We start from the raw sequence: 115,343 nt of genomic DNA, 5'->3' as shown, positions 1-115,343 counted from the left end.
GCGTAACCTGGCCGGAGTGCTGGACGTTGCCCCGCACACGGTGGCCCGGGCATACAAGGAGCTGGAAGCGGCAGGCGTGGTAGCCACCCGTGGGCGGAACGGCACCGTGGTCTGCGCCCGGGACGACCGCTGGGGAGCGCTGGCTGACGTCGCAGCACAATACGCGGCAGCAGCCAAGGCCCAAGGCGCTTCGTTCGCGGAGGCCGTGCAGCTTCTTGCTGCCGCTTACGACGCGGATTGATACCGATCAGTAGCATGTGAGGAACGACATGGAAATTCGAAGAAGTTTTCGATTAGCATTGGTAAGTGCCCAAAGCCTTAGCTGAAGATACCGCCATCGAATCCCTGAACAGCATCCCTATCGTTCCTGACACCAAGCCCGCGAGGCCAGACCTGTCGCGGCTGGTAGTCAAGGGTGCCCGGGAACACAACCTGCGCAATGTGGACCTGGACCTTCCCCGTGATGCCATGATCGTGTTCACCGGACTTTCGGGGTCCGGTAAGTCCTCCTTGGCTTTCGACACCATCTTTGCTGAAGGACAGCGCCGGTATGTGGAATCGCTGTCCGCCTATGCCCGCCAGTTCCTTGGCCAGGTGGATAAACCTGACGTCGACTTCATCGAAGGCTTGTCGCCCGCGGTGTCCATCGACCAGAAGTCCACCAGCAAGAACCCACGCTCAACGGTGGGCACCATCACCGAGATTTATGACTACATGCGTTTGCTCTGGGCCCGCGTGGGCCGCCCGCACTGTCCTGTGTGTGGAGAGCCGATCGCCCGTCAGACACCGCAGCAGATCGTCGACCAGCTTCTGGAACTGGAGACGGGCACGCGATTCCAGGTCCTGGCGCCGGTAGTGCGCGGCCGCAAGGGCGAGTTCGTTGACCTCTTCAAGGAACTGACCGCCAAAGGCTATTCCCGTGCCCGGGTCGATGGCGAGCTGGTTCAACTGAACGACCCTCCCAAGCTCGGCAAGCAGTTCAAACACACCATCGAAGTTGTTGTGGACCGCTTGGTGGTCAAGGAAGAGATCAGCCAGCGGCTCACTGATTCCGTAGAAACGGCGCTCGGCCTCGCCGAGGGCCGCGTGCTGGTGGAGTTCGTCGACCTTGACGCCGAGGACCCCGGGCGCATCCGGGCTTTCTCGGAAAACCTGGCCTGCCCCAATGAGCATCCCTTGGCGATCGATGAGATCGAGCCCCGCTCGTTCTCCTTCAACAACCCCTTCGGCGCCTGCTCCGCCTGCAGCGGCATTGGTACGAAGCTCGAAGTGGATGAGGAACTGATCGTTCCCAATCCCGAATTGTCCCTGGGCGAGGGGGCCATCGCCCCGTGGTCCCTTGGCACGGCCACCACGGAATATTGGAACCGTCTCCTCGAGGGCCTGGCACACGAACTCGGCTTCTCCATGACTACCGCGTGGGAAAAGCTCCCCAAGGATGTACGGAATACCGTACTGCACGGCAAGGACCACAAGGTTGTTGTCCAGTACAAGAACCGTTTCGGCCGGGAACGTAAGTACAGTACGGGCTTTGAAGGTGCCATCCAGTACGTCCACCGCAAGCACGGTGAAACGGATTCCGATTGGGCCCGTGACCGGTACGAAGAGTACATGCGTCAGATTCCCTGCCCTGAGTGCAACGGTGCCCGCCTCAACCCGGCGTCGCTGTCCGTGCTGATCAACGGCAAGTCGATCGCTGAAGTGGCGGCCCTTCCCATGCGTGAATGCGCCGGGTTCCTGGGCAGCTTGACCCTGACCAGCAGGGAAGCCCAAATCGCCAACCAGGTGCTGAAGGAGATCCAGGCCCGCCTGACCTTCCTCCTGGATGTCGGTTTGGAGTACCTCAACCTTGAGCGGCCGTCGGGTACCTTGTCCGGTGGCGAAGCCCAGCGTATCCGCCTGGCAACCCAGATCGGCTCCGGCCTGGTAGGTGTCCTGTACGTCCTGGATGAGCCTTCCATTGGTCTGCATCAGCGCGACAACCGGCGGCTCATCGAGACGCTTACCCGTCTCCGGGACCTGGGCAACACCCTGATCGTGGTGGAGCATGACGAAGACACCATCCACGAGGCCGACTGGGTAGTGGACATCGGACCTGGTGCCGGAGAGCACGGCGGCCAGGTAGTGCACTCGGGCACTTATAAGGAACTCCTGGAAAACACGGAGTCCCTTACCGGTGATTACCTTTCCGGCCGCCGCAAGATTGATATCCCCAAGAAGCGCCGCAAGTACGACAAGAAGCGTGAACTCAAGGTTGTCGGTGCCCGGGAGAACAACCTCAACAACGTTGATGCCACGTTCCCCTTGGGGCTGTTCACGGCGGTGACCGGGGTCAGTGGCTCCGGCAAATCCACCTTGGTGAATGAAATCCTCTACAAGGTCCTCGCCAACAAGCTCAACGGCGCCAAACAAGTCGCAGGGCGCCACCGGACCATCGCCGGGCTGGAGCACCTGGACAAGGTGGTCCATGTTGACCAAAGCCCTATTGGCCGTACCCCGAGGTCAAACCCGGCCACGTACACCGGCGTCTTTGACAACATCCGCAAGCTCTTCGCGGAGACCACCGAGGCCAAGGTCCGCGGATACCAGCCTGGTCGCTTCTCCTTTAACGTCAAGGGAGGGCGCTGCGAAGCATGCTCCGGAGACGGCACGTTGAAGATCGAGATGAACTTCCTGCCGGACGTCTATGTTCCCTGCGAGGTGTGCCACGGAGCCCGGTACAACCGGGAAACCCTCGAGGTCCACTACAAGGGCAAGACGATCGCGGATGTCCTCAACATGCCCATCGAGGAAGGGGCGGAATTCTTTGCCGCCTTCACGCCGATCGCGCGGCATTTGAATACCCTGGTGGACGTCGGCCTGGGCTACGTACGCCTGGGGCAGCCTGCAACCACGCTGTCAGGTGGCGAGGCACAGCGTGTGAAGCTGGCGGCCGAGTTGCAGAAGCGTTCCAACGGACGCAGCATCTACGTTCTTGACGAGCCCACAACCGGCCTGCATTTTGAGGACATCCGAAAGTTGCTCATGGTTCTTCAAGGCTTGGTGGACAAGGGCAACACGGTCATCACCATTGAGCACAACCTGGACGTCATCAAGTCGGCGGACTGGATTGTGGATCTTGGTCCCAACGGTGGTTCCGGTGGCGGAAAGATCGTGGCCACGGGAACGCCTGAACAAGTGGCCAAATCCACCGACAGCCACACGGCGACGTTCCTGGCCGAAATTCTCGGTTAGTCACCAGAAGTATTCCGGTAGCGGCATGCGAGTTTCAGGCATGCCGCTACTCGTGAGAAACTAACCCGGTGACTCAAACAACGGTGCCCGTAATATTCGATCTGGACGGCACCCTTGTCGATCCTGCCGGCGGCATCACAGGGGGAATCTCTGTGGCCCTGCGTGAAATGAACCTCCCTGTACCGGATCAGGCGGTACTGAATTCCATGGTGGGTCCCAAACTCAGCGATTCCCTGCTGCATTTGGCCAAGGTCCCTGCTGACTTGGTTGATGAAGCCATTGAGCGGTATCGACGCCACTACAAGGAAACAGGAATCGGGCAGAGCAAGCTTTATCCGGGCATTTTCGACCTCCTGGAATATTTCGCGGAATCCGGCCGGCCCGTGGCGGTGGCTACGCAGAAGCCGCAGGCAATTGCTCGACTCGTCCTTGAGCACCACAAAATTGCCGATTTCTTCGTCTCCATCCGCGGAGCTGCCGACGACGAATCCCTGGGCGCCAACACCGCTTCGGGCAAGGTCGAAATTGTGGGCGCAGCGTTAGCGGACCTTCATTCCCAGCCGGCTGTGATGGTGGGGGACAGGCACCAGGACGTTGCCGGGGCCATGGCGAACGGCTTGGACTGCATCGGCGTCACGTGGGGATTTGCACCCGATGGCGAGCTTGAAGAAGCCGGTGCAGTGGCAGTAGTCGGCACCGCACTTGATTTGCGCACCAAAATTGAAGAACTTGACGCTGTCCGTGCGGCAGCCCTGAGCGAGGTACAAAACGATGGCAGTCTTTGATGCGATCCGGTGGACCACCCGGGGATTGATTTCCTCCACGTGCCGTCCCACGGTCATTGGGCTGGAGAACGTTCCCAAGGAGGGCCCGTTCATTGTCGCTCCGAACCACCTCTCGTTCCTGGACAGCGTCATCGTTCAGGCCCTGATGCCACGTCCGGTCGCCTTCTTCGCCAAGGCCGAATACTTCACCACCAAGGGCGTCAAAGGTGCCGTGATGAAGTCGTTCTTCGAAGCTGTGGGGTCGATTCCGGTTGAGCGCGGCGAGCAGGCGGCAAGCGTGCAGGCGCTCAAGACTTTGTTGGACATCCTCGAATCAGGCAAAGGCATCGGCATCTACCCTGAAGGCACCCGTTCCCGCGACGGGATCCTTTACCGTGGGCGGACCGGCGTGGGGTGGCTTGCCCTGACCACAGGCGCACCGGTAATCCCGGTAGGGCTCATCGGTACCGAAAAGCTGCAGCCCGCAGACAAGAACGCTGTCCGTCCCCAGCATTTCACCATGAAGGTCGGCGAGCCTCTGTACTTCGACAAGACCGGCCCTGACCATTCCCTGCCGGCCCGCCGTGAAGTCACTGACAAAATCATGGATGCCATTGCCGTGCTCAGCGGTCAGGAACGGTCCACCAGCTACAACCAGAGCAAGTCGGTCGACTAGCACCCCGGCTCTCCTGCGACGGGGTGGCCATGGCTGTCGTTCCGGTTCACTAGACTGGAATCGTGGCAGATCCAGCAAGTTACCGGCCCCAAACGGGTGAAATTCCCACCACCCCGGGCGTCTATCGATTCCGCGACCCCCACGGGCGGGTCATCTATGTGGGCAAAGCAAAGAACCTCCGGTCCAGGCTCAATTCCTACTTTGCCAACCCGGCCGGCCTTCTCCCCAAGACCCATGCAATGGTCCACGCAGCCAGCAGCGTCGAATGGACCATGGTGGGCAGCGAGCTGGAATCGTTGCAGCTGGAGTACACCTGGATCAAGGAATTCAAGCCACGATTCAATGTTGTCTTCCGTGACGACAAGACCTATCCGTACCTCGCCGTCACCATGGGGGAGAAGTTCCCCAGGGTACAGGTGATGCGTGGTGAGCGAAGGAAGGGCACCAGGTACTTCGGTCCCTACACCGCAGGCGCCATCAGGGAAACCATGGACACGCTCCTGCGGGTCTTCCCGGTGCGCAGCTGCAGCGCAGGTGTCTTCAAGCGCGCCCAGTCCAGTGGACGCCCGTGCCTCCTTGGCTACATCGACAAGTGCGCGGCCCCTTGCGTTGGCCGGATCACCCCCGAGGAACATCGTGCCCTCGCCGAGGACTTTTGTTCTTTCATGGGTGGGGAAGCCAAGCGCTTTATCGGCCGGTTGGAAAAGGACATGGCGGCGTCGGTAGCCGAGCTCGACTATGAGCGCGCAGCCGGACTCAGGGACGACATTATCGCCCTTCGTAAGGTCTTTGAGCGCAACGCCGTAGTTCTTGCCGAAGACACCGACGCGGACGTCTTCGCACTGCATGACGACGAACTCGAAGCGTCCGTGCAGGTCTTCCATGTCCGTGGTGGCCGGGTCCGCGGCCAACGTGGGTGGGTGGTGGAAAAGGTGGAGGACGCCACCACACCCGAACTCATCGAACATTTGCTGCAGCAGGTTTACGGCGAAGTCAGCGACGTCCAGGGACGGATACCACGCGAAGTCCTGGTACCGGAGAATCCGAGCAACCATGCCGAACTCGCTGAGTGGCTTGGCGGGTTGCGAGGGGCCAAAGTTGACATCCGCGTGCCACAGCGCGGCGATAAGGCAGCCCTGATGTCCACTGTGCGCGAGAATGCCGAACAAGCCCTTAAGCTTCATAAAACGCGCCGGGCAGGCGACATCACGGTCCGGTCCGTTGCCCTTCAGGAGCTTCAGGAGGCACTGGAGATTCCTGTCCCGCTGTTGAGGATCGAGTGCTTCGATATCTCGCACGTGCAAGGCACCAACGTCGTGGCTTCCATGGTGGTAGTGGAAGACGGGCTGCCCAAGAAGGCCGACTACCGCAAGTTCTCCATCACGGGAGCGGCAGCGGCGGACGACACCGCTGCCATGCATGACGTCCTGACCCGTCGGTTCCGGCACTACCTGACGGACAAAGCCGCCCAGGTGCCCGTGGTCTCGGGCGAGATCGTCAACCCGACGCGGGCGGGCACCAAGAGCGTGAGTGAAGCGCCGCCGTCGGACCCTTCCATGCCCGCCCCCAAGGCAAAGTTCGCCTACCCGCCCAACCTCGTGGTCGTGGATGGCGGCCAGCCCCAGGTGAATGCCGCAAAGCGAGCGTTGGCCGGACTCGGCATCGATGATGTCTACGTGGTGGGCCTGGCCAAACGGCTGGAGGAAGTCTGGCTGCCCGACAGCGACTTCCCGGTAATTTTGCCCAGGACATCCCAAGGCCTGTACTTGCTTCAAAGGATCCGGGACGAAGCGCACCGTTTCGCGATTACTTTCCACCGGCAGAAGCGCGGCAAGGCCATGACGGTCTCCGTCCTGGACGGCGTACCGGGCCTCGGCGAAGCGAAACGAAAAGCCCTGGTGGCACACTTTGGTTCGCTCAAGAAGATTAAGGCCGCCTCGGTCGAGGAACTCACGTCGGCAAAGGGCATCGGTCCCGCCCTGGCCGCAGCCGTGGTCCAGCATCTGGGTTCTGCGGATGCCAATGATGAAACTGTGCCGGTGATCAACATGACCACCGGCGAAATCCTTGAATCTTAGCTAGGGTAAGAACTTGGCCGTTGGCCGCATAAGCGGTCCGTGGCACGTGGACATGCCAGCAGTGCATGCCCTGCGGCAGGCACCACAGGCTGCAATGATCACTTCCGACGAAACGGGGACAACTGATGGATGAGGCAACGGCAGGATCCGGAACGGAGCAGGACGGCCTCACGCCCGTCAAGCCCCCGGAAGCGGAACTGCTGGTAGTGACCGGCATGTCCGGGGCGGGGCGCAGTACGGCCTCGGACGCCTTGGAAGATCATGGCTGGTATGTGGTGGACAACCTCCCACCGCAAATGCTGGGAACCCTGGCAGAAATTGTCTCGCATGCTCCGAAGTCGATTCCCAAGCTGGCCGTGGTGGTTGACGTCCGCAGCAAGGATCTCTTCACCGACATCCAGACTGCTTTGGGCGCGCTGAGCGCCAGTGGCATCACCTTCCGGGTGCTCTTCCTGGATGCCAATGACGACGTCCTGGTCCGCCGCTTCGAACAAGGCCGCCGTCCGCACCCGTTGCAAGGCGGCGGCAGGATCCTGGACGGCATCGGCATCGAGCGCGAGGTATTGCGTGAACTGCGTGAACATGCCGATGTCGTGCTGGACACCTCCGATTTCAACGTCCACGGCCTGGCGACGGCCATCACCGAACTGTTCAGCGACACCGGCCCGGTGACCCTGCGCCTTAACGTCATGAGCTTTGGCTTCAAGTACGGGCTCCCGGTGGATGCCAACTTCGTGGCCGATGCCCGCTTCATTCCCAACCCGCACTGGGTTCCCAAACTCCGGCCACATACAGGACTGGATGAGGACGTCAGCGACTACGTGCTGGCTGCCGATGGCGTACACGAGTTCGTGGACCGATATGTTAGGGCTTTGGAGCCGGTCCTGGACGGCTACCGACAAGAGAACAAGCACTACGCCACCCTGGCGGTCGGTTGTACTGGAGGCAAGCATCGTTCGGTGGCAGTCGCCGTCGAGCTTTCCAAGCGTCTGGCGCAGTACCCACGCGTGACAGTGACCACCACCCACCGAGACCTGGGACGCGAGTAGTGGGGGTCCTGACTGGACCGTTGCCCCTCATTCCGCCCAAGGGGGTACCCGGAAGCCAGCAGAAGAAGAGCCCCTCGGTGGTCGCCTTGGGCGGCGGCCACGGTTTGGCGGCCTCGTTGTCGGCACTGCGTTTGCTCACGTCGGAACTGACGGCAATCGTCACAGTAGCGGACGACGGCGGCTCGTCGGGGCGGCTCCGCGAAGAGTACGGCGTCCTTCCGCCAGGAGACCTGCGGATGGCGCTCAGCGCCCTGTGCGACGACACCGACTGGGGCCGGACCTGGCGCGACGTCATGCAGCACCGGTTCAACGCCGGCTCCGCCAAGGGCGGTTCGCTGGACCATCACGCCATGGGCAACCTGCTCATTGTGACGTTGTGGGAGCTGTTGGGAGACACGGTGGCCGGCTTGAAATGGGCAGGCGCACTGCTCGGTGCCCGGGGCCAGGTTCTTCCCATGTCCAGCGTGCCCCTCACCATTGAAGGCCAGGCCCGGATTGAGCTTCCGGCCGGCGGCCATGAACTGCAGACGGTTCGCGGGCAGGCAAAGTGTGCCGTGGCCGGCAAACTCGAAGACGTCCGGCTCCTGCCCGAAGACGCTCCCGCCTGCACCGAAGCACTGACGGCCATCGAGCTCGCGGACTGGGTCATCCTTGGACCGGGCTCCTGGTACACCTCCGTCCTGCCGCATTTGCTGCTGCCTGAGCTGCGCCAAGCCCTCGGCGACACTGCCGCCAAGCGCTGCCTGACCATGAACCTTGACGTGGAAACCAAGGAAACCTCAGGCATGACAGCGGCCGACCATTTGGATGTCCTGCGCCGCTACGCACCTGAGTTCAGCGTCGACGTCGTCCTGGCGGATCCTGCTGCGATCCAGGATCTCAAGGCCTTTGAGAAGGCTGCTGGGATGATCGGCGCTGAAGTGGTGTTGGGTAGAGTAGGGGCGTCGAGGCGCCGCCCCGTCCATGATCCACTGCTGTTGGCAGCGGCGTACCACGATATTTTCGGGAACAGTTAGGAACACGCGATGGCACTTACTGCGTCGGTCAAGGACGAACTGTCCCGGCTGGACATCAAGAAATCTTCGGTCCGAAAGGCGGAAGTTTCAGCAATGCTGCGCTTTGCGGGCGGCCTGCACATCATCTCGGGACGGATCGTCATCGAGGCCGAAGTCGACCTCGCCTCCACAGCCAGGCGCCTCCGCGCGGCGATCGCCGAGGTCTACGGGCACCAGAGCGAAATCATCGTAGTCTCCGGCGGCGGCTTACGCCGGGGGAGCCGGTACGTTGTCAGGGTTGTCCGCGACGGTGAGGCCCTCGCCCGCCAGACGGGCTTGCTGGACGGACGTGGACGCCCGGTCCGCGGACTGCCCTCGGTGGTCGTCAACGGCTCGGCCGCAGACGCCGAGGCTGTGTGGCGGGGAGCATTCCTCGCCCACGGATCCCTGACAGAACCGGGTCGCTCGTCCTCGCTCGAGGTCACGTGCCCCGGCCCCGAATCAGCGCTGGCACTTGTTGGCGCCGCCCGTCGTCTTGGCATCCAGGCCAAGGCCCGCGAAGTGCGCGGCGTTGACCGTGTAGTGATCCGCGACGGAGACACCATTGCAGCCCTCCTGACACGAATGGGTGCCCACGATGCCCTGATGGTCTGGGAGGAACGGCGGATGCGCAAGGAAGTACGGGCAACCGCCAACAGGCTTGCCAATTTTGACGATGCCAACCTCCGCCGCTCAGCGCAGGCCGCCGTGGCGGCCGGTGCCAGGGTTGACCGGGCACTGGAGATCCTGGGTGACGACGTTCCGGACCACCTCAAGTACGCGGGGGAGCTCCGGGTGGCCCACAAGCAGGCAAGCCTTGATGAGCTTGGCCGCCTTGCCGATCCACCCATGACAAAGGACGCCATTGCCGGTCGGATCCGGCGCCTCCTTGCCATGGCCGACAAACGTGCAATGGATTTGGGTATCCCGGGCACTGAGGCAAATGTGACTCCGGAAATGATGGACGAATAGCGCACACCCATAGAATCGAAAAAGTGCGGAGGAAATACTGCAAGGCGGCCTCGGGTTGTTCCCGGTGGAGGCAAGAGCAGGTTTCTTCGCCAAGGATTTCCGGTCGGCCCGCTGGCCGGATGAAATAACGAGAGTTACCAACCGGACGACAGTCCACTACATTGGAGGATTTCGTGACAGAGTACGTTCTGCCCGAGCTCGGCTACGACTACGCAGCACTCGAGCCGCATATTTCGGCAAAGATCATGGAGCTGCACCACAGCAAGCACCATGCGGCATATGTTGCAGGCGCCAACAACGCCCTCTCCCAGCTGGCCGATGCCCGCGAGAAGGGCGACTACGCCAACATCAACCGTCTCTCCAAGGACCTCGCGTTCCACACCGGCGGACACATCAACCACTCCGTCTTCTGGAACAACATCTCCCCGGACGGTGGAGACAAGCCCGAAGGCGAGCTCGCAGCTGCCATCGACGACGCCTTCGGCTCCTTCGATGCTTTCCGTGCCCAGTTCAGCGCCGCTGCGCTTGGCCTGCAGGGTTCCGGCTGGGCTTTCCTGGCCTACGAGCCCATCGGTGGAAACCTGCTCATCGAACAGCTCTACGATCAGCAGGGCAACGTCGCAGTTGGCACCACCCCGCTGCTCATGCTCGACATGTGGGAGCACGCCTTCTACCTGGACTACGTCAACGTCAAGGCTGACTACGTCAAGGCATTCTGGAACATCGTCAACTGGGCGGACGTCGCCAAGCGCTTCGAAGCCGCACGCACCAACGCCACGGGCCTCATCGTCCTCTAGTTGGTGAGCCCCGGTTCACGCCGATGTAACAAAAGTCACTTTTTGCGTGAATTGGGGCCAAATGCTGGAAAGCCTGCCTCCGCAGTTGCGGGGGCAGGCTCAGTTAAACGTAAGATGGATCACGGAAGGCGGTTAGCCTTCAGCAACGTGGCTGGTCGCCCTCCGATCTGATAATCACCTCTGCCCAAAGACGTGCGGGGTCTGTTAGTTGGAAATTTTTAATCCGACTCACTAGGCGTGCTTGCAAGAGCACCAAGGAGATTGACACATAGTGACCACCCGTATTGGTATCAACGGCTTCGGCCGCATCGGCCGTAACTACTTCCGCGCAGCACTGGCCCAGGGCGCAGACCTTGAGATCGTCGCAGTCAACGACCTCACCAGCCCCGAGACCCTCGCGCACCTCCTGAAGTACGACTCCGTCGGTGGACGCCTCGCCCAGACCGTGGAAGTTGTCGATGGAAACCTGGTAGTCGACGGCAAGTCCATCAAGGTCCTTGCCGAGCGCGATCCCGCAAACCTCCCCTGGGGTGAGCTGGGAGTGGACATCGTGATCGAGTCCACCGGTTTCTTCACCAAAGCGGCTGCCGCCCAGAAGCACATCGACGCAGGCGCCAAGAAGGTCCTCATTTCGGCACCTGCCAGCGATGAAGACATCACCATCGTGATGGGCGTCAACCACGAGCTCTACGACCCCGCAGCGCACAACATCATCTCCAACGCGTCCTGCACCACCAACTGCCTCGGCCCCCTGGCCAAGGTAGTCAACGATGCCTTCGGCATCGAGCGTGGCCTCATGACCACGGTCCACGCCTACACGGCCGACCAAAACCTGCAGGACGGCCCGCACGGCGATCTCCGCCGTGCCCGTGCTGCTGCCATCAACATGGTGCCCACCTCCACAGGTGCCGCCAAGGCCATCGGCCTTGTCCTGCCGGAACTCAAGGGTAAGCTCGACGGCTACGCCATCCGCGTTCCCGTCCCCACTGGTTCCGCCACGGACCTCACGGTCACTGTTTCCCGCGAAGTCACTGTCGAGGAAGTCAACGCAGCCGTCAAGGCCGCCGCTGAGTCCGAGCAGTTCGCCGGCATCCTGAGCTACACCGATGCACCCATCGTGTCCTCGGACATCGTTGGCGACCCGGCTTCCTCGATCTTCGACTCCGGCCTCACCAAGGTCATCGGCAACCAGGTCAAGGTTGTTTCCTGGTATGACAACGAGTGGGGTTACTCCAACCGCCTCGTAGACCTCACGGAGCTCGTCGCATCCAAGCTGGGCTAGGGTAGACACATGACATCTCACACCCTCAACGAACTCATCGCTGAAGGTGTCCGCGGGCGGTACATTTTGGTCAGAAGTGACCTGAATGTGCCGCTCGACGGCTCTACAGTGACCGACGACGGCCGCATCAAGGCCTCCCTTCCGGTCCTCAAGAAGCTCTCGGACGCCGGTGCCCGTGTGCTCGTAACCGCCCACCTGGGACGCCCCAAGGGTGCCCCCGAAGACAAGTACTCCCTGAAGCCCGCTGCGGCCCGCCTGGCGGAACTCGCAGACTTCAAGGTAGAGCTTGCCGCAGACACAGTGGGGGACTCCGCCAAGGAGCTTGCCGCTGCCCTGCAGGACGGCGAAGTGCTCGTCCTGGAGAACGTCCGCTTCGATGCCCGCGAAACCAGCAAGGACGACGCCGAACGCGGCGCCTTCGCTGATGAGCTGGTGGCCCTCACGGGAAGCAACGGCGCGTTCGTGGACGACGCATTCGGCGCGGTCCACCGGAAGCACGCCAGCGTCTTCGACGTCGCAACCCGGCTGCCCTCATACCTGGGCGATCTTGTCCACACCGAGGTTGAGGTTCTCCGAAAGCTCACAACGGACACACAGCGTCCCTACGTGGTGGTTCTCGGCGGCTCCAAGGTCTCTGACAAGCTGGCAGTCATCGACAACCTGCTCGGCAAGGCCGACACCATCCTTGTGGGCGGTGGCATGCTCTTCACCTTCCTGGCCGCAGCTGGCCACAAGGTCGCTGGCAGCCTCCTCGAGGAAGACCAGATCCCCGTTGTTCAGGATTACCTCAAGCGTGCCTCTGCTGCCGGAACGTCCTTCGTGATCCCCACGGACGTTGTGGTGGCGAGCCGCTTCGCAGCCGACGCTGAGCACGAGGTCGTGAAGGCCGAGGCCATTGAGGACAGTGCTTTCGGCGCTTCCGGCGTCGGCCTGGATATTGGGCCCGAATCTGCCTCGGCATTCGCAGCTCAGATCGAAGGGGCCAAGACTGTTTTCTGGAACGGTCCCATGGGCGTGTTCGAATTCGAAGCCTTCTCCGCTGGCACTCGTGCCATTGCACAGGCCCTGACGGACACGGTTGCCTTCACTGTGGTCGGTGGCGGCGACTCCGCTGCTGCTGTGCGGACGCTCGGGTTCGAGGACTCGCAGTTCGGCCACATCTCTACCGGTGGTGGCGCCAGCCTGGAGTACCTTGAAGGCAAGGAACTTCCCGGCTTAAGCGTTCTGGACCGCTAAGCACCAATCCGACCGGCAGGACGCCAGTGCGTCCTGCCGGCCGTTCCATATCTCAACGCATTCTTTGGAGTTCATGTGACTACCTCTGCCAACGGCAATTTTGTCCGCAAGCCCTTCATCGCAGGCAACTGGAAGATGAACATGGACCACGTCCAGGGCATCACCCTGCTGCAGAAGCTCGCCTGGACGCTGTCCGACGCGAAGCACGACTACAACCGTGCCGAAGTCGCTGTGTTCCCACCGTTCACCGACCTCCGCGGCGTACAGACCCTGGTGCAGGGCGACGAGCTCGATGTTGTCTACGGCGGCCAGGACCTCTCCCAGTTCGACTCCGGCGCCTACACCGGCGACATCTCCGGCCAGTTCCTGAGCAAGTTGGGCTGCGCATACGTCCTGGTTGGCCACAGTGAGCGCCGCACGATTCACAACGAGTCCGATGACGTCCTCAACGCAAAGGTGAAGGCTGGATTCCGTCACGGCGTCACTCCCGTTCTTTGTGTCGGCGAAGGCCTCGAAGTCCGCCAGGCCGGTACCCACGTGGAGCACACGTTGGCCCAGCTTCGCGCCGGCGTCGAAGGGCTCACGGCCGAGCAGGCCGCCGAACTCGTCGTTGCCTACGAACCTGTCTGGGCCATCGGCACAGGGGAAGTTGCCGGTCCGGAGGACGCTCAGGAAATGTGCGCAGCCATCCGCGCGGAGCTAGCCGAACTCTTCGACGAGTCAGTCGCCGCGAAGACCCGGCTGCTGTATGGCGGCTCCGTTAAGGCCAACAATGCTGCCGCCATCATGGCTGAAAGCGACGTTGACGGATTGCTCGTGGGTGGCGCCAGCCTGGACCCCGCTGAGTTTGCTAACATTGTCAGGTTCGAGAGCCACCTCGTCACGGACTAGTCCGGCTCCCGTTTTCCGCTTCTTCGAAAGGCCGTCGTGGACGTTCTTCAAGTCATTCTGCAGATCCTGCTGGGCATCACCAGCCTTCTGCTGACGCTGCTCATCCTCCTGCACAAAGGGCGTGGCGGCGGTTTGTCCGACATGTTCGGTGGCGGTATGAGCTCCGGATTGAGTTCGTCCGGGGTAGCCGAGCGCAACCTTAACCGGTTCACCATCATTCTGGGCATCACGTGGGGTGTTGTCATCATCGGCCTTGGGTTGATCATGCGCTTCACCTCAGGCGGCGACTCCTAGTCATCCCCAAAAAGGGGAGGTTCCTTGAAAGGAACCTCCCCTTTTTTGCCCTGAGGCACCAATGTCTGGTGCCGTCGTCGAACACTCGCATTAGACTGGGCGTGTTGGCCGCAAGGCCCACGGGCCGTGAGGGCCGACCACCGAGTCGCTAGGGGTTCGAAAATGGTTCATGGCACGCCTGGTTATCGGGGCACCCGCGTAGGTGTAACCCAAGGTTCCGCTCCGAGGAATCAAAGCGACCACGGCGCAGGTGAACAACTGCCGCGTATTCGGGTTCCCTATTGGTGCTCCAAGGGACACGAGACGCGGCTTGTTTTCCTTAAGCTTCCCGACGATCAAATACCCATGAACTGGGATTGTCCGAAGTGCGGCTTGCCCGCGTCGCGGGATCCTGGCCATCCCGCCTCAACAAGGCCGGACGAACTCTTCAAATCCCATTTGGACTACGTTAAAGAGAGACGCTCCAACCAAGACGCCGAAGCGGTCCTGGCTGGAGCGTTGGAGCGGTTACGCGCCCGCGGGGTCCTTCCGGACCAGCTGCTGGGGGACGCGTGAGGCTGCATTCTCGTCGATAAGCCACAGGGTCCTCGCGCGGCCGGCGGGACCTGCCGCCGGGACCTGGACCGGGTTGGCACCAGCCAAGGCCAGGCCGACTGCCCCAGCCTTGTCCTCACCGGCAACAACCATCCAGATTTCCTGGGCGGTGTTGATGGCCGGCAGTGTCAGTGAAATGCGCGACGGCGGCGGCTTGGGAGAGTTTTCAACGCCCACCACGGTGCGCTCCTTCTCACGAATGCCGGCCTGCTCGGGGAACAGCGACGCTACGTGGGCATCCGGACCTACGCCCAGAAGAAGGATGTCGAAGCGGGGGAGAATTCCGGCTTGCTCGGGCCGGTCATCAGAGGTGTCGGCGGCGTGCTCGGCCTCGGCCGCGCCTTTGAGTTCTTCAGCGTAGGCTGCAGCAGCTTCCTCCGCGGTGCCGAACTGGTCCGTTGATCCGGGCTCGTGAATCCGGGAAGGATCCACCGGCAGGTGGGCCAACAGGGCGTGATGTGCTTGGCGCGTGTTCCTGTCATCACTGTCTGCGGCAACAAATCGCTCGTCACCCCACCAGAAATTGACCTTCGACCAGTCGACTGCAGGGGCAGCAGCAGAGTCGGCTACTGCCTTCAACGTACCAATGCCAACGGTTCCCCCAGTGAGCACCACCGTCGCTTCGCCGTGCTTGTCCTGGACATCCACGAGCTTGGTGATGAGACGCGCCGCAATGGCGGCCATCAACACCTTGGAATCGGGGTGGATGCTTACTCTTGGCTCAGCGTGCACTGGTCTGGACTCTCCTTTGGCTGGTAAGTGGCAGTCCCATCGTAATCACTTCTCCGAAGACTTCGTCCGGATCGAGCCGGCGGAGTTCTTCAGCGAGGCAATCCTTCAGGCTCCGGCGCGGGAGCGTGATGCGCTGCGCCGGCTGTCCGGGCTGCGTCAGCTCCGCCACGGACAAGCCGGGGCGGAACAGCTGCACGTCGCCGCTGGCGCGGGTGAGGCGGACTCGGCGGATGCCCGTGCCGGCAGGATCTGCCACGATCGTGACAGGAGCCTGCAGGGCAAGGCTCAGCCAGGCGGCAAGCAGCAATGTGCTGGGGGAGTCGGAGGCGCCTTCAACGGCAACGGCCGACACGGGGTCCCCGTCCACCTGGTCGAAGACTGCTGCGAGTTGCATGCGCCAGTTGGTCAGGCGGGTCCAGGCGAGGTCGGTGTCGCCGGCCTTGTACGTGGCGCGGATGTTCTCCAAGGCCCGGCGAGGGTCCGGTTCGTTGGCTGAGTCCGTGATGCGGCGGTGAGCGATGCGGCCGATGGAGGTTTCGCAGGCGCTTTCCGGGGCGCCGTGCGGCCACCAGGCCACGATCGGCGCGTCCGGCAGGAGCAAGGCCGCGACCAGGGATTCGCTTTCGTGGGCCATGTGGCCGTGGCCTCGCAGCACGATGACCTCGGACGCGCCGGCGTCCCCACCGACACGGATTTGCGCGTCGAGCCGGTCCGGGCCTTCAACGCCGGCGTCGGCCAGGACAATGATCCGGCAGGGGTGTTCCCGGCTGGCCTCATTGGCTGCCTCGATGGCTTCTTCTTCCTGCCCGGACTTGGTCACCACCACCAATGTCAACACACGACCCAAGGCGATCACACCGCCCTGCTCGCGCAGGGACATGATCTTCTTGGAAATCTTGGAGGTAGTGGTATCGGGAAGATCTACGATCATGGCCTTCTCCAGGTTCGTCCGTCACGGGCCAGCAGGGCATCGGCCGACGCCGGTCCCCAACTGCCGGGTGCGTAGGGTTGCGGTTGTTCATCCAGCCCGGCCCAGTACTCCTCGAACGGGTCCAGGATCTTCCAGGACAGCTCCACTTCCTGATGCCGCGGGAAGAGCGGCGGCTCACCCAACAACACATCCAGGATCAGCCGTTCATACGCTTCGGGACTGGACTCGGTGAACGAATGGCCATAGCCGAAGTCCATGGTCACATCACGGACTTCCATCTGCGTGCCCGGGACCTTGGAACCGAAACGGATCGTCGCGCCCTCATCAGGCTGGACACGGATCACCACCGCGTTCTGACCGAAGTCATCCTCACCATGATCACGGAACAGCAGGTTCGGCGCCCGCTTGAACACCACCGCGATCTCGGTCACGCGCCGGCCCAGCCGCTTGCCCGCGCGCAGGTAGAACGGCACACCATTCCACCGCCGGGTATTGATATCCACCCGGATCGCCGCGAACGTCTCGGTCTTCGAATCAGCAGGGATACCATCCTCGTCCAAGTAGCCCAGGACTTCCTCGCCACCCTGCCACCCACCAGTGAACTGGCCCCGGGCCGAATGCGTGGACAGGTCCTCGGGCAACTTGACCGCGGCCAGGACCTTTTCCTTCTCCGCCCGCAAATCATCGGCATTGAACGAAATAGGCTCTTCCATCGCCGTCAACGCCAGCAACTGCAGCAAGTGGTTCTGGATCACATCACGCGCAGCGCCCACGCCGTCGTAATAGCCCGCACGCCCACCCGTGCCGATGTCCTCGGCCATGGTGATCTGCACATGGTCCACATAATTGGCGTTCCAGAGCGGTTCGAACAACTGGTTCGCGAAACGCAACGCCAAGATGTTCTGCACCGTCTCCTTACCCAGGTAATGATCGATCCGGAACACCGCATCAGCCGGGAACACCGACTCCACAATGTCGTTCAGCTGCCGGGCCGACTCAAGGTCATGCCCGAACGGCTTCTCAATGACCACACGGCGCCACTGGCCCGGCTTGGCCTGCGCCAGTCCGTGCTTGGACAGTTGGCGGCAGACCTGCTCGAACGCCTTGGGCGGGATGGACAGGTAAAAGCCGTGGTTCCCCCGGGTACCGCGGGTCTCATCCAGCTCATCAAGGACATCACCGAGACGCTCAAAAGCGTCGTCGTCGTCGAACTCGCCCTGGACAAAGCGAATACCCGAAGCCAACTGCTCCCACACCGCTTCGTCGAACTTGGTTCGCGCGTGGGCCTTGACGTTTTCCTTGACCTCGGCCGCGAAGTCGGCGTTGTCCCAGTCACGGCGGCCGAAACCAACCAGCGCGAAGCTGGGAGGCAACAGGCCACGGTTGGCGAGGTCATAGACCGCCGGCATGAGTTTCTTACGGGCGAGGTCGCCGGTGACGCCGAAGAACACCAACGACGACGGCCCGGCTATGCGGTTCAAGCGCCGATCCCGCGGATCCCGCAAAGGATTCCGCAAACCGGCGTTCTTCCTGCCGTTTTCAGTTTCTGGCATGTTTGTTTCTGTGCCTTAGCTTTCGAGTGCGCTGGCCTGGTTGGCCAAAGCAGCGACGACTTCCTGGAGCTGCGATACGCCTGCTGCACGCTCGGTGAGGTGCAAGCGCAGTACGGGGCGGCCATGGCCTTCCAGCACCTGGGCGTCGCCCGAGGCCTGTGCGGCGATGAGCTGCCCGAACGTGAACGGACGCTCAGGGATTTCGAGGTCGGTGGATGATGCTGCAGTGATCTGCAGGAAAACTCCGATGGCGGGTCCACCCTTATGGAACTGGCCGGTGGAGTGAAGGAACCGCGGACCCCAACCGAACGTCACAGGACGGCCGCTGACAGCCGCGAGTTCGTCCCGGATACCTTCGAGCGGAGCGTGCGAAATGCGGTCCAGGTAGGCCTGGACACTCAAGTAACCATCCGTGCCAAGCTGGCTGAGCAGTGCCTGCACAGCTTCCGTGGCAGTCGACGCGGAGCCGAGCCACTCACCGCCACGAACTTCCACAGCGCCGTCCGTGAAGGCAGCCGGGGTGGGTTCGGGGCGGGCATCCAGCAGGCCGCGCGCAGCCACCTTCGCGGCTTCAACGTCGGGCTGGTCAAAGGGGTTGATGCCCAGCAGCCGACCCGCTACCGCGGTGGCGAATTCCCACACAAACATCTGGGAGGGCAGGCCCCCGGCGATTGCCACTTCGTTGTCACGGAGTTCGACGTCGGCATCGGCGCCTACCAGCCGAACCACCAACACGTCATCGGCCCCGTTCAGGGCTTCCGGAGAATCGGGGCCGGCGACCACCGGAAGAACGCCGGTGCCCAGCTTGCCGGTGGATTCGGCGATGAGCTGCTCGGCCCAGTCGGCGAAGCCCACAATCCCGGAACCGTCTTCAGCGATAACGATCTTGTTGCGCAGCGGGCTGGTACCGCCCAGGGCAATGCCCAGGGCAAGTCCGATGTTGTCAGCAGAATCTTCGTTGAGGATCTCCGCCGCTTCTTCTGCCTCATCAAGGAAAGCCTGGATGTCCACACCGGCCAGCCCACAGGGGACCAGGCCGAAAGCCGTGAGTGCCGAGAAGCGTCCGCCAACGTTGGGGTCAGCGTTGAACACGGCACGGTAGCCTGCCTCGCGGGAGGCCTTGTCCAGGGGCGAACCTGGATCGGTGACGATGATGATCCGGCTCTTGGCATCAATTCCGGCGTCGTTGAACGCTTTCTCAAACACCCGTCGCTGGGAATCCGTCTCAACAGTGGAGCCCGACTTGGAGGAAACGACGATAGCCGTCTCCTCCAGTCGGTCATTCAAAGCAGCGCTGACCTGTTCAGGATCAGTGCTGTCCAGCACAGTCAGCTCGACGCCGGCAGTACCGGCAATAACCTCGGGAGCCAACGAAGACCCACCCATGCCACAGAGGACAATGCGGGTAACTCCTTCGGCGTGGAGGGCATCACGAAGTTCCAGAATGTCCCCGACCAGAGCCTGGGACACCGTGGCCGCTTCTACCCAGCCGAGACGGATCGCAGCCTCGGACTCCGCATCAGGCCCCCACAACGTGTGGTCCTTGGCAAAAATCCGGGTTGCAATCTTGTCTTCGACCAGACCGTCAATATGCTGGGCGATGGCCTGCTGGGCGGCACCGCTGGCGTCGTAGCTGATTGTGCTCATGGTGGGTTAGGAAGCCTTCCGTGCGGTGGCGAGTGCGCCTTCGACGTCGGCCAGGAGTTCCTTCCAGGAGCCCACGAACTTCTCGAGGCCTTCGGTCTCAAGGAGCGTTACGACGTCGTTGTAGGAGACACCGAGTGCTTCGAGGGCGTTGAGGGTCTCGTTCGCTTCGTCGTAGGTGCCGGTGATGGTGTCACCGGTAACTACGCCGTGGTCGAACGTGGCATCCAGTGTCTTCTCCGGCATCGTGTTGACCACGCCGGCGGCGACGAGTTCCGTCACGTAAAGGGTGTCCGGGTAAGCCGGATCCTTGACACCGGTTGAGGCCCACAGGGGACGCTGGGGGAGGGCACCGGCTTCGGCCAGCACGGCCCAGCGCTCGGTGGAGAACAGCTCTTCGTACACCTGGTAGGCAAGGCGTGCGTTGGCAACGCCTGCTTTGCCCTTGAGTGCCTTGGCTTCATCGGTGCCGATGGCGTCAAGGCGCTTGTCGATTTCAGAGTCAACGCGGGACACGAAGAACGATGCCACCGAGTGGATCGTGGAGAGGTCGTGACCGTTTTCCTTGGCCTGCTCGAGGCCGGACTGGAAGGCGTTGATGACCGCGCGGTAACGCTCCAGGGAGAAGATCAGGGTCACGTTGACGCTGATGCCCTCGGCCAGGGTTGCCGTAATGGCTTCCAGGCCCTCCAGGGTTGCCGGGATCTTGATGTGGACGTTGCCCTTGTTGACCTTCGCGTAGAGGTGCTTGGCCTCGGCGATGGTACCGGCGGTGTCCCATGCGAGGCGGGGATCCACCTCGATGGAGACCCGGCCATCCACACCGTTGGTGGCGGCAGCGATCGGCGCGAACAGATCGCAGGCGTCGGCCACGTCCGTGGTGGTGATTTCGAAGATGGTCTCTTCAACGCTGGCACCGGCGGCCGCCTGGGCGGCGATGGTGGCATCGTAGTCGGTGCCTGAGGTGATGGCGGCGTGGAAGATGGACGGGTTGGTGGTCACACCAACTACGTTCTTTTCGTCGATGAGCTTCTGCAGGGTGCCGGTGTCCAGGCGGGTGCGGGAAAGGTCATCGAGCCAGATCGAAACGCCGGCGTCAGAGAGCTGCTGCGTGGGAGTGCTAGACATGTGTTTTTCTCCTGTGAGAGGGGAGCAGACTGTTATGCGTTGGCGTCTGCGAGGGAGTCTTTGGCTGCGGCGGCGACGGCTTCGGCGGTGATGCCGAACTCGTTGAAGAGCCGCTTGTAGTCTGCCGATGCGCCGAAATGTTCCAGGGAGATGGAGCGGCCGGCGTCGCCGACGAATTCGCGCCAGCCCAGTGCCAGGCCGGCCTCAACCGAAACACGGGCCTTCACGGAGGCGGGGAGCACGGACTCGCGGTAGGCCTCGTCCTGCTTGTTGAACCATTCAACACACGGCATGGACACAACGCGCGCTGCGATGCCTTCAGCCTGGAGGGCTTCGCGGGCCTGGACTGCGAGCTGGACTTCCGAGCCGGTTCCGATCAGGATGACCTGCGCGTCAACGGTTTCGCCGTCCTTGGAGGCTTCAGCCAGGACGTATCCGCCCTTGGCCACACCGGCGGTGGAACCGAACGTGTCACCAGCGGCTTCACCTTCGCCGCGGGCGTACGTGGGGATGTTCTGGCGGGTCAGGACAATGCCCGCCGGGTTCTCGTGGTTCTCCAGCATGACCTTCCATGCCGCAGAGACCTCGTTCGCGTCACCGGGACGGACGACGTCCAGGCCCGGAATGGCACGCAGGGAAGCGAGCTGCTCCACAGGCTGGTGGGTGGGGCCGTCTTCACCCAGGCCGATGGAGTCGTGCGTCCAAACGTACAGGGACGGGACACCCATCAAGGCACCCAGACGGATCGCCGGGCGCTGGTAGTCGCTGAAGATCAGGAACGTGCCGGAGAAGGCGCGGGTGCGGCCGTGCAGGGAGATACCGTTCACGATCGACGCTGCAGCGTGTTCACGGATACCGAAGTGCAGGACACGTCCGTACGGGTTGCCCTTCCAGGCGTCCGTGGAACGCGACGTCGGGATGAACGACGGCGAGCCCTCGATGGTGGTGTTGTTGGACTCGGCGAGGTCGGCCGAACCACCCCAGAGCTCGGGGAGGACCGGGCCGATGGCGTTCAGGACCTTACCCGAAGCCGCGCGGGTGGAAACGTCCTTGCCTGCTTCGAATACGGGCAATGCCGCGTCGATGCCCACGGGGAGCTTCTTCGCTTCAACGCGTTCCAGCAGGGCGGCGGCGTCCGGGTTGGCGGACTGCCATGCCTCGAACGAGCTCTGCCACGCAGCGCGTGACTCTGCACCGCGGTCCAGGACCTTGCGGGCATGTGCCAGGACTTCCTCGTCTACGTCGAAGGACTTGGCCGGATCGAAACCGAGGACGGTCTTCAGTGCTGCGACTTCTTCGGCGCCCAGGGCGGAACCGTGGATCTTGCCGGTGTTCTGCTTCTTCGGCGCCGGGTACCCGATGATGGTGCGCAGCGAAATGATGGACGGCTTGTTCGTCTCTTCCTTAGCAGCGAGCAGTGCTGCGTAGAGTTCCTGGACGTCTTCGACGTAGTCGCCGGTCTTGGTCCAGTCAACGCGCTGGGTGTGCCAGCCGTAGGCCTCGTAACGCTTCAGGACGTCTTCGGTGAAGGCGATGTCGGTGTCGTCTTCGATGGAGATGTGGTTCTCGTCGTAGATCACGACGAGGTTGCCCAGTTCCTGGTGTCCGGCGAGCGAGGAGGCCTCGGAGGTCACGCCTTCCTGGAGATCGCCATCGGAGGCGATGACCCAGACGGTGTGGTCGAACGGCGATTCGCCGGCGGGAGCATCGGCGTCGAACAGGCCACGCTGGCGACGCTGTGAGTACGCGAAACCAACAGCGGAGGCCAGGCCCTGGCCCAACGGGCCGGTGGTGATTTCCACACCGGCAGTGTGCTTGTACTCGGGGTGGCCCGGGGTCAGTGAACCCCAGGTACGCAGTGCCTCAAGGTCCTTCAGTTCCAGGCCGTAACCGGACAGGAACAACTGGATGTAAAGGGTCAACGACGTGTGGCCAGGGGACAGGATGAACCTGTCACGGCCAATCCAGTCCGGGTTCTTCGGGTCATGGCGCATCAGCTTCTGGAACAGCAAGTATGCTGCCGGAGCCAAGCTCATCGCCGTACCAGGGTGGCCGTTGCCGACCTTCTCCACGGCGTCAGCGGCCAACACGCGAACGGTGTCAACTGCCTTCTTGTCCAGATCGGTCCATGACAGTTCTTGCTCTTCCAAATGTGGCACGAAAACCGAGCCCCTCTCTGTGCTGACGGCAGGCGTACGGACACGGCACGCAGGAAGCACAGGATGGCGCCCGCTGCAATGTGTCTACCAGCCGTTCACCATTGAAACGTTGATCTCTCATCCAGACGCACGGATATCCAAGAATACGGTTTCCCGGATCGTCAACGTGTGCTGATCTGCTCAACAGCTTAGCCCCAAACGTGTCATGGAACTCAGGGAATCCCACTAACTGGACAGAAATTCCCTTATATGAATCACGATGGCCTGTCAGGGGAGTGAAGATTCGGAAACATTGACGTATTTTGCGGACATCGGAGCACTTCCGGCCACGGTATGATATTTGGAGGCCACCAGCGGTACATGCTCCCGCGTTTGCTTTCGAAAACCGGGACGGCAGCCGCTGTGAGAACCCCAGAGCATAGAACAGAGTGACTGCCGCCGTGAGCACAACTGATACGCCCCTTAACGCGTCCCCGGCCCGGGGAAGCATCGGAATTTCCCGTAAGTTGAAGGCGTATCTGGCACTGACGAAACCACGTGTCATCGAACTGCTCCTCGTGAGCACACTGCCCACCATGATCTTCGCCCAACGCGGATTCCCGTCCATCGGATTGATCCTGGCAACGCTCGTCGGTGGCGCTTTCGCCGCGGGGAGTGCGGGTGTCTTCAACTGCTACATCGACCGCGACATCGACAAACTGATGCACCGTACCGAGAAGCGTCCGCTGGTCACCGGTGAAGTAACGCCTCGCGAGGCCCTCGTCTTCGCTTGGATTCTTGGCGCGGCGTCGATCGCCATCCTGTGGTTCGGCGCCAATCCCCTGTCCGCCTGGCTCGGCCTCGGCGCCATCGTCTTCTACGTGGTCATCTACACCATGATCCTGAAGCGACGGACCGCCCAGAACATTGTGTGGGGCGGAGCAGCCGGTTGCTTCCCGGTCCTGATCGCATGGGCCGCTGTCACCAACACAGTCGAGTGGCCCGCCATCGTGCTCTTCATGGTGATCTTCCTGTGGACGCCGCCGCACTACTGGCCCCTGTCCATGCGGTATGGCGAAGACTACCGCAACGCCAAGGTGCCAATGCTCGGCGCCATCGCCGGCGCAAAGGTGGTCTCGGTGCAGGTTGTCCTCTACGCCTGGGCCATGGTTGCCTGCTCGTTGCTGATGGTGCCCGTTGGTGGGGCTGGCTGGGTCTACACGGTCGTCGCCGTTGCCGCCGGGGCCTGGTTCCTTTACGAAAGCCACGCCCTGTACAAGCGCGCACAGGGTGGCGACGTCTCCAACAAGGGCGCCATGAAGGTCTTTCACGGCTCCATCAGCTACCTGACGCTGCTCTTCATCGCACTGGCCGTTGACCCGTTCATTGGCTCAGCGATCGTCGGCGGCTAAGTTCCCCGAACCCCCAAGCAACAACGTTCGACGCCGGTACTCGCCACTTTGTTTTAGTGGTCAGTGCCGGCGTCGCGCTTTTACCCTCACGCCACGGACGCTCTCTCACCTCCCGCGGGCTTGAGCCCTACGCTCTCTCACCTCCCGCGGGCTCCAGAGCGTCCCGCGTCACCCCGCAAATGATTCGACGAGACGCGCCAGCGGCGGGGGTGCTTGCCCAGCATGGAGCGCCTCGATAAGCAGGGGTGCGTAACGTACCTTGTTGCCGCTGCGGCCTCCAAAGAATCGCTGCAGTTGCGCTGTTACGGGCCGTTCGCGAAGCGATGGCTGGCGTTGAAGGAGCCGAAATGACGCCAGCTCGCCTTGAGCTTCGATGACCTCGAGCACAGCGTCGGTTCCCAGGCATCGGATGAGTTCATCCTCCAGATCGGCATCACATACCTGGAACCCGCGCTCTTCCAACGGTCCGGATCCGATACCGGCGCGGATAAGCGCACGGGCTATTCCTTGGGACTCCCCGGCATCACATAGACCAAGCAACCTATGGCCGGCCCCCTTCGGCCCGTAGCGGTCGAGGAAGTGGATGATGCTGGTAGCTCCACCCATTGGGACGATCTGCACATGTTCTTCCGCCAAGTCATGGCCAAGTCGAAGGGCCAGCGCCTGGACCGCCACACTGTCACTTTCGCCCTCGACCAACACCGTTGTGGTTCGCATTGGACCAGTATGGGGGATGCTGGCAGCAAAGCGCCTTGACGCGCTTTGCTACCTAGAAGGCCCGTTGCAGCACCTAGTTCCGGACTCCGGGCACCTAGTTCCTGTCCAAATGCCACCTAATTTGCGGAAAAGTCATCTAGGTGGTGCCGTGCGCAACCTAGTGTTCGTGATGGAACAGAGCTGTTCCGCGCCGCACGAGCATTGGGGAAAACAGTGAAAGCACTCCTGCGTACAGCCGGGATTCTGACGGTTGCTTCGGCTTCGGTCTTGACCGGAGTGACCGCCGCACAAGCCGCACCGGCTTGCTTCACGGCCCGCGTTTGTCTCTACGACAATTACTGGTTCACGGGGACCTCCAGGACTTTCGGTTGGGTCACCTACAACGTAGGTGTGGATGCAAACGACAAGGCGAGTTCCCTCAACGTGGGGCCTCCCACTGATCCCAACTCGCCATACGTCTATTTCTATGTTGACCAAAACTTCAGAGGCGACAGTGTTGTCTTTCGCGCTGGTAACGCCTCGAATGATCTACGCGGTCTCTACATGACTCCCACCCGGAACTGGGACGATGAAATTACGAGTGTCTGGGGATAATCCCTTGAAGCCCACCATCAAGAAGGTGTCCACAACAACGTTGGCGATGGCGGTGATGGCGGTGGTGATCGCCACCACCGCCTGCTCTGCCCCGTCGGTACCAACGCCCACTGAGGCTCCGGCAATAAGTCTGCCCCCCGTAGATCGTTCTGCCGGAGCCGGGGCAAGGGCCTCCCTCAATGAAATCACTGGCGAACTTTTGCTCCCCATGAGCGCGTACTGGTACTCGGATCGGGAGAACGTCATCGTCAATTCTGCCGTGGCCTCCCTCATTTTTGACTGCGTTAGAGAAGCGGGCTTCACGGTGGCTCCCTGGGGAGGTGGGGGCAAGGCCCTGCAGGACGCCAGATATGGACAATGGTCCCGGAACTTGGCAGCGAGGAACGGTGCCCTGCTGGAGATCCGCAAAATTCCTGGCGTGATGGACGAGCAACCCGATCGCCCCGTTCTCAGCGCGGAGCACCAGGCAGCGGAAACAAAGTGCACTAACTCCGTAGGAAGGGCCGGGCTGCCCGAACTCCTGGAAGGTTTGGTTGGTGACACTTCAGTCCAGAACCAGATCACACGGAACGCCGTGGCGCTGACGGAACGCGACCCCGAGTATTTGACCTTCCGACAGGATTGGGAGAACTGCCTGGGCGAAAATGGTGTGAAGCTCACCGGGCCGGGTTCGTGGAGCCTGCAATCGAGCGGCACAAAGGAAGACGAGATACGCGTTGCCCTGCTGGAGGTTGACTGCAAGGACGCAAGCGGCGGTGCCAGGAAGCCTTATGACATTCTCGCTGAGTACCAAGCAGCACAGATAAAGGACCATCAGGCCGAACTCAACGTCTTGGCGGAAGAAAAGGCGGCCGCCGTGGAACGCGCCAAGCAAATACTGCGGGACCACGGCGTGGCTGATGCAAGACTCTGACCCTGATCTGATTCGCCGCGGCATGAGGCGTATTCCACGATGGTGGCTGATTCCTGGCGCGGTGATCGTTGTACTGGGAGGACTGGGACTTGCATACTGGGCCGGCGCTTCAAGCACAGCGGGGACGGAGCCGATGCCGACTCTGGCCTCGGTGGTTCCGGTTTCGGCAACGGTAGAACGCCGTGCGGTGGTCAAACAGGTGGTTCTTTCCGGGAAAGTCGTTCCAGGAGCCCAGTCCACCCTTCAAGCGAGCCCCGCCGAAGGTGTTGACAGACTGGTGGTGACGGACGTGGCAAAAGAGGCCGGGAGCCCCGTGGTTCCCGGTGAAGTGCTGGCGGTCGTCTCCGGGAGGCCGCTGCTGATACTACCCAGCAGCGTGCCGTTGTATCGGGACATCAGCCCAAGGGACTCGGGTCCCGATGTCAAAGCCCTCCAAGCGGCCTTGACGAACTTCGGGTATGCATGCGTGACAACAGGAACCTTTGACCTGGCTACTCAGCAGGCACTGGGATCGTGGTACAAAGCCGCAGGGTACAAAGCCCCCGCTGCGCCCGGTCCACTCCCTCAGGAGGAAGCTGGTAATGCAGCACCAACGAACTCGTCGGGCGTCATGTTTCGCTGGCGGGAATTTGTTCAGGTCCCCGGTGACTCCGGGACTGTAGCTTCCATCGCCGGACCCGGTTCACTTCTGGCCGAGGACGGGATCGTGGCCCGGGTCAGGGTCGCCGACGACTCCATTGTTGCCCGTGCAGATGTTGTTCAATCCGAGACTTTCGTGGTGGGTACGCCCGTAACGGTCAGGGCCGGTTCAACGGTCCTGGACACCACGGTGGTGCAGGTCGGCAGCTTCCTGGAGGGTGACCAGAACAAAAACGAAATCCCTGGAAAAGACATCACCGTAGCATTGCCGCCGGGGACACAGGGATTCGCCGCAGACCAGTCAGTCACCATGACGTCAGGCAGCGCAGTTGCAGAGTCCCTCGCCGTTCCCCTCATTGCGATTCGCCAGGACGGCGGGACACCGTACCTCCTGGTTGAAGGGAACAGCGAGCCCCGCCGCCTGGAGGTCAAGGTCACCGCCCAGGCAGACGGGTGGGCGGCGATCGCGGACGTAGACGGCCTGATCGTAGGGGATCAGGTGAAACTGCAATGAGTGCACTTGTGCCCGCCCACGAATCATCAGCGAGTGCGCAGCGCCTGCCCATCCTCAGCCTACGAGGCGTTAGCCGCGGCTTTCCCGGGACGATGGCGCTGGTGGACGTGGACCTCGACATCCATGAGGGGGAATTCGTGGCCATAGTGGGTCCCTCCGGTTCGGGAAAGTCCACGCTGCTCAACGTCCTTGGTCTTTTGGACACACCGACATCGGGCACATACCGGATCAGAGGTATGAATGTCGCGGACCTCGACGAGAGAGCGCGGGCAGACCGGCGGGCCGATGTCTTTGGCTTCGTCTTCCAGGAATCCCATATGTTGGGGCGTGACGCCGCGGCCCGAAATGCCGTGCTGGGCCTTCGCGCACGGGGAATAGGGCTGTCCGTCCAGAAACAGCTGGTCATGCCCGCTCTGAGGAAATTTGGGCTTGGGCACAGGGCGGCAACCCCGGCGTCGCTATTATCCGGGGGAGAGCGTCAACGCCTGGCCATCGTCCGGGCCGTGATCGGAGCTCCGAAAGTTGTGCTTGCGGACGAACCCACAGGCAGCCTGGACACCGCGAACGGCAAGATCGTCATCCATCATTTGCGTGAGCTCAGTGACTCAGGAACCACTGTGGCCATGGTGACGCACGATCCCGACATTGCTGCAGCCGCGGACCGCATCATCACGATGCGCGATGGGGCCATCGTCAAGGACACAGGTCGCAGCAACGAAGCCACCACGGGCCCTGCAACATCAGCCGCAGGACCAGGAAGCAACAAGCAGGCGTTGGTCCGGCGCCGACGCCACGAGGCCGCGGATGTTGTTGCTGACGCAGTTTCTGCGCTGACGATTCGTCCATCCAAAGCCCTTTTGCTGATCATGGCGTTTCTCCTTGGCAGCGGAGGGCTGGTTGCGGCCATCGGGCTGAGCGAGAGTGCCTCAGTCAAGGTATCTGCCCGGATCGACGAGGCCGCGAGGGACGAAGTCCGGGTCACGCGCGAGGAAGGTTATGCCTCGTGGGAAGCTGTCACCAACGATCTCCAGGCAGCCAGGAGGCTATCCGGTGTGGACGATGCCGGAGTCATCACCGAGCTCTCATCGTCGGTGGTGCAACCATCGACCTTCCGGCCTGGGTCCTTTCCCGAACAACCGGCGTTCAACGGGGCCGTCCGGATCGTCGACTCCGCCTACCTTCGAATCCAAGGGGCAACGGTGTCCGACGGTGATGCTGCCTTGCTCGACCATTCATTCGGAGGGCCCATCGCCATCCTGGGCCAGAATGCCGCCAATGAACTGGGAATCGCAAAGCCAGGTCCCGGCGTCGTTGTGTGGCTTTATGGCCAGCCGGTCCCGGTGGCGGGGATTGTTGATGAGCCGGGAAGTGACCCGGTTCTGCCGTCAGCGGTGATGGTGGGAGTCGGGTCCTACTCTTTGACCAGCAACGTGGCAGCGTCCCTGGTCCTTAGGACGAGTCCAGGGATGCCGGCAGCCATTGCCGAGGCGCTGCCAAAGGCCCTCAACCCTGCTGAACCCGGGACCGTAAAAGTACAAACGGTGGCCGACCTCCGGGAGCTCAAACAAGGGATCAATACTGACCTCGGCAGGCTGGTAGCCATTGTCTCCATCATCCTGCTCGCCATGGCCTGCCTCAGTGCCGGAACCACCATGTATTTGGGCGTGTTGGCGCGGTCCAGCGAGATTGCACTGCGACTTGCCCTCGGCATGCGGCGAGGAGTGCTGGCCTCGATGTTCCTTGTCGAAGGTGCCGTGGTGGGAGCGTTGGGAGGTGCTGCAGGCGCAGCCGTAGGCATGGGAGCCGTGCTGGCCTACGCATCCATCGAAGGTTGGTCTGCTGTGATCCCTTGGTACACGTCACTATGGGGCATAGGGGCGGGACTCGCCAGCGGCACCTTGTCCGCGGTGTATCCGGCCGTGCTGGCCATGCGTTCCAACCCGGCGCAACTGATCCGGGCTTAGGAGATCTATTAACGGACCGGGCTGTGCTTTGCAAGATCGGCGGCATTGGTGGCTGCACTCATGAGGACTGCTGCCCCGAACATGTGCGCACCGACCAAGAGTGCGGGAATTCCGTTGTAGTACTGGGTGAATCCGATGGCAGCCTGGAGCAATGTCACGCCCAGCAACAGGTATGTAGCAGTTCCGAACGGACCGCCGATCTTGTGGCGGATCACCAGGTACACAGCAAACAGGGTTCCGGCGGTGATGAGGTAGGCGGGAACGGCGTGGATGTGCGAGAAGAGGTCCCAGTCCAGGTCGTTGCGTGGAGCATCAGCATCGCCTGCATGGGGTCCGGCCCCGGTCACAACGACACCCAGCATCACAGACAGTGCCGAGAAAACAGTAACGGCCGTCGTCACGGGGCGCGCAATGGCAGGGAGGGAAGCCAGCGTGCGGTTCATGAAGCGACCGGCACGGCCGTAGGCCCTGTTGACCAGCAGCGTGGCGAAGACAACCAAGGCCATGGACACGAGGAAGTGAAGTCCAACAACCCACGGGTTGAGGTTGGACAGCACAGTGATTCCACCGATAACTGCCTGGGCGGGGATGCTGGCAAGGAGGCCCAAGGCCAGCAGGAAGAGGTCGCGGCGTTCCTTGCGGAGGTTCCACAAGTACACCAACATGAGTGCGGCAACGGCGGCGAGGGCGAAGGTGAGCATGCGGTTGCCGAATTCAATGAACCCGTGAATGCCCATCTCCGGAGTGTTAACCAGCGAATCGTTGGTGCATCGCGGCCAAGTGGGGCAGCCCAGGCCCGACGCCGTGAGACGTACAGCGCCACCGGTTACCACAAGGACGGTCTGCCCGATGAGTGACAACAGCGCCAGCCGGCGTACCGCCTTATTCACCTCGGTGGGCAGCTTCGATGTCCAACGCTGGACGGTTTTCGGGAGGCGCGATGCCGTACTCACAGTTTTCTCACTTCTCAGTTCTGCGTTGTTTGGTGGTGCCGGGTTGGGGGGTGCCGGGGTTGGGTGGTACCAGGTTGGTTAGTTCCACTTGAACCATCGAATGGCCGCGGCGCCGGCCAGTACAGTCCAGAGCAGGAGGATAAGAGCCGCAGGCAAGGGAAAAGCCCCCAGAAGGAAGGCATCCCGGAGTGCTTGGCCCAATGCTCCGGATGGAAGGAAATGGACAATGGCTTGCAGCACGGCGGGCAGCCGTTCAGCGGGCACCACGATTCCACCCAGGGCACCGAGCAGTATCCAGAGCAAGTTGGTGATCGCCAAGGTGGCTTCCGGCCGGACCGTGCCAGCAACGAGCAGGCCCAGCGCGGTGAAGGCGGCAGCGCCGAGAACCAACAGCACGAGCCCGGGAAGCCATGCCTCCGGCCGTGGTTGCCATCCCAACAGGCCGGCGATGGCGCCCACCACCAGTACCTGGAGGCAGAGGACTACGAGGACAGCGAGAATCTTTCCGGTAATGAGACCGCCCCTGCCAAGCGGGGTTGTCGATAAGAAGCGGAGTACTCCGTACCGGCGATCAAAGCCGGTGGCAATGCCTTGGCCGGTGAAGGCTGTAGACATGGCGCACAGAGCAAGAATCCCAGGGGTGGCCACGTCAATACGGGATCCACCCAGACCGTCCAGAAGCGGAGTGACGACGAGACCCACCAGCGCCATCAACGGCAGGACAATGGCGAGAATGAGTTGCTCGCCATTCCGCAGCATGGTGATGGTCTCGTAGCGACCCTGCTGGATGATCCGGCGCGGCAGCGATGCCGGGCCGGCGTTGGGGGAGAGGAGATTGCTCATCGAAGGTCCCTTCCGGAAATGTCCAGGAACACGTCTTCAAGGCTGCGGGCTTCCAGGCGCAGCGAGCCCGGCATGATGTTCCGTTCCGCCCACCACGCAGTGAGTGCTGCAAGGTCCTTCGGCGTGATCCCACCTGTGACGGAGTAGCTGCCGGGGCGCGTCTCCGTTATGTGAAGGCCTGCACCAACGGCACCAGCGAAGTCGAGCCCTCCTGGAGCATCGAAGTAAAGGGTCCGGTCGGTCACTGCGGTGTCACCGGAATGATCATGCCGCAGCAGTTCGGCGACTGTTCCTTCCACCACGTTATGACCACCATCGATGATGTAAACGTAGTCCGCCAACCGCTCGGCGTCGTCCATCAGGTGGGTAGTCAGGACGATCCCCATCCCGGCGTCGCGAAGTTCTGCAATCAGCTCGAAAACCATCTGGCGCGATTGAGGATCAAGTCCGGCGCTGGGCTCGTCGAGGAAAAGGATTTCGGGATTGCCCACTAGTGCAGCTGCCAGTGCCAGGCGTTGCTTTTGGCCGCCGGACAGTCGGCGGACGTTGGTGCGGCTGAACTGGCTGATTCCCAGCCGTTCCACCAAGGCGTCAACATCCATGGGGTTTTGGTACATGCCGGCGACGTGCCGCAACAGGGGGATAGGACGGGCCGACGGCGGCAGGCCACCGTCCTGAAGCATCACGCCAACGCGGGACCTCAGCTCAGCACCGGCCGTGTCCGGGTCCGCGCCAAGAAGGGAGATGCTCCCGGCCGTGCGCTTTTGCAAACCCTGGGCGCATTCGAGGGTGGTGGTTTTACCGGCGCCGTTTGCGCCCAACAGGGCAGTGACCTGGCCGCGCTCGGCCACCAGGGACAGTCCGCTGACAACCCGGAGCATTTTGCCGTCAAGGGAGGCCAAAGGGCCTACATCCTTAATGAGTCCGTCTATGGTGAGGACAGGGGATTCGGGTGATCGCACCAGAGTATTCTACGTGAAGTAGTACGGTCACACTTGGCACGCAGCCAAGTCAGCCTTGCCTTACTGGATGCAGGAAACAAATTACGACATGATTGTGTTGTGTATTCCATGAGCAGTCCAGTTTCCATGCCCTCAAAGCGGCATGCTGCAGCGGCAGAGGCATTCGTTGCTTCTCCTGCGCTGCCGGACGCCGATGACCGCACCCGGGACCGCGTCCTGAGTGCTGTTCTCGAAAACGGCCCGGTGAGTGCCGCGGAGCTCGGCGACCTTCTTGGTTTTACGCCGGCTGCCGTTCGCCGCCACCTCGACCATTTGGAACGCAGCGGCGTGATCGAGGTCAAGCGCGTGGCGAAGGCCGGTTCCGGCGCGGGACGCCCCGCACGCCGGTATGTCCTGAGCTCCCAAGGACAATCCACGCTGGGCGACGACTACTTGAATATTGCCAGCTCCGCACTCCGGCGCCTCCAGGAACTTGCCGGTGAAGACGCAGTCCGCCAGTACGCGGAGGAGCGCTTCTCCGACATGGAACGGCGCTACGCTCCCGAGGTCGAGGCCGCCGGTGATGACATCACTGCCCGGGCCATGGCGCTCTCAAAAGCCCTGAGCCGCGATCGCTTCGTTGCCTCGGCCCATTCCATCGAAGCCAAGGCACCGTTGCCTGCCGCGCTGTCCAGTGTCCAGCTGTGCCAGGGTCACTGTCCCATCCAGCGGCTGGCAGCGGAGTTCCCCGTCTTCTGCGACACCGAGACCAAGGTTTTCTCCCGCCTGGTGGGCGTCGATGTCCGACGCCTTTCCACGCTCGCGCAGGGCGGACATGTTTGCACCACCCACATACCTACCGGGCGCCTGGCTGCCACGGCATCCCCAGATGTCGCAGAGCAGTCCGGGAACCCGTACCAGGAATCAAACAACCAGCAAGAAAGGCCGTGATGACGGACCAAATAGCAGAGAAAGCGGTAGCCGAAGGCACTGTGATCTCGGAGATTCTGGAGAAGAATCCCGAACTGCACGGTATCGGAAACTACGAGTACGGCTGGGCCGACAAGAACGACGTAGGCGCAAATGCCCGTCGTGGCCTCAACGAGGAGGTTGTCCGCGACATCTCCTCGAAGAAGAACGAGCCCGAATGGATGCTCGATCTGCGGCTTAAGGGCCTGAAGTACTTCGACCGCAAGCCGATGCCTACCTGGGGTGCAGACCTCTCCGGCATCGACTTCGACAACATCAAATACTTCGTGCGTTCCACGGAGAAGCAGGCCGCAACGTGGGAAGACCTTCCGGAAGACATCCGGAACACCTACGAGAAGCTGGGCATCCCCGAAGCTGAGCGCAGCCGCCTGGTATCGGGTGTCGCAGCCCAGTACGAGTCCGAGGTCGTCTACCACCAGATCCGTGAGGACCTCGAAGCCCAGGGCGTCATCTTCCTGGACACCGACACCGCCCTGCGCGAACACCCGGAGATCTTCCAGGAGTACTTCGGCACCATCATTCCCGTGGGCGACAACAAGTTTGCCTCGTTGAACACGGCCGTGTGGTCCGGCGGTTCCTTCGTGTACGTGCCCAAGGGCGTGCACGTGGATATCCCGCTGCAGGCGTACTTCCGTATCAACACGGAGAACATGGGCCAGTTTGAGCGCACGCTCATCATCGCTGATGAGGACTCCTACGTTCACTACATCGAAGGCTGCACGGCTCCGATCTACACCTCGGACTCCCTGCACTCTGCAGTTGTGGAGATCATCGTGAAGAAGGGCGCCCGCGTCCGCTACACCACCATCCAGAACTGGTCCACCAACGTGTACAACCTGGTTACCAAGCGCGCCATCTGCGAAGAAGGCGCAACCATGGAGTGGATCGATGGCAACATCGGCTCCAAGGTGACCATGAAGTACCCGGCCGTCTACCTCGTTGGCGAGCACGCCAAGGGTGAGACCCTGTCCATCGCCTTCGCCGGCGAGGGCCAGCACCAGGACACCGGTTCCAAGATGGTGCACATTGCTCCGAACACCAAGAGTTCCATCATTTCCAAGTCCGTGGCCCGCGGTGGCGGCCGTGCTGCATACCGCGGCTTGGTCCAGGTCCGCGAGGGCGCCAAGCACTCGGCCAACACGGTCCGTTGTGACGCCCTCCTGGTGGACACCATTTCCCGTTCGGACACGTACCCGTACATCGACATCCGCGAGGACGACGTTGTCATGGGCCACGAGGCCACCGTTTCACGCGTCAGCGAAGAGCAGCTCTTCTATCTGATGTCCCGCGGCATGCCTGAGGACGAGGCCATGGCCATGATCGTGCGCGGCTTCATCGAGCCGATCGCCCGTGAATTGCCCATGGAATACGCTCTTGAGCTGAACCGCCTGATTGAACTGCAGATGGAAGGGTCCGTCGGTTAACAATGACTGATATCACTACTGAAAAGGCGCGCATCGGCGCGCCCTCGGCCCAGCCGTTTATCAACGGCTTCACCGAGGAAGGCGAGAACCTCTCGCCCGTCAACACCGGCACGAACACCAGCACGACGTCGGAGCAGCCTTCCGCTGGTCCCCTCGCCGGGGCTTCGGCCAAGAGCCACTCGCACGGTGGCGGCGTTGGCATCCCGGACAGCTCGCGTGCGGGCCGCCTCACGTCGTACAAGCTGGCCGACTTCAAGCCGCTGAATGGCCTTGAGGAAGATTGGCGGTTCACACCGCTCAAGCGCCTGCGCGGCCTCCACACCGAAGTCCTCAACGGTGCAGCTCCGGCTGTCAACGTCACGGCACCGGCCGGCGTCGTTGTTGAAACCGTTGGCCGCGACGACCAGCGCATTGGCCAGGCAGCCATCCCGGAGGACCTCGTGTCCGCCAACGCCTGGGAGAATTTCGCCGAGGCCACCGTGATCACCGTGCCCGCCGAACTGCAGGCCGGGAGTGAAGTTTCCGTCCTGATCACCGGCGCCGGCGAAGCACCTTCCGCCCAGCACATCGTGATCGTGGCAGAGCGTTTCTCCAAGTCCGTCGTGGTCCTGGACCACCAGGGCACCGCAGTTGTTTCGGAGAACGTGGAGATCATCGTCGAAGACGGTGCTGAACTGACGGTTGTCTCCCTTCAGGAATGGGCCGACAACGCCGTCCACGCGTCATCGCAGCAGGCAAAGATCGGCCGCGATGCCAAGTTCAAGCACATCGTGGTCAGCCTTGGCGGCGACCTCGTTCGCGTCACGCCGTCAACGCGCTTCACGGCTCCCGGTGCCGACGTCGAAATGTTCGGCCTGTACTTCGCCGACGCCGGACAGCACTTGGAGCAGCGGCTCTTCGTTGACCATGCCGTGGCCAACTGCAAGTCGCGCGTCCTCTACAAGGGCGCCCTCCAGGGCCGCAATGCCCACAGCGTGTGGGTTGGCGACGTCCTGATCCGCAAGGAAGCAGAAGGCACCGACACCTACGAGGCCAACCGCAACCTGGTCCTCACGGACGGCGCCCGCGCGGATTCCGTTCCGAACCTCGAAATCGAGACCGGCTTGATCGAGGGTGCGGGCCACGCCAGCGCCACCGGCCGTTTTGATGACGAGCACCTGTTCTACCTCATGGCCCGTGGCATCCCGGAGAAGGTCGCCCGCCGCCTGGTGGTCCGAGGCTTCCTCAACGAGATCATCCAGCAGATCAAGGTTCCGGCAATCGAAGAGCGCCTGACCGCAGCTGTTGAGCGCGAACTCGCCGCGACCGACAACTAAGACAGGCCAGGCAGGGTAACAATGAGTGAAGAAACCAAGGGCGAACTGGTATGCAGTGCCAATGACATCCAGGTCAAGCAAGCGCTGCGCGTCCTGATCGATGACTACCCCGTAGCCATCGTCAAGGATTCGATGGGCGATATCCACGCCATCGCCGATACCTGCTCGCATGCGGACATCTCGTTGTCCGAGGGTGAGGTTGAAGGTTGCGCGATCGAATGCTGGGGACATGGTTCCCAGTTCGACCTCCGCAGCGGTCAGCCGCTCCAGCTGCCTGCTTATGACCCCGTCCCGGTTTTCGCCGTCACCATCGATGGAGACGACGTTTACGTGGACGTGACCAACGTTGTGAACGGCGCCTCGGTAGATAACTACTGAGCGCCCAGTACCGCCAGACTTACGAACGGAAAGAAAGAAGAGCATGTCAACTCTTGAAATCAAGGACCTGCACGTCAGCATCGAGACGGAGCAGGGCACCAAGGAGATCCTGAAGGGCGTCAGCCTCACCATCAAGACCGGTGAAACGCACGCCATCATGGGTCCCAACGGCTCGGGCAAGTCCACCCTTGCCTCCACCATCGCCGGTCACCCGCGCTACAACGTCACCAGCGGCACCATCACGCTGGACGGCGAAGATGTGCTGGAAATGAGCGTCGACGAGCGCGCCCGTGCAGGCGTCTTCCTGGCCATGCAGTACCCGGTTGAAGTTCCCGGCGTCACCATGACCAACTTCCTCCGCACCGCCAAGACCGCGATCGACGGCGAAGCGCCGGCCCTGCGTACCTGGACCAAGGACGTCAAGGCCGCCATGCAGCAGCTTCGCATCGACGCCGACTTCGCTCAGCGCAACGTCAACGAAGGCTTCTCCGGTGGCGAGAAGAAGCGTGTCGAAATCCTTCAGCTGGAACTCTTCAAGCCGAAGTTCGCCATCCTGGACGAGACCGACTCCGGCCTTGACGTGGACGCGCTGAAGGTTGTTTCCGAGGGCGTCAACCGTGCACACGAAGAGGGCAACATGGGCACCCTGCTCATCACCCACTACACCCGCATCCTGCGCTACATCAAGCCGGACTTCGTCCACGTGTTTGTTGACGGCAAGGTTGTTGAAGAAGGCGGCCCCGAGCTCGCCGACCGCCTTGAAGACGAAGGCTACGACCGCTACGCTCCAGGGGCCGGCGTTGCCGTTGCTCCGGCTGTACAGGCCTAGTTAGGATCGTTCCATGACCGACATCAATGTGGCGCGTACCAGCCTCGAGGACGTCGAGGAAGCGCTCAAGGACGTGATTGACCCGGAACTCGGCGTCAACATCGTGGACTTGGGCCTTCTCTACGGACTCAAGTACTCCGATGACGACGGTGCCCTCCTGATTGACATGACACTGACCACGGCGGCCTGCCCGCTGACGGACGTGCTTGAAGAGCAGGTTGGCAAGTCCCTCGACGGAGTCGTTGACGATTGGCGCCTGAACTGGGTATGGATGCCGCCATGGGGTCCCGAGCGGATCACCGACGACGGCAAGGACCAGATGCGGGCCCTCGGCTTCAACATCTGATCGGCAGTTTTCGCGCTCGAAGCGAGCGGGCATATGAAAATGGTTCCGGGCTCAGTGCCCGGAACCATTTTCGGTTAAAGCCCGAAGGGTCCTACAGAACCTTATGGCGCGGCAACTGCGAAGGTGTCGCACTTGTTGATGTCGCCTGTGGTGTACCCCTGGTAGAACCATTTCTGCCGTTGCTCGCTGGAACCGTGCGTCCATGATTCAGGTGACACCCGGCCTGTAGCCGCCTCCTGGATGCGGTCATCCCCAACGGCGGACGCGGCCGAGAGCGCGTCCTGCAGGTCTTGTTCAGTCAGCGGATCCAGGAACGGCTTTCCACTGGCGTCCGTCTGCGTAGTAGCGTGGCGAACCCACAATCCCGCGTAGCAATCAGCCTGAAGTTCCACCCGCACCGCACCGGACTGCGGGCCTTGCGGGTCCTGCTGGGCTAGGTCCAAATTTCCAAGGATATTCTGGATATGGTGCCCGAATTCGTGTGCCACAACGTACTCCTGTGCCAGGGGGCCACCCGAGGAGCCGAACCGGGTCACCAATTCGTCGAAGAAGCCAGGGTCGAAGTAGGCAGTGGTGTCCGCCGGGCAGTAGAACGGTCCAACGGCGCTGGTGGCCGCACCGCAACCGGTGTTCGTAGCCTCGCTGAAGATCACGGTCTTGGGCCGCGGGTATTGAACGTTATAGTCGGCAAGGTAGCCGGGCCAGAAAGCGTTGAGGCTGTTGACTGTTCCTGTGATCCGGCAGTCCAATCGCTTGTCGGCGTCGGCACCGGTCTGGCACTCCTGGACACCTCCGGCGCTGCCACCGTCGACGGCGGGTGGCTGGCTCCCGCCACCGGTCAGGTCTCCGAGGACATTGGGATTGACCCCGAGCAGCACCAGCAGAAGCACCACGATGCCGCCACCAATGCCACCGCCGATTTTGGTCCCGCGGCCCAAACCACCACCGCGTCGGTCTTCTACCTGGGAAGGGTCAAGCTGCGCCCCGTCATTGAAACTCATACAGTCAGAATAGACGTCACTTTTGGTGCCCGGTGCCGGACACTGCCGTAAAATTGTATGGATGCCTTTCCTGGACAAACTTCAGCTCTGGGCCGATGAGCGCCCCCACGACACCGCCGTCGTTGTGGGCAGCAGCCGGCTCACCTGGGCGGGACTCCGTGACGCCGCAGCGACCTTGATCGGCGACGCGGCGGACATGACCGTTCTCGCAGAACCAAACTCCAACCGCTTCATTGAGCGATACGTGGCGGCGGTGGCCGGGGACCGTCGTTGTGCGGTGCTGGACCCGGAATGGCCGGCGCCCATGATCGACGAAGTAGCGTCGCGCATCGTTGGGCAGGGGGCGGCATCAGATACGGAGCTGGTGGACGGAGATCCCTCCACTACTTTCCTCATCGGCCTGACCTCCGGCACTACCTCTGTTCCGAAGGCTTTCACCCGCTCCCGCCGCTCCTGGCAGGTGTCGTTCGAGGCGTCCATCGAATTCTTCGGCCTCTCACAGGATGACCGCACGTTGGCACCGGGTCCCCTTTCCGCCAGCCTCAACCTCTACGCCCTCTCCGAGTGCCTCTACGCGGGTGCTGCTTTCCATACGCTGGAATCGTTCGACGTCGGAGACGCACATGCCGCCATCAGCCACGACGGCATCACCCGCCTCGTGGTGGCGCCAACGATGCTGCGATTGCTCAGCGAGCGGGGGTTGGCCGGCGACGTCGATGCATCGGGTATCCGCAGTATCGTGTGCGCCGGCTCCAAACTGGACGCCCGGACGTTGGAGGCCGCCAGGCGGTGGGCCCCACGCGCGTCTATCTACGAGTACTACGGCGCCTCCGAACTTAGCTTTGTCTCCGGTACCCGGCTGGCCGCCGGTGAACCATTGGACGCCAGGGGCACCGGCATCGGCTTGCCCTTCCCGGGTGTGGAATTGTGCATTCTCGACGACGCAGGCCAGGCTCTTCCCGATGGGGGGCACGGCAACATCAGTGTCCGCAGCGGGATGGTCAGCAACGGTTACCTTTGGGGCGACGATGGACAAGCCCTCCGGTGCCTGGACGGGTGGTACACCGTAGGCGACCAAGGATTCCTTGAGAATGGCGTCCTCCACATTCTTGGCCGCCGTTCCGACATGATCATCACGTCGGGAAAAAACGTCTACCCCCACGAAGTGGAACTGGCACTGGCTTCCGTGCCCGGCATAGATGTTGCCGTCGCTGCTGGTGCGCCTGACGATATTCGCGGCCAGAAGGTGATTGCCGGCGTCGTGCCTTCCTACGGTGCGGTCACCGCCACCCAACTTCGCAGCGGCCTGGACGGGTTACTGGCACGGGACAAACGGCCGTTGCAGTACTACATGTTGTCGGAGCTGCCGATGACGGACCGTGGCAAGGTCAGCAGGAAGGTCCTCCTTGACTGGGTCAAGAACCACGACCCCAGGGCCCAGCCTCTTGGGTAGCGATGGCAGCGCAGCCGGGGGAGTAGCTGACGAATCCCGTCTGCCAGTGATCGTCGCGTCCCTTCGATCACCTATTTGCCGGGCAAACGGCCGTTTGAAGCATCTCCGCGCGCCTGATCTCCTTGCACCGGTATTGGGGGCGCTGCTGGAATCCCTCGCCGTGGATCCGGCGGACGTGGACGACGTCATCATGGGGAACGCTGTGGGCGGCGGCGGAAATGTGGCCAGGTACGCCGCACTCCAGGCCGGGATGCCCCTCTCCGTGCCCGGCCTCACTGTGGACCGGCAATGCGGCTCAGGCCTGGACGCGATCGCTTTGGCATCCAGGCTGGTGGCAGCCGGCGGAGATCAGCTGTATCTCGCCGGCGGCGTGGAAAGCATCAGCACCGCACCGGCAAGGGCCAACCGGAACGGCGACGGCGAACTGGACTTCTACTCCCGTGCCAACTTCGTGCCACCGCAGTTTGGCGATCCGGACATGGGTGTTGCCGCCGAGAATGTGGCCCGCGAATACGGCGTGACGAGACAGCAACAGGATGAATACGCGCTCCGCAGCCATCAACGCGCAGTTCGGACTGCCAAAGACGGTAGGTTTGCGGGCGAGATCGTGCCGATCGAAGCCAATGGAACAGTGGTGGATTCCGACGACGGACCCCGGGCGTCGCTTGCTGCGTCAACCATGGCGAGATTCCCCGCTGCGTTCGTACCCGGCGGCACGGTCACGGCAGCAAACTCATGCTTCGACGCGGACGCTGCATCCGCCGTCGTCATCACGTCCCTGAAGCGTGCACGCGCCATGGGCGCGACTGACGGCTTGTTGGTGCTCGGCTGCGACACCACGGGTGTGGATCCGCAGCTCCTCGGTATCGGCGCCGCACACGCAGCGCACCGTCTCCTGACGAATCAATCCGTGGCCGCCAACAGCGTGGACCTGGTCGAGTTCAACGAGGCTTTCGCTTCGCAGACAATTGCATGCCTGAACCACCTGGGCATCAACCCGGAGAGGGCAAACCTCGAAGGAGGCGCCCTGGCCTTGGGGCACGGCTTCGGCGCATCCGGGGCTGTCCTGGTGACCCGGTTGCTTGCCCAGGCACGCAGCCGCTACGCCAGGCAGGGCGACAGCCCCCTGGCTTTGGCGATGATCAGCATTGCCGGTGGCATGGGAACTGCGGCGCTGATGCAGTACTCGCGGCTCTAGTTTCCGAAAGCAGCGTCATCCGGCTCACCCAAACCCCGTGCAGCCAACGCATCGCCGGTCTGCCTGGCGTATGCCACGGTAGTGATGAAGACCGGCAGGATGAGCGCCCTGGGATTGCGCTCCAGTCCCCGCGCACGAGCTGAGTCCCTCACGTCTGAAAAGGCGCCGGCTATGAAGGGAATGCTCCTGAGCATCACTGCGATGGTCAAGGCAAAGCGTTCAGGGTCGGCACCAAAACGGCGGAATGGCTTGGCAAGGGCAGCCACTCCGTCCAGCAGGTCCTGCACCGGAGTAGTGGCCGTCAGCACTGAGGCCGCTACAACGCACACCAGCACGTTCAGTACGATGCGCGCAGCCGTGGGACCGCCGAGTTGCCACCACTGGAAGAGCCCGATGATAAGCACGATGGGCGCCACCAGCCAGATAGCCCTGACCAACCTTCGCGGGCCTGCGCCGGTCAGCAGGAACAAGCCGCACATGACGGCGAAGACCAGCAGGGAGATGATCCAGTCCACTATCAGGAAGGATGCCGCTCCACAGGCGGCCACCACGACGAATTTCAGCCAGAGGGGAGTGCGGTGGACGATCGAGTCTCCGGGGACATAATTGGCGATCAGGAAGCCATGGCCCCTCACTGGGGCGCCTTTCCGAGCGGTAGGTCGTCCAACGCAGTTGCGCACAAGGCACGGTAATGGGCAACGCCGGCTGCCGCGTCGCCGTCGAATACTATGCGTCCTGACTCGACCACCAGAACGCGGTCCATATCGAGGGCGAGGTCCAAGTCGTGGGTAGACATAATGACCTGCTGGTCGAGTCCGGCCACGGTTCGCCGCAGGAGTTCGCGGTTGCGGAGATCCAGCAGCGTGGATGGTTCGTCGAGGACCAATACTTTGGGATTGACGGCCAGGACTGCGGCAAGGGCCAGTAGCTGCCGTTCACCACCGGAGAGTTCGTAGATGCTTTGATCGGCCACATGCAGGAGCCCGAAGCGATCCAGGACGGCGTCTGCACGCGCAGCCCGCTCCTTGGAGTTCTTTATGGACCGGCGCAGGGAAAGCTCAACGTCTTCCCGCCCGGTGGGCATGACCAACTGGGACAGGGGATCGGTGAAGACGAAACCTACATTGCTTCGGACCCTGCGGACGGCCGACACTGTGTCATCGCCATGGACCAGGACAGTTCCACCGCTCGGTTGCACCAAACCATTCAGGAGCCGCAACAGGGTGGACTTCCCCGATCCGTTGGCACCGATGACGCCGATGCGGCGCTCGGGCAGGTCCAGGGAAAAATCGTGCAGCAGGGTTTTGGGCGTCTCGCTGCCATCGACAGCGACGCGCACCGAGACCCTGCTGAAACTGATGGAGTTCATGGAGTGATGGTTCCCGCTTTACTTGACCCGACGTAACAGGACATCCGGGAAGGCCTTATGGATCGCCATGGCGATGATCACGGCCAGGACGTTCTTAATGATATCGCCGGGGACGAAGGGAAGGTCGGCCAGGAACGCCTTGCTGAAATCCAACCGGGCGTTGACCATCATGCCAAGGACGCCGAGTCCGTGGACGATGACTATGCTGCTCACCATGGTCGCAGCAAACAACCATAGGGCACGGAACTTGACAGTCCGGCGGATGACCACCGTTGCAAGGTAGCCCGTCGCGGCGGCCGCCAGGGGGAACGCAATGATGTAGCCGGCTGACGGAGTCGCCAAGATGCCCAATCCGCTGCGGCCACCGCTGAAGATGGGCAGCCCCGCCAGGCCCAAAAGCACGTACAACCCGACGGCGGCGAAGCCACGTCCAGCGCCCAGCACCAGTCCGCTCAGCATCACCGTCAATGTCACCAGTGTGATGGGCACGCCAAGGGCACCCACAGGAATGCCAGGGACAATCGAGGAGGCCGCCACGAGGGCCGCGAAGACCGCGATGAGCCCGAGGTCGGTGGCAGTCCAGCGTTTGCGGGAAGTCGGGTTGTGCTGCCCAACGGCAGCGTTGGTTTGGCTCATGACGGGTCCAATCAGGTGCGATGCGAATCAGGTGCGATGCGATGAATGCGGAGCTTTCTCCCCCTGTTCTTGAGAATACGGATGCCGCAGGACCGGATTTTTGGAGCCTTTCCACAACGCTGGCGGGTAGTTCTTTGGCGGGTGGCACAGTTTTACCGTTTTTGGGTCGATGTCAGCCTGCGGCCGGGGTGCCGGTAGACTTGAACAGGCTGTTCTCACAGCCACACTCCGCCGCAGTTAACGGACCCACCGGTCCCCGCGCGCGTTCCCCATTGAAAGGCATCACCCGAATTGATTACCGTCCAGGACCTCGAACTCCGCGCCGGCGCACGCCTGCTCATGGACCAGGTTAACTTCAGGGTGGACAAAGGGGACAAGATCGGACTCGTCGGCCGCAACGGCGCCGGTAAGACCACCCTCACCCGGGTCCTCGCGGGTGAAGGCCTTCCGGCCGGGGGTAAAGTGACCCGCAGCGGCGAGATCGGCTACCTGCCGCAGGATCCCCGGACGCCGGACATGGAGCAACTCGCCCGCGACCGCATCCTTTCCGCACGCGGGTTGGACGTCGTGGTCGGCAAGCTCAAGAAGGCCCACGATGACATGGCCAGCGATGACGCAGCTGTTCAGCGCAAAGCCATGAACCGCTACGACCGCCTTGAAGCAGAATTCCTGGCTGGCGGGGGCTACGCTGCCGAGGCTGAAGCCGCCGCAATCTCCTCCAACCTTGCACTGCCGGACCGGCTACTCAACCAGCCGCTGAAGACCCTTTCCGGTGGCCAGCGCCGGCGTGTGGAACTGGCCCGCATCCTGTACTCCGATGCGGAGACGCTGCTCCTCGACGAACCGACCAACCACCTCGACGCCGACTCCATCACCTGGCTTCGTGACTTCCTGAAGAACCACCAGGGTGGCTTGATCGTGATCAGCCACGACACCGAACTTCTCGAAGCGACGGTGAACAAGGTTTACTTGCTGGACGCCAACCGCGCCCAGATCGACTACTACAACATGGACTGGAAGCGCTACGTGCTCCAGCGCGAAACGGACGAGCGTGCCAGGAAGCGCGAGCGTGCCAACGCCGAAAAGAAGGCCCAGGTCCTGATCGACCAGGCGAACAAGATGCGGGCCAAGGCCACCAAGGCAGTGGCCGCCCAGAACATGGCCAAGCGTGCTGAACGGCTCCTGAGCGGCCTGGAGGCCGTGCGCGAGAACGACCGCGTGGCCGCGTTGCGCTTCCCGGATCCTTCACCCTGCGGCAAGACCCCGCTGACCGCGGAAGGCCTCAGCAAGTCCTACGGCTCGCTGGAAATCTTCACGGATGTGGACCTGGCAATCGACCGTGGCTCCAAGGTGGTAATCCTCGGCCTTAACGGTGCCGGTAAGACCACGTTGCTGCGCATGCTGGCCGGCGTTGACAAGCCCGATACCGGGGACATCATCCCCGGTCATGGCCTCAAGGTGGGCTACTACGCCCAGGAGCATGAGACCCTCGACGTCGACCGCACGGTCCTGGAGAACATGCGTTCCTCTGCGCCGGACATGAAAGATGCGGAGGTCCGGGGAATCCTGGGCTCATTCCTCTTCTCCGGTGACGACGTCGACAAGCCTGCAGGCGTCCTCTCCGGCGGCGAGAAGACCCGTTTGGCCCTAGCCACCATCGTGGCCTCCAGCGCGAACGTCCTGCTCCTTGATGAGCCCACCAACAACCTGGACCCCGCCAGCCGCGCGGAAATCCTTGGTGCCCTCAAGAACTACAGCGGCGCCGTCGTCATGGTCAGCCACGACGAAGGTGCTGTGTCAGCGCTGAACCCGGAGCGCGTTGTACTGCTCCCGGACGGCGTGGAGGACCACTGGAACGAAGACTACCTGGACCTGATCACGCTGGCGTAAGCCTGGGGTGGGCCGCCAGCGGCTATCGAACCTGGAGTTCTTCAGCGTTGGTGATAGCCCTTAGTTCTTCGTAACTGATGGAGAACATGGAGTTGTGGTCTCCGGCTCCGGCCCAGAGGACAGGGTGTTCCTGGAGCGACGTGTCCAGGATGGTCCGGAGTTTCCTGGGGTGGCCCACTGGCGCTACTCCTCCTACTTCCTGGCCCGTGTGCTCCAGGACGAAATCCGGCTTCGCCCGGCGAATTCTGCCGGAACCCAGTTGATTTGCCACCAACGATGTATCTACCCTGGCAGCGCCGCTTGCAAGGATGAGCAGTGGTCCGCCGTCGAGCTCGAAGATCAGGCTGTTGGTGATTGCCGCCACCCCGCACCCCAGGACTGTCGCAGCGGCGGCCGCCGTCGGAACTTTGTCCGCGAAAATCCGAACCGTGTCCTGAGCGCCGGCTGCCGTCAAAGCGGACCTTACATTGGCGACGGGATCAGGTCTCGTATCAGTAGCCTTGGGCATCCAGGATTGCGTCTTCCTCTTCTTCGGACGTGGCGCGCTTGTTCTTCCGCGGAGCAGGGGTGCGCTTCTTCGGCGTACCACCGGCGGCTATTATCTGCTCGTCCTCTTCGTCTTCGGCGTCAATAGCCGCATTGCGGGCCTGTTGCCGTGCGGCATAACCGAAACCGATGAACATCAGGACGCCGAAGGCGAACCATTGCAGGGAATAGGAGAGGTGCGTTCCCTCCTCGGTGGCCGGCTTGGGGAACGGCGTTGGCATCGGCTGCACGGCTGGATCTTCACTGGCGAGTTGCCCGTACGCACCAGTGGCTATGGGGTAGGGAAGTTCGCTGGAGAAACTCGCCAAGTCGATCGAAGCGATCTGCCCGTCTACTGCGCCGCGGTCCAACTTGGGTTCGGCGGGCTTGAGCCGGGCTATCACCGTGACCTCGCCCGAAGGGGGTGCCGGAACGACGTCGGGACGGCCGGGAGTGTTGTTGCCAATCGGCAGCCACCCGCGGTCAATCACCACTGCTTCGCCTGTGGTCAGGCGGAAGGGAACCACGACGTCGTAGCCTGGCTGCCCGTTCAACGGCCGGTTACGCACAACCCGCTGGCCATCGAGGTCGTAGCTGCCACGGAGCTGAACCTGCGTCCATTCCCGTTCAGGATCCAGGGTGTCGAACTGGTTCTTGATCTCTGCGTAGGGGATGGGAGTGGCGGAGTAATTGCTGACCACGCGATTGATTTCTGCCAGCGTTTCGGCCCTGCGGTCCATCTGCCAGCGGCCCAGAAACACGCATGCCGTAGCGAAGATGACAGCCAGAACGAAGTACCCCAGCCATTTGCTGGAGAAGAGGAAACGGTACATTCAGCCGGCCTCGTTCGCCGCGGCATCGGCCTCCGTGAAGGGTACGGTTTCCTTCCAAAGGCTGCGCGTTTGCAGATAGTCCTCCAGCCACTCACGGTGGTCTCCACAAGAAAGCCACACTTTGCGCCGCTCGGGGGTGTGGATGCGGGGATTGTTCCACAAGAGTTGCCACTGGGCATGGGATCGGCAGCCCTTGCGGGAGCAGAGCGCGGGGCCGGTGGCCCGTGCGGACTCCTGGCCGGCCCCACCTGGGCCAGCAAGACTAAAAATGTTCATGAGGCCGCCCGTTCATCGCCGGATTGCCCGGCTTCGCTTGCATGACCCGTCGATGGGCCCTCTTGTTTGGTCGGTTGTTCTTCATCCACCAGCTCTCCCTGGAGCACAGTGGGCGCGTCCGACGGTTCTTCTTCAGGCTCGGTGGAACGTTCGATCTCAGGGACTGCAACGTAGTCCAGCAAGGACTCGCTGTGATCCTCGGCCTTGTCGTTGCCGTTGGCGATGACCACGGCGATCCACGGAAGGAACACCGCCCCCGCAATGGCAATGATCTTGAACCAGCCATCCACCACGAATATGAGGACTATGCAGACCATGCGGATGCCCATGGCCACCGCATACTTGATCATGCGCTCACGCATGTCTTCAGAGTGCGCAGCAGCCGCATCCGTGATGCTGTGGACTTCGGGGTCGCCGGAAACAGCATCCGGCTCCCCGGGCACTTGCTGCAGGGGACTGTTTTCTCGTGTCACAACTGAATCATCACGCTCCAAAGGCCTTTATCAATTCTCTCACCAAGGCCGTAGCGACCCAAACCGCGCAACGTGATGGCTACCCACGGGTTCCAGCGGGCGGCGGATAAGATCGAGACAGGAAAATCCCTCTTCAAAGCGGCAAGCGTGTGCCGCAGAATTTCGGAGCGAAAGTATGTCTGAAGCAGTATCCACCGGCCGCAGCGTCCTCATCACCGGAGGCAACCGCGGCATCGGCCTCGCCATTGCCGAATCGTTCCTTGCCAACGGAGACAAGGTCGCCGTCACCTACCGCAGTGAAACAGACCTCCCTGAAGGCATCCTGGGCGTCAGGGCCGATGTCACGGACGAAGCATCCGTGGACGCTGCCTTCAAGATTGTCGAAGAAGCACACGGCCCCGTTGAAGTACTGGTGGCCAATGCAGGTATTACCAAGGACACACTTCTGCTGCGCATGAGCGAAGACGACTTCACCTCTGTCCTGGATACGAACCTCACCGGGGCGTTCCGCGTCATCAAGCGCGCGTCCAAGGGCATGATCCGCCTTCGCAAGGGACGTGTGGTTTTGATCTCGTCCGTCTCCGGCCTCTACGGCGCGCCTGGCCAGATCAACTACTCCGCCTCCAAAGCCGGAATGGTAGGCATTGCAAGGTCGCTGACCCGGGAACTCGGCAGCCGGGGGATTACAGCCAACGTAGTAGCACCGGGCTTCATCAACACTGACATGACTGCTGAACTGCCGGAGGAAACCCAGAAGTCGTACCTGGCCAACGTACCTGCAGGACGCTTCGCAGAGGCCTCCGAAGTAGCAGACGTAGTTCGCTGGGTGGCCAGTGACGAAGCCGCCTACATCTCCGGCGCCGTCATCCCGGTTGATGGCGGCCTGGGCATGGGGCACTAGCCCACTAGGCTGCACCCCCGTTTTTGTCCGAGGCCAACAACTGAATTCATCGTTGCCGCTGGCATGATGGAAGTCGAGGCCACGGAATTTGGATGAAGTGAACAAAAGGAGCATGAATGGGAACGCTGGATAACAAGACCGCCATCGTCACGGGATCATCGCGCGGAATTGGCGCCGAAGTTGCCAAGATCCTCGCCGGCGAGGGCGCCGCCGTCGTTGTGAACTACCGGCAGAAGGCGCCCCGCGCCAACAAGGTTGTGGCGGACATCAAGGCAGCTGGGGGTCGCGCAGCTGCGGTGGGCGCAGACCTGACCACCGATGAAGGTGTCCATGCCCTCGCCAGCACGGCCATGGAGGAGTTCGGTTCCCTCGATATCCTGGTGCTCAACGCCTCCGGCGGTATGGAATCCGGCATGGAGGAAGGTTACGCACTCAAGCTGAACCGCGACGCGCAGGTCAACATGCTCAATGCAGCTGTTCCGCTCATGCCCGAAGGATCGCGTGTCGTCTTCGTCACCAGCCACCAGGCACACTTCGTTGAGACCGTCCCCACGATGCCCGAATACGAGCCCGTGGCCAAGAGCAAGCGCGCCGGCGAGGATGCACTGCGTGCCCTCCTTCCCAATCTTGCGGACAAGGGCATCTCGCTGGTGATTGTTTCCGGTGACATGATCGAGGGCACCGTTACGGCGACCCTGCTGGACCGCTCCAACCCGGGAGCCATCGAAGCCCGCCGCGCCGAAGCGGGCAAGCTGTACTCAGTGGAGGAATTTGCGGCTGAGGTAGCCAAGATGGCCACCGCAGAAGTTGAATCCGGACACACCGAATACGTTGGTGGCGCCGACTACTTCGGTAAGGCTGCCGAGTAGAAGAGCCTCGACAGCAGCGGCCCGGGACGAATGTCCCGGGCCGCTGCTGTTTAAGCGACAGGCCAGCCCATGGCAACGCCATGAAATAACGATTCTCTAAATAATCACGATTTTTGCGTCACGAAATGGAGTTTCTTGTTTCACCTATTTCCGTTTTGCATTTCCGGAAATCATCTGGTTGACTCTCAAAGGCGCCCCAATGAGTAATTGTCAGCATGCTGCATAAACCCGCAATGGGGAGTTTATGCCACAGTCCACCGCCCCAGGCATGATGCTGGAAAGCTTTGCCATGAACTCTCAGGGGCGGCTATCGTCCCCTGGGATTAGGAGCTTTCTTGGACCTGTTATTGCATGCTGAGGATATTCACGCCTCGTACGACCAGCGGCGCATCCTCAAAGGCGTTGGGCTTTCTTTGCATCGAGGCGAGATTCTGGGGTTGATCGGAACCAATGGTGCCGGCAAGTCCACCTTGATGGGCGTCTTGGCTGGATCCCACAAGCACGACCTCGGACAGATCACTCTCGCAGGGGAGATTTACGTACCGGACTCCATCGCAGAAGCGCAAGCCTGCGGAGTCGGTTTGATTCCCCAGAATTTCCGGATCGACCCCGGACTGACCATCACCGAAGCAATATTCCGCGGCACCTTCCAGTCCGGAAAGTCTCATGATGAACTCCGCGACCAAGCGGCCGGACTGATCCGGGAAATAGGCGTCAGCATGGATCCGGATGCCACCGTCGGAACACTCATCCGTGCCGAACAGGCGCTCGTGGAAGTTATGCGCATGGTCGCCGAAGAAGCCCAGCTCGTGATCATGGATGAAGTGGCTGCTTCACTGCCGGATCATGACGTCGCCGTATTGCATCAGGTGCTAAGGATGCTGACCCGTCAAGGCCGGGCGATCATCTACATCACCCATCGCCTCGATGAAGTCAGATCCATTGCGCACCGGATTGCCGTCATGCGGGACGGCAAGGTACACAAGACACTGGAAGCCAGCCAGACCGACGTCGGGGAACTTGCCTTCCTCCTGCTTCAAAAGGAACTGGAGAGAGTCGCCAGGCCCACAGATCCGGCGGCCGCCGACGAGGCGTTGCGGATCGCCAACCTCAGCGTGGGGGACAGGGTCCGCGATGTGACATTCAATGTGGCCAAGGGCGAAATTTTTGGCCTCGTCGGGACCCACCGGTCCGGCGTGCACCAACTGGTTGAGGCTCTGGCAGGTGTTGGTCCAAGCACGTCAGGGCAGATCCACCTGCACGGACATCAAGTACAGATCCGGGGGATCCAGGACGCACGGCGCTTGAAGATCGGCTATTCTCCGGATGCGGCCGACGACTACGAGTACGGAGCCCGCATTGCAGACGGGCTTCAACAAGGCTCAGACGGGGGCAGTGACAGCCTCCAGGACGAGATTTCCCAGCTTCGGGGCGTGGCTGATGTTGTACACCGCATGCGCATCAACACCACCAACATTCAAGGCGCGATCTCCACACTTTCAGGAGGTGACCGCCAGAAAGTGCAACTCGCCAGATGGATGTCCACCAACTGTGATGTACTCATCCTCAGCCATCCCAGCCGTGGAATCGATATCGGGGCAAAGGAGGTCGTGTACAAGATGCTCACGGAGCTCAGCAGCACTGGCGTGGCAATCATCCTCCTGTCCTCGGACCTGTCCGAAATGGTCAGTTGGTGCCATCGGATTGGCGTCATGCGCGACGGCGAACTGGTCACCATCGAGGCCAACGCCAATACCAACGAGGATGTCCTGGTGCATCACATGTTAGGTGTGAAGTTTGAATCGGGTAGCGCCGACGCCCGGCGCGTGAAGAACTAGCCCAATGAAGAAACCATAGGGGCGGCCGCACATGCTGCGGCCGCCCCTATGGTTTCGTGCACGAATCAGATGGAAACTGCCTTGGCGATGTTGCTGAGCTTGTGGCGCGCCAGGGCCAGGTTCGCGTAAGTACGGTCAAGCACCAGGTACACGAAGAGTCCCTTGGACCCTGATGAGTTCAGGACGTTGATCAGGTGATACTGGGAATCCAGCGTGATCAGGATGTCTTCGATATTGCTGTCCAATCCAAGGTCGGCCATGGTGCGGAGCTTTGAACTCACAACGTTGGAGTTTCCTGCTGCGGCAACACCGAGGTCGAAGCCGGGGTTGCCGCCCTGGGCGAGTGCCATCCCACTGGAGTAGTCAACGATGGCCGCGCCTGTGGCGCCTTCGATGGACAGCAGTTGTTTCGTAGCTTCATCAAGCGAGCTCATAAGAAATTCTTCCTGTTCTGTTGTGTCATCACGGGTAGCAATGGAGTTCGCCCCGGTGCGGGACTGTTGATCCTGGAGGATTTCGTGGAGGGGAGTTGTGCGCTCCCCGTCGGAGGCCCGACTGTATTCGAACGTCTCAAATTCTTCGCGACGTTTCCACCATTTCCACGTACGCTCCGAACGGTTCACTTCCTGCCCTGCACTTCCCTCATCCCGGACTGCCGCGTACTCCACGGATTTCCTCGTCAAGTTATTCACTTTACACATCAATTATTCATGAAGGCATGAAATCATCGCAATTTAAGCAAGGCAAATAATTGCACCATCCGGAATTAGTGACAATTTGATAAATAGTTCAAATTGTCGCGTCACGAAATGGGCTTGGCCGTTTCTATGCGTCGATGGGTACGCGGAAGGCGGTACCCCATTGGGCACACGAAAGTGACCGCAGCAGGGGTTGGAACCGGCGGGAAGGGAGACGAGCAGTTATCCAGACATGGTCCGGGGTGATTCCGAGTCAGACGTTGGCGATATGCCGGACCGCGTCGAGGAATGGCATGTTGATCGCGGCGTCCGCAACCGCGCGAACGGCCGGTTTGGCGTTGAACGCAACGCCAATGCCGGCGGCACTGAGCATGTCGAGATCGTTGGCACCATCGCCCACCGCAATGGTGTGTTCAAGGCTGATGCCCTCGGCGGCTGCCCACTCACGCAAGTACTTTTCCTTGGCCGCACGATCGATAACCGCACCGAGGACCTTACCGGTCAACGCGCCGTCGACAATTTCGAGTTCGTTGGCAATCCAATAATCCAGGCCGAGTTCCTCGGCAATAGGACGGAGGATCTGGTTGAAGCCACCGGATACAACGGCAACCACATGGCCGGCATCCTTGAATGCGGACACCAGTTCTGCCGCACCGAGGCTGAGGCGCACCTCTTCTCGTACTGAGTCGACGACGTCGACCGGCAGGCCCGCAAGGACGGCCACCCGGGCGTGGAGACTCTGGGCGAAGTCCAGTTCGCCCCGCATTGCAGCCTCGGTGACTGCGGCGACTTCCTCGCGCTTGCCGGCGTGGGCTGCCAGCAGTTCGATGACTTCCTGCTGAATCAGCGTCGAATCAACATCCATGATGAGGAGCTTCCGGGATGCTTGGCGCAGGGTTTCGGGAACTATGGCCGTGTCGATTCCGGCACTGGCCGCGGCAGCCACCTGTCGGCGGACTTCTGCCAGGTCCGTTGCCGTATCCGAACCTCCAGCGAGTCCTGCCGTGAACACACCGAAGCGATCGTCCCCGCCCTGTGATTCGGATGACACTGCGACTCCGGCGTCGGCAAGCACCTTCCTGACATTCTCCAAGGATTCGGGGGTCAAATTCACGCCATAGCTGACTGCAGCCAAGTTCGAAGTCATGGCCTCAATCCTACTGAGGGCGCTCCGTCCATCCGAATTCGTTTCACCTCGGAATCGCAGGAAACCACCGGTTATCAGTCATGTGCATTTTTGTCCTAGTGTCTACTGCTATGAGTGATGTTCTGGAATTGGCTTCCGTCAGCGTTGTCCGAGGCAAGAAGACCCTGCTGGACAAGGTCGACTGGGAGGTCAACGAAGGGGAACGCTGGGTCATCCTGGGCCCCAATGGCGCAGGGAAGACCACCCTCCTGCAGATTGCGGCCGCCCGCCTTCATCCGAGCAGTGGCAAAGCCGGGATCCTGGACGAAATCCTGGGCCGGGTGGACGTCTTTGAACTCCGCCCCCGCATTGGCCTCTCTTCAGCAGCACTTGCTACCCAGATCCCCGAGCATGAGAACGTACTGAACGTCGTGGTCACCGCCGCGTACGGGGTCACGGGCCGTTGGCGGGAAGGATACGACCGCGACGACGAACGCCGCGCCTTTGCCCTCTTGAATGACTGGGGGATGGGTCCTCTCTTGAACCGGACCTTTGCCACCCTGTCCGAGGGTGAGCGCAAGCGTGTGCAGATTGCCCGTGCACTCATGACGGATCCGGAACTCCTGCTCCTGGACGAACCCGCTGCCGGCCTTGACCTGGGCGGGCGGGAGGAACTGGTCCACAAGCTTGGCGAACTCGCCAGCGACGAAGCAGCTCCTGCCATGGTCCTTGTCACCCACCACCTTGAAGAAGTGCCGCCGGGATTCACCCATGCCATGCTGCTCCGCGAAGGCGGAGTGGTGGCTGCCGGTCCCATCAAGGAAGTTCTCACCGACGAGCACCTCAGCAACACCTTCGGCCTTGCCTTGGATGTTTCGGAAAACGCCGGCCGCTACACGGCCACGGCCCGACGCTAGAGGGGCTCTGTAACTTACTGTGGAGATTCTTAGCAGCATCCTGGTCTTTTTCGCGGGCTTGTGGGCCGGCACCATCAATGCCGTAGTCGGCTCCGGCACGCTTGTGACGTTCCCCGTACTGATAGCACTTGGCGTGACACCGGTTGTCGCGTCCATGAGTAACGCCATGGGCCTGGTGGCTGGAACGGCCGCAGGAGCGTGGGGTTATCGGCGTGAGCTGGCGGGCCGGGGAAGGCAGTTGATGAAGCTGCTTCCGGCCTCGCTGCTGGGCGGCATCACAGGCGCGTGGCTCTTGCTGCATTTGCCGGAAAAGGTCTTCCATTTTGTGGCCCCCGTCCTTTTGGTGCTGGCCCTCCTGATGGTGCTGTTCCAGCCAAAGCTGCAGGCGTGGATTCGTAGCCGGGAACAGAATCCAGAGCATGCCATCCGGGACCGCAGCCACGGGATCCTCCTGGTGGTACTTGTGTACCTTGCCGGCGTCTACGGCGGCTACTTCGTGGCTGCGCAAGGGATCCTGCTGGTGGGGATTCTCGGCGTGTTCCTCACAGGGACCATGCAAAATGCCAACGCCATGAAGAACATCCTGGTGCTGGGCGTCAACATGGTGGCAGCCATCTCATACCTGATCTTCGCCTTTGACCGCATCAACTGGCTGGTGGTCCTGCTCATCGCCGTGAGCTCCACCATCGGCGGGCTTGTTGGTTCCAAAGTGGGCCGGAAGTTGTCCCCCAAGGTCCTCCGTGCAGTCATCTTCACGCTCGGCATAGTGGCCCTTGGCTTCATGATCGCCAACCTGCTGAAATAATCAACCGGTGACCTTCCACTATCTCGAGTCAGCCAACGACCCCAGGGTGACGGACTACACCACCCTCACAGATGTACACCTCAGGAAGTTGCGCGAGCCACGGGAAGGCATGTACATCGCCGAATCCTCCAAGGTCCTCCGCCGGGCACTGGCGGCAGGCCATCAGCCCCGTTCCTTCTTCCTGGCGGAGAAGTGGCTTGAAGACCTCGACGACGTCTTCCGGGCATACCCCGACGTCCCGGTCTTCATCGGCAAGGCTTCGTTACTGGAGGAGATCACCGGATTCCACCTGCACCGAGGGGCAATGGCGGCAATGCACCGGCCGAGCCCCGTTCCGTTGGAGGTACTCCTGGCCAACGCGAAGCGGGTCGCTGTGCTCGAGGACATTGTTGACCACACGAACGTAGGGGCGATCTTCCGGTCGGCCGCGGCCCTGGGCGTGGATGCCGTCCTCGTCTCGCCGCGGTGCGGCGATCCCCTGTACAGGCGCAGCGTACGTGTCAGCATGGGCACTGTCTTCCAGGTTCCATGGGCGCGGCTGGAAAGCTGGCCGGGGGACCTGGACCGGCTCAAAGAGCAAGGCTTCACTGTGGCCGCCATGGAATTGACGGCTGATGCCATGGACCTGGACGACCTCGCGGCAAGGAACTTCCCCAAACTCGCACTGGTGCTGGGAACCGAAGGTGCGGGAATGAGCGAGGAAACGCTCGCCGCCGTCGACCTCGCCGTTAAAATTCCGATGCGGGCAGGTGTCGATTCCCTCAACGTTGCCGCCGCCTCGGCAGTGGCCTTTTGGGAACTCCGTCCACGCGACTGATTGTGGTTCGTATGGCGGTGTGGTTTCCGCTATGATTGGTTGTTGGCCCGGCAGCTGGAATGTCCGCATTGCAGCAACCAGACCACCTCCATTCATACCTGGCAGCTGGCAAAATCCAGTTGCGTGAACAAAAGGTCCCATTATGAAGTCTGATATCCACCCGAAGTACGAAGCTGTTGTCTTCAACGACCTGGCTTCCGGTACGCAGTTCCTGACCAAGTCCACCGTGTCTTCCTCGAAGACCATCGAGTGGGAAGACGGAAACACCTACCCGGTTATCGACGTCGAAATCTCTTCGGAGTCCCACCCGTTCTACACGGGCAAGCAGCGCATCATGGACTCCGCTGGCCGCGTCGAGCGCTTCAACGCCCGCTTCAAGGGCTTCGGCGGCAAGAAGTAACCCACTTCACCCCAAGGCTTTCAGAGGCCCGCATTGCCGGATTCCGGCAATGCGGGCTTTTGCGTTTTCCGGCAAGATGGAAGGCATGACTTCCCAGCCCGTATCTGACACTGAAAACCACGACGACGGCGCGCGCCTCCACGGTGAGTATAAGGTTCCAGGCGGAAAACTCGTGGTGGTGGATCTGGAAGTTGTGGATGGTCGCTTCGCCGACGTTTCGCTGAGCGGGGATTTCTTCCTGGAACCCGATGAAGCGCTGCAGGATATCAACACCGCGCTCACGGGTCTCCCGGATAACTCAACGGCAGCAGAAATCACCGCGGCGGTCACCATGGGTCTGCCCGAAGGGGCCGTGCTGTTTGGGTTCTCCGCGGAAGCCGTGGCCGTAACAGTCCGCCGCGCACTGTCCAAGGCGACGGGCTGGGCTGACCACCAATGGGACGTCATTCCGCCCTCAGTCCTGCCCACCCAGGTCAACGTTGCCTTGGATGAAATCCTCACCGAAGAAGTCGGCGCTGGGCAGCGTAACCCCACCCTGCGGTTCTGGGACTGGGAAGAACCGTCCGTAGTCATCGGCAGCTTCCAATCCGTTCGAAACGAAGTGGACCCCGAGGGCGTTTCCCGCCACGGCATCACGGTGGTGCGCAGGATCAGCGGAGGCGGAGCCATGTTCATGGAGGCCGGCAACTGCATCACTTACTCCTTGTATTTGCCGCAGACCCTCGTGGACGGCATCAGCTTCGCCGACTCGTATGCGTTCCTTGACGCCTGGGTTATGGCTGCCCTGGAGAAACTAGGCATCAGCGCCTACTACGTACCCCTCAACGACATCGCAACAGACCAAGGCAAGATTGGCGGAGCAGCGCAGAAACGGCTGGCCAACGGCGGCATGCTTCATCACGTGACCATGAGCTACGACATCGACGCCGACAAGATGGTTGAGGTCCTGCGTATCGGCAAGGAGAAACTCTCTGACAAGGGAACCCGGAGCGCCAAGAAACGCGTGGACCCCCTGCGACGCCAGACCGGACTCGCCCGCACCACCATCTTGGCCGCCATGCAGGAGGTTTTCATGGAGCGTTATGGAGCGGTGGAGTCCCGCCTCACCGAGGCGGAGCTCGGTGAGGCGAAGAAGCGCGTGGCAACCAAGTTCGGCACCACCGAATGGCTGAACCGGGTGCCGTAACCCCGTTTTGCGGCGGGGCCTAACCTATGGCGGCCTAACCGTTGGCGGCCTGCGCCGTGAGGGCCCGAAGCAGGTGGCTGCGCTGCTCGATGATGATGCGGCGCAACGCCCTCGGAGCGTCCGGGTGGGACTGCAGCCACTGGTCCGTACGGACAAGGACCGGATGTTCCGAAGGCCGCATGCCATCCGCCAGGTCCTGGGCACCCGGGTACAAGCCGCGTACAATCCTGCCCGCGATCTCGATGCTGCGCTCCGCCCATACCCTTTCAAGGCACTCGAAGTACGGCTCAACATAGGGTTCCAGCATGAATCCAGGGCCGATGGCAAAGCCGGTGATCGTTGCACTCAGGATCTCGTTGGAAAGTCCTGTGCTGTTCACCGCGGAATCCCAAGCAGCCGCCTTCACCGGGACCTCCGGGATGGCGGCCGTCGCCAGCGCGTGGCCTTCCCGGCCTGAAGCTGTCTTGTCTGCCTGGAGTTCCCTGTCCAGTTCGGCCCTTGTCGCCTGCCCCTGGGCAGAGAGGGCCTGCCAGAGGCTCCACCGCAGTTCCGCGTCGACAGCCAGTCCTTGAATAACGGTGCCGCCCTCCAGGATTCCCCGCAGGAAGGGAAGTTCGCTGTCTCCGTTCCTGGACACTTCCGCCAAGGTCCTGGCCCAGGCCAGCTGCTGGTCGGAACCCGGAACCGCTGCCTTGATATTGGCGGCCACCACTGCGAGGAAGTCTTTGCGCACCTGTCCGCGTGCCGAGACCGGGACGTAGCGTTCGATAGCGCCGGAGGCATTGCCGAGAACGTTCAACAAGACGCCGATTCCAGTCTCCGATGGAGCAAACTGCTCCACCGCGGCAACATAGCGCGCTGCCGGCGTGACGCCGTCGCGGGCAGAATCCCACAGAGCGGTCCAGCAGAGGGCCCGGGCCATCGGGTCGGTGATTTTGTCGAGTGATGTCCGAACGGTGTCTTCGGAGCTGGGGTCCAGCCGCACTTTGGCGTAGCTAAGGTCATCGTCGTTGACCAGAAGCAGGGCAGGTCGTGGCTTTCCGGCCAGTTCAGGTACCAAGGTGCTGGGCCCTGAGACGTCAACCTCGACGCTCTCGGACCGGACAAGCTTTCCCGATGCATCAGGTTCGTACAGGCCAAGCCGCAAGCGATGGGGACGGAGTTCCTGATGGCCCGTGATGGGATCGATGGCCTCCTGGCTCAGCGTCACGGCGCCAAGGACCCCTCCGTCTTCTACGATCCCGGCCGAAATAGTGGAGATGCCGGATGTCTGCAGCCATTGGCGTGCCCATTCCCCAAGGTCCCTTCCCGAGGCAGTGCCGAGAGCTTGAAGGAGGTCTTGCAGGGAGGTGTTGCCGAACTCGTGATCGCGGAAGTACTGACGGGAACCGGCAATAAACGCCTCGAAGCCGACGTAGGCCACTAATTGCTTAAGGACCGATGCTCCCTTGGCATAGGTGATGCCGTCGAAGTTCTGTTTAGCTGCCTCAAGGTCCGGTATGTCGGCAACAATCGGGTGTGTTGTGGGCAGCTGGTCCTGCAGGTAGGCCCAGGCTTTGCGCTTGTTCGCGAAGTTCACCCACGCGGTGTCCCAGCCTGTGGCCCGGTCCACGCCAAGTGTCCCCATGTAGTCAGCGAATGACTCCTTGAGCCAGAGGTCGTCCCACCAATTCATGGTCACGAGATCGCCGAACCACATGTGGGCCATCTCGTGCATCAGCGTATTGGCACGGGCCTGGTACTGGGCATCGGTGGCGCGGGAGGCGTAGACGTACTTCTCAGTGAAGGTGACGAGGCCGGGATTCTCCATGGCGCCGAGGTTGTATTCGGGCACGAAAGCCTGATCGTACTTTCCCCAGGGGTACGGGTAATCGAAGAGGTCGTTGAAGAAGGCCAACCCGCTCTTGGTCAATCGGAAGAGTTCATCGGCATCGAATGACTTCGACATGGACGCGCGGCAGAAAAGTGCCAGCGGCACATCAAGGCGGGTGCCGTCGTCGAGGGTTGTTCCCCAGTGGTCTGTCGCCTTGAAATAGGGTCCGGCAAGCACAGTGGTGATGTACGTGGACATCCGTTTGGTGGTGGCGAAGTCCCACTGCGAAGCATCGTTCGTCAGTGCTGTCCGGGCCAACTCCACACCATTCGAAGCCACCTCCCAGCCGCTCGGAGCGATCACGTGGAAAGTAAATTCGGCTTTGAGGTCCGGCTGTTCGAAATTGGCGAAAACGCGGCGGCTGTCAGCCGGTTCGTACTGGGTGTAGAGGTAGCACTGGCCATCAGCGGGATCGACAAAGCGGTGCATACCTTCCCCGGAGCGGCTGTAGAGTGCCGTTCCGGTCACCGTCACCGTGTTGTCGGCTGCGAGGCCCTCCAGGACGATCCTGTCGCGGTCAACCACTGACCCAACGTCGAGCGCCTGGCCGTTCAACACGACCGACCCCACATCTCCGCTGATGAAATCCAGGAAGGTGGCAGAGCCAGGCGTTGCAGAGAAGGTGATGGTGCTGGTACTCAGGTAGCCGGGGACTGCGGGATCTTCCGCGTCGCGGACGTCGAGGGTGACGTCGTAGCTGTGGGTGGTGATCAGGGCTGAACGGGTGGCGGCTTCATCGCGCGACAGATTGTGATTCGACACACAGCTATCTAATCATGATCAGGGCGGCGCCCAAGCCCAGCGATGCGATGAGCAGCCACGAGCCCAGGGCCACCAGGACGGCACGCCCTCCGGTGTGGATCAGGGTCCGTACGCGCACGGCTGATCCCAGTCCAAACAGCGCCGTCGCCAGGAGGATGTCCTGGCCGGCCGCCGCGATTTCCAGTGCTGAAGGGGACGCCCAACCCATCGAGCGGACCGCCACCAGGGCGAGGAAACCCACCACGAAAAGCGGAATGATCGGCGGGAACCTTCCGTCGGTTGGGGCGCTTCCGTCAGCGTCACCGTTGGCCCGTTCCCTGACGTCGAGGAATCGCTGGTGCAACCCTGCCGTGGCGGCAACCGGCGCCAGCAGGACAACCCGCGTCAGTTTCACGACGACGGCGATGGCCAGCGCCGATGTCCCGGCAGTTTGCGCTGTGGCCACCACTTGGCCAACATCATGAACTGATGCTCCCGTCCATGCACCGAACTGCTCTGGACTCAGGTTCAGAGGATGCATGAGCAGGGGCAGGACGCCAATGGCCAGAGTGCCGCACAGGGTCACCAGCGCGACCGGCAACACGGTGTCCTGGTGCTTGATGCGCCGCACGGCAGCCATGGCTCCAATCGCCGATGCACCGCAAATGGAGAAGCCCGTGGCAATCAGCAATGCTGCTTCTCCCGGAAGGCGCAGCAGGCGGGCCAGGCCGTAGGTCCCAGCGAAGCTGAGCAGCACAACGGCGGTGATCAACAGCAGCGCCAGCCAGCCAAGGGCGAGCACGTCGCCGATGCTGACCTTCAGTCCCAGCAGGACGATGCCTGCACGCATGAGGTGTTTCCCGGCGAAGTCCAGGCCCGGGCGGGCGCGCCCCGCCGTCAACACCGCGGTGCCCGGTATATTTGCTGAAAGCAAGCCCAAAGCAACAGCGAGCGTCATGGCGGGTACCGCCGGAAACACGGCGTGGATGGCGAAAGCAACACCGGTCGCGGTGATGCCGAGAACCAACCCAGGCCCCAGCCGGGAGAGTTGGGGCGCAAGACTGTTGAAGGGCATGCCTCAACCCTGCCGGATGGGGGCACGGAAAGGCGAACCGGGAGTCTCCGGAAACCGCGACACAATCAGCGCGAAATGCGCTCGACTCAAAAAGGTGATTGTCTAATTCCCATGTCTGACCTATTCCAGGATTACTCCGAGGCTGCTGCACGCAGCGGCGCCTACGACGAGATGTTTGCCCCCGGCCACGTGGCTAGAAAATCCTACGGTCAGGTTTCCGGTGCCCTGCGCGAGCTTTCCCTTGCCGATGTCACCGCGCGTGCGGACTCGATGGCACGAACCTTCCTGGACCGCGGTGTGACCTTCGACTACGCGGGGGAGGAGCGGCCGTTTCCACTGGACATTGTTCCCCGAGTCATTCCGGCCGATGAGTGGGATGTTCTGGAACGGGGCGTCGCCCAACGGGTCAAGGCCCTTGAGGCTTTCCTGAACGACGTCTATGGCCGTATGGCCGTGGTGACTGACGGCGTGATTCCCCGGCAACTCGTGACGACCAGCGCGCACTTCCACCGGGCAGTCCACGGTTTTGAACCGTCAGGCGGCGTCCGCGTTCATGTCTCGGGCATTGACGTCGTCCGGGATGCGGCCGGGACGTTCCGGGTACTCGAGGACAACGTCCGCGTTCCATCCGGCGTCAGCTACGTCCTTGAGAACCGCCGGGCCATGGCCAAGGGCTTGCCTGAGGCCTTCGGTCAGCAGCACATCCGGCCCGTAGAGGAATACCCGCGCCGGCTCCTCTCCGCACTCCGTAAGACAGCTCCGGCGGGTGTGGACGATCCGACAGTGGTTGTCCTGACGCCGGGCGTGTTCAACAGCGCCTACTTTGAGCACACGCTGCTCGCAGGGCTCATGGGCGTGGAGCTGGTGGAAGGCCGCGACCTTATTTGCCGCGGCAACCGTGTCTATATGCGTACCACGGCAGGTGAACAGCGCGTGGATGTCATCTACAAGCGCATCGATGACGACTTCCTGGATCCCCTCCAATTCCGTTCCGATTCCATGCTCGGCTGCCCGGGCCTGGTCAATGCCGCGCGCGCCGGAGGAGTGACCATAGCCAACGCTGTGGGCAACGGCGTAGCCGACGACAAGCTCGTGTACAGTTACGTGCCTGACCTGATCCGGTACTACCTTCACGAAGAGCCGATCATCGCCAACGTCGACACTTTCCGGCTCGAGGAAAAGGAAGCCAGGGAGCATGTGCTGGACCGCCTCGATGAACTCGTGGTCAAGCCGGTGGATGGCTCAGGCGGCAAGGGATTGGTCATTGGACCCGACGCCACGAAGGAAGAACTCGACGCCTTGCGTAAGCGGGTCATTGCCGATCCGCGAGGATGGATCGCCCAGCCTGTACTCCAACTCTCCACTGTGCCGACGCTTTCCGGGGACAAGTTCGGCCCCCGCCACGTCGACCTCCGCCCCTTCGCGGTTAACGACGGCGATGACGTCTGGGTCCTGCCCGGCGGCCTCACCCGTGTGGCACTCAAGGAAGGCTCCTTGATTGTGAACTCCAGCCAAGGCGGCGGTTCCAAGGACACGTGGGTGTTGGCTGATTCACCGCAGATGCCCGCTGAGATCGTCCCCCGGCAGTCCGTGACCGTCCGTGAACAGGTATCTGTGTGGCCCGTGGAAACCAACTGGCGTGACCGCCAAACGGAGCAGCAGCAGTGAACCCGATCCACCACCACTTGAACTTCGACATGCACCACGCGAAGGAGGCTGTTCCATGCTGAGCCGTATTGCTGAATCACTCTTTTGGATCGGACGCTACGTAGAACGCGCCGACGGTACTTCCAGGATCCTGGATGTGCACCTCGAGCGCCTCAACCACCTGCCTCTCGAAGAGCAGCGCAGCGTCGCCCGCGAACTCCTTGCCGTCATGGGCGCCAAACCCCAGAGCGAGGATTTCGGCCTGCCCGAACTACTCCACGCCCTGGCGTATGACAAGCAGAGCGCGTCCTCCATTGCCGGATCCTTGGGCGCCGCACGCGAGAATGCGCGGCGTGCGCGGGAAACCGTCTCCCAGTCACTGTGGGAAAGCCTTAACACCACCTATTACGGCCTCAACCAGCACCGCAAGGATGTTGTGGGAACGTACCGTTTTTGCAATTGGGTTTTGGAGCGGACCGCCATGGTTCGCGGCCTCGCAGACACCACCGTCAGCCACGATGAAAGCTGGTTGTTCATGGTGCTTGGCCGTTCCCTTGAACGGGCAGACATGACTGCGCGCATGCTCTCAACACGGGATGTGCAGTCCGCAGGAATGTCATGGGTCAACATGCTTCGATGTGCAGGTGCCTACGAGTCCTTCATCCGTACCCGCAGGGCAGCGTTCGGAGACCAGCACGCCGCGGAATTCCTGCTCCTGGATCGTCTGTTCCCGCGTTCGATTGTCTACGCCCTGCGCGATGCCGACGAATGCCTGGCGAAGTTGGACCCGTCGGCGCAGCGCGTTGGCTTCATCAACGATGCCCGGCGCATTGTTGGCCAGGCCCGCACATTCCTTGAGTTCCACCGCACAGATGACCTCATGTCCGAGCTGCCCGAGCACATGGAGCGTGTGCAGAAGGCTGTGACGCAGGCGTCGGACGCGATTTCCCGTAAGTACTTCAATCAGGCTGATGAGCACGCCTGGGTGGGAGAAGTTTCATGACCCGGCTGAGCATCGTCCACAAGACGGCCTACAAATACAATCGCCGCGTGACGTTGTCCTACAACGAAGCCCGGATGACTCCGCTGACCGACGGCCAACAAGTGGTCCTGGAGTCCTCCTTGAAGGTCTCGCCCCACCAGGCATCCGTCAGTACCTACCGTGACTACTGGGGAACACGGGTCACCGCATTCGATATGCAGATGCCCCATGAGAGCCTTGAGGTCCTTGCGACGGCCACTGTGGAAGTGCATCGCACCGAGCGGGTGGCAGTTGAGGATGACATTGTGGGATGGGACGTCATCGCGTCGGACAAGGTCCAGGACGAGTTCAGCGACTGGTTGCCCCAGTCCAGGCTCAGCGGACCCGGCGAGGAAGTCCTGGGTATTGTTCCCGGTGTTGTCGAAGGCAAAAATCCCCATGAGGCAGCCTTGGCCGTCTTTTCGTGGATGGCCGGTGAAATGACCTACATGAAGGGCACTACCGGCGTCACCACCAACGCAGAGCAGGCCTGGTCCCAGCGCCAGGGCGTTTGCCAGGACCTGGCCCACTTGGCCATCGGCGCTTTGCGCTGCAGCGGCATCCCTGCCCGCTACGTTTCGGGATACATCCACCCCAGGTCCACTGCGGACATCGGCGAGACCGTTGCCGGCCAGTCTCACGCCTGGCTGGAATGGTGGGATGGGGAATGGCGCAGCTGGGACCCCACCAACCACAAACCGGCGGGTGACTACCACGTGACAGTGGCGAGGGGCCGGGACTACCGCGACGTTCCGCCGCTGAAGGGCATCCTGTCCGGTGGCGGCGGCTCCGGACTCTCCGTGTCGGTTGAAATCACCCGGCTCGCGTAGGAGTCAACTCGCGCAGGAATGTGAGTACGGATAAGGCCCTTAAGAGCTGCTCTCAAGGGCCTTATCCGTACAAAAACTCCAGGTTTTTACCAGGGCGAAGGCTTGTAGTCCTTCAGGAAGACACCGTACTGGTCCTCGCCCTTTTCACCCATCACGATGGGGTCGTACACGCGGGCAGCGCCGTCCACCAAGTCCAAGGGGGCGTGGAATCCTTCTTCCATGAGCCTGACCTTGGTGTAGTGGGGACGCTCGTCGGTAATCCAACCGGTGTCCACCGCTGTCATGAGGATCCCGTCGGAATCCAACATTTCCTGGGCGCTGGTCCGGGTCATCATGTTCAGGGCGGCCTTGGCCATGTTGGTGTGGGGGTGTCCGGGGCCTTTGTAAGCCCGGGAGAACTGCCCCTCCATGGCTGAGACGTTCACGATGTACTTCCGGTGCGCGGTGGACCGCTTCATGGCATCACGGAGCCGGCTCACCAGCAGGAAGGGTGCCGTGACATTGCACAACTGGACTTCAAGCATTTCAAGAGGATCCACCTCGTCCACAACTTGGGTCCAACTGTTGATGGACGCAAGGTCCGGAACCAGCCCACCGGCATCGATGGCCGTCCCTGACTCAATCCGTTCCAGTGACGCCGATCCGGTGGACAACGCCAGCGAGGTAATCGCGTCGCCGGCCAACACAGGGTGTTCAGTGACGCTGCTCGCGAGTGCCAGTGGGTGCTTGTCGTGCGCGTGGCCGAACGTCACCAGCTCAGGTCCACCGTTGGCGGCTTCCAGCGCGGCCGGCAGGGGCTCGTCTTCTGCGTCGACCAACGGCTTGTAAGCGCCCCCGGAGCGTCGCACGGTCTGCGCTGCATTGTTGATGATGATGTCCAGCGGGCCCGCCTCGTTGAGCGAGTCCGTCAAGGCCATCACCTGGGCCGGATCACGGAGGTCGATGCCAACGATTCGCAGCCGGTGCAGCCAGTCTCCGCTGTCTTCCATGGCAGCGAAGCGCCGGGCCGCATCCTTGGGAAAGCGCGTGGTGATGGTGGTGTGGGCGCCATCGCGAAGGAGGCGCAATGCAATGTACATGCCGATCTTGGCACGTCCACCGGTCAACAACGCCCGGCGGCCCGTGAGGTTGGTGCGGGCATCCCGCTTGCCATGGCTGAAGGCCGCGCATTCAGGGCAAAGCTGGTGGTAGAAAGCGTCCACCTGCGTGTAGTGCTTCTTGCAGATGTAGCAGGGACGCGAGCGGATGAGGTGGCCTGCAATCTCTCCGGTAGCGGAGGGGGCCAGTTTGTTGCCGCGGGTTTCATCGTCTATCCGGTCCGGTGCTGCCGTGGCGGTCAGGGCAATCACGGCGCGGTCAGCTTCGGCAATGGAGTCGCGCTTGGTGACACGGCGGTGGCGTTTGACGGCTTTGAACATCTTGCCGGTGGCACGCCGGACGGCAACATAGTCCGGGTGCTCTTCGTCATAGACGTGGATCGTGGTCAGAACCTTGAGGCAGGCCTGGATCTCTTCAGGCGTCAGATCGGTGGAGCTCATTGACCTGATTTTACAGCCTTGGGACCCTATGGCCTGCCTCGGGTGCCCGCCATGTCAGCGGGGGTGCCGGCCGGTTAGTTGGCGGCGCCCTGTGTTGCAGCATCTGCCACGCGTGACTGGATCCCGGCAGCTACCTTTTCAGCGGAGTCACGGATGTCGGGGTCGTCGTGCGTTGCAGCTTTGACGGCTTCCGGGAGGCCCCGGCGGTGCTGGGCGGACAACGCCAACTCTGCCTCGCCGGGCTCAGGAACCACTTGCCCCTTTGCCAGGACAGTGATGCCGGACTCGGTGACCTTGTACCCGCGGGCCTTGTCCAATGCTGGGTCCAAGCCGATGGCGGCACCGGCTGGAACCTTGACGTTCTTGTCGAGGATGGCCCGCTTGATGACGGCGCCTTCGCCGACGCGGACTTTGTCCATCAGGACAGAGTCCTGTACACGGCTTCCAGCCGCAACGTAGGCGTCGTTGGAGAGGACGGAGCCCTCAACGATGCCTCCGGAAATGACAACACCGCTGGCAACAATCGAATCGAGGGCGGTACCCACCGTGTTGTTCTCGCCCCGGACGAACTTTGCCGGCGGCGAAATACTCTGGCGGGTGTAGATGGGCCACTCGGAGTTGTACAGGTTGAAAACCGGTACAGGCGAGATGAGGTCCATGTGGGCGTCGTAGAACGAGTCGATGGTACCGACGTCGCGCCAGTAGGTCCGGTCCCGATCTGTGGCGCCGGGGATGTCGTTGAGTGTGAAGTCGTACACGCCAGCTTCGCCCTGGTCGACGAAGTACGGAATGATGTCGCCACCCATGTCGTGTTTGGTGTCCAGTCGTTCCGCATCCACATGCAAGGCCTCAACCAAGGCGTCCGCATTGAAGACATAGTTACCCATCGAGGCCAGGAACTGCGTGGGATCCGCTGCCAGCCCGGGGGTGCTGGCAGGTTTCTCCACGAAGGCTGCAATCTTCTGAGGATCGTTCTGGTCGACCTCGATCACGCCGAACTGGTTGGCCATGCTCAGCGGCTGGCGCACTGCGGCGACAGTAGCCTTGGCACCACTGGCAATGTGTTGCTCCACCATCTGGGAGAAGTCCATGCGGTATACGTGGTCAGCGCCGACCACTACCACGATGTCCGGGGCGTCGTCATGGATGAGGTTCAGCGATTGGTAAATGGCATTTGCACTGCCAAGGAACCAGCTTTTGCCCACGCGCTGTTGCGCCGGTACAGAAGCCACGTAGCGGCCCAGCTGCGTTGACATGCGCCAGGTTTCCGAGATGTGCCGGTCAAGGCTGTGCGATTTGTACTGCGTCAGAACGACGATTTTCAAATATCCCGAATTAACGAGATTGGATAGTGCAAAGTCAATTAACCTGTAGCCGCCTGCGAACGGAACCGCGGGCTTGGCCCGGTCCGCCGTCAGCGGCATGAGTCGGTTGCCTTCTCCGCCTGCCAATACGATTGCCAGAACTTTCTTCAACGCCATGGTCACAGCTCCCCGTACGTCTTCGTATCCCCCAAAAGTCCGATTTTCCGGACTCTTTCACACTAGAACACATACGCCGGAACGACTACGTTGGTTAGCGTGCGAATAGACATTGTGACTAAAGAATTCCCTCCGGAAATTTATGGCGGTGCCGGTGTCCACGTTGCCGAGCTCAGCCGGGTGCTGGCAAAGCACGTCGACCTTCATGTGCGGGCGTTCGGCGCGCCGCGTGATGCCGACTATCACGGGGCCACCGTGGCGTCCTACGCCACGCCCGAAGACCTCGGTGAAGCCAACCCTGCCCTCCAAACCTTGGGCGTGGACTTGAGGATCGTTCCGGACATTGCGGGAGCGGACCTGGTCCACTCGCACACCTGGTACGCGAACATGGCCGGCCACCTCGCCTCGCTTCTGCACGGCATTCCCCATGTGCTCAGCGCCCACAGCCTGGAGCCCCTCCGCCCGTGGAAGGCAGAGCAGCTCGGAGGCGGCTATGCGCTGTCCTCCTGGGTGGAGAAAACGGCATACGAGGCGGCCGCGGCGATCATTGCCGTGTCCGAGGGCATGCGCCAGGACATCCTCCGGAGCTACCCGGATGTGGACCCGGCAAAGGTTCGCGTAGTCCACAACGGCATCGATGTTTCCCTGTGGGAACGTGATGAAGAGGACGACGCGATCCGGGCCCTTGGCATCGACCCTGCCAAGCCCAGCGTTGTCTTCGTGGGCCGCAACACCCGCCAGAAGGGTGTCCCGTACCTGCTTCGCGCCGCTTCGAGCCTGCCCGACGACGTACAGCTCGTCCTGTGCCTTGGTGCCGCCGACACTCCGGAACTCGCCGCCGAGACTGCACGCCTCATTGAGGAGCTGCAGTCCAAGCGCCAAGGCGTCATTCTCATAGAGAGGATGCTGCCCCGGAAGGAACTCATCCAGGTGCTCAGCCATGCCACAGCCTTTGCCTGCCCGTCCATTTACGAGCCCCTCGGCATCGTAAACCTCGAAGCGATGGCATGCGGTGCCGCGGTGGTGGCCAGCGCCACCGGCGGCATTCCGGAAGTGGTCCAACATGGCGAAACCGGGCTGCTCGTCCCGTTGGAACAGGTCACCGATGGGACCGGGACGCCATTGGACCCGGAGAAGTTCGTCAGCGATTTCGCTGCTGCGCTGAACGAAGTGGTGGCCGACCCAGCCCGCGCCCGCGACATGGGCAAGGCAGGCCGGCGCCGGGCAGAAGAGCATTTCTCCTGGGAGTCCATCACGGAAACAACGCTTGAGGTCTACAGGTCAGTCCTGCGCTGATTGGGCCGGGACCAGGGCCCACCCTTGAGTCCGGACAGTAGGCCAAACCACGACGGCGCCGCCCCCTTTGGTGGGGACGGCGCCGTCGTGCTTTGCAAAAGTTCCGCAACTGTTCACCGCTCGGTAGCGGAGAGCTGCTAGCGGGCTTTTGCCGCCTTCAGGGCTAGAAGCGTTTTCTCGTCGGCGGGAGCGCTGCCGCTGGCGCGCTGTTCGCGGAAGTGCTTCCGGGCCTCGTCCTGGCGGCTGGCTTCTGCGCCTGTGGCGATCGAGGCCCGCAGGTGCTCGGGCCCGTAGCCGAAAGCGTCGACCAGGTCCACGGCGTGCGGACGGATCTTGACGAGCAAACGATTAATGTAGGTACCCACTGTCCGCCCGCGCTGCATCGAGAGGCGACCGTTCATGAGGTACCACGAGAGGTGCTTCTCAATCAGGGACAGGCCGAAGAGGTCGCGCAGCCACGTAAGGACACGCTTGGTTCCCTCATCCGGTGCGTGCGTCAGGGCTTCGGTGAAGGCTTCCCACTGCAGAAGTTCCGCGTGTGCCTGCGCTGCTTCGATGAGTTCGTGCTGGTGCTGGTTGAACAGGGCCGCCGCCTGGTGCTGGGGAAGCTTGTTCGCCCCCTTCAGTGCCGCGCCGACTTCGGCAACCATGGACTGCACGCGGTCGGCAAGCAGGGTCCGCTGGCCTTCCTCGTCCCGCAAAGCCAAAGCCGCTTTCTGGACCGACCCCGTGTCGGCGACGAATTGGGCCACCTGGCGAAGACCTGTCCGGTGCAGTGCCACGCCTGCGGCCTGATCCACTACATAACGCGCAAGCACACCGAAGTCTGCGCTGCGGAATTCCTTGGCGTAGTCGGCGAGGAGGCGTTTGGCGACCAGTTGCAGCAGGACGGTGTTGTCGCCTTCGAAGGTGACGTAGACATCGAGGTCGGCCCGCAACGAAGCAAAGCGGTTTTCGATCAGGAAACCGGCGCCGCCGCAAGCTTCACGGCATTCCTGAAGCGTATCCAGGGCGTGCCAGGTGCTCAGTGGCTTCAGCGCGGCTGCCAAGGTCTCCAGGTCCTGCCGGTCAGCGTCGGTGTCATGGGCGCCGGAGAAAACGTCGTCGAACTTCTGCAGGAGCTGTTCATGGGCGAAGCTGGCCGCGTAGGTGGTGGCCAGCCTGGTGAACAGGCGGCGCTGGTGCCGCTGGTAGTCCAGCAGGACTTCCTCGTCCGTCGCTGAGGAAGCGTTGAACTGACGGCGCTCGGTGGCGTACTGGATGGCAGTCTTGAGCGCCACTTTGCTGGCGGCGACCGCGGCTCCGTCCAAGGAAACGCGGCCCTGGACCAGGGTGCCCAGCATGGTGAAGAAGCGGCGTCCCGGGCTCTCGATGGTGGAGGAGTAGGTACCGTCCACGGCGACGTCGCCATACCGGTTCAACAAGTTGGTGCGGGGGATCCGTACGCCAGTGAAATGCAGCCGGCCATTGTCGATGCCGTTGAGGCCGCCCTTGATGCCGTCATCTTCGCCTCCGATGCCGGGGAGGAATTCCTTGGTTGCTGGATCGCGGAGCTCCACGTAGAAGGCATGGACGCCGTGGTTGACGTTTTGGGTAATCAACTGTGCGAACACCACTGCGGCGAGGCCATCATTGGCCGCGTTGCCGATGTAGTCCTTCCACGCCGCCCGGAAGGGGGTGTTGATCACGAATTCCTGGCTGGCTTCGTCATATGTTGCCGTGGTTGCAATGCTGGCAACGTCGGAGCCGTGTCCGGTTTCTGTCATTGCGAAGCAGCCGGGGATCTCCAGGCTCATGATCCCGGGAAGCCACTTGTCGTGGTGCTCAACAGTTCCAAGATGCATCACCGCGGAGCCGAACAGTCCCCACTGAACTCCGGCCTTGATTTGAAGTGAGGGGTCAGCCGTGACCAGTTCCTCGAAGCCGGCAATGTTTCCGCCGTGATCGTCGGAGCCTCCCAGCCGGGTAGGGAACGCCCGATGGACTGCATTGTTGTCCACCAGGAATTTGAGCTGCTCGAACACGCGGGCGCGGTGCTCGGTGTGATGCATTCCTTCAATCTTCTGCACTGCCGGATTACCGGCCACTTCACGTGCCTGGTGGCGGATGTGGGCCCACTTGCCGAGGAGTTGCTCTCCGAGCGCGGCGACATCAACCGCAGGCTCGACGCCGGTGGCGGCGGCGTCGCTGCCTGAGGGCTGATGGGCTGATGGGGTCCGGTCCACTACTTCAGTCATGTTGCTTCCTTCTTTGGTTCCGACAACTGATGAGTCATTGCTGGTGTCAGGTGGTGGTTTTGAGTGCCGGGGCAATACCGAGGCACAGCCAATCGGTGATCTGTCCGGCCATTGTTGCCTGGTCAGGTTTACCGGCTCCGGCGGGACTTCCCAGCCACATTTCGCCTGCGTTCCTGACAAGTCCTATGGCCGCGGTGGGCCAGTAGACAATGACGGCTTCCTTCTCTGCACCCAGGTACTCCCGCATGGGTTTGGCGATCATGTCCGTGATCTGCTCGAAGAAGTTACCCAGTGCGCCGGACGCGGCGATCGCGTCCTGCGCAGATGCCTCTCCGGGGCTGAGCCGGGTGATGAACGCATACACGTTGGGGCTGGATTCAGCCATTTGAAGGTAGGCGGAGACCATGGCGAACAAGCCCTCGCGGGGCGTCTGCGCACGTTGGGTCGCTTCCTGCATGCGGCGCTGCATCTGGCCAAGCACTACCTCGCCCATGGCTTGCTGAAGTCCGGCTTTATCGCCGAAGTAACGGTAGTAGACGGATTTCGATGTTCCGGCAGCTCCCGCGATGTCCTCCATGGAAGCGTCACTGCCCAGCTTGTGAACAGCCTTCCGCGCTGCCCTGATGAGCTCCCGGCGACGTTCTTCGCGGTGTGACTGCCAGCGTGCTGCCCGCCCGTCAACCAAGGGTCCCGTGTCGGCGGAGGCATCCACCGGCGGAACGGGGGACCCGCCCGTCCGGTTACCGGCGGCGGTGATGGTTTCTTCGTGCTCGCTGTTCACGATACCCAGCGTATCAGGTACGCTGGGTATCAGTAACTGGCTTTGATCAAAGGAGACAACATGGCTGTAGCAGACGAGACCTCAGGCGGAACCCGGAACCAGGGTTCCGCGCCCCAGGCACCACGCGCCGCTGTGATCGTCGGTGGCAACCGCATCCCGTTCGCGCGGACAGGTGGCGCCTACGTCAAGTCGTCCAACCAGGACATGCTGACCGCGGCGCTGGAGGGGTTGATCGCCAGGTTCGGGCTGCAGGACGAACGCATCGGTGAAGTGGCAGCGGGAGCCGTCCTCAAACACTCGAGGGACTTCAACCTCACCAGGGAGGCCGTCCTCGGATCCGCTTTGTCCCCTGAGACCCCGGCATATGACCTCCAACAGGCCTGTGCCACGGGGCTTGAGACAGTGATCGGATTGTCCAACAAGATCAAGTTGGGGCAGATCGATTCAGCCATTGCCGGCGGAGTGGACTCGGCATCCGATGCCCCGATCGCGGTCAGCGAAGGACTGCGCGAGATCCTGCTGGACCTGAACCGCGCGAAAACAGCCGTGCAGAAGTTAAAGATCATCGGCCGGATCCGCCCCAAGGACCTGGCGCCCGACGCACCGAACACGGGCGAGCCACGCACCGGCCTGTCCATGGGCGAACACCAGGCACTCACCACAGCACAGTGGAAGATCACCCGTGAGGCCCAGGACGAGCTCTCTTTCAACAGCCACCGCAACCTCGCCGCCGCATACGATCGCGGCTTCTTTGATGACCTCATCACCCCGTACCGGGGGCTCAACCGCGACTCCAACATGCGGGCCGACACCACGCTGGAGAAGCTGTCCTCGCTCAAGCCCGTCTTCGGTAAGAATCTTGGCTCCGAGGCCACCATGACCGCCGGCAACTCAACGCCGCTCACCGATGGTGCGTCCACAGTCCTTCTGGCGACGGAGGAGTGGGCCGACGCCCATGGCCTACCCAAGCTTGCAACGGTCCTTGATGGCGAAGCCGCAGCAGTGGACTTTGTCCATGGCAAGGACGGCCTGCTCATGGCGCCGGTCTTCGCTGTTCCCCGATTGCTGGCCCGTCATGGATTGACGCTTGAAGACATCGATTTCTTCGAAATCCATGAGGCCTTCGCTGGAACTGTCCTGAGCACGCTGGCTGCGTGGGAGGACGAGGAGTTCGGCCGGACACGCCTCGGCTTGGACGGAGCCCTCGGCAAAGTGGACCGGGCCAAGTTGAACGTCAATGGATCATCGCTTGCCGCCGGGCATCCGTTCGCTGCAACGGGTGGCAGGATCGTGGCCTCCCTTGCGAAAATGCTGCACGAGAAGGGCTCTGTCGACGGACGCCCGGCACGGGGCCTGATCTCTGTTTGCGCCGCTGGCGGCCAAGGCGTCGTCGCTCTTCTGGAAGCAGCATAGGGGAACTCCATGACAGACAAATACACGCAGCTCGTGAGTCAGGGACTGGGCAAGGACGTTGCCAAAAGGCTCGGTCTGCCGCAACCCGTGGTGCTTCGTCGATACCAGCCCGGCGCCCCGCTGGTGACCGGTCCCGTCCTGGTTGTCGGCGACAGCGCAGGAGCAGATGATATTGCCACGACCCTCCTGGGTTGGGGCTTGGACGTGCGGCGAAACGCCTTGCCCAAGGAGAAACTGGGCGCTATTGTCGTGGTGCTCGACGCCGTCCAGCATCCCCGCGATTTGAGCAAATCCGTACTGACTGCGGGCACCTCCCTCCGGGACCTGGCCGCCAATGCCAGAGTGGTCACGATCTCCAGGACGTCACAGTCGGCCCCAAGCCCTGCGTCAGCTGCTGCGCGGCAGGGCATCGACGGCTTGCTGCGGTCGCTGGCCAAGGAACTGCGGGCCGGCGCGACAGCCAACGGCATACTCCTCGACGACGACCTCGCGACCACCAGCCCCTCGGCACTGGGCGCACTCAGGTTCTTCCTTTCCGGGCGCTCCGCGTACGTGGACGGACAATTCCTGACGGTCCGATCCACCTCAGGCAGCCTGCCCAACAATTCAGACAAACCGTTGGCCGGGAAGGTCGCAGTGGTCACCGGAGCCGCCCGGGGCATTGGTGCGGCCATCGCCCGGACGCTCCACCGTGATGGTGCCAAGGTCATCGCAGTGGACATCCCGGCAGCCGGGGACCATTTGGCCGCAGTGGCCAACGATGTTCGAGGCACGGCACTTCAACTCGATATCAGTCGCGAGGACGCTGGGCATAGAATCATCGAGCACGCCGTGGAACGTTATGGCCGGCTCGACGTCGTGGTCCACAACGCGGGAATCACGCGCGACAGGCTCCTTGTCAACATGGACGAAGCCCGCTGGCAATCTGTCATCGCGGTCAACATCGCAGCGCAGCTGAATATCAACGAGGCCCTCCTGGCGTCGGCGCATTTCAAGGACGCGCCCCGCATCGTCTCGGTGGCCTCCACCAGTGGCATCGCAGGTAACAGGGGCCAGACGAATTATGGAGCCTCCAAAGGCGGCGTGATCGGCATGGTCAGGTCAACAGCGGCGTTGATGGAGCCGTTCGGCGGCACTATCAACGCCGTTGCCCCGGGATTCATTGAAACCGACATGACCGCCAGGATGCCCTTTGCCATCCGCGAAGCCGCCCGTAGGCTGAACTCGCTCAAGCAAGGCGGCCAGCCCCAGGACGTAGCCGAGGCAATCTCCTTCCTGGCCAGCGATGCCGCCGGAGGTATCTCGGGCGAAGTACTGCGCGTCTGCGGACAACAATTGGTGGGAGCATGATAGACCCACAGCCGGTGGTGCTGGGCGAGCTGCCGTCGCTGTCCAAGCTCTATGTCAATGCGGCAACAACTGCCGCGCGTCGGCGGGTACTCGGGGCATCTACGGGAGAGAATCGGTTGCCGGCCGTCAGCCACGAAGTCAGGAACGTCCTGGCCGACGTTGGAAACCTGACCGCCTACCAACACCTGGTGGGGGAGTCAGCCAGTGACATCCTGCCGGCGGGCTACGTCCATGCGCTGGCCTTCCCGGTATCCATGAGCGTGATGAACCGTGATGACTTTCCGTTGCCGCTTCTGGGAATGATCCACCTGAGGAACCACGTGGAGCAGCGGGCACCCATCGTTTTTTCGGAGGCCCTGGACATCCGGTCGTGGGCAGAAAACCTGGCCGGCCACAAGTCCGGAACCCAAGTGGACGTGGTGGCGGAAGTCCGTTCATCTTCGGCCGGGGAACTGTTGTGGCGCGGCGTCTCCACGTATCTGGCCAAGGGCGTCTTCATTCCGGGCATCGACAAACCGGGCAGTCCAAACGGTGCGACGGGACCCGCCGACTTTTCACCCCCGGATCCCACCGCGCTGTGGCAACTCGGTTTGGACATCGGTCGCAGCTACGCCACAGTCTCAGGCGACTTCAATCCGATCCACCTCAGTATTCTCTCCGCGAAGGCACTGGGATTGCGCGGGTCCATAGCCCACGGTATGTACCTGGCCTCCCGCGCACTTGCCGATGTTGGGGCTGTCAAGGCTGATTCCTTTTCGTGGGATGTAGCTTTTGAGGCCCCAGTGTTCCTCCCAGCGCGCGTTGCCTTGGACATCGCGACAGTCCATTCAGGGTCCGGAGGTTGGGAGCGCTCGGACTATGTGGCGTGGAATCCACGCAGCGGCCGGCGTCACTTCACAGGCACAGTTTCAGCTATGTCCTAAAGCAAGCACGGACGACGGCGGCAGCTACCGTGAAGTGACTGCCGCCGTCGTCGCTATTCCTTGAGACCGCGAGGTGGTGGATTCCGCCGTTTGCTCCGGTCCGCAAGGTGGCCGTCACGTCACCCGCGGCGTCCGGCTGGAGAGTCAGTGTTCTTGCCACCTGGCCGGGACCGAGAAAGTCTTCGCGCCTGGCCATCTTTGCCTTATGTGAGCAGGGAAGAAACAATTGTGATCAACCTCGCATTGAAGGTTGAGCAGCGACTTGGCGCAAAATAAACAAGGCCCGGAATCCGTGGATTCCAGGCCTTGCGATTGTGCGCGGAGGGGGACTTGAACCCCCACCCCCTTTCGAGGACTAGCACCTCAAGCTAGCGCGTCTGCCATTCCGCCACCCGCGCAGGTGGTATTCAGATGGGCCGTTTCGCACCTTCCGGTGCTTCACTTTCCTCCGAAGCAGCGAGAAAAACTCTAACACGGTTTCGGGTAGCTGAAAAATCGGCGCTGGTCAGGGCGCCTTCCATGGACGCCCGGCGACCCGTGGCGCAACCAATGCCTGACTCAGGTCGCTGCTGGTGAGTAGGCTGATGGGACACGGGACGGGCTGCGGAATCCGCAAGGCGCGTCGCCGGAACCTGCAGCCCAGCCACGCAAGGAGAGTTTCCATGTCTGTCATCCGCCCAGAAGACGAAGTCGTCCGGATCTGCCAGGAGCTCATCCGCATTGACTCCTCCAACTTCGGCGACGACTCAGGACCAGGAGAGCGTGCCGCAGCGGAATACACCGCCGGGCTCATCACCGAAGTAGGTCTCGACGCCGAGATCTTCGAGTCCGCCCCGGGGCGGGCAAACGTTGTAACCCGCCTGGCGGGGGAGGACCCCTCAGCCGACGCCCTGGTGGTGCACGGTCACTTGGACGTTGTTCCTGCCCTTAAGGACCAGTGGAGCGTTGATCCTTTCAGCGGTGAACTGAAGGATGGGCTGGTATGGGGCCGCGGCGCCGTGGACATGAAGGACATGGACGCCATGATCCTGTCGGTCATGCGCGACTTTGCCCGGACGGGCCGCAAGCCCAAGCGCGACATCGTCTTTGCCTTCTTTGCCGACGAAGAGGCCGGCGGTACGTATGGTGCGCGGTACGCCATCGAACATCGGCGCGAGCTCTTCGACGGCGCCACCGAGGCAATCTCCGAGGTTGGCGGATTCTCAGCCACCATCGGTGGCCAGCGGACCTACCTGCTCCAAACTGCCGAAAAAGGGCTGTCCTGGCTGCGACTCGTGGCGCACGGGCGGGCAGGGCACGGCTCCCAGATCAACACCGACAATGCCGTCACCAGGCTTGCAGCTGCAGTAACCAGGATCGGCGAGTACAAGTGGCCGGTGGAACTGACGCCTACCACGCGGCAGTTCCTCGACGGCGTGACTGAACTGACCGGCGTCGAATTCGATGCCGAGAACCCGGACATCCTCCTGAAGGAGCTGGGCACGGTGGCCCGGTTCGTGGGCGCCACGCTGCAGAATACGTCCAACCCCACGCTGCTGCGCTCCGGCTATAAGCACAATGTCATCCCCGAGTCTGCCGAGGCCTTCGTGGACTGCCGCACCTTGCCCGGCCAGCAGGAACTGGTGTTCGAGACCATCAAGGAGCTTGCCGGCGACGGCATCGACATCAGCTACGTCAACAAGGATGTGTCCCTTGAGGTCCCGTTCGCAGGCAACCTGGTTGATTCCATGATCGATGCCCTGCACTCCGAGGATCCCGGCGCCAAGGTGCTTCCGTACACGCTCTCCGGCGGCACGGACAACAAGTCGCTGAGCAAGATCGGTATCACCGGCTACGGCTTCGCTCCGCTGATGCTGCCCGACGAGCTCGACTTCACGGGCATGTTCCACGGTGTCGATGAGCGTGTTCCGGCCGAGTCACTGCAATTCGGCGCCCGCGTCCTGAACAGGCTGCTCAGCAACTACTAACCGCTATCACCAGAAGGAGGCCTGGCCATGGCTCCCGAAGAAATCCTTCCCGACGCCCTGCTTGAGCGCCTGCGCGGTCGCGCGGCCGGCTACGACCAGAACAACGGGTTCTTCCACGAGGATCTGGAGGAGCTGGCGGCGGCCGGTTACCTTAAGCTCTTCGTGCCTGAGGTCGACGGCGGATTCGGGCTCGGTCTCGAAGCGGTAGCTGCCTTGCAGCAGCGGCTCGCCACAGCCGCCCCGGCCACAGCACTGGCTGTGAATATGCACCTGGTGTGGACCGGCGTCGCGCATGCCATGACGGCGAGGGGCGATGACTCATTGGACTTCGTCCTGAAGGAAGCCGGCCGAGGAGAAGTGTTTGCCTTCGGTATTTCCGAAGCGGGCAACGACTCCATGTTGTTCGATTCCGGCACTGTGGCGGAGCCACTGCCCGATGGAAGCTACCGCTTCACCGGCAGGAAGATCTTTACAAGCCTTTCACGTGGCTGGACCCGGCTGGGTACGTTCGGTAAAGACGCGGAAGCACGGGAGGGAGAGGGTGAGCTCGTCTTCGGCTTCCTCCGACGGGACGAGCCTGGACACGAAACCCTCAGCGACTGGGACACTTTGGGGATGCGGGCAAGTGCTTCGAACACTACGCTTTTGCACGGCGCCGTCATTCCAGCGGATCGGATCTTCCGGAAGTTGCCGGTGGGGCCCAATAAGGACCTGCTGATCTTTGCCATCTTCGCTTGCTTCGAAACGCTTCTGGCCGCGGTATATACGGGTGTCGCCGAGCGGGCTTTCACCCTTGGGGTGCAGAACGTCAAGCAACGCGTGTCGGCGAAGCATGGCGGACGCAGCTTCGCCCAGGATCCTGACATCCGCTGGAAGGTTGCCGACGCCGCTTTGGCCATGGACGGCATCTCCCCGCAGATATCCACGATGGCCCGCGACGTGGACAATCTGGTGGACCACGGAGCCCAGTGGTTCCCCAAACTGGTGGGACTCAAATCCCGGGCTACGGAAAACGCACGCCACGTGGTGGACCTGGCGATCCGGGTCACGGGCGGATCCAGTTACTTCAGGGGTTCCGAGATGGAGCGCCTCTACCGGGATGTCCTGGCGGGTATCTTCCATCCATCCAATGACGAATCCGCGCACAACACGGTGGCCAACGCATGGTTGGGGCCGTTGGAGGATCAGGGGGCCTGACGGCGCCTAGACGGTTCGCTGCACGGAATAGACCTTGCGGCGGAGCCAGAAGCGCCTGCCACCGCCAACGTAGAGCACGCTGCGTTCGAGCTCCCACTTGCCATACTCGGAATGTTCGGCGAGCCGGCGGCGGGCATCGGGCAGCGAATCGTCAGGTCCTACCGTCAGGACGAGGTACTCGTACTGACGTGCATAATCTCGTTGGCGCTCCACGGAGCTACCCGGAAATTGTTCTCTCATCCCTCTCCATTTTCGTCCTTTTCCGGCTAACGTGAAGTCATGAGCATCGATCCGCGTGTCGCGCTTCAATCATTGACCGCCGCCCTTGAAGAGCACCTGGCCGCCGCATCCGCCCGGCGCGGTGAGGGCGACCCCAACGTCGAGGCCGCATTTTTCGGCGTGGCCGATGCCTTCGAAGTTTATGAGGACGCACTCTATGAGGCGTATTCCGAGGTTACTCCGCTGCAGGTCTTCGACGACGAGGAGGAAGACGACGAGGAGATCTCCGACGAAGACCTCGAGATCGTCGAGGACTGAATATCCGACGAACCGGCCGCCCTCGGGTGGCCGGTTTTTTTGTGCCGCTGTGGTCATTTCAGTGGTGGTTCCGGCCCGTGTTTCCGCGGTTTATCGTCCTCCAGGCACGTAGTCCCGTCAACGCCAGCTAGGTACTTGCACGTAGGGGCCATAGGTAATCCTGCGCAAAGTTGAGTATCGACTACTGGTGCGCCTCCGGTCGGCCGCAGCTTCACTGATAGGTAGGCAACGGCAGGTCTCCAAAGAAGGCTGACATGGTAAAAGTTCCAGTCTTGCGTTTAGGCAAGGTAGCGGCACCCAAAGGTGCGGCCCATGCCCCCGCGGGGTCGGCCTTCCCGGTTCAACCCGTCGTCGCCGACGTCAATCCGCCGGTGTCTCCCTGGATTGGCAAGTCCGCTGCTGCACAGCGGACTGAAAAGGCGGGACTGGCGGCGCTGAGGCCGGATGTCACCCTGGACCTCGTGCTGCCGCCAGTCACCCACCGCCGCCCGCGGGCAAAGGCTCCCCACAAGGACCGCTTGACGTGGACACGCCTCCTGACCAACAGCCTCCGCCTGGCTGACACGGCCTTGGTTGCCGGCGCCGTCATTGCCGGACTCGTCGTGAATACAAACGGAATGGCCCTGGTGGCCGGCAGTCCTGCCCAGCCAAGACACCTGGTGCTCGGATTGATTCTTGGGGTGGTATGGCTGGCGGCCCTGGAGGTATACAGGACCCGCGATCCCAAAGTTCTGGGCGTCGGTCCCGAAGAGTACAAGCGCGTACTCTCGGCAAGTTTCCGGGTCTTTGGATTCCTCGGCATCGTAGCGGTGGTTTTCCGTTTGGAGGCCGTCAGCTCCTTTGTCCTCATTTCCTTGCCCCTGGGCCTGGTAGCCCTGACGGGCAGCAGGTGGGGTTTCCGCCGGTGGCTAAGCCACGAGAAGTCACGTGGACGTTGCCTCTCACGCGCGATCGTGGTGGGTGAGCCCCAGGACGTCAGGTACGTCATCAAGCAGATCAATCGGAAGTCCGGTGCTGCCTACGACATCCTTGGCGCCTGCCTCCCCGGGGCGCGCCGCGGCACTGTCCTTGCGGTGGACCACCTGCGCGTCCCTGTCTTGTCTTCGATCTACGGTGTTGCCAACACTGTCCGGCAGACCGGCGCCAATGCGGTGATCGTGGCCGGGCCAGTGCCTGGTGGAAACCAATTCATCCAGGAGCTCGGTTGGCGGCTGGAGGAGAACGCCGCCGAATTGGTCCTGGCCGCGACCCTGACCAACGTCGCCGGGCCGCGCATCCACTGGCGGCCCGTTGAAGGGCTGCCACTGATGCATGTGGATATTCCGCACTACTCCGGGGGCAAGCACACGTTGAAGCGGCTCATGGACATCACGGTATCGGCAACCGCCTTGCTGGTCCTGGCGCCGGTCTTTCTCATCCTTGCCGTGATCGTCCGCGCAGACAGTCCCGGGCCTTTCCTGTTCAGGCAGGAACGGATCGGAAAGCAAGGTACCACTTTCCAGATGCTGAAGTTCCGTTCCATGGTGGTCGACGCCGAAGCCCATCTGGATGCACTCAGCAACCAGGACGAGGGCGCGGGCGTGCTTTTCAAGATCCGCGGCGACCCACGCGTCACCCGCTGCGGCCGGTGGATGCGGAAGTACTCCCTGGATGAACTGCCGCAGTTCTGGAACGTCCTGGTAGGAAACATGAGCCTGGTGGGGCCCAGGCCGCCGCTGTCCCGGGAGGTCAGCGGCTACGAGCGCCACACACACCGCCGGCTGCTGATCAAGCCGGGGATCACTGGGTTGTGGCAAATCAACGGACGCTCCGACCTGCCGTGGGATGAGGCAGTCCGGCTGGATCTCTACTACGTGGAGAACTGGTCAATAGCGGGGGACTTAATGATCATGTGGCGGACCTTCCGGGCCATGACCCGGCCGTCCGGCGCCTACTAGTGAAAGTCACGCATTACCTGACAAGAACCGCGCTATCACACAGAAGTCGAGTGGGAAATGAGCATACGAACTATTCCATCAGGACCACTGAACGGCCACGCACTGCGGCCACAGCTTCGCATTGCAGTGGTCGGGGCAGGGTACTGGGGACCTAATCTCGCCAGAAACTTGAAGGCCAGCCCCGACTGGGACCTGGTGGCCATTTGTGACCTCGACGTCGAACGTGGCCTAAGGCTCGCCGAGACGGTTGGTGGCGTGGCCGTCGTCGAGTCCTTGGACGAACTCCTGGACACATACAACCTGGACGCCATCGCAGTGGCGACGCCGGCACACACCCATCACGGCGTCGTGATGACTGCGCTGCGCGCCGGCAAGCATGTGCTGGTGGAAAAACCGCTGGCTGACAGCCGCGCCAAGGGCCTGGAAATGGTGGAGGAAGCCAAAGCCAGGGGACTGGTACTAATGGCGGACCACACCTACTGCTTTACCCCCGCTGTCCTGAAAATCCAGGAGCTCGTGGCCAGCGGCGCGTTGGGCGACATCCTGTATGTCGACTCCGTCCGTATCAACCTGGGACTCGTCCAACCGGACGTCAATGTCTTCTGGGACCTGGCTCCCCATGACCTCTCCATCCTGGACTTCGTCCTGCCCGGCGGGTTGCACCCCACCGAGATCGCCGCCCACGGAGCGGATCCGCTGGGTACCGGCAGGGACTGCGTGGGACATTTGACCTTCGGCTTACCCAACGATGCCATGGTGCACATCCATGTGAACTGGCTCAGCCCCACCAAGATCAGGCAAATGATCATCGGTGGGTCAAAGAGGACCCTCGTCTGGGACGACCTCAATCCGCAGCAACGCCTCAGCGTCTACGACCGTGGCGTCAGCCTGGAACACCAGCCGCGGTCGGCCGCTGACAAGAGGACTTCGGCCATCTCCTATCGCCTTGGCGACACGTGGTCCCCGGCGCTTCAGGAAAGAGAGCCCTTGGGCCAGGTGGTGGCCGAGCTGGCTTCTTCCATCCGGAACCACACCATGCCCCGTACCAGCGGTGAGTCCGGGCTCCGGGTCCTTTCTGTCCTTGAAGCAGTGACCCAAAGCCTGAGCACGGACGGGCAGTCCACCGTGGTGGCCGGCAACGAGGTCAATCTTCAGGTCGCGCGGTGAAAGAGCTGCTGGGGGCCAACATCCTGGTCACAGGCGGTGCCGGAACCATAGGGTCCACCCTTGTTGACCAATTGCTCGACGCCGGTGCGGCGCACGTTGACGTCCTGGACAACCTGGTGCGCGGACGCCTGGCGAACCTTGACGGGGCCCTGGCCAGCGAACGCGTTCAATTGGTGCAAGGGGACCTGCGGGACCGCGACCTGGTACACGGGCTCACCCGCGGCAAGGACCTGGTCTTTCACCAGGCAGCCATCCGCATCACCCAGTGCGCCGAGGAACCGCGGCTTGCACTCGAAGTGCTGGTCGACGGGACGTTCAACGTTGTGGAGGCTGCCGCCGAACACAAAGTGGACAAGCTCATTACGGCCTCCAGTGCCTCCGTCTATGGCATGGCGGAAGACTTTCCCACCAGGGAAAGCCACCATCACCACAACAACGACACCTTCTACGGTGCGGCGAAATCGTTCAACGAAGGCATGGCCAGGAGCTTCCGGGCGATGTCCGGCCTGAACTACGTTGCCCTACGGTACTTCAACGTCTACGGGCCGAGGATGGATGTCCATGGCCTGTACACCGAGGTGCTGGTCCGCTGGATGGAAAGGATCGTTGACGGCCTCCCGCCCGTGATTTTCGGCAGTGGCCAGCAAACCATGGATTTCATCCATACAGCCGATGTGGCCCGGGCCAACGTCCTGGCAGCAGTCAGCGACGTGAACGAAGGGGTCTACAACGTGGCCAGCGGCACCGAAACCAGCCTGGCCGAACTGGCACATTCGTTGCTGTCCGTCATGGATTCCCCGCTGCACCTTGAACATGGGCCGGAAAGGGCAGTCAACGGCGTGGCACGCCGATTGGCGGACACTTCAGCCGCACGCGAGCACCTCGGATTCGAGGCTGCGGTCGGCTTGGAAGATGGACTGCGTTCGCTAGTTTCCTGGTGGCGGCCGCTCCGTGCAGAGATTGCCGCTGCACGGACTGCCAACGGACCGGCTGCTCCTGTCGTTGGTGCGCGATGACTACTTCCGAAACCCGATTGGCACGCATCGACGTCATGAAGCCGTGGCTCGGCGAGGAGGAAGCCCAGGCGGTGGCTGAGGTCATTGCTTCTGGATGGGTTGCCCAAGGACCCAAAGTACGGCAGTTCGAAGATGCCTTCGCCGTGGAACAGCAGGCAGGATTCGCTGTGGCAACTTCCAGCTGCACCACGGCCTTGCACCTGGCGCTGGCCGTCCTGGATGTTGGCCCGGGCGATGACGTGGTGGTCCCTTCGTTCTCCTTCATTGCCACGGCCAACGCAGCCACGTACGTGGGAGCGCGTCCGGTGTTTGCCGACGTCGACCCCCTCACCGGATGCCTGACAGCCTCAACAGTGGAGGCCGCCCTGACGCCGGCCACCAAGGTCGTCATAGCCGTCGACCAAGGAGGGGTGCCCGTTGATCTGGCCCCCCTCCGGGCATTGTGCGACCCCCTTGGCATCACGGTGGTCGAAGACGCTGCCTGCGCCATCGGCTCCCGATACCAAGGCCGTCCTGTTGGGTCAGGCGCAGACGTAGCCGCGTGGTCATTCCACCCCCGCAAAATACTCACCACAGGAGAGGGCGGAATGCTCTCCACCTCGCGGAAGGAACTGGCCGACAGGTCACGACGCCTCCGTGAACACGCCATGAACGTCTCTGCCGCTGACCGGCATGCCAGCGTCCTGTCACCCGCTGAGGAATACCTCGAGGTGGGGTTCAACTACCGCATGACCGACATGCAGGCGGCCGTCGGACTTGTCCAGCTGGGTCGGCTGCGGAGGGCCGTACAGCGCCGACGGGAGCTCGCAGCAACCTACGCAAACGCGTTCGCGGGCATCGAGGGCCTCCGGCTGGTCAGCGACCCGGACTATGGGATCAGCAACTTCCAGTCCTGCTGGCTTGAGGTTGGTCCAGGATTCCCAGTGGGACGTGACGGGTTGCTGTCCGTCCTGGCCGAGGACGGCATCTCGGCCCGACGCGGCATCATGGCCGCGCACCGCCAACCGGCGTACGCGGGCAAAGACACCGGCAACGCCGCACTGGACGCCACTGAATGGCTGACGGACCACACACTCATCCTGCCCCTGTACCACCAACTCGCATTGCATGACCAGGTCCGCGTCATCGATTCCGTACTTCGGGCCGCGGGTCGATTGACATGAGTGAACTCCTCCTCATCGCAGCAAGTGGCCTGGCCAGGGAGGTCCTGGCCATGGTCCGCAGCAGCGGGCCGTTCGACGTCATTGGAATCCTCGACGACGACGAAGACAAACTGGGGCGCGTGGTGGATGGCGCCCATGTCCTTGGCCCCATCCGCGACGCCTTGAAGTTCCCCCACGCTCTGCTGCTGATCTGCATCGGATCCGGGGCCGGGCGGGAAAGCGTCGTGATGCGGCTCAGGACCCTCGGGCTGGACGAAGACCGCTACGCCACAGCCATTGACCCTTCCGTCCAGGTGCCCGAAGGTTGCCTGATTGGACGGGGCAGCATCCTCCTGGCACATGTGAGCATGACCGCGTCCGTGACCATCGGCAACCATGTGGTGGCAATGCCGGGAGTCACGTTCACCCACGACGACGAGATCAGCGACTTCGCGACCTTCGCCTCAGGCGTGTCACTGGGCGGGAACGTCCACATCGGCCGGGCTGCCTACATCGGGATGAACGCCAGTGTCCGCGAGCGCACCTCCGTCGGAGCGAATGCAACCATTGGCATGGGCGCGGCCGTCCTGACCGATGTTCCTGATGACGAGACCTGGGCAGGCGTTCCGGCACGTGTGATCAGGCGGGGGAATTCTCCCGCGTTGGAGGGCATCCAATGAAACTGATGCGGCCTGTCGCTTTGCAGCACTCAACGAGCGTTTCGGTGGTGGTCCCGTGCTACAACTACGGGCGGTACCTGCCTGACGCTCTGGCCAGCGCGTTGACACAGGAGGGCGTGGACGTTGAGGTCATCGTGGTCGACGACGCATCCACCGATGGCAGCGCCGCCGTTGCATGGCGTCTGGCGTCGGAGGATCCGCGCATTAGCGTGGTTCTCCACGAGAAAAACCAAGGGCACATCGCCACGTACAACGACGGACTCTCCAGGGCCCGGGGGCGCTACGTTACCCTCCTCTCCGCCGATGACGTGATCGCTCCGGGCGCCTTGGCGCGGGCTGCAGCGTTGATGGAGGCCAACCCGCGGGTGGGAATGGTCTATGGCCTGCCCAAGGATTTCACCGATCAGCCGCCGCCCGTTTCCACGCATGAGCACGCCACGTGGAGTGTGTGGGAGGGGAAACAGTGGATTTCCCTCGCGTGCACCCGCGGAAGAAACTTCATTCTCTCCCCGGAAGTGGTCATGCGGACCGACGCCGTGCTCAGCGTCGGCGCCTACAGCACCACGCTGCCGCACTCCGGGGACCTCGAGTACTGGCTGCGGGCCGCAGGCTCCTGGGATGTCGGACGGATCAATGGTCCGGTGCAGGCGTTCTATCGGGTCCACGGAGCCAACATGCATCAAACTGAGTTCGCGGCGGCCGCCGTGGACCTCAAACACCGGCTGGATGCCTTCCGCGTCCTCGAGGACCCCCGCTTTCCGACGAACCCCAAGAGCCGGGCACGGCAGTTGCAGCGGGCTAAATATGCACTGAGCAGGGAAGCTGCGCACCTGGGGTTCAGGGAGATCAACAGGGGCGGGTCAATGGAGGCCGCCGTTGAGCTGCGGAAGTTCATCGAGTGCCTGCACGAGGTTCCTGGCAACATCCATAGGGCCAACGCGTTACAAGCCAGGATCACCCGCGGTGCCCGTGGTCGGAAACCAGGGGTCGGGAGGCAGGCTGCCGAGTTTGCACGGGGCCAACTGGACCGGGTCCGTTGGCGTATCTGGGCCATGACGGGAATCTCGTGACCGAGGTGCGCGGTCAGGACCGCACGCTGGGCAACCGGGCTGCGAGCGCCACGCTCTGGGGCGGGGTCAACATGGCCCTGGGCAGGGTCGTCCAGTTTGCCACCACCATCATCGTGGCCCGCATGATCGCTCCGGAACACTTCGGGGCGCTCGCGGTAGCAATTGTGGTCCAAACGATCGCCACGAACATGGCCGAGCTTGGAGCCACTGCAGCGCTTGCCCGGGGCAACGGCGACCCGGACAAGATTGCTCCTACTGTCTTCTCCATTGCACTGGTGACCAGTGGCGTCATGACAGCGGCTGCTGTTGCCCTCGCGCCTGCTTTGGCGGCGGCTTTTGATGACCCGGCCGCGACCCCGGTGATCCAGGTGTTGTCAATCACCATCCTCCTGCAAGGCATTGGCGCTGTGCCTTCGACCATGGTGTGGCGGGAGTTCCTGCAAAAGCCGCGTGTCGTCGTCGACCTCTGCAGCCTGGTGACCGTGCTGGTCCTTGTGGTTCCCATGGCTTTGGACGGTTGGGGTGCCATGGCGCTCGCCTGGTCCAGGGTCGGTGGCCAGCTTGTTGCCATGGCCGGGTATTGGATCATCACGCCGAAGAGGTACGCACCGGGCTTTGACCGTTCAGTGGCCGTGGAGATCCTGCGCCTGGGCATGCCGCTTGCCATGGCCAACCTTGTGGTGTTCGTGACGCTGAACGTGGACTATCTGATGATTGGGCGGATGCTGGATCCGACGGCACTGGGCCTGTATCTCCTTGCATTCAACCTGGCAGGCCTGCCAAGTTCAGTGATCACGGCTGTTATCCGCGCCACCGCGGTGCCTACGTTCGGCAGGCTCTTCGCAGAGGGGACGCTCGGGCCCCTGGCGGCCAGGTTTGTCACGGGCGTCTCCTACTGCGCTTTTCCGATCTCGGCGATGGTGATCGCACTGGCCCATCCGCTGATCGTGACTGCCTATGGTGGGGCCTGGGCGCCGGCGGGAATTGCGCTTGCGACGCTGGGAGTATTCGGCGCCACCAGGATCCTTGTGGAGCTCTTTGCTGACTTGAGCGTCGGGGCAGGCCGTACCGTGTGGCTCTTTTGGGTCCAGGTAGCCTGGCTTGCCGCCCTCACGCCGGCCCTTTTCCTTGGCGTCACGTGGTGGGGAATTGCCGGGGCTGGGATCGCCCACGCAACAGTGGCCTGCCTGGTGGTCATTCCCCTGTATGTACACTCCCTCACATCAGTACTGCAGACCACTGCCTGGCAGCTGCTTCGTGGAAGCATCCCACCTCTGGCGGCTGCCACAGTGGCTGGGACCGCTGCCTGGCTGGCTACCCAGGGGATGGCCAATCCGGGCGTCGCCCTGGCAGCAGGCACCCTGGTGGGCTCGACTTTGTACGTACTCCTGACGTTCCGCCAGGGCAAGCAGCTGGTGACGGACGTTCGTGGTTTGCTTCAGGCCAAGGGTGCAGCGTCCGCACCGTCACATGCCGGCACGGCGGGAAGCGCGGGCACGCCGTGAAACCCAAGGCATTGGTGACAGCGCGCCTGGTCGCGAAGCGGCTTCGCAGGGATGGCTTGCGGCCCGTGGCACGCACCGTAGCGGCCAAGGCCGTGAATGCCGCTGTGGGTGCCTGGCATCTGGCCGAACCGGGCCTTCCCTTGCGGGAGGAAGACATCGTGGACCCGCAGTCCCGATTGCAGTCACCAGTACTGCAGTCATCACCGGTACCCGCCAGGACCGGCCGCCTCCGGGTTGGTTGGGTCTGCACACCCCCTGCCCCCGGCTCCGGGGGTCACACCACCTTCTTCCGAATGGTTGAGGAGATGGAAGAACGCGGCCACCTCTGCACCCTGTTCCTTTACGACCCCAACGATGACGACATCAGCCGTCACGAAGAGACCATCCGAAGCCACTGGCCGGCGCTGCGTGCCGGGGTTCGCAGCGCCACAAATGGGATGGAAGGGGTGGACGCCATTATTGCCAGTTCCTGGCCCACGGCACACGTTGCCGCGGGAAGGGCACCCGGCGGCGTCCACCTCTTCTATTTCATCCAGGACTACGAGCCATACTTCTATCCGCGCGGATTCCTTTACGCGCTGGCAGAGGACAGCTACCGCCTTGGACTGACCAACGTGGCCCTCGGCGGGATGATTGGCGAGGTCATGCAAGCAGAACTGGGCGAACCCCCTCACGCTGTGGTTCCTTTCGGCTGCGACACGGGCACGTACCGACTACTCAAGCCCCCACCACGCAACGTCCGTGCCGGAGTGGTCTACTACGCCAAAAGGAAGGTCGACCGGCGCGGCTATCTGCTGGCCAAGCTGGCTTTGGAACGCTTCCATGCGCTCCACCCCGAACAGGAGATCCACATCTACGGAGACACCGTTACCGGGTGGGATATTCCGGTGACGAACCACGGCAACCTCACGCCTAATGAATTGAATAGCCTTTACAACCGCACCATTGCCGGCCTGGCTATTTCCTTCACCAACATCTCCCTGGTCCCCGGGGAACTCCTCGCAGCAGGAAACGTGCCAGTCCTGAACCATTCCGCCTTTGCCTCAGGACTGCTCAGGGATCCCGACGCCGTGTGGGCACCTGCCACCCCGACCGGGTTGGCCACCGCGCTCGCAGAAGTTGTCGGCGCCCCCGGCATCGAGGAACGCGCCCAAACCATCGCGGGCAGGAAGCGTCCCGACTGGTCCAAAACACGTGAAGAATTCGCCCGTCTGCTGGAAAACTCATGCGCGTCCATGCCTCACCAGGCGCCCTTGCATTCACTGCGCGGAGGCCGGGCATGAAGCGGATGAAGAAGTTTCTCGTGTTCCCTCCGGCCAGGGAAATACAAACCGGAGATCTTGATGGCACCTCGGGGGACGCCAATCATGTGGGCCTCCTGCTTAAATTCGCAGCCTTCGGAATCTTTTTCTTCCCCTCCAACATGGTGGTGAAGCCAATAGGCGCAGTGGGCACCGTTCCCATCATGTTGGCCCTCCTGCTTCTGGTATTTTGGCTCTGCTCGGCCCTTTTCGGACTGCACAATCCACTGAAAAGCAGCCATCCGGGACGGCTCGGGCTGGGAATGCTATGGGTGGGAACGTGCGCGTCCTATGTGGCACTGTTCTCCGGCTTCACCGGCAACACCAATGTTTCCGCCCAGGCCGCGGCAGACCGATGGCTGATCCTGATCCTCGCATGCGGTGGGATAGTCCTGGTTGCCACTGAGGCAGTCCGCACCCTCAACGACGCCATGTCACTGGTGCGGGCAATCCTTGCCGGGGCCTTCTTTTGCTGCCTCATTGCCTTGGTCCAATTCCTTTTCCGTGTCAACCCGATGCTGTGGGTCCAGGAGGCAATGCCCGGATTCACGGATAACGGCGGAAACACGGCATTCCAAGTACGCGGGCTGATGACACGCGTCGCAGGCAGCACCTTCCACTCCATTGAACTGGCGGTAGTTTGCGCCATGTTGCTGCCCTTGTCGATCTGGCGGGCAATCTACGACAGGACCGGCCACAAATGGCTGCACTGGACGGGTACAGGCTTGCTGGTTGTCGCCATCGCCTCAACCGTTTCGAGGTCCGGTGTCCTGGGACTGTTCCTGGGGATGGTGGTGTTCATCCCGTTCCTGCCCCGCTCAGCACGGCGATGGGCAGTAGTAGCAGCCCCGGCAGCCATGGCGGCACTTTTTGTGGCAATCCCAGGACTTGTGGGAACCCTGACGTCCTCTTTCACCGCCGGGGACAGCGACCCCTCACTCACAACGCGCACCAACAACTACCCACGCGTGGCCGAGATGTTCGGTGAACTGCCCTTCCTGGGGCTTGGACCCGGAAACTACATGCCGGAGAACGCCCTCTACATCTTGGACAACCAGTACCTCAACTCCCTGGTCACCCTGGGCCTGGTGGGCTTCATCGGCATGGTGGCCTATCTCGTCCTGCCGGCCATGTCATCGTTCATCGCAGCGCGCGCTTCCCGGATCCCACCCCTCCGCTGCCTCGCCGGGGCAGTGGCAGCTGCAGGTGCGGTGGCCGCCGGTTGCTCGCTGACCTTCGACTCGATGGCATTTCCCGTGTTTGCCCTGATGTACCCCTTCATCATTGGCCTCGGAGGAGGCGCATGGATCATGATTCGCCGTGAAATCGAGCTACGGGAAACCACTGCTCCAGAGAAGAACAACAGCGGCCCGCCCCTGTACAGACTCAACCGAAAACCTTCCACTCCGAATGTCGAGGCGATCACATGGACCCGGTAGCAGTCATCAAGACGTTGTGGCACCACAAATTCATAGTGCTGCCTGTCCTGCTGGTGACGGCACTGGCAGCCATCTACGTGTACTCCTTTGCCCCGCGATCGTATGAGGCGAAGGCAACGTATGCGATCGTCAACCCAAAGATCCCTACTGCTGCCGAGTTGGAGAAGAATCCCGAGCTGAATTCCCTCAATTCGGACAACCCGTACCTTCGATCAGCGGATTCATCACTGATTGCCCAAGTAGTGGGCACACGGCTGAACGACGATACAACCGGGGATGCCCTCCTTCGGGACGGACTGAGCACGGACTTCACCGTCCAGCGCCCGCCGGCCTCGTTCCTGATCGAAATTTCGGCGGCTTCAGAGAGCAAGGACAAGGCTGTTGCCACGGTAAAGGCCCTCGGCTCCAGGCTGGAAGCGGACCTCCTGGCCATCCAGTCAATCAATGGAGCCAATGAACGCTTCCTGTACACATCGCTGATGGTTGCCGCTCCCGACAACGCCACCGAGCAGTTTTCCAGCCGCCTCCGCTCGCTGATCGTTGTACTCGTGGCCGGGATTGTGCTCACCTTCGGCGCTGTGTCCATAGCCAGGGGCCTGGAGTCGTCACGTTCGCGGGCCCGTTCTGCGGCGCCGGCAGGGGAGCGGCGCAAGAAGTCCCGCCGCCCGCAGGACCACAAGGACGAGGACCCCAACGGCCGGCCCACCCTCCCCGGCCTCGAAGAGCTCACAGTCCGTGACGTCCTGAAACCCGCGCCAGCAGATCAGTTCTTCGCCGCCAATGGGCCGTTGAGTGAATCCCTGCGGTCCCACAGCAACGGCAAGTCGCCCATAAAGGAAACATCCGCCTGAAAGGCAACCAGTGAAACCAAGGACAGCAGGCATCCTGGGGGGAACTGTCCTCGCCAGCCTTGTCATAGTGGTCGCTGCCGCAAGCGGCGTTCCACCCTTCACTGGGCCGGACACACCCAATGGCGGTCCACCCACCACTCCAGCAAGCACTCCATCGGGTTTTGACGGAGTGGTGTTGCGCCCCGTCGATGGCGGCGCGGACTATTACGCACAGTTCAGCGGCAGCCTCCCCGCCGATCCAGCGTATTTCCCCATCGCCGTATGGTTCGAAAGTGTCCTGGACCAAGGGAATATCGCCTTGGACAAGGAAGCCGGGCTCAACACCTACGTCGAGCTAACCGCCAATTCCGACCTCCAACTGGTCAAGGCGTCTGGCATGTACGCCATCCCCACCTTCAGTTCCGCAGATGCCTCAGGCTTTGCCCTCAGCGACGAAGTGGACATGTGGGCAGGACCGGGCAGCGCCCCGTGGACAGGCAAATATCCCGGCGAAGGGCCCCTCTGCGTGCCGGAGGCAAGCAAATGCGGCTACACCGTCCAGAAGGAACGCCGCGCAGTAGCACCACAAGGAGCCATGCTGTATGCCAACTACGGCAAGGGCGTGGCCTTCTGGCTTTCCGATGAGGAGTCCGTGGAGTTCTTCAAAGGCATCCAGGACGTTGTCTCGGCTGATACCTACTGGTTCACCGACCCCAGTATCTGTGCCAAAGGTGAAGGCGGCGCGATCGTCGGGTACACACGAGACCTCACACAGGAAGAATGCAGGCTCGCCGCTAACTACGGCTGGACCATCGAACGCATCCGAAAACTGCAGGCAGGCGGAAACACTACGCCCATCTGGGCCTTCGTGGAGGCCGGACACCCCTTCAAGGACTCGCCCAACGCCACAACCATCAGCGCTCCCGAAATCCGTGCAGCGGTATGGAGCAGCCTGATCCACGGCGCCCGCGGCGTGATCTACTTCAACCACAACTTCGGGGGCGACTGCATCTCCCAGCACGTACTCCGTGACTGCGGCGCGCTGGTCAGGCCAACAGTAACGGCACTGAACAAACAAATCTCAGAGCTTGCACCCGTCCTCAACGGGCCCTTCCTCGACGGCGCCACCACGGCCACCGGCCCAGTGGACTTCACCACCAAACTGCACGACCACAAGGTCTACATCTTTGCCGGCGCCAACAAGGAGGCCGGCGGGCAGGCAACCTTCCACGTCCAGTGCGGCGGGAGCACCGCCGTCGTCCTCGACGAGAACCGGACCATTCCCGTGGTGGACGGCAGTTTCACAGACACCTTCTCCGACGGAAACGCCGTGCACCTCTACCGTGTCGAAGGCGGCGGGAGCTGCGGCTTCTGACTAGCGGCTGCTGTCGTCCCGCTCCCAGGCGGCAGCAGGCTTGCGAACCAACAGCGGACGACGGCGGCCCGCAGCAGCGAAGACGGCGTAAACGGCGGCGTCAACTGCAGAAAACGGACCCCTGACGGAGGAAAGCAGTTCACGCACAGTCCGAGACGTCGTCGCCGAATCCTGCCCGTCCTGCTGCGCATTTCCCCGATAGCTCCGCCGCAGGACAGCAAGCAGGGACACCCTGGTCCGCGGCGTCCTCACCACCACAGGCTCAGTGGGCAGGACTGCCTTCTCCTCCGCTGCGAAGAGCCGGTCCACGTAGTAGTCATCCCCGGTCAGGGCCGGAAACGCGCCCAGCCGATCATGCCCGTCCCTGCTGAGGGCGTACGCCCCCGCACCCCAAAGGCCTTGGGCGTTGCCGGGTACCCGGCTCCTGGCCCTGTAATAGGACCGCACCAGCGCAGAAGCACCTCTGGTGTCATACCGGAAGGCCGGACGGGCAGCCAGCAGCGGCCCGCCGTCAAGGGCCTTCAGGACCGACTCGAGGGCCCCGGTGCTGACCTCGATGTCCGCGTCCAGGTATAGGCGGGGCCAACGGTTCGTCGCCTGATCTGCGGCATTCAAAGCCTCGGTCTTGGAAGCAGCATCCAGGGACAGGACCCGCACGCCCGGGAACGTCGACGCAATGGCCTCCGTCCCATCGGTACAGCCATTACACGCCACAATGACCTCAACAGAGCCCCACGCCATCACGCCCTTCAACGACTCAAGGGTCCTGGCGATTACAGCGGCCTCATTATGCGCGGGAATGATGACGGCGCCCGATGGTGGCGGCTCGTCCGACACGGGGGACTGCCCACCGCGGGTGGCATGAGGCAACCCCTGCCACCGCCTCCGGTCAAGCACAGCCAGGGCAGCCCCACGGTGCCCAGGCTTATGGAGACGGACAAGTTCCGAAACCAACACCGCCGCAGTGAACGCCGCCAGCGTGCGTCGACCGCAATACTTCGCCGCATACCGAACCCGATTGACAGACATCAGCGCCGTCAACTGCGGCGACGTCCCGGAGCCCCCGCGTTCATGCCACATCCGGGCGGAAGGCTCAAACCAGATCGAACGTCCCGTCTCCCGAACCCGCCTGCAATAGTCCGTCTCCTCCGAATACAGGAAAAACTGCTCGTCCCAGTCACCCACGTCCCTTGTCGCATCCGCACGGATCAACAGCGCCGCACCCGTCGCCCAATCAACACAGTGTGCATAGTGGTAACTCTCAGGATCAAAATCCATCTCGGACAACCACCCGGGCCTGCCCTGCACCCGGCCGCCCAGGGCCGCATCCCCCAGCGCTCGCAGAACGCCCGGTTCGCGGCGCAGCGACGGGTACACGCTGCCGTCGTCGTCCAGAAGGACCGGAACTACCATTCCTGCGCCGGAGAGTGCCATTCTTCGGCGCAGGGCAGCAACCGCTCCGGGCTCCACACGCAGGTCCGGGTTGAGGATGAGGTAGGCATCCGCTGCTCCGGCCATTCGCATAGCGGCATTGATTCCGCCGGCGTATCCAAGGTTCCCTCCGGTGCTCACGGCGACGACGTCAGGATGCCGGGCCAGTTCGGCCATGGTGAGGTCATCGGGGGAATTATCGGCCACCACCACTTTCAGTGACTGCTCCTTTGTTTCCCCACGCAGGCTGGAGACCAAGGCCTGGACGTCGTCGGCATTGTTGTAGGTCACTACAATCACGGCGACGTCGGCCATTGACGCTGCCGGCAGGAACGATCCCGGACCACGGCTGGGCCCGTGCTCCGGGACGGCTGGGGCTTTGGTCCCAGGGATCACGTCCCTCGAACCGGGCACCGAAGAGGGCAACGCTGCAGTACTGGACATCCGCAGGGTGAAGTACGCCTGCGGTCCGTCCACCAGGTATCGCCGGGCCAGGCGTCGTGGTTCCAGCATCAATCGCCAGGCCCATTCCAGGCCGTGGGTACTGACCCATACCGGGGCGCGCGTGATCCGGCCCGCGAGGAAGTCGACAACGGCACCGAACGCGAGCAACACCTTGGCCCCCGTCAGCTGCCCGTACTCGGCAATCCAGAGCTCCTGCCGTGGTTTGCCCAAGCCCACCACCAGAATGTCCGCCTCGGAGGCGGCAATCTCGGCTGCCAAACGCGAGGATGCGCTCACATCACCAAGCACTGAACGCTCAGGTGCCCACCAACCTGCAACTGCCAGACCGGGACGCTCCTGGCTGAACCTGTTCCGGATGAGTTCCTGCGACTGAGGGCTTCCGCCCAGGAATCCCACGCGGAGACCACGGCGTACGGCCTCGTCCAGCAATGGTCCCACGAGGTCGCTGCCGGCCAGGCGGGGCCACGCAGAGCCGGTGATCCGCCCGGCTTCGGCAACCAACGGCGCACCATCGAGCAACGTCAACCATTCCACTTGTCCAGGCTGGTCCAGCGTGCCGCTCCACCGGCTGCCACGGCCGAAATGCTGGATGTGGTCCAGGTTTGCCGAGCAGACTCCCAAGGGCTTGGCTTCACCGTTGTGCGCACGGCCCAGGATTTCACTCACTGCCTTGTCGAAGTCCATGAGTTTCACTGGTGCTCCGCCCAGGTTCACCCATTGCTCTGCCCCGGATTGTTCCGCGAATTGGTCACTGGCAGTGGCTTGGTCGCTGGCAACCGGTCCCTTGGGCGCCGTGAGCAGCAGCGCTGTATCGTCGGCATCGATGGCGGTGGAACGGTGGGGGAGTGCGCCTCGTCGGGGCGCTATCTTTGGCAGCAGCATTCTCGGCTCTCCAGGCTTCGGGGTCCAGCTCAGGGCACAATAATTGAGCCGGCGATCCAATGCTGCTGCACTGCTTGGATCGCCGTGGACAGCAAATGCTGCCCAACCAACTTGTTCACTTGAGTTGTCTCCCGGCCCTGCCACATTGTGGGCTGCCGTAGGGCAACTTTAGGCCGTTTTGGCGGACTCCGCTAGGGCTCCAGTGCCGCCACATAGTCAGCAAGCCGTGGGGCGGCTGCAGGTGGATCAAAACCGCTGGCTCGAATTCCCGACAGATCCAGCATGCTGCTCCGGGGACGGGGAGCCGTGCCTGGCCCGGAATACGCTGCGGTACTGACGGACTGCACCAAACCGGGGTCGGCCCCGCACAAGCGGTATACCTCCCGGGCAATGTCCGCCCACGACTGCCGTTCGCCGCTGTTGCTGAGGTTGTACGTCCCGTAGGGGGCGTTGGTTTCGAGCAAATGCCGGATGCCCGCCGCGATGTCCGTGGCGAAGGTCAGACGGCCCCATTGGTCATCGACCACCGACGGTGACGTTCCGCGTGCGGCCAGCGCAGCCATGGTGCGCACAAAGTTTCGGCCCTCGCCCACAACCCAGCTGGTCCGCACAATAAAGTGTCGCGGCACCGACGCCACAGCAGCGTCCCCGGCCGCTTTGCTCTGGCCATAGACCCCCAGCGGCGTGGGGTCTTCATCTTCCCGGTGAATGTCCGCCGTGCCGTCGAACACATAGTCGCTGGAGATATGAACCAGCGTCAGCGAATGTTCGACGGCGGTCCTCGCCAACAGGGCCACTGCGGTTGCGTTGATTCTCCAGGCAGCTGCCCGGCCGTCGGCGGTCTCTGCAGCGTCCACTCCCGTGAATGCTGCTGCGTTGATGATGGTGGAATACTTCCGCCAGTCAGTTGCCACATACGATGCTTCCAACGTGATGTCGAACTGCTCCCTGTCCGCAAATTCCACAGTTTCGTCACCTGCAAATGCGGTCCGCAGTGCGTTTCCCAGCTGGCCATTTGATCCAAGGACCAGGGTGCGCCGCCGTTTCATGGGTTCCACTCCAGGTAATCGCGGATGATTTCGGTCCTGCGGGGACACGACCGCCTTGTCCAGGGAAATCGGCCACGGGACAGCCACTGCTTCGTCGGCCAAATTCAGGAAGGTGTAATCCTTCTGCGCCTCCGCGCTCCAATGGTCGTTGACCAGGTAGGTGTAGGCGGTGCCGTCCTCGAGCGTCTGGAAAGCGTTGCCTACACCCCGAGGGACGTAGATCGCGTCCTTGGCTGTCAGCTCCGCATAAAACAGTGTCCCAAAGGTGGTTCCTTCCCGCAGGTCCACCCACGCGCCGAAGATTCGTCCGGAGGCGAGGGAAATGAACTTGTCCCATGGTTCGGCGTGAATGCCACGAGTGGTGCCGCGGGCGGCATTGAAGGAAATATTGTTCTGCACCGGGCCGAAATCCGGCAGCCCAAGGTCCGCCATTTTCTTCCGGTGCCAGTTCTCTTTGAACCAGCCCCGGTCATCCCCATGAACCGGCAGCTCAAAAAGCATCAAGCCCGGGATGGGTGTAGCCCTTGTCCGCAATTGCTGTGCCGGCTCCACTGTTCAGTGGCCCTGACCCGCGTACTTGGATTCTGTCCCAGCTTTCTGCGGACGCCACCAATCTTCGTTGTCCCTGTACCACTTCACGGTGTCAGCGATGCCGGCGTCGAAATCCGAGTACCGCGGCGACCAACCAAGTTCCCGCCTCAGTTTGCTCGAATCGATGGCGTAGCGAAGGTCGTGGCCGGGACGGTCACCCACCAGGTCATAGGCATCGCGAGGCTGGCCCATCAGCGAAAGAATCATTTCCACAACCTCGCGGTTGGATCGTTCACCGTCGGCTCCTATCAGGTACGTTTCACCCACGCGGCCGCGTTCGAGAATCGCCACCACGGCCGAGGAGTGGTCCTCTACGTGAATCCAGTCCCGGACGTTGAGCCCATTGCCGTAAAGGCGCGGCCGGGCACCTTCCAGGATGTTGGTGACCTGCCGGGGAATGAACTTCTCCACGTGTTGGTAAGGGCCGTAATTGTTGGAGCAATTGCTGATGGTCGCCTGGAGGCCGAATGACCTGACCCAAGCGCGAACCAACAAGTCCGAGCCTGCCTTCGTAGCCGAATACGGGCTGGTCGGCCGATACACGGAATCTTCAGTGAAGCGATGCGGATCATCCAGGGCCAGGTCTCCGTAGACCTCGTCCGTGGAGATGTGATGGAAACGCTTGCCGTGTTTGCGTGCGGCCTCAATGAGCGTGAAGGTACCCAGCAAGTTCGTGTCAACAAACGGACGGGGTTCCTCCAACGAGTTGTCATTGTGTGACTCGGCCGCAAAATGCACTACAGCGTCCACGGCGGCAGTCAACGTGTCCACGCTGTCGGCGTCGCAGATGTCGCCCTGGACGAAGTGGAAGCGTTCGGGAGGCAGCCCGGCGAGCGATTCGATGCTGCCCGCATAGGTCAGTTTGTCCAGGACCGTGACATGCAGGCCGGTGTGCTCCATGATGTAGTGGACAAAGTTGCATCCAATGAATCCGGCCCCGCCGGTGACAAGGATTCTCTGCATGGCCCTAGAGTAGCCGCCCGCGGCGAGACTGGGCACAGGTGAGGACGGCTGGTTTGCGAGGAATTGTTCTTGCAGGTGGAACGGGTTCGCGGCTCCACCCCATCACGCTCGGAATCAGCAAGCAGCTGGTTCCCGTGTTCGATAAGCCCATGATCTATTACCCCCTGTGCACGCTGATGCTCGCAGGGATCCGAGACATCCTGGTCATCACGACGCCAGGGGACGCAGCCCAGTTCCAGCGGCTCCTTGGCGATGGATCGCAGTTCGGTATCAACCTCAGCTATGCGGAGCAGCCGACGCCGGACGGCCTCGCCCAGGCGTTCATCCTCGGGGAGGACCACATTGGCAGCGGTAAAGTGGCGCTGATCCTCGGGGACAACATTTTCAACGGCCCCGGCATGGGCAACCAATTGCGCCACTACGCCGACGTCGACGGCGGCGCCATCTTCGGTTACTGGGTCAAGGACCCGTCCGCCTACGGAGTGGTGGAATTCGACGACGACGGCCTGGCCGTTTCCATCGAGGAGAAGCCGGCCGTGCCGAAGAGCAATTACGCCGTCCCCGGCCTGTACTTTTACGACAACAACGTGGTTGCCATGGCGAAAGACCTCCAACCATCCCCGCGTGGGGAACTGGAGATCACGGACATCAACCGCAAGTACATGGAACTCGGCCAGTTGCACGTGCAGAAATTTCCACGGGGTACCGCCTGGCTGGACACGGGAACCTTCAGCGACCTGAACGACGCCTCAAACTACGTCCGCACCACGGAGAACCGGCAGGGCTTGAAGATCGGCGCCCCTGAAGAAGTGGCGTGGCGGATGGGCTACCTGAACGACGACGAACTTCGCCAACAGGCCGCCAAGCTCGCCAAGAGCGGGTACGGGAACTACCTTCTGGACATCCTGGACCGCCAATAGCACCGAATTACGTGGCGGACACGTCTTCGAGGGCGCGGGCAATTTCTGCGGGAAGAACGCTCAATTGCGCGTCCAGTAGTTCTTTGAGTTGCACGGCGTTCCTGGCGCCGACAACAGCTGTCGCAACGCCCGGGCGCGAGAGCAGCCAGCTCAGGGAAACGTCCAGGGGAGACCGCCCCAGTCCGCGGGCAGCCATTGCCACCGCCTCCACCACCCGTGAGGCTTTCGGCTCGAGGTAAGGCTCCACATAGGCTGCGAGACGGCTCTGCGCTGCCCTGGAATCGGCCGGAATCTGCCCGCGGTATTTTCCGCTCAGGACGCCCCGACCCAGCGGCGCCCAGGCCATGAGCCCCAGCCCCGCGTCTTCCACGGCAGGGATCAGTTCCTCCTCGGCCCGGCGCTGAACCAGGGAGTATTCCGACTGGTTTGCCACCAGTGTGAATCCGGCCACGGCGGCGGCTTTGGCTGTCTGCCATCCGTTGTAGTTGGAAATTCCGACGTAGCGGGCCCGGCCGCTGCGTTGGGCGAGTTCCAACGCTGAAAGGGTTTCATCCAAGGGAACATTCGGGTCCCACTCGTGGGCGAACCAGATGTCGATGTAGTCGGTTCCCAGCCTGGCCAGGCTGGCGTCCAGGGCGGACAGCATCGCCCCGCGGGAGGCGTTGATGCTGCGCCTGGAGTCCGACGACGACACCCCGGCTTTGGTGGAGATGACCAGTTCGGAGCGGGCCACCACATCGCCCAGCATGGACCCCAGCATCGCTTCGGCCTGGCCCTGGGCGTACGAGGCTGCGGTGTCAACCACAGTGCCTCCGGCAGCTACGAAGGCGTGCAGCACTTCGGCCGCGTCCTGTTCATCTGTTTCCTGGGCCCAGGACATGGTTCCGAGGGACAAAGAGGACACACGGAATCCGCTGTTTCCGACATAACGCTGCTGCATAGCTGCTAGCTTACGGGCAGTTCCCAGTCTTCATGACGTAGGGTCTATTCACGTGAACTGGATAGAAGCAGCCTTGCTGGGCCTGGTGCAGGGCCTCACCGAATTCCTCCCGATCTCTTCAAGTGCGCACCTGCGGATTGTCGGCTCATTCCTTCCGGGTGCCGCTGATCCGGGTGCCGCTTTTACTGCGATCACCCAGCTGGGAACCGAAACCGCGGTCATTGTGTACTTCTGGCGCGACATCGTCAGAATCGTTCGCGCATGGTTTGGTTCCCTGACCGGGAAAGTCGAACGCAGCAACCCGGATGCCCGCATGGGCTGGTTGGTCATTTTGGGCAGCCTGCCCATCATCGTCCTGGGCCTGTTGTTCCAGGACCAGATTGAATCCGTTCTGCGCAGTATGTGGATCGTTGCCACCATGCTGATTGTGTTCGGCATGATCCTGGCTGTCGCCGACGCCATCGGCCGGCAGGACAGAGACCTCACGCAGCTGAGTTACAAGCACGGCATCCTGTACGGCTTCGCTCAAGCCATGGCACTGATTCCCGGTGTCTCCCGGTCCGGCGGCACCATCACGGCGGGCCTGCTCATGGGCTACACCCGTGAGGCTGCTGCGAGGTATTCGTTCCTTCTGGCCATTCCGGCTGTGTTCGGCAGTGGCCTCTACCAGCTCTACAAGACCGTTTCGAATGACGGCCTTTCCGGACCGTACGGGCTTCCTGAGACCGCCTTGGCCACCGTCATCGCCTTTGTCGTGGGCTACATCATCATCGGCTGGTTCCTGAAGTTCGTCTCCACACGGAGTTACCGGCTCTTCGTTTGGTACCGCATCCTCCTGGGCCTGGCGTTGTATGTCCTGCTCGGTTTCAATGTGATCAGCGCCTAGCACTAAGGTTGAGTCGTGAAATCGTGGACCTCCCGCCCTGTTCCTGAGCTGCCCGGCAGCATGCCGCAACTACGACTGTTCGACACAGCCCTTGGCCGCGTCGTGGAGGTTGAACGGCAACCGGAACAATCCATGTACGTCTGCGGCATCACGCCATATGACGCTACCCACATGGGACATGCGGCCAGTTATGTGGCATTCGATCTCCTGAACCGGGCATGGCGCGACGCCGGCATCCGGGTGTCTTACGTCCAGAACGTCACGGATGTCGATGACCCCCTGCTGGAGCGCGCCACCGCCACTGGTGTGGACTGGCGCGACTTGGCGCAGAGCCAGATCGAGTTGTTCCAGACGGACATGGACGCACTCAACGTACTGGCACCAAACCACTACATCGGTGCCGTGGAGGCGATCCCGGACATTGTGCCCGCCATCGAGCGCCTCATTGCCGACGGTGTGGCCTACCGCGTTCAAGGATCCGACGGTGAACCCGACGGCGATGTCTATTACGACGTCGAAATGGCCGGCAAACGTTCCGACGCAACCGACGCCTGGACCCTGGGCGACGTGTCAGGACTTGGCGAAGCAGAGATGCTGACCTTGTTCGCTGAACGCGGCGGAGACCCTGCCAGGCCGGGCAAACGCAATGCCCTGGACCCCTTGCTCTGGCGCGTGGCCCGCGACGGCGAACCCAACTGGCCCGGCGCGACTCTTGGCGACGGCCGGCCCGGTTGGCACATTGAATGTACGGTCATCGCGCAGAAGTACCTCCCGGCACCCTTCACCGTCCAAGGCGGCGGATCGGACCTCATCTTCCCGCACCACGAAATGGGAGCCGGGCACGCCTACTCCCTCTCCGGCGTCCCGCTGGCACGGCACTACTCGCATGCGGGCATGGTGGGCCTGGACGGCGAGAAGATGAGCAAATCCAAGGGCAACCTGGTCCTTGTCTCCAAGCTCCGCGCGGCCGGTGAGGAACCAGCAGCCATCCGACTGGCCATTCTTGCCAACCACTACCGTTCTGATTGGTCATGGACCGATGCGGAGTTCTCGGCCGCCAAAGACCGACTGGCACAGTGGCGTGAGGCCGCGGAGCATGCACCTACCGGATCGGCGGGACCCCTGGTGGCAGCCATGCGCAATGAGTTGGCCAACGACCTCAACGCTCCCGGAGCCATCGCCGCCGTCGATTACTGGGCAGGAGAAGCGTTGCGCTCCGGCGCGGAGAAGTCCGCACAGGACGCTGCCCTGGTGATGGATGCCATCGACGCTTTGCTTGGGGTGGAACTCTAGGGCGCGAATCCGCACGAAACACCAACGGCCCGAAACACCAACGGCCCTGACGCAATGTCAGGGCCGTTGCTGTTTTCAGGATTGGTTCTTACGGCCGCTCTTTGCCACGCCGCTTCAGGTAGCGCTCGAATTCGCGGGCAATGGATTCACCGGAGGCTTCCGGGAGGTCCGCCGTATCCTTCGCTTCCTCAAGCTGGCGCACGTAGGCAGCAATTTCGGGGTCCTCAGTGGCGAGTTCGTCCACTCCGCGTTCCCAGGCCTCGGACTCTTCGGCCAACGCCTGGCTGTCGAGGGGAACCTGGAGCAGGTCTTCCACTTTGTGCAGGATCGCCAGCTGAGCCTTGGGGGAGGGGGGCTGGGCAACGTAGTGCGGAACAGCCGCCCACAGGGACACCGTCGGCAACCCCGCCAGCATGGCGAACTCCGCAAGCACGCCAACAATCCCTACGGGTCCCTCGTATTGGGATGCCTCGAGGTTCAGGCGCTCACGCAGCGAACTGTCCTCGCTGGTGGTGCTTACCGGAATGGGCCGGCTATGGGGTACATCGGCAAGCAATGCGCCAATCAGGATCACGGAGTCCACCTTGAGTGCTTCGGCGTGGACCAACAATTCGGTGGTGTAGGCACGCCAACGGTAGGAAGGTTCCGTGCCAAGTACGAAGACCACGTCCACGTTGCTGCCCGGAACTGCTGCCTTGTAGATCCGGGTAGAGGGCCACTTGACCTTGCGGGCACCCGAGGATGTGCGGCGCACGGTGGGGCGGGTGAACTGGAAGTCGTAGTACTCTTCGGCGTCCACCGTGGCAACCTTTTTGCCGTCCCAGAGCTTGTTCAAATAGTGCAGCGCATCGCTGGCGGCCTCGCCGGCATCGTTCCAGCCCTCGAATGCGGCGAGCATGACGGTGACACGCTGGCCTTCCGCCGGTTCCTTGAGGAAACGCTCGGGCTCCGCGGTGATGTCCTGCCCTTCGGGGGTCCCGTCCACACTGTTCATCCACTCACCCTACGTCCAAGACCCGTGCCGATGCATGGCATTTGACGTCAATGCGTGTCACCGATTCGCCCACAGCGCAAAGCCCGGACAGCCGCCGGCCAGGTTCCACGTAGACTTGAAACCATGCATTCGTTACCCAGCCAGCCCCTCCTCAAAGCCGTGCTCTGGGATATGGATGGCACACTCGTGGACACCGAGCCCTACTGGATCGCTGCCGAGCGTGCGCTTGTGGAGTCCCATGGCGGAAGCTGGTCGCACCAGCAGGCCATGCAATTGGTAGGCCAGTCGCTGCTTCACTCGGCCGCCGTCCTCCAAGCCGCGGGTGTCCGGCTTGAAGCCCGCGAAATCGTGGACACCCTCAGCGCCCAGGTCATCGCGCAGGTCCGCGAGGAAGTCCCGTGGCGTCCGGGCGCGCGTGAACTCCTGGACGAACTTCATCAGGCGGGCATCCGCTGTGCCCTGGTAACCATGTCCGAGGGCCCTTTGGCCGGCGTGGTAGTGGAAAGCCTTCCCAAGCCCTACTTCGAATTCATGGTCACCGGGGATACGGTAGCCAACGGAAAACCGCACCCCGAGGCTTACCTCACTGCTGTCGAACGGCTCCGGCTGGACGACCCCTCACTCAGCATTCACCACTGTGTCGCCCTGGAGGACTCCGTACCGGGGGCAACGGCCGCCATTGCCTCGGGTGTGGTGACGGTAGGAATACCCCACCAGGTTCCGTTGCCCGAGGACCGCCGCATGATCATGTGGGACACGTTGGTTGGCAGGACTGCCTCCGACGTCAGCCGCCTGGTTCATGACCGCCTCGCAGCAGTGGACCTGCTTGAAGGGGCCAACTAGGTGAGCAGTTCCTCCACGCCCCATCACGCCGCCACCAAAAAAGACGGCATTCCCCTGGGAAAGATCGCCGGTATTCCGGTATACCTCGCTTACTCGTGGTTTGTCATCGCCGGCTTCACGGTGATTGTCTATGGCCCGGCACTGCTGATACGGATGCCGGAGCTCGGCATCGGAGCGTATTTCGTGGCCTTGGGTTATGCCCTGCTGCTCGCCGTCTCGGTTCTGGTCCATGAATTGGCGCACGCGCTCAGCGCAAAGGCCTTCAGCTGGCCAACGGAAAAGATCGTGCTGAACCTCTGGGGCGGACATACCCAATTCGAGAATTTCACGGCTTCCCCTGGACGTTCGGTGGTGGTCGCCTTGGCCGGACCGGCCTCCAACTTCGTCCTGGCGGCCGGAATGTGGGCCGTTCTTTCTTCCGGGGCCTTAAGCGGCGTATCGGACATCCTGGCCAACATCCTGATGTGGGCCAACCTCCTGATCGGCTTGTTCAATGTCCTTCCCGGTTTGCCCCTGGACGGCGGCCGCTTGGTTGAATCGGCGGTTTGGAAAGCGACCGGAAGCCAGGACAAGGGCACGATCGCCGCAGGGTGGTCTGGCCGCATCATCGTTGCCGCATTGGTCATCTGGTTCATCGGGCTGCCGCTCATCAGCGGCACGCCGCTTGATATCAGCCTGATGCTTATCACCGTCCTCGTCTGCGGCTTCCTCTGGATGGGCGCTTCGAGCTCGATCCACCACGCCAAGCTCCGCAGCCGCCTCTACCTCGTGAGTGCAGCTGGACTGGCAGAATCCGCGGTAGGCGTGCCGAACTCGGCCACTGTTGCGGACGTCCTGGACCTTTCCCCGGCCGGGAGTCCCGCCGTCGTGATTTGCGGACCGGATGGCAAGCCGCAGGGTGTGGTGGACTTCGGAGCAGCGGCCGCTGTACCCCCGCAATCAACGGCGACGACGCCCGTCACCGCAGTAGCGCACGCCCTGGGCGCTGGGGCGTACGTCCCGGAATGGTCCAAGGGCCAGGAATTGATCCAGTACTTGGCACGGCTGGAGGGCGGCGAATACGCTGTGGTGGATCACAACGGAATCGTCACTGGCCTTCTCCGCCAGCAAGCGGTAGTGACGGCCATTACAGGTAAGGAAGCCCGCCGGAGCGGGCGCGCCTGACACCCTTGCCGGTAGAGTTGCATGCCGGCGGTTTTACCGAAGAACCCATGGATTTTTGGCGCCCACCCGCCAGCAAGACGTTGCGGCCCAGCCGTACAGGAGCGAGGAACAGTACATGAGCAGCGAAACCGCCGCCCCCGAAGCAAACGCAGGCACCGACAGGCCGGCCGATGGCACAACCGTGCAGCCGACGGGTGCTGCGCGCCGCCGCGGGCCTTTCCGCGTTGGCGAACGGGTCCAGCTCACTGATGAACGCGGCCGCATGAACACCATCAGCTTGGAGGTAGGTGGCGCTTTCCACACCCACCGCGGCTTCCTGAACCATGATGAGATCATCGGCAAGGTGGATGGCTCCGTAGTCAGCAACAACGTTGGCCAGCAGTACCAGACCCTGCGTCCGTTGCTCTCCGACTTCGTCTTGTCCATGCCCCGTGGCGCCGCTGTTGTGTATCCGAAGGATGCAGGCCAGATCGTCACCATGGCTGACATCTTCCCCGGCGCACGTGTCGTTGAGGCCGGCGTCGGGTCCGGCGCCCTCTCCATTTCGCTGCTGCGCGCCGTGGGCGACGGCGGCTACCTCCACTCCTTTGAGCGTCGCGAAGAGTTCGCCGACATCGCCCGCGGAAACGTGGAGACCATCTTCGGCGGACCGCACCCCGCATGGCAGATCTCCCTGGGCGACTTCCAGGAAGAAGTGGTCAAGGCTGAGGCTCCTGGCTCCGTGGACCGCGTCGTGCTGGACATGCTGGCTCCCTGGGAGTGCTTGGACGCTGTTGCCACTGTCCTGGCGCCCGGTGGTGTGTGGATCAACTACGTGGCAACCGTCACCCAGTTGTCGCGCACGGCTGAGGCCATTCGCGCCGACGGGCGCTTCACTGAGCCTGACGCCTGGGAGTCCATGGTTCGCGGATGGCACCTTGAGGGACTGGCCGTACGGCCGGACCACCGCATGGTGGCCCACACCGGATTCCTCCTCGTCACACGCCGCCTCGCCGATGGCGTCACTGGAATCTCCGTCAAGCGCCGCCCGTCCAAGACCGAGTTCAGCGAAGAGGACCTCAACGCGTGGACGCCCGGCGCTGTGGGAGAGCGCTCTGTCTCGGACAAGAAACTCCGCCGGGCAGCCCGCGACGCCATCGCAGGAACCAACGTCCAGGATGATCCCCCAGTCACAAACTGACAAAGGTCACAATAGGGTCCGCATTCCGGATGTCACCAAGCACCCTGCGCTTTTCGGGACTAAGGTCTTGTTAAGCGCAGGAAGGGGCTGATGAATCGTGGATACGTCAAACAACGACCTTGGACGGCCGACGCCGGAAGAAGCACATAACGCAGCGGAAGAAGCGGCGAGCCGGGGGCTTGCAGCTGTCCAACCGCCGGAGCCCTCGAGTGAACTGACGGTTGCCGAACGGCAAATCAATATCCTCCGGGACAAGCTTCGCCACATTGACCGCCAGTTGGCAGCTGCTACCCAGAACAACGGCAAGCTAGTGAGCATGCTGGAAACGGCCAAGGCCGAGATTCTCCGTTTGAAGGGTGCTTTGGAGCAGGAGGGCCAGCCGCCCTATAGCTTCGGAACCGTAGTGCAGATCAACCCGCGAAAGCAGGCAGCCGCAGGCAGTTCCGGCCAGGCCGCTACCGAAGAGTCCGTGGATATCTTCAATGCCGGCCGCAAAATGCGTGTAGGCGTCAGCCCACTGGTCAACCTGAACCAGCTGGCAGTCGGGCAGGAAGTCCTCTTGAACGAGGCCCTCCTGGTGGTGGCCGGGCTGGGCTACGAACGCGCCGGCGAACTGGTCACCCTCAAGGAAATGTTGGGCAAGGACCGCGCCCTGGTGGTGGGCCGGGCCGACGAGGAACGCGTAGTCCGGCTGTCAGGCGCCCTTCAAAGTGTCCACCTGAAGGTCGGCGATGCACTGTCCCTGGACTCACGGACCGGCTACGCCCTTGAGAAGGTGCCGAGGGCCGAGGTGGAGAACCTTGTCCTCGAAGAAGTTCCGGATATCACCTATCAGGACATTGGCGGTCTCGGCCCCCAAATCGAACAGATCCGCGACGCCGTGGAGCTGCCGTTCCTGCACCCGGACCTCTACCGCGAACATGGGCTCAAGGCCCCCAAAGGCATACTGCTGTACGGCCCTCCGGGTTGCGGCAAGACGCTCATCGCCAAGGCTGTGGCAAATTCCCTTGCAGCCCGTGCCGCAGAACGCGCCGGCAACACCGATCTCAAGAGCTACTTCCTGAACATCAAGGGACCCGAGCTCCTGGACAAGTATGTGGGCGAGACCGAGCGCCACATCCGCCTCATTTTCTCGCGTGCCCGTGAAAAGGCATCCGATGGCAGCCCTGTCGTCGTCTTCTTCGACGAAATGGACTCGCTGTTCCGCACCCGCGGTACCGGCGTTTCGTCCGACGTCGAAACCACTATCGTGCCCCAGTTGCTAAGCGAGATCGACGGCGTCGAGCGTCTGGACAACGTCATAGTCATCGGCGCCTCCAACCGTGAGGACATGATCGATCCCGCCATTCTTCGACCCGGTCGCCTCGACGTAAAAGTGAAGATCCAGCGCCCCGATGCCGAGGCCGCGGCGGACATTTTTGCCAAGTACATCACCACGGACCTGCCCTTCCACGCCCAGGACCTTGCCGAGTATGGCGGAGACGTGCAGGCCACGGTGGACGCCATGGTCCAGCGCACCGTCGAAGCCATGTATTCCACGGAGAAATCCAACGAATACCTCGAAGTCACCTACGCCAACGGCGATACGGAAATGCTCTACTTCAAGGACTTCAACTCCGGCGCCGTGGTGCAGAACGTCGTGGACCGGGCCAAGAAATACGCCATCAAGGACCTCCTGACCAATCACCAAAAGGGCCTCCGGATCGAGCACCTGCTGCGGGCCGTGGTTGACGAGTTCCGCGAGCATGAGGACATGCCGAACACCACCAACCCGGACGACTGGGCCAGGATTTCGGGCAAGAAGGGTGAACGGATCACGTACATCCGCACGATTGTCCAGGGCAAGGCCGGCCAGGAACCAGGCAAGTCGATTGAAACCACCGCCAACACGGGCCAATACCTATGACAGCAAGACCCGAAGGTACGCCTGCTGAAAAGTTGCCCGCCGGCGGCGCCATGCGCGTCATGGGCTCGGAAACTGAATACGGAATCCACGCGCCGTCGGCGCCCGGGGCGAATGCCACCATGATGTCCGCAAGGATCATCCAGGCGTACGCCACAGTTACCCGGCAACGGGCAGCCGGGGGAGCAGAGACACGCTGGGACTACACGGACGAAGAACCGTTACACGATGCACGCGGCTGGACCTTGGACAGGTCAGCCGCGGATCCCAGCCAACTCACAGACCAGCCGCCAGTGCTCGACGCCGAAGCGGTTGCGTTGGCGTACGGTCGCCAGGAGTTGGAGCTCGATGGAGCCGACGAATCCGGTTCCCTGCTGATGAACATGGTCCTCGGAAACGGGGCGCGTCTCTACGTGGACCATGCACACCCCGAGTATTCGAGCCCGGAAGTGACGAATCCGCGCGATGCTGTGGCGTGGGATGCTGCCGGTGACCTGGTTGCCTTGGCCACTGTGAGGAAGGTCGCGGCGGACACCACCCTGCCCCCCATCAATCTTTACAAGAACAACACTGACAACAAGTCAGTGTCTTATGGCTCGCACGAGAACTACCTCATGCCCCGCTCCGTTCCGTTCGGTGACATTATTCGTGGCCTGACGCCATTTTTTGTCTCCCGCCAGGTGGTGTGCGGTGCCGGACGGGTCGGCTTGGGACAGGACAGCTCCACACCCGGATACCAGATCAGCCAACGTGCGGACTTCTTCGAGGCCGAGGTGGGGCTGGAAACAACCATCCGACGTCCCATCATCAACACCAGGGACGAGCCCCACGCAACGGCCGACAAGTACCGCCGCCTTCACGTGATCATCGGTGACGCCAACCTCAGCCAGGCCTCGAACTACCTCAAGTTCGGTACCACCGCCATGGTCCTGAGCCTCATCGAAGCCGGACAGGCTCCGAGGATTGAAGTCCACGAGCCTGTTCAGGCTCTTCAAACCATCAGCCACGACACAACGCTCACAGCCACAGTACGGTTGCTCGACGGCCGAAGGGTGACGGCCCTGGACATCCAGTGGATGTATTACGAGGCAGCGGCCAAACTTGCCCAGGAGACTGGCGTGGCGGACTCGGTTACCGGCGATGGCCACACCCACGATGTCTTGTCACACTGGGAAACCACGTTGACAACGCTGGGAAGCGACCTTGCTGCGGCCTCCTCGTCCGTTGAATGGGTGGCCAAGAAATCACTTCTGGAAGGCTACCGGAACCGTGACGGCCTTGAGTGGAACGACGCCAGGCTCGGATTAGTGGACCTGCAATGGTCGGATATCCGGCCCGAAAAGGGCTTGTACTACAGGCTGCTGTCCAGGGACCGCATGATGCGGATCGTCGACGACGCCGACATCGCCAGGGCGGTGACCGAACCGCCGTCGGACACTCGCGCGTACTTCCGCGGACGGTGTGTTTCCAGGTTTGGCAAGGACGTGGTCGGCGCCAGTTGGGACTCGGTAATTTTCGATGTACCGGGGTTGGGGAAACTGCAGAGGGTACCCACCCGTGAACCGCTGCGTGGAACCCGGGCGTTGACCGGAGCATTGTTCGACCGTCACCAGGATGCAGGTTCATTCCTTGCCGATTTGATGGGCCGAAACCCGCCGCCGGCCAGGAGCTGAGGCTGGAACGGCACACCAACATTCGTGCCCTTCCAAAGCCGTACGCAGCAGCCCACGGCGTGGCAATATGGCATTAGGAAGTCTCCGGCATCAGGGGACTGACAGTAGGGAGAAAGAAAATGGCAGCTCAGGAGCAGCAACAACCGCAGTCGAGGGAAACCGAAACTGAAGTGGACGTACCGGAGGCCCCGCCCGCAGCGCCCGAGGCACAGGCGTCGGAGGCAACCCAGGGCGTGGATGACCTCCTCGATGAAATCGACGGCGTCCTGGAATCAAACGCCGAAGAGTTCGTCCGGGCGTTCGTGCAAAAGGGCGGCCAGTAACCGGACCCACACCGTCAGTACTGCCCGGTCGGCGTGAGGCCGCCGGGCATCGGAACGCAGAGTCGAAGGAGTGCAGCAATGCAGGACCCATCAACCGGCCCCCTGGCCACCCAGGCAACGTCTTCCTTTACGGAGCATCTCCAACGCTCGCGTCCCGAATTACTTCCCTTCAGCCAATCATTACCGGCCGGCATGGTTCCGTCGTCGCCTCATGCCACCACCATCGTTGCCCTGACATATGCGGGAGGTGTCCTGATGGCGGGAGACCGCCGGGCCACGATGGGCAACGTCATCGCCAGCAGGCACATCGAGAAAGTGTTTCCCGCCGACGAGTATTCCGTGCTGGGTATCGCCGGCACGGCCGGCCTGGCCATCGACATCACACGGCTTTTCCAGGTTGAGTTGGAGCACTACGAGAAAATCGAGGGCACGCTCCTGAGCCTGGTGGGCAAGGCCAACCGGCTGGGGGCAATGATCCGCGGGAACCTTCCCATGGCAATGCAGGGGATGGCGGTCATTCCGTTGTTCGCTGGGTTCGACCAAGTGTCCGGCGTCGGACGGTTGTTCTCCTACGACGTCACCGGCGGCCGCTACGAAGAGCAGGAACACCACTCGGTTGGTTCCGGTTCGGTGTTCGCCCGGGGCGCCTTGAAGAAGCTGTGGAAGCCGAATCTCACTGAAGAAGCCGCGGTGGCAGTGGCCGTTGAGGCGCTCTACGATGCCGCGGACGACGACTCCGCCACCGGTGGCCCCGACCCGGTCCGTCAACTGTGGCCTGTTGTCTATACCGTCAACCGCACCGGAAACCGCCGCGTTCCGGAACGCGACCTGGCCGCCATAGCCGGCGCCATCGTCGAATCACGGGCCATCGCCGGACGGGAGGCCTGAGATGACGCAGCAGTTCTACGTCTCTCCCGAACAGCTGATGAAGGACCGTGCTGACTTTGCACGGAAAGGCATCGCCCGCGGACGCTCCGTGGTGGTCATCAGTTGCGCCGACGGCATTGCCTTGATCGCGGAGAATCCGTCGCCCTCGCTGCACAAGATCGGCGAGATCTACGACAAAATCGCCTTCGCAGCAGTGGGCAAGTACAACGAGTTCGAAAGCCTCCGGCAAGCCGGTGTCCGTTACGCCGACGTCCGCGGATACTCCTACGATCGCGAAGACGTCACCGCCCGTGGTCTGGCCAGCGTGTATGCCCAGAGTCTTGGCGCGGTGTTCACTGCGGAACAGAAACCGTTCGAAGTGGAGCTGGCAGTCGCCGAAGTGGGCCTGGCACAGGAGCAGGACCACCTTTACCGGCTGACCTTCGATGGCTCGATTGCCGATGAGAACGGCTTTGTTGTCATGGGCGGTCTCGCTGACCAGATTTCCGACGTCGTCAGTGGGGATTGGGATCCCGAGCTCAGTTTGGCCGGGGCCATGCGTTTGGCACTGCGCGCCCTGGCTGCGGATAAGGAGGCTGACGCGCTGCCGGCTACCGCCGTCGAGGCTGCAGTCCTGTACCGCGCGTCCGAAAGCCACCGCGGTTCCCGTAGGGCGTTCCGGCGGCTGTTGCCTGAGGATATGACCCTGTTGCTCGCCGAGGAGGCTTGAGATGGATAAGAGAATATTTGGCATCGAAACGGAATTTGGAATCTCCTATTCCAGCCCGGATTCGCGTCCTCTGGCCCCTGAGGAAGTGGCCAGATACCTCTTTCGCAAGGTCGTCAGTTGGGGCCGGTCGTCCAATGTCTTCCTGACCAACGGCTCGCGGCTTTACCTGGATGTGGGTTCGCATCCGGAGTACGCCACGGCCGAATGTGACGACCTTGCACAGCTGATCGCCCATGACAGGGCCGGCGAACTCATCCTGGACGACCTCGTGGACGAGGCCCAGGCGCGGCTGGCGGCGGAGGGATTCAACGGCACGGTGTATCTCTTCAAGAACAACACCGACTCCGCCGGAAACTCCTACGGCAGCCACGAAAACTACCTCATTCCGCGGCGGGGGGAATTCTCCCGCTTGGCCGAGATCCTCATTCCCTTCCTGGTGACCCGCCAGTTGATCGCGGGAGCGGGGAAAGTGCTGAAGACGCCCCACGGCGCCACGTTTGCCTTCTCCCAGCGTGCCGATCACATCTGGGAGGGCGTGTCCTCGGCCACCACCAGGTCCCGCCCCATCATCAACACCCGCGATGAGCCACATGCGGACGCCGAGTTCTACCGTCGCCTCCACGTGATTGTGGGGGACTCCAACATGTCTGAAACTTCCGCGCTCCTAAAGGTGGGAACCGTGGACCTTATCCTCCGCATGATCGAGGCAGGCGTCATCATGCGGGATATGCGGATGGAAAACCCTATCCGCAGCATCCGTGAGATCTCGCATGACCTGACGGGCCGCGCACTGGTCAGGCTTGCCAATGGCAGGCAGCTCACCGCCCTGGATATCCAGCGCGAGTACCTGACCAAGGTCACTGAGTTCGTCGCCACGAACGGCGCACACAACGCCCATGTGCCGCTCATCCTGGATCTGTGGAAACGAACGCTAGATGCCATCGAAAGCGGCGATACGAGCACCATTGATACCGAAGTGGACTGGGCCATCAAGAAGAAGCTCATGGACGGCTACATGAACCGCCATGACCTTAGCCTTGACTCACCACGCATCGCCCAGCTCGACCTCACGTATCACGACATCTCGCGTCAACGTGGGATTTTCTTCCTTCTGCAAGCGCGGGGGGCAGCACGACGCCTGGTTACGGAAACGGACGTCAAAGACGCCGTGGACGCGCCACCCCAGACAACCAGGGCAAAGTTGCGGGGTGACTTTGTTCGCCGCGCCCAGGAGCTGGGCCGCGACTACACCGTTGACTGGGTGCACCTGAAGCTCAACGACCGGGCGCACCAGACCATTCTCTGCAAGGATCCGTTCCGTAGCGTTGACGAGCGGGTGGATGCACTGCTGGACTCCATGGGCTGACCGGCTCTATAAGCTGGCTCCCAGCTTCGCGGGCTATTCTGGATAGTGGTCTCTTTCCAAGAGCCGCACTGCTTGGATGCGCAACGCGCCTTTCCGAGTGTCCCTTGCCCCGACGAAAGTGTCTTTTTTGTGCGCCGACTCCTAGCAATTCTCCTTCCTGCCCTGTTGCTCATCACCGCGTGCGGAGGAAGCACTCCGGCCGCCGAGCCCACCAGCCAGTCTGCCGGTGACACCTCAAAGCTCGACTCCGTGAAAGTGACGGACAACGGCGACAAAGCACCCGGCGTTGAATTCTCCAAGCCCCTCACCGTGACTGAACCAACCATCAAGATGGTTGTCGAAGGCGATGGTGAGCGCGTGAAGGCCGGACAAACAGCCGAGCTGATGTACCTTGCCGTGGACGGCAATGACGGCAAGACAGTGGAAGATGCCTACGCCAACGGCCCCCAGCCAATCGAACTGACCGACGAATTGAAGACCGGCAACGAGCAAATCTATAACGCGATTGTCGGAGCCAAGGTTGGGTCCCAAATCGCTTTTGCGGCACCTGGCAATGCCACAGCATCTGCCCCCGCCTCCACGCAGTTGGTCGTCTTTAAGCTGGTCTCAGCGAAGGACCCCGCACCGGTACTGGAGAAGCCCGAAGGCGAGACAGTTACTCCTCCGGCAGGGCTCCCCACCGTGAAGGAAGACGACAAGGGCATTCCCCAGATTTCCGTTGAAGGCGTTGCGGCTCCGAAGGAACTCATCGCCCAGGACCTCATCAAGGGCACAGGTGCTGCCGTGAAGGCCTCCGACACCCTGACGGTCAATTACGTCGGCGTCACCCTCGCAGGTGGAACCAAGTTCGATTCCAGCTACGACCGCGGAGAGTCCACCAGCTTCCCGCTCACCGGGGTCATCAAGGGCTGGACCCAGGGCCTCGAAGGCAAGACCGTCGGCTCCCGCGTCCTGCTGGTCATTCCGCAGGATCTGGCCTACGGCGAAGCCGGCCAGGGTGAAGCCAAGGGCGACCTCGTGTTCGTCGTTGACATTCTTGGCGTCAAGTAACCGGCACTGAAATTTCGACAAGACCGTTGGGCACTAGCTTAAGCTTGTTCCTGACACTCATCCGTCCCCTCACACCAAGGAGCCTCCATGTCATTTGGCCAGCGTGATTTCGACCGCACCAAGCCCGAAATCGACTTCCCCGAAGGCGACGTCCCCACGGACCTCGTCATCACGGACCTCATCGAGGGCACCGGCACAGAAGCCAAGGCCGGAGACACCGTGTCCACCCACTACGTGGGCGTCGCCTGGTCCACTGGTGAAGAATTTGACGCCTCGTGGGGCCGCGGCGCTCCGCTGGACTTCAGGGTCGGCGTCGGCCAGGTCATCCAGGGCTGGGACCAGGGCCTGCTGGGCATGAAGGTCGGCGGCCGTCGCCGCCTGGAAATCCCTTCCGAGCTCGCCTATGGCTCCCGGGGTGCTGGTGGAGCGATCAAGCCCAACGAAGCCCTGATCTTCGTGGTCGACCTCGTAGCAGTTCGCTAAGGCAGATAGCCCTGAGCAAGGCGCGTTACCTTCCGGTTCCACCGGTCGGTGACGCGCCTTGCTGCTTTCCCGCTGGTCTTTAGTAACGTAGCAAGGGTGTCCGCATCCCGCACTGAACGACTTCTGAACCTTCTCCTGGCTTTGCTCAATACCAGAGTGGGGCTTCCACGCTCTGTCCTGCGTGAGAAGGTCTACCGCGATTCCGCTGCCAACGATGTCGCCTTTGGGCGTATGTTCGAGCGCGACAAAGTGGACCTGAAGCAGTTTGGCTTCGAGATCGAAACACTGGCGGATCCGCGCAGCTTCGGCGCGGAAGATCCCGCGACAACCCGTTACCGCATCGGTAAGGACTCAAACCGGCTTCCGGACGTCAGCCTGACCCCGGCCGAGTGCACGGTCCTTCTGCTGGCTGCCCAGCTATGGGAACGTGCTGCGCTTGGCACGGCGGCCGCCAATGCCGTCCGCAAGCTCCAGGCGGCCGGTGGTTTCACCGACGTCGACCTCCCATCGGGAGTGCAGCCGCGGATAAGGCCGGCGGGCCAGGCTTTCGACGACGTCGTGGCAGCCATGCATGGCAGGCATGCCGTCCGCTTCGGCTACCTTGCGGTCAGCACCGGGCGCGAGGAAGTGCGGGAAGTTGAGCCCTGGGGACTCGGCAGCCGTTTCGGCCAGTGGTACCTCGTGGGCCTTGACCGGGGGAGGGAGGCAAAACGGCTCTTCAGGCTTTCGCGGATGACGACCGCAGTGAGCCTGGTGCCCGGCAGCAGCTTCGATGCTCCGGACGGTTTCAACGCCCGCGCCGAGCTGGATTCACTTAATGAGCTGCCATTTCAGAACGCCACCCTCGATGTAGACATCGACCGGCTCCTGGCCCTGCGGAAAAGGGCGACGCACGTCGAACCGGCTGCAGGAGAAAACAGCCGTGATCGCCTCGTCGTGGAATTCCGGGATCCCGAGGTCCTCGCGG

104 protein-coding genes and 1 tRNA gene (2 of these 105 cut by a window edge) are annotated in these 115,343 nt (G+C 62.3%); 71 read left to right on the top strand and 34 right to left on the bottom strand.

Translation table 11 applies throughout. The features are described 5' to 3' along the window. The 14 genes from ACSSVG_RS21445 to ACSSVG_RS21380 form a co-directional block, all read left to right on the top strand. On the top strand, window positions 1-241 hold the 3' portion of the coding sequence (locus tag ACSSVG_RS21445) for a GntR family transcriptional regulator (RefSeq protein WP_231341763.1). Its footprint begins 140 nt before the window's first position; 241 of the gene's 381 nt are visible here — the last part of the coding sequence; its start codon lies beyond the left edge, outside the window; it ends in the stop codon at window positions 239-241. Between the two features lie 65 nt (window positions 242-306). Further along, entirely contained in the window at window positions 307-3,234 is a 2,928-nt protein-coding gene (gene uvrA, locus ACSSVG_RS21440) for an excinuclease ABC subunit UvrA (RefSeq protein ID WP_492416196.1), read from the top strand. 68 nt (window positions 3,235-3,302) lie between these two features. Then, window positions 3,303-4,019: an HAD hydrolase-like protein gene (locus ACSSVG_RS21435; RefSeq protein WP_492416194.1), complete on the top strand. Its 717-nt coding sequence runs from the start codon at window positions 3,303-3,305 to the stop codon at window positions 4,017-4,019. Continuing rightward, complete coding sequence (locus ACSSVG_RS21430) at window positions 4,006-4,674, top strand: lysophospholipid acyltransferase family protein (protein WP_062069713.1); 669 nt, start codon at window positions 4,006-4,008, stop codon at window positions 4,672-4,674. The genes ACSSVG_RS21435 and ACSSVG_RS21430 overlap by 14 nt, the downstream gene beginning before the upstream one ends. A gap of 62 nt (window positions 4,675-4,736) precedes the next feature. Further along, window positions 4,737-6,752 (top strand): excinuclease ABC subunit UvrC, encoded by a 2,016-nt coding sequence (gene uvrC / locus ACSSVG_RS21425; RefSeq protein ID WP_492416193.1) that lies wholly within the window; start codon window positions 4,737-4,739, stop codon window positions 6,750-6,752. Between the two features lie 125 nt (window positions 6,753-6,877). Continuing rightward, window positions 6,878-7,801 (top strand): RNase adapter RapZ, encoded by a 924-nt coding sequence (rapZ, locus tag ACSSVG_RS21420; RefSeq protein WP_159699769.1) that lies wholly within the window; start codon window positions 6,878-6,880, stop codon window positions 7,799-7,801. Beyond that, the gene (locus tag ACSSVG_RS21415) at window positions 7,801-8,817 is read left to right on the top strand and encodes a gluconeogenesis factor YvcK family protein (RefSeq protein ID WP_492416191.1); all 1,017 of its coding nucleotides are present in this window, start codon (window positions 7,801-7,803) and stop codon (window positions 8,815-8,817) included. Before rapZ ends, ACSSVG_RS21415 begins: the two co-directional genes overlap by 1 nt. Window positions 8,818-8,826: 9 nt before the next feature. Beyond that, the gene (gene whiA / locus ACSSVG_RS21410; RefSeq protein WP_159699763.1) at window positions 8,827-9,807 is read left to right on the top strand and encodes a DNA-binding protein WhiA; all 981 of its coding nucleotides are present in this window, start codon (window positions 8,827-8,829) and stop codon (window positions 9,805-9,807) included. A 173-nt stretch (window positions 9,808-9,980) separates the two neighbouring features. Further along, entirely contained in the window at window positions 9,981-10,604 is a 624-nt protein-coding gene (locus ACSSVG_RS21405) for a superoxide dismutase (RefSeq protein ID WP_231341768.1), read from the top strand. A gap of 271 nt (window positions 10,605-10,875) precedes the next feature. Then, entirely contained in the window at window positions 10,876-11,886 is a 1,011-nt protein-coding gene (gap, locus tag ACSSVG_RS21400; RefSeq protein ID WP_089595055.1) for a type I glyceraldehyde-3-phosphate dehydrogenase, read from the top strand. A 9-nt stretch (window positions 11,887-11,895) separates the two neighbouring features. Beyond that, window positions 11,896-13,122, top strand: a complete 1,227-nt coding sequence (locus ACSSVG_RS21395) for a phosphoglycerate kinase (protein WP_492416188.1) — start codon at window positions 11,896-11,898, stop codon at window positions 13,120-13,122. 75 nt (window positions 13,123-13,197) lie between these two features. Further along, complete coding sequence (gene tpiA / locus ACSSVG_RS21390) at window positions 13,198-14,013, top strand: triose-phosphate isomerase (RefSeq protein ID WP_231341612.1); 816 nt, start codon at window positions 13,198-13,200, stop codon at window positions 14,011-14,013. Window positions 14,014-14,049: 36 nt separating this feature from the next. After that, window positions 14,050-14,307, top strand: coding sequence for a preprotein translocase subunit SecG (secG, locus tag ACSSVG_RS21385; RefSeq protein WP_017198454.1), 258 nt, complete (start codon window positions 14,050-14,052; stop codon window positions 14,305-14,307). Window positions 14,308-14,469: 162 nt separating this feature from the next. Next, window positions 14,470-14,862 carry an RNA polymerase-binding protein RbpA gene (locus ACSSVG_RS21380; protein WP_231341613.1) on the top strand — a complete coding sequence of 131 codons (393 nt, stop codon included), beginning with the start codon at window positions 14,470-14,472 and terminating at the stop codon, window positions 14,860-14,862. Here ACSSVG_RS21380 and pgl read toward each other — a convergent pair. The 6 genes from pgl to tkt are packed head-to-tail and all read right to left on the bottom strand — an operon-like array spanning window position 14,815 to window position 23,048. Further along, on the bottom strand, window positions 14,815-15,585 hold the full coding sequence (gene pgl / locus ACSSVG_RS21375; protein ID WP_492416185.1) for a 6-phosphogluconolactonase: 771 nt from the start codon (window positions 15,583-15,585) through the stop codon (window positions 14,815-14,817). The two genes, ACSSVG_RS21380 and pgl, sit on opposite strands and share 48 nt — an antisense overlap. 37 nt (window positions 15,586-15,622) lie before the next feature. Continuing rightward, on the bottom strand, window positions 15,623-16,564 hold the full coding sequence (locus ACSSVG_RS21370; RefSeq protein ID WP_090821326.1) for a glucose-6-phosphate dehydrogenase assembly protein OpcA: 942 nt from the start codon (window positions 16,562-16,564) through the stop codon (window positions 15,623-15,625). Then, window positions 16,561-18,117, bottom strand: a complete 1,557-nt coding sequence (gene zwf / locus ACSSVG_RS21365; RefSeq protein WP_492416183.1) for a glucose-6-phosphate dehydrogenase — start codon at window positions 18,115-18,117, stop codon at window positions 16,561-16,563. The genes ACSSVG_RS21370 and zwf overlap by 4 nt, the downstream gene beginning before the upstream one ends. A 15-nt stretch (window positions 18,118-18,132) precedes the next feature. Next, a complete protein-coding gene (locus tag ACSSVG_RS21360) occupies window positions 18,133-19,764 on the bottom strand; it encodes a phosphoglucose isomerase-related protein (RefSeq protein ID WP_492416181.1) in 1,632 nt (543 codons plus the stop codon). A gap of 6 nt (window positions 19,765-19,770) precedes the next feature. After that, window positions 19,771-20,889, bottom strand: a complete 1,119-nt coding sequence (gene tal, locus ACSSVG_RS21355) for a transaldolase (RefSeq protein WP_231341617.1) — start codon at window positions 20,887-20,889, stop codon at window positions 19,771-19,773. A 32-nt stretch (window positions 20,890-20,921) separates the two neighbouring features. Then, on the bottom strand, window positions 20,922-23,048 hold the full coding sequence (gene tkt, locus ACSSVG_RS21350; RefSeq protein ID WP_492416179.1) for a transketolase: 2,127 nt from the start codon (window positions 23,046-23,048) through the stop codon (window positions 20,922-20,924). A gap of 428 nt (window positions 23,049-23,476) precedes the next feature. Here tkt and ACSSVG_RS21345 point away from each other — a divergent pair, with 428 nt between their 5' ends. Next, window positions 23,477-24,439: a heme o synthase gene (locus ACSSVG_RS21345; RefSeq protein WP_231341619.1), complete on the top strand. Its 963-nt coding sequence runs from the start codon at window positions 23,477-23,479 to the stop codon at window positions 24,437-24,439. 168 nt (window positions 24,440-24,607) lie between these two features. On the opposite strand, the gene ACSSVG_RS21340 is transcribed toward ACSSVG_RS21345, so the two are convergent. Continuing rightward, window positions 24,608-25,156: a TOPRIM nucleotidyl transferase/hydrolase domain-containing protein gene (locus ACSSVG_RS21340; protein WP_253468226.1), complete on the bottom strand. Its 549-nt coding sequence runs from the start codon at window positions 25,154-25,156 to the stop codon at window positions 24,608-24,610. A 598-nt stretch (window positions 25,157-25,754) separates the two neighbouring features. Here ACSSVG_RS21340 and ACSSVG_RS21335 point away from each other — a divergent pair. From ACSSVG_RS21335 to ACSSVG_RS21325, 3 genes are read left to right on the top strand one after another with little or no spacing between them, the layout of a single operon-like run. Further along, window positions 25,755-26,663, top strand: a complete 909-nt coding sequence (locus ACSSVG_RS21335) for a hypothetical protein (RefSeq protein WP_492416176.1) — start codon at window positions 25,755-25,757, stop codon at window positions 26,661-26,663. Continuing rightward, window positions 26,650-27,816 carry a hypothetical protein gene (locus ACSSVG_RS21330; protein WP_492416175.1) on the top strand — a complete coding sequence of 389 codons (1,167 nt, stop codon included), beginning with the start codon at window positions 26,650-26,652 and terminating at the stop codon, window positions 27,814-27,816. The genes ACSSVG_RS21335 and ACSSVG_RS21330 overlap by 14 nt, the downstream gene beginning before the upstream one ends. Continuing rightward, on the top strand, window positions 27,813-29,780 hold the full coding sequence (locus ACSSVG_RS21325) for an ABC transporter ATP-binding protein/permease (RefSeq protein WP_492416173.1): 1,968 nt from the start codon (window positions 27,813-27,815) through the stop codon (window positions 29,778-29,780). The genes ACSSVG_RS21330 and ACSSVG_RS21325 overlap by 4 nt, the downstream gene beginning before the upstream one ends. 8 nt (window positions 29,781-29,788) lie before the next feature. Here ACSSVG_RS21325 and ACSSVG_RS21320 read toward each other — a convergent pair whose 3' ends face one another. From ACSSVG_RS21320 to ACSSVG_RS21310, 3 genes are all read right to left on the bottom strand, one after another. Beyond that, window positions 29,789-30,733 carry a COX15/CtaA family protein gene (locus tag ACSSVG_RS21320; RefSeq protein ID WP_492416171.1) on the bottom strand — a complete coding sequence of 315 codons (945 nt, stop codon included), beginning with the start codon at window positions 30,731-30,733 and terminating at the stop codon, window positions 29,789-29,791. 78 nt (window positions 30,734-30,811) lie between these two features. Beyond that, the gene (locus ACSSVG_RS21315) at window positions 30,812-31,576 is read right to left on the bottom strand and encodes an ABC transporter permease (protein WP_231341625.1); all 765 of its coding nucleotides are present in this window, start codon (window positions 31,574-31,576) and stop codon (window positions 30,812-30,814) included. After that, on the bottom strand, window positions 31,573-32,538 hold the full coding sequence (locus tag ACSSVG_RS21310; RefSeq protein ID WP_492416169.1) for an ABC transporter ATP-binding protein: 966 nt from the start codon (window positions 32,536-32,538) through the stop codon (window positions 31,573-31,575). Before ACSSVG_RS21310 ends, ACSSVG_RS21315 begins: the two co-directional genes overlap by 4 nt. A gap of 108 nt (window positions 32,539-32,646) precedes the next feature. On the opposite strand from ACSSVG_RS21310, the gene ACSSVG_RS21305 reads away from it, so the two are divergent. The 6 genes from ACSSVG_RS21305 to ACSSVG_RS21280 are packed head-to-tail and all read left to right on the top strand — an operon-like array spanning window position 32,647 to window position 37,800. Beyond that, on the top strand, window positions 32,647-33,468 hold the full coding sequence (locus ACSSVG_RS21305; RefSeq protein ID WP_253468232.1) for a helix-turn-helix transcriptional regulator: 822 nt from the start codon (window positions 32,647-32,649) through the stop codon (window positions 33,466-33,468). Continuing rightward, window positions 33,468-34,931 carry a Fe-S cluster assembly protein SufB gene (sufB, locus tag ACSSVG_RS21300; protein WP_062068692.1) on the top strand — a complete coding sequence of 488 codons (1,464 nt, stop codon included), beginning with the start codon at window positions 33,468-33,470 and terminating at the stop codon, window positions 34,929-34,931. Before ACSSVG_RS21305 ends, sufB begins: the two co-directional genes overlap by 1 nt. 2 nt (window positions 34,932-34,933) lie before the next feature. Next, entirely contained in the window at window positions 34,934-36,247 is a 1,314-nt protein-coding gene (gene sufD / locus ACSSVG_RS21295; RefSeq protein WP_231341628.1) for a Fe-S cluster assembly protein SufD, read from the top strand. Between the two features lie 21 nt (window positions 36,248-36,268). Further along, window positions 36,269-36,625, top strand: coding sequence for a non-heme iron oxygenase ferredoxin subunit (locus ACSSVG_RS21290; RefSeq protein ID WP_159699707.1), 357 nt, complete (start codon window positions 36,269-36,271; stop codon window positions 36,623-36,625). 43 nt (window positions 36,626-36,668) lie between these two features. Then, window positions 36,669-37,454 (top strand): Fe-S cluster assembly ATPase SufC, encoded by a 786-nt coding sequence (gene sufC, locus ACSSVG_RS21285; protein ID WP_014921882.1) that lies wholly within the window; start codon window positions 36,669-36,671, stop codon window positions 37,452-37,454. A gap of 13 nt (window positions 37,455-37,467) precedes the next feature. Further along, window positions 37,468-37,800 carry a metal-sulfur cluster assembly factor gene (locus tag ACSSVG_RS21280; protein ID WP_159699704.1) on the top strand — a complete coding sequence of 111 codons (333 nt, stop codon included), beginning with the start codon at window positions 37,468-37,470 and terminating at the stop codon, window positions 37,798-37,800. A gap of 101 nt (window positions 37,801-37,901) precedes the next feature. On the opposite strand, the gene ypfJ is transcribed toward ACSSVG_RS21280, so the two are convergent. Further along, on the bottom strand, window positions 37,902-38,801 hold the full coding sequence (gene ypfJ, locus ACSSVG_RS21275; protein WP_231341629.1) for a KPN_02809 family neutral zinc metallopeptidase: 900 nt from the start codon (window positions 38,799-38,801) through the stop codon (window positions 37,902-37,904). Window positions 38,802-38,862: 61 nt separating this feature from the next. Between ypfJ and ACSSVG_RS21270 the strand changes: the two genes are divergently transcribed. Both ACSSVG_RS21270 and ACSSVG_RS21265 read left to right on the top strand, forming a co-directional pair. Then, complete coding sequence (locus ACSSVG_RS21270; RefSeq protein WP_492416165.1) at window positions 38,863-40,254, top strand: class I adenylate-forming enzyme family protein; 1,392 nt, start codon at window positions 38,863-38,865, stop codon at window positions 40,252-40,254. Further along, window positions 40,247-41,452, top strand: coding sequence for a thiolase family protein (locus tag ACSSVG_RS21265; protein ID WP_492416163.1), 1,206 nt, complete (start codon window positions 40,247-40,249; stop codon window positions 41,450-41,452). The genes ACSSVG_RS21270 and ACSSVG_RS21265 overlap by 8 nt, the downstream gene beginning before the upstream one ends. Here the strand turns inward: ACSSVG_RS21265 and ACSSVG_RS21260 are convergent. The 3 genes from ACSSVG_RS21260 to ACSSVG_RS21250 are packed head-to-tail and all read right to left on the bottom strand — an operon-like array spanning window position 41,449 to window position 43,457. Beyond that, a complete protein-coding gene (locus tag ACSSVG_RS21260; RefSeq protein WP_231341632.1) occupies window positions 41,449-42,087 on the bottom strand; it encodes an energy-coupling factor transporter transmembrane component T family protein in 639 nt (212 codons plus the stop codon). The genes ACSSVG_RS21265 and ACSSVG_RS21260 overlap by 4 nt on opposite strands. Continuing rightward, a complete protein-coding gene (locus ACSSVG_RS21255; RefSeq protein ID WP_492416161.1) occupies window positions 42,084-42,821 on the bottom strand; it encodes an energy-coupling factor ABC transporter ATP-binding protein in 738 nt (245 codons plus the stop codon). Before ACSSVG_RS21255 ends, ACSSVG_RS21260 begins: the two co-directional genes overlap by 4 nt. Window positions 42,822-42,839: 18 nt before the next feature. Further along, window positions 42,840-43,457, bottom strand: a complete 618-nt coding sequence (locus tag ACSSVG_RS21250) for a biotin transporter BioY (protein ID WP_492416160.1) — start codon at window positions 43,455-43,457, stop codon at window positions 42,840-42,842. 291 nt (window positions 43,458-43,748) lie between these two features. On the opposite strand from ACSSVG_RS21250, the gene ACSSVG_RS21245 reads away from it, so the two are divergent. Beyond that, entirely contained in the window at window positions 43,749-45,347 is a 1,599-nt protein-coding gene (locus ACSSVG_RS21245) for an ABC-F family ATP-binding cassette domain-containing protein (RefSeq protein WP_231341635.1), read from the top strand. Window positions 45,348-45,369: 22 nt separating this feature from the next. Here ACSSVG_RS21245 and ACSSVG_RS21240 read toward each other — a convergent pair whose 3' ends face one another. The 4 genes from ACSSVG_RS21240 to ACSSVG_RS21225 are packed head-to-tail and all read right to left on the bottom strand — an operon-like array spanning window position 45,370 to window position 47,475. Further along, the gene (locus tag ACSSVG_RS21240) at window positions 45,370-45,855 is read right to left on the bottom strand and encodes a YbaK/EbsC family protein (protein ID WP_492416158.1); all 486 of its coding nucleotides are present in this window, start codon (window positions 45,853-45,855) and stop codon (window positions 45,370-45,372) included. Then, window positions 45,839-46,705 carry an SURF1 family cytochrome oxidase biogenesis protein gene (locus ACSSVG_RS21235; protein WP_492416156.1) on the bottom strand — a complete coding sequence of 289 codons (867 nt, stop codon included), beginning with the start codon at window positions 46,703-46,705 and terminating at the stop codon, window positions 45,839-45,841. The genes ACSSVG_RS21240 and ACSSVG_RS21235 overlap by 17 nt, the downstream gene beginning before the upstream one ends. Beyond that, window positions 46,706-46,981, bottom strand: a complete 276-nt coding sequence (locus ACSSVG_RS21230) for a hypothetical protein (RefSeq protein WP_492416155.1) — start codon at window positions 46,979-46,981, stop codon at window positions 46,706-46,708. Beyond that, complete coding sequence (locus ACSSVG_RS21225; protein ID WP_231341639.1) at window positions 46,978-47,475, bottom strand: DUF3099 domain-containing protein; 498 nt, start codon at window positions 47,473-47,475, stop codon at window positions 46,978-46,980. Before ACSSVG_RS21225 ends, ACSSVG_RS21230 begins: the two co-directional genes overlap by 4 nt. Before the next feature lie 154 nt (window positions 47,476-47,629). Between ACSSVG_RS21225 and fabG the strand changes: the two genes are divergently transcribed. The 3 genes from fabG (at window position 47,630) to ACSSVG_RS21210 (ending at window position 51,062) form a co-directional block, all read left to right on the top strand. Continuing rightward, window positions 47,630-48,355 carry a 3-oxoacyl-ACP reductase FabG gene (fabG, locus tag ACSSVG_RS21220; RefSeq protein ID WP_231341640.1) on the top strand — a complete coding sequence of 242 codons (726 nt, stop codon included), beginning with the start codon at window positions 47,630-47,632 and terminating at the stop codon, window positions 48,353-48,355. A gap of 116 nt (window positions 48,356-48,471) precedes the next feature. Further along, the gene (locus ACSSVG_RS21215; protein WP_253468242.1) at window positions 48,472-49,224 is read left to right on the top strand and encodes an SDR family oxidoreductase; all 753 of its coding nucleotides are present in this window, start codon (window positions 48,472-48,474) and stop codon (window positions 49,222-49,224) included. A 335-nt stretch (window positions 49,225-49,559) separates the two neighbouring features. After that, on the top strand, window positions 49,560-51,062 hold the full coding sequence (locus ACSSVG_RS21210) for a sugar ABC transporter ATP-binding protein (RefSeq protein ID WP_492416152.1): 1,503 nt from the start codon (window positions 49,560-49,562) through the stop codon (window positions 51,060-51,062). Between the two features lie 65 nt (window positions 51,063-51,127). Here the strand turns inward: ACSSVG_RS21210 and ACSSVG_RS21205 are convergent, their stop codons facing one another. Then, the gene (locus ACSSVG_RS21205; RefSeq protein WP_231342137.1) at window positions 51,128-51,745 is read right to left on the bottom strand and encodes a hypothetical protein; all 618 of its coding nucleotides are present in this window, start codon (window positions 51,743-51,745) and stop codon (window positions 51,128-51,130) included. Between the two features lie 268 nt (window positions 51,746-52,013). Continuing rightward, on the bottom strand, window positions 52,014-52,907 hold the full coding sequence (serB, locus tag ACSSVG_RS21200) for a phosphoserine phosphatase SerB (RefSeq protein WP_492416150.1): 894 nt from the start codon (window positions 52,905-52,907) through the stop codon (window positions 52,014-52,016). Window positions 52,908-53,017: 110 nt separating this feature from the next. On the opposite strand from serB, the gene ACSSVG_RS21195 reads away from it, so the two are divergent. The 5 genes from ACSSVG_RS21195 (at window position 53,018) to lplAB (ending at window position 57,011) form a co-directional block, all read left to right on the top strand. Further along, window positions 53,018-53,803 carry an ABC transporter ATP-binding protein gene (locus ACSSVG_RS21195; protein WP_492416148.1) on the top strand — a complete coding sequence of 262 codons (786 nt, stop codon included), beginning with the start codon at window positions 53,018-53,020 and terminating at the stop codon, window positions 53,801-53,803. A 19-nt stretch (window positions 53,804-53,822) separates the two neighbouring features. Beyond that, entirely contained in the window at window positions 53,823-54,608 is a 786-nt protein-coding gene (locus ACSSVG_RS21190) for a sulfite exporter TauE/SafE family protein (RefSeq protein WP_253468245.1), read from the top strand. 7 nt (window positions 54,609-54,615) lie between these two features. Further along, on the top strand, window positions 54,616-55,425 hold the full coding sequence (locus ACSSVG_RS21185; RefSeq protein WP_231342133.1) for a TrmH family RNA methyltransferase: 810 nt from the start codon (window positions 54,616-54,618) through the stop codon (window positions 55,423-55,425). Window positions 55,426-55,567: 142 nt separating this feature from the next. Then, complete coding sequence (locus ACSSVG_RS21180; RefSeq protein ID WP_017200906.1) at window positions 55,568-55,825, top strand: type B 50S ribosomal protein L31; 258 nt, start codon at window positions 55,568-55,570, stop codon at window positions 55,823-55,825. Between the two features lie 85 nt (window positions 55,826-55,910). Next, window positions 55,911-57,011 (top strand): lipoate-protein ligase LplAB, encoded by a 1,101-nt coding sequence (lplAB, locus tag ACSSVG_RS21175; protein ID WP_253468246.1) that lies wholly within the window; start codon window positions 55,911-55,913, stop codon window positions 57,009-57,011. A gap of 34 nt (window positions 57,012-57,045) precedes the next feature. Here lplAB and pepN read toward each other — a convergent pair whose 3' ends face one another. Further along, the gene (gene pepN, locus ACSSVG_RS21170) at window positions 57,046-59,646 is read right to left on the bottom strand and encodes an aminopeptidase N (protein WP_492416144.1); all 2,601 of its coding nucleotides are present in this window, start codon (window positions 59,644-59,646) and stop codon (window positions 57,046-57,048) included. A 4-nt stretch (window positions 59,647-59,650) separates the two neighbouring features. Continuing rightward, window positions 59,651-60,700, bottom strand: a complete 1,050-nt coding sequence (locus ACSSVG_RS21165; protein ID WP_231342127.1) for a YeiH family protein — start codon at window positions 60,698-60,700, stop codon at window positions 59,651-59,653. Window positions 60,701-60,811: 111 nt separating this feature from the next. On the opposite strand from ACSSVG_RS21165, the gene ACSSVG_RS21160 reads away from it, so the two are divergent. Genes ACSSVG_RS21160 through ACSSVG_RS21150 form a run of 3 tightly spaced genes read left to right on the top strand, consistent with a single transcriptional unit; the run spans window position 60,812 to window position 64,198 of the window. Further along, complete coding sequence (locus ACSSVG_RS21160) at window positions 60,812-62,368, top strand: circularly permuted type 2 ATP-grasp protein (RefSeq protein ID WP_231342126.1); 1,557 nt, start codon at window positions 60,812-60,814, stop codon at window positions 62,366-62,368. Between the two features lie 55 nt (window positions 62,369-62,423). After that, window positions 62,424-63,350, top strand: coding sequence for an alpha-E domain-containing protein (locus tag ACSSVG_RS21155; RefSeq protein ID WP_026540668.1), 927 nt, complete (start codon window positions 62,424-62,426; stop codon window positions 63,348-63,350). Beyond that, window positions 63,347-64,198, top strand: a complete 852-nt coding sequence (locus tag ACSSVG_RS21150) for a transglutaminase family protein (RefSeq protein ID WP_231342125.1) — start codon at window positions 63,347-63,349, stop codon at window positions 64,196-64,198. Before ACSSVG_RS21155 ends, ACSSVG_RS21150 begins: the two co-directional genes overlap by 4 nt. A gap of 86 nt (window positions 64,199-64,284) precedes the next feature. Here the strand turns inward: ACSSVG_RS21150 and ACSSVG_RS21145 are convergent, their stop codons facing one another. Both ACSSVG_RS21145 and glgC read right to left on the bottom strand, forming a co-directional pair. Continuing rightward, the gene (locus ACSSVG_RS21145) at window positions 64,285-65,736 is read right to left on the bottom strand and encodes an SDR family oxidoreductase (RefSeq protein WP_231342117.1); all 1,452 of its coding nucleotides are present in this window, start codon (window positions 65,734-65,736) and stop codon (window positions 64,285-64,287) included. A 74-nt stretch (window positions 65,737-65,810) separates the two neighbouring features. Beyond that, window positions 65,811-67,223, bottom strand: a complete 1,413-nt coding sequence (gene glgC / locus ACSSVG_RS21140; protein ID WP_231342114.1) for a glucose-1-phosphate adenylyltransferase — start codon at window positions 67,221-67,223, stop codon at window positions 65,811-65,813. Window positions 67,224-67,316: 93 nt separating this feature from the next. Between glgC and glgA the strand changes: the two genes are divergently transcribed. Then, a complete protein-coding gene (gene glgA / locus ACSSVG_RS21135) occupies window positions 67,317-68,513 on the top strand; it encodes a glycogen synthase (protein ID WP_231342113.1) in 1,197 nt (398 codons plus the stop codon). 137 nt (window positions 68,514-68,650) lie between these two features. Here glgA and ACSSVG_RS21130 read toward each other — a convergent pair whose 3' ends face one another. Next, window positions 68,651-70,750, bottom strand: a complete 2,100-nt coding sequence (locus ACSSVG_RS21130; protein ID WP_253468249.1) for an acyl-CoA dehydrogenase family protein — start codon at window positions 70,748-70,750, stop codon at window positions 68,651-68,653. 46 nt (window positions 70,751-70,796) lie between these two features. Further along, window positions 70,797-71,531, bottom strand: a complete 735-nt coding sequence (locus ACSSVG_RS21125; RefSeq protein WP_492416139.1) for a TetR family transcriptional regulator — start codon at window positions 71,529-71,531, stop codon at window positions 70,797-70,799. A 60-nt stretch (window positions 71,532-71,591) separates the two neighbouring features. Between ACSSVG_RS21125 and ACSSVG_RS21120 the strand changes: the two genes are divergently transcribed. From ACSSVG_RS21120 to ACSSVG_RS21110, 3 genes are read left to right on the top strand one after another with little or no spacing between them, the layout of a single operon-like run. After that, window positions 71,592-72,944 carry an acetyl-CoA C-acetyltransferase gene (locus tag ACSSVG_RS21120; RefSeq protein ID WP_492416137.1) on the top strand — a complete coding sequence of 451 codons (1,353 nt, stop codon included), beginning with the start codon at window positions 71,592-71,594 and terminating at the stop codon, window positions 72,942-72,944. 9 nt (window positions 72,945-72,953) lie between these two features. Next, entirely contained in the window at window positions 72,954-74,294 is a 1,341-nt protein-coding gene (locus ACSSVG_RS21115) for a 3-oxoacyl-ACP reductase (protein ID WP_492416135.1), read from the top strand. After that, complete coding sequence (locus tag ACSSVG_RS21110; protein ID WP_231342105.1) at window positions 74,291-75,217, top strand: MaoC/PaaZ C-terminal domain-containing protein; 927 nt, start codon at window positions 74,291-74,293, stop codon at window positions 75,215-75,217. The genes ACSSVG_RS21115 and ACSSVG_RS21110 overlap by 4 nt, the downstream gene beginning before the upstream one ends. Here ACSSVG_RS21110 and ACSSVG_RS21105 read toward each other — a convergent pair. Both ACSSVG_RS21105 and ACSSVG_RS21100 read right to left on the bottom strand, forming a co-directional pair. Beyond that, a complete protein-coding gene (locus ACSSVG_RS21105) occupies window positions 75,207-75,413 on the bottom strand; it encodes a hypothetical protein (protein ID WP_492416133.1) in 207 nt (68 codons plus the stop codon). The genes ACSSVG_RS21110 and ACSSVG_RS21105 overlap by 11 nt on opposite strands. Before the next feature lie 119 nt (window positions 75,414-75,532). Beyond that, window positions 75,533-75,615: transfer RNA gene (locus tag ACSSVG_RS21100), tRNA-Leu, on the bottom strand. A gap of 264 nt (window positions 75,616-75,879) precedes the next feature. On the opposite strand from ACSSVG_RS21100, the gene ACSSVG_RS21095 reads away from it, so the two are divergent. After that, window positions 75,880-77,184 carry a M20/M25/M40 family metallo-hydrolase gene (locus ACSSVG_RS21095; protein WP_492416132.1) on the top strand — a complete coding sequence of 435 codons (1,305 nt, stop codon included), beginning with the start codon at window positions 75,880-75,882 and terminating at the stop codon, window positions 77,182-77,184. A gap of 27 nt (window positions 77,185-77,211) precedes the next feature. Continuing rightward, window positions 77,212-78,381, top strand: a complete 1,170-nt coding sequence (locus ACSSVG_RS21090; RefSeq protein ID WP_492416130.1) for an acyl-CoA dehydrogenase family protein — start codon at window positions 77,212-77,214, stop codon at window positions 78,379-78,381. Between the two features lie 6 nt (window positions 78,382-78,387). Here the strand turns inward: ACSSVG_RS21090 and ACSSVG_RS21085 are convergent, their stop codons facing one another. After that, window positions 78,388-78,621, bottom strand: coding sequence for a DUF5703 family protein (locus tag ACSSVG_RS21085; RefSeq protein ID WP_159699602.1), 234 nt, complete (start codon window positions 78,619-78,621; stop codon window positions 78,388-78,390). Between the two features lie 39 nt (window positions 78,622-78,660). Between ACSSVG_RS21085 and ACSSVG_RS21080 the strand changes: the two genes are divergently transcribed. The 12 genes from ACSSVG_RS21080 to ACSSVG_RS21025 all read left to right on the top strand — a co-directional run bounded on the left by ACSSVG_RS21080 (window position 78,661) and on the right by ACSSVG_RS21025 (window position 92,380). Continuing rightward, the gene (locus tag ACSSVG_RS21080; protein WP_231340166.1) at window positions 78,661-78,918 is read left to right on the top strand and encodes a hypothetical protein; all 258 of its coding nucleotides are present in this window, start codon (window positions 78,661-78,663) and stop codon (window positions 78,916-78,918) included. A gap of 254 nt (window positions 78,919-79,172) precedes the next feature. Continuing rightward, window positions 79,173-80,855 (top strand): sugar transferase, encoded by a 1,683-nt coding sequence (locus ACSSVG_RS21075; protein WP_492416127.1) that lies wholly within the window; start codon window positions 79,173-79,175, stop codon window positions 80,853-80,855. 57 nt (window positions 80,856-80,912) lie between these two features. Then, window positions 80,913-82,022, top strand: a complete 1,110-nt coding sequence (locus ACSSVG_RS21070; protein ID WP_492416125.1) for a Gfo/Idh/MocA family protein — start codon at window positions 80,913-80,915, stop codon at window positions 82,020-82,022. Beyond that, window positions 82,019-83,038: an NAD-dependent epimerase/dehydratase family protein gene (locus ACSSVG_RS21065; protein WP_253468252.1), complete on the top strand. Its 1,020-nt coding sequence runs from the start codon at window positions 82,019-82,021 to the stop codon at window positions 83,036-83,038. Before ACSSVG_RS21070 ends, ACSSVG_RS21065 begins: the two co-directional genes overlap by 4 nt. After that, window positions 83,035-84,201 carry a DegT/DnrJ/EryC1/StrS family aminotransferase gene (locus ACSSVG_RS21060; protein ID WP_492416123.1) on the top strand — a complete coding sequence of 389 codons (1,167 nt, stop codon included), beginning with the start codon at window positions 83,035-83,037 and terminating at the stop codon, window positions 84,199-84,201. Before ACSSVG_RS21065 ends, ACSSVG_RS21060 begins: the two co-directional genes overlap by 4 nt. Next, on the top strand, window positions 84,198-84,860 hold the full coding sequence (locus tag ACSSVG_RS21055; protein WP_231340161.1) for an acetyltransferase: 663 nt from the start codon (window positions 84,198-84,200) through the stop codon (window positions 84,858-84,860). The genes ACSSVG_RS21060 and ACSSVG_RS21055 overlap by 4 nt, the downstream gene beginning before the upstream one ends. Next, window positions 84,857-85,930, top strand: coding sequence for a glycosyltransferase family 2 protein (locus ACSSVG_RS21050; RefSeq protein WP_253468254.1), 1,074 nt, complete (start codon window positions 84,857-84,859; stop codon window positions 85,928-85,930). Before ACSSVG_RS21055 ends, ACSSVG_RS21050 begins: the two co-directional genes overlap by 4 nt. Next, a complete protein-coding gene (locus ACSSVG_RS21045) occupies window positions 85,927-87,435 on the top strand; it encodes an oligosaccharide flippase family protein (RefSeq protein ID WP_253468255.1) in 1,509 nt (502 codons plus the stop codon). Before ACSSVG_RS21050 ends, ACSSVG_RS21045 begins: the two co-directional genes overlap by 4 nt. 65 nt (window positions 87,436-87,500) lie before the next feature. Further along, entirely contained in the window at window positions 87,501-88,718 is a 1,218-nt protein-coding gene (locus ACSSVG_RS21040; protein ID WP_492416120.1) for a glycosyltransferase family protein, read from the top strand. 5 nt (window positions 88,719-88,723) lie between these two features. Next, window positions 88,724-90,175: an O-antigen ligase family protein gene (locus tag ACSSVG_RS21035; protein WP_253468257.1), complete on the top strand. Its 1,452-nt coding sequence runs from the start codon at window positions 88,724-88,726 to the stop codon at window positions 90,173-90,175. Next, on the top strand, window positions 90,163-91,026 hold the full coding sequence (locus ACSSVG_RS21030) for a chain-length determining protein (protein ID WP_231340156.1): 864 nt from the start codon (window positions 90,163-90,165) through the stop codon (window positions 91,024-91,026). Before ACSSVG_RS21035 ends, ACSSVG_RS21030 begins: the two co-directional genes overlap by 13 nt. 10 nt (window positions 91,027-91,036) lie before the next feature. Further along, window positions 91,037-92,380: a hypothetical protein gene (locus ACSSVG_RS21025; RefSeq protein WP_492416117.1), complete on the top strand. Its 1,344-nt coding sequence runs from the start codon at window positions 91,037-91,039 to the stop codon at window positions 92,378-92,380. Here ACSSVG_RS21025 and ACSSVG_RS21020 read toward each other — a convergent pair whose 3' ends face one another. The 3 genes from ACSSVG_RS21020 to rfbB all read right to left on the bottom strand — a co-directional run bounded on the left by ACSSVG_RS21020 (window position 92,381) and on the right by rfbB (window position 97,761). Continuing rightward, a complete protein-coding gene (locus tag ACSSVG_RS21020) occupies window positions 92,381-95,158 on the bottom strand; it encodes a WecB/TagA/CpsF family glycosyltransferase (RefSeq protein ID WP_492416115.1) in 2,778 nt (925 codons plus the stop codon). A 191-nt stretch (window positions 95,159-95,349) separates the two neighbouring features. Continuing rightward, window positions 95,350-96,708 carry a sugar nucleotide-binding protein gene (locus ACSSVG_RS21015; RefSeq protein WP_492419264.1) on the bottom strand — a complete coding sequence of 453 codons (1,359 nt, stop codon included), beginning with the start codon at window positions 96,706-96,708 and terminating at the stop codon, window positions 95,350-95,352. Window positions 96,709-96,762: 54 nt separating this feature from the next. Further along, window positions 96,763-97,761 (bottom strand): dTDP-glucose 4,6-dehydratase, encoded by a 999-nt coding sequence (gene rfbB, locus ACSSVG_RS21010; protein ID WP_231340152.1) that lies wholly within the window; start codon window positions 97,759-97,761, stop codon window positions 96,763-96,765. A 53-nt stretch (window positions 97,762-97,814) separates the two neighbouring features. On the opposite strand from rfbB, the gene rfbA reads away from it, so the two are divergent. Further along, entirely contained in the window at window positions 97,815-98,681 is an 867-nt protein-coding gene (gene rfbA, locus ACSSVG_RS21005) for a glucose-1-phosphate thymidylyltransferase RfbA (RefSeq protein ID WP_231340151.1), read from the top strand. 7 nt (window positions 98,682-98,688) lie between these two features. On the opposite strand, the gene ACSSVG_RS21000 is transcribed toward rfbA, so the two are convergent. Beyond that, complete coding sequence (locus ACSSVG_RS21000; protein ID WP_231340150.1) at window positions 98,689-99,621, bottom strand: aldo/keto reductase; 933 nt, start codon at window positions 99,619-99,621, stop codon at window positions 98,689-98,691. Between the two features lie 52 nt (window positions 99,622-99,673). Here ACSSVG_RS21000 and ACSSVG_RS20995 point away from each other — a divergent pair, with 52 nt between their 5' ends. Further along, window positions 99,674-100,507, top strand: coding sequence for an undecaprenyl-diphosphate phosphatase (locus ACSSVG_RS20995; protein ID WP_231340149.1), 834 nt, complete (start codon window positions 99,674-99,676; stop codon window positions 100,505-100,507). A 15-nt stretch (window positions 100,508-100,522) separates the two neighbouring features. After that, window positions 100,523-101,800: a cysteine--1-D-myo-inosityl 2-amino-2-deoxy-alpha-D-glucopyranoside ligase gene (mshC, locus tag ACSSVG_RS20990; protein WP_492416113.1), complete on the top strand. Its 1,278-nt coding sequence runs from the start codon at window positions 100,523-100,525 to the stop codon at window positions 101,798-101,800. 88 nt (window positions 101,801-101,888) lie between these two features. On the opposite strand, the gene ACSSVG_RS20985 is transcribed toward mshC, so the two are convergent. Beyond that, window positions 101,889-102,794 (bottom strand): PAC2 family protein, encoded by a 906-nt coding sequence (locus tag ACSSVG_RS20985; protein WP_253468262.1) that lies wholly within the window; start codon window positions 102,792-102,794, stop codon window positions 101,889-101,891. Between the two features lie 123 nt (window positions 102,795-102,917). On the opposite strand from ACSSVG_RS20985, the gene ACSSVG_RS20980 reads away from it, so the two are divergent. The 12 genes from ACSSVG_RS20980 to ACSSVG_RS20925 all read left to right on the top strand — a co-directional run. Then, the gene (locus tag ACSSVG_RS20980) at window positions 102,918-103,637 is read left to right on the top strand and encodes an HAD family hydrolase (RefSeq protein WP_492416111.1); all 720 of its coding nucleotides are present in this window, start codon (window positions 102,918-102,920) and stop codon (window positions 103,635-103,637) included. Beyond that, complete coding sequence (locus ACSSVG_RS20975; protein WP_492416109.1) at window positions 103,638-104,801, top strand: site-2 protease family protein; 1,164 nt, start codon at window positions 103,638-103,640, stop codon at window positions 104,799-104,801. Between the two features lie 115 nt (window positions 104,802-104,916). Continuing rightward, entirely contained in the window at window positions 104,917-105,981 is a 1,065-nt protein-coding gene (locus ACSSVG_RS20970; RefSeq protein WP_492416107.1) for a tRNA (adenine-N1)-methyltransferase, read from the top strand. Window positions 105,982-106,078: 97 nt separating this feature from the next. Next, window positions 106,079-107,887, top strand: a complete 1,809-nt coding sequence (gene arc / locus ACSSVG_RS20965) for a proteasome ATPase (RefSeq protein WP_231340143.1) — start codon at window positions 106,079-106,081, stop codon at window positions 107,885-107,887. Next, entirely contained in the window at window positions 107,884-109,557 is a 1,674-nt protein-coding gene (dop, locus tag ACSSVG_RS20960) for a depupylase/deamidase Dop (protein ID WP_231340142.1), read from the top strand. Before arc ends, dop begins: the two co-directional genes overlap by 4 nt. A 119-nt stretch (window positions 109,558-109,676) precedes the next feature. Beyond that, window positions 109,677-109,880 (top strand): ubiquitin-like protein Pup, encoded by a 204-nt coding sequence (locus ACSSVG_RS20955; protein ID WP_043806102.1) that lies wholly within the window; start codon window positions 109,677-109,679, stop codon window positions 109,878-109,880. Between the two features lie 78 nt (window positions 109,881-109,958). Then, window positions 109,959-110,768 (top strand): proteasome subunit beta, encoded by an 810-nt coding sequence (gene prcB, locus ACSSVG_RS20950; protein ID WP_492416104.1) that lies wholly within the window; start codon window positions 109,959-109,961, stop codon window positions 110,766-110,768. Between the two features lies 1 nt (window position 110,769). Further along, window positions 110,770-111,477: a proteasome subunit alpha gene (gene prcA, locus ACSSVG_RS20945; RefSeq protein ID WP_231340140.1), complete on the top strand. Its 708-nt coding sequence runs from the start codon at window positions 110,770-110,772 to the stop codon at window positions 111,475-111,477. 1 nt (window position 111,478) lies between these two features. Next, window positions 111,479-112,843 carry a Pup--protein ligase gene (gene pafA / locus ACSSVG_RS20940; RefSeq protein ID WP_231340139.1) on the top strand — a complete coding sequence of 455 codons (1,365 nt, stop codon included), beginning with the start codon at window positions 111,479-111,481 and terminating at the stop codon, window positions 112,841-112,843. 129 nt (window positions 112,844-112,972) lie between these two features. Then, the gene (locus tag ACSSVG_RS20935; protein WP_231340138.1) at window positions 112,973-113,893 is read left to right on the top strand and encodes an FKBP-type peptidyl-prolyl cis-trans isomerase; all 921 of its coding nucleotides are present in this window, start codon (window positions 112,973-112,975) and stop codon (window positions 113,891-113,893) included. 87 nt (window positions 113,894-113,980) lie between these two features. Beyond that, on the top strand, window positions 113,981-114,376 hold the full coding sequence (locus ACSSVG_RS20930; RefSeq protein WP_011774867.1) for an FKBP-type peptidyl-prolyl cis-trans isomerase: 396 nt from the start codon (window positions 113,981-113,983) through the stop codon (window positions 114,374-114,376). A gap of 96 nt (window positions 114,377-114,472) precedes the next feature. Further along, on the top strand, window positions 114,473-115,343 hold the beginning of the coding sequence (locus ACSSVG_RS20925) for a helix-turn-helix transcriptional regulator (RefSeq protein WP_492416101.1). Its footprint extends 1,148 nt past the window's final position; only the first 871 of its 2,019 coding nucleotides appear in the window; it begins with the start codon at window positions 114,473-114,475; its stop codon lies beyond the right edge, outside the window.

The sequence above is a fragment of the Paenarthrobacter sp. E2MeOHC11 genome, from assembly GCF_058744955.1.
The sequence above is the reverse complement of the archived record's forward strand: the minus strand, read 5'-3'. Positions and strand labels throughout refer to the sequence as shown.

Bases quoted from the DNA above. Each gene is read 5' to 3' on its own strand.
- ACSSVG_RS21215 (WP_253468242.1), top strand. From the start codon at position 48,472: ATGGGAACGCTGGATAACAAGACCGCCATCGTCACGGGATCATCGCGC.
- ACSSVG_RS21230 (WP_492416155.1), bottom strand. From the start codon at position 46,981: ATGAACATTTTTAGTCTTGCTGGCCCAGGTGGGGCCGGCCAGGAGTCC.
- ACSSVG_RS21060 (WP_492416123.1), top strand. From the start codon at position 83,035: ATGACTACTTCCGAAACCCGATTGGCACGCATCGACGTCATGAAGCCG.
- ACSSVG_RS20955 (WP_043806102.1), top strand. From the start codon at position 109,677: ATGGCAGCTCAGGAGCAGCAACAACCGCAGTCGAGGGAAACCGAAACT.
- ACSSVG_RS20930 (WP_011774867.1), top strand. From the start codon at position 113,981: ATGTCATTTGGCCAGCGTGATTTCGACCGCACCAAGCCCGAAATCGAC.
- lplAB (WP_253468246.1), top strand. From the start codon at position 55,911: ATGACTTCCCAGCCCGTATCTGACACTGAAAACCACGACGACGGCGCG.
- ACSSVG_RS21290 (WP_159699707.1), top strand. From the start codon at position 36,269: ATGAGTGAAGAAACCAAGGGCGAACTGGTATGCAGTGCCAATGACATC.
- rfbB (WP_231340152.1), bottom strand. From the start codon at position 97,761: ATGCAGAGAATCCTTGTCACCGGCGGGGCCGGATTCATTGGATGCAAC.
- ACSSVG_RS21270 (WP_492416165.1), top strand. From the start codon at position 38,863: ATGCCTTTCCTGGACAAACTTCAGCTCTGGGCCGATGAGCGCCCCCAC.
- ACSSVG_RS21380 (WP_231341613.1), top strand. From the start codon at position 14,470: ATGGTTCATGGCACGCCTGGTTATCGGGGCACCCGCGTAGGTGTAACC.
- zwf (WP_492416183.1), bottom strand. From the start codon at position 18,117: ATGCCAGAAACTGAAAACGGCAGGAAGAACGCCGGTTTGCGGAATCCT.
- ACSSVG_RS20985 (WP_253468262.1), bottom strand. From the start codon at position 102,794: ATGAACAGTGTGGACGGGACCCCCGAAGGGCAGGACATCACCGCGGAG.
- ACSSVG_RS21035 (WP_253468257.1), top strand. From the start codon at position 88,724: ATGAAGAAGTTTCTCGTGTTCCCTCCGGCCAGGGAAATACAAACCGGA.
- ACSSVG_RS21115 (WP_492416135.1), top strand. From the start codon at position 72,954: ATGACAGACAAATACACGCAGCTCGTGAGTCAGGGACTGGGCAAGGAC.
- ACSSVG_RS21370 (WP_090821326.1), bottom strand. From the start codon at position 16,564: ATGATCGTAGATCTTCCCGATACCACTACCTCCAAGATTTCCAAGAAG.
- serB (WP_492416150.1), bottom strand. From the start codon at position 52,907: ATGACTTCGAACTTGGCTGCAGTCAGCTATGGCGTGAATTTGACCCCC.
- ACSSVG_RS21155 (WP_026540668.1), top strand. From the start codon at position 62,424: ATGCTGAGCCGTATTGCTGAATCACTCTTTTGGATCGGACGCTACGTA.
- pgl (WP_492416185.1), bottom strand. From the start codon at position 15,585: ATGGCCGCCATTGCGGCGCGTCTCATCACCAAGCTCGTGGATGTCCAG.
- ACSSVG_RS21150 (WP_231342125.1), top strand. From the start codon at position 63,347: ATGACCCGGCTGAGCATCGTCCACAAGACGGCCTACAAATACAATCGC.
- ACSSVG_RS21280 (WP_159699704.1), top strand. From the start codon at position 37,468: ATGACCGACATCAATGTGGCGCGTACCAGCCTCGAGGACGTCGAGGAA.
- ACSSVG_RS21110 (WP_231342105.1), top strand. From the start codon at position 74,291: ATGATAGACCCACAGCCGGTGGTGCTGGGCGAGCTGCCGTCGCTGTCC.
- ACSSVG_RS21130 (WP_253468249.1), bottom strand. From the start codon at position 70,750: ATGACTGAAGTAGTGGACCGGACCCCATCAGCCCATCAGCCCTCAGGC.
- pafA (WP_231340139.1), top strand. From the start codon at position 111,479: ATGGATAAGAGAATATTTGGCATCGAAACGGAATTTGGAATCTCCTAT.
- ACSSVG_RS21395 (WP_492416188.1), top strand. From the start codon at position 11,896: ATGACATCTCACACCCTCAACGAACTCATCGCTGAAGGTGTCCGCGGG.
- ACSSVG_RS21160 (WP_231342126.1), top strand. From the start codon at position 60,812: ATGTCTGACCTATTCCAGGATTACTCCGAGGCTGCTGCACGCAGCGGC.
- sufC (WP_014921882.1), top strand. From the start codon at position 36,669: ATGTCAACTCTTGAAATCAAGGACCTGCACGTCAGCATCGAGACGGAG.
- ACSSVG_RS21255 (WP_492416161.1), bottom strand. From the start codon at position 42,821: ATGAACTCCATCAGTTTCAGCAGGGTCTCGGTGCGCGTCGCTGTCGAT.
- tal (WP_231341617.1), bottom strand. From the start codon at position 20,889: ATGTCTAGCACTCCCACGCAGCAGCTCTCTGACGCCGGCGTTTCGATC.
- ACSSVG_RS21250 (WP_492416160.1), bottom strand. From the start codon at position 43,457: ATGAGCCAAACCAACGCTGCCGTTGGGCAGCACAACCCGACTTCCCGC.
- ACSSVG_RS21000 (WP_231340150.1), bottom strand. From the start codon at position 99,621: ATGCAGCAGCGTTATGTCGGAAACAGCGGATTCCGTGTGTCCTCTTTG.
- prcB (WP_492416104.1), top strand. From the start codon at position 109,959: ATGCAGGACCCATCAACCGGCCCCCTGGCCACCCAGGCAACGTCTTCC.
- ACSSVG_RS21340 (WP_253468226.1), bottom strand. From the start codon at position 25,156: ATGCGAACCACAACGGTGTTGGTCGAGGGCGAAAGTGACAGTGTGGCG.
- ACSSVG_RS21180 (WP_017200906.1), top strand. From the start codon at position 55,568: ATGAAGTCTGATATCCACCCGAAGTACGAAGCTGTTGTCTTCAACGAC.
- ACSSVG_RS21055 (WP_231340161.1), top strand. From the start codon at position 84,198: ATGAGTGAACTCCTCCTCATCGCAGCAAGTGGCCTGGCCAGGGAGGTC.
- ACSSVG_RS21240 (WP_492416158.1), bottom strand. From the start codon at position 45,855: ATGCCCAAGGCTACTGATACGAGACCTGATCCCGTCGCCAATGTAAGG.
- ACSSVG_RS21050 (WP_253468254.1), top strand. From the start codon at position 84,857: ATGAAACTGATGCGGCCTGTCGCTTTGCAGCACTCAACGAGCGTTTCG.
- ACSSVG_RS21070 (WP_492416125.1), top strand. From the start codon at position 80,913: ATGAGCATACGAACTATTCCATCAGGACCACTGAACGGCCACGCACTG.
- ACSSVG_RS21145 (WP_231342117.1), bottom strand. From the start codon at position 65,736: ATGAGCTCCACCGATCTGACGCCTGAAGAGATCCAGGCCTGCCTCAAG.
- ACSSVG_RS21120 (WP_492416137.1), top strand. From the start codon at position 71,592: ATGGCTGTAGCAGACGAGACCTCAGGCGGAACCCGGAACCAGGGTTCC.
- ypfJ (WP_231341629.1), bottom strand. From the start codon at position 38,801: ATGAGTTTCAATGACGGGGCGCAGCTTGACCCTTCCCAGGTAGAAGAC.
- ACSSVG_RS21315 (WP_231341625.1), bottom strand. From the start codon at position 31,576: ATGAGCAATCTCCTCTCCCCCAACGCCGGCCCGGCATCGCTGCCGCGC.
- ACSSVG_RS21165 (WP_231342127.1), bottom strand. From the start codon at position 60,700: ATGCCCTTCAACAGTCTTGCGCCCCAACTCTCCCGGCTGGGGCCTGGG.
- ACSSVG_RS21360 (WP_492416181.1), bottom strand. From the start codon at position 19,764: ATGAGCACAATCAGCTACGACGCCAGCGGTGCCGCCCAGCAGGCCATC.
- sufD (WP_231341628.1), top strand. From the start codon at position 34,934: ATGACTGATATCACTACTGAAAAGGCGCGCATCGGCGCGCCCTCGGCC.
- ACSSVG_RS21075 (WP_492416127.1), top strand. From the start codon at position 79,173: ATGGTAAAAGTTCCAGTCTTGCGTTTAGGCAAGGTAGCGGCACCCAAA.
- ACSSVG_RS21080 (WP_231340166.1), top strand. From the start codon at position 78,661: ATGAGCATCGATCCGCGTGTCGCGCTTCAATCATTGACCGCCGCCCTT.
- ACSSVG_RS21430 (WP_062069713.1), top strand. From the start codon at position 4,006: ATGGCAGTCTTTGATGCGATCCGGTGGACCACCCGGGGATTGATTTCC.
- ACSSVG_RS21030 (WP_231340156.1), top strand. From the start codon at position 90,163: ATGGACCCGGTAGCAGTCATCAAGACGTTGTGGCACCACAAATTCATA.
- prcA (WP_231340140.1), top strand. From the start codon at position 110,770: ATGACGCAGCAGTTCTACGTCTCTCCCGAACAGCTGATGAAGGACCGT.
- whiA (WP_159699763.1), top strand. From the start codon at position 8,827: ATGGCACTTACTGCGTCGGTCAAGGACGAACTGTCCCGGCTGGACATC.
- rapZ (WP_159699769.1), top strand. From the start codon at position 6,878: ATGGATGAGGCAACGGCAGGATCCGGAACGGAGCAGGACGGCCTCACG.
- ACSSVG_RS21330 (WP_492416175.1), top strand. From the start codon at position 26,650: ATGCAAGACTCTGACCCTGATCTGATTCGCCGCGGCATGAGGCGTATT.
- ACSSVG_RS21090 (WP_492416130.1), top strand. From the start codon at position 77,212: ATGGCTCCCGAAGAAATCCTTCCCGACGCCCTGCTTGAGCGCCTGCGC.
- ACSSVG_RS21305 (WP_253468232.1), top strand. From the start codon at position 32,647: ATGAGCAGTCCAGTTTCCATGCCCTCAAAGCGGCATGCTGCAGCGGCA.
- ACSSVG_RS20980 (WP_492416111.1), top strand. From the start codon at position 102,918: ATGCATTCGTTACCCAGCCAGCCCCTCCTCAAAGCCGTGCTCTGGGAT.
- ACSSVG_RS21015 (WP_492419264.1), bottom strand. From the start codon at position 96,708: ATGCTTTTTGAGCTGCCGGTTCATGGGGATGACCGGGGCTGGTTCAAA.
- ACSSVG_RS21235 (WP_492416156.1), bottom strand. From the start codon at position 46,705: ATGTACCGTTTCCTCTTCTCCAGCAAATGGCTGGGGTACTTCGTTCTG.
- ACSSVG_RS21095 (WP_492416132.1), top strand. From the start codon at position 75,880: ATGTCTGTCATCCGCCCAGAAGACGAAGTCGTCCGGATCTGCCAGGAG.
- dop (WP_231340142.1), top strand. From the start codon at position 107,884: ATGACAGCAAGACCCGAAGGTACGCCTGCTGAAAAGTTGCCCGCCGGC.
- ACSSVG_RS21105 (WP_492416133.1), bottom strand. From the start codon at position 75,413: ATGGCCAGGCGCGAAGACTTTCTCGGTCCCGGCCAGGTGGCAAGAACA.
- ACSSVG_RS21325 (WP_492416173.1), top strand. From the start codon at position 27,813: ATGAGTGCACTTGTGCCCGCCCACGAATCATCAGCGAGTGCGCAGCGC.
- ACSSVG_RS21195 (WP_492416148.1), top strand. From the start codon at position 53,018: ATGAGTGATGTTCTGGAATTGGCTTCCGTCAGCGTTGTCCGAGGCAAG.
- ACSSVG_RS21020 (WP_492416115.1), bottom strand. From the start codon at position 95,158: ATGCTGCTGCCAAAGATAGCGCCCCGACGAGGCGCACTCCCCCACCGT.
- sufB (WP_062068692.1), top strand. From the start codon at position 33,468: ATGACGGACCAAATAGCAGAGAAAGCGGTAGCCGAAGGCACTGTGATC.
- ACSSVG_RS21085 (WP_159699602.1), bottom strand. From the start codon at position 78,621: ATGAGAGAACAATTTCCGGGTAGCTCCGTGGAGCGCCAACGAGATTAT.
- fabG (WP_231341640.1), top strand. From the start codon at position 47,630: ATGTCTGAAGCAGTATCCACCGGCCGCAGCGTCCTCATCACCGGAGGC.
- ACSSVG_RS20970 (WP_492416107.1), top strand. From the start codon at position 104,917: ATGAGCAGCGAAACCGCCGCCCCCGAAGCAAACGCAGGCACCGACAGG.